This is a genomic window from Enterococcus canintestini, assembly GCF_001885735.1.
Taxonomy (GTDB): Bacteria; Bacillota; Bacilli; order Lactobacillales; family Enterococcaceae; genus Enterococcus_C; species Enterococcus_C canintestini.
Map to the genome: position 1 here is coordinate 1 of NZ_JXKG01000002.1, position 115343 is coordinate 115343.

The 115343-nt window shown below is 36.4% G+C and carries 103 protein-coding genes, 2 tRNA genes, 3 pseudogenes and 2 riboswitches (1 of these 110 running past the window's edge); of the genes and pseudogenes, 89 read left to right on the forward strand and 19 right to left on the reverse strand.

Going from position 1 to position 115343, the window contains the following annotated elements; translation table 11 throughout:
* From pflA to RU96_RS01510, 4 genes and pseudogenes are all read left to right on the forward strand, one after another.
* Positions 1–243 (forward strand): annotated as a pseudogene (gene pflA, locus RU96_RS01495) (pyruvate formate lyase 1-activating protein); the annotation flags it as partial.
* Between the two features lie 97 nt (positions 244–340).
* On the forward strand, positions 341–1270 hold the full coding sequence (locus RU96_RS01500) for a manganese-dependent inorganic pyrophosphatase (RefSeq protein WP_071863783.1): 930 nt from the start codon (positions 341–343) through the stop codon (positions 1268–1270).
* Between the two features lie 144 nt (positions 1271–1414).
* A complete protein-coding gene (locus RU96_RS01505) occupies positions 1415–2233 on the forward strand; it encodes a DUF1803 domain-containing protein (protein WP_071863784.1) in 819 nt (272 codons plus the stop codon).
* Between the two features lie 209 nt (positions 2234–2442).
* Positions 2443–2886 (forward strand): hypothetical protein, encoded by a 444-nt coding sequence (locus RU96_RS01510; RefSeq protein WP_071863785.1) that lies wholly within the window; start codon positions 2443–2445, stop codon positions 2884–2886.
* A 232-nt stretch (positions 2887–3118) separates the two neighbouring features.
* Here RU96_RS01510 and RU96_RS01515 read toward each other — a convergent pair whose 3' ends face one another.
* Entirely contained in the window at positions 3119–3718 is a 600-nt protein-coding gene (locus RU96_RS01515; RefSeq protein WP_071863786.1) for a hypothetical protein, read from the reverse strand.
* A gap of 230 nt (positions 3719–3948) precedes the next feature.
* Positions 3949–4491, reverse strand: coding sequence for a DUF2179 domain-containing protein (locus tag RU96_RS01520; protein WP_071863787.1), 543 nt, complete (start codon positions 4489–4491; stop codon positions 3949–3951).
* A 149-nt stretch (positions 4492–4640) separates the two neighbouring features.
* Here RU96_RS01520 and RU96_RS01525 point away from each other — a divergent pair, with 149 nt between their 5' ends.
* From RU96_RS01525 to RU96_RS01565, 9 genes are all read left to right on the forward strand, one after another.
* Positions 4641–5015 (forward strand): hypothetical protein, encoded by a 375-nt coding sequence (locus RU96_RS01525; RefSeq protein WP_071863788.1) that lies wholly within the window; start codon positions 4641–4643, stop codon positions 5013–5015.
* A gap of 476 nt (positions 5016–5491) precedes the next feature.
* Positions 5492–7414, forward strand: coding sequence for a 1,4-alpha-glucan branching protein GlgB (gene glgB, locus RU96_RS01530; RefSeq protein ID WP_071863789.1), 1923 nt, complete (start codon positions 5492–5494; stop codon positions 7412–7414).
* A gap of 37 nt (positions 7415–7451) precedes the next feature.
* Entirely contained in the window at positions 7452–8594 is a 1143-nt protein-coding gene (locus tag RU96_RS01535) for a glucose-1-phosphate adenylyltransferase (protein ID WP_071863790.1), read from the forward strand.
* On the forward strand, positions 8584–9729 hold the full coding sequence (glgD, locus tag RU96_RS01540) for a glucose-1-phosphate adenylyltransferase subunit GlgD (RefSeq protein ID WP_071863791.1): 1146 nt from the start codon (positions 8584–8586) through the stop codon (positions 9727–9729). Before RU96_RS01535 ends, glgD begins: the two co-directional genes overlap by 11 nt.
* Position 9730: 1 nt before the next feature.
* Positions 9731–11167 (forward strand): glycogen synthase GlgA, encoded by a 1437-nt coding sequence (gene glgA / locus RU96_RS01545; protein ID WP_071863792.1) that lies wholly within the window; start codon positions 9731–9733, stop codon positions 11165–11167.
* 144 nt (positions 11168–11311) lie between these two features.
* Positions 11312–13723: a glycogen/starch/alpha-glucan phosphorylase gene (locus tag RU96_RS01550; RefSeq protein WP_379923999.1), complete on the forward strand. Its 2412-nt coding sequence runs from the start codon at positions 11312–11314 to the stop codon at positions 13721–13723.
* A 5-nt stretch (positions 13724–13728) separates the two neighbouring features.
* On the forward strand, positions 13729–15558 hold the full coding sequence (locus RU96_RS01555; protein WP_071863794.1) for a glycoside hydrolase family 13 protein: 1830 nt from the start codon (positions 13729–13731) through the stop codon (positions 15556–15558).
* A 98-nt stretch (positions 15559–15656) separates the two neighbouring features.
* The gene (locus RU96_RS01560; protein ID WP_071863795.1) at positions 15657–16436 is read left to right on the forward strand and encodes a hypothetical protein; all 780 of its coding nucleotides are present in this window, start codon (positions 15657–15659) and stop codon (positions 16434–16436) included.
* 14 nt (positions 16437–16450) lie between these two features.
* Complete coding sequence (locus RU96_RS01565) at positions 16451–16636, forward strand: hypothetical protein (RefSeq protein ID WP_071863796.1); 186 nt, start codon at positions 16451–16453, stop codon at positions 16634–16636.
* Between the two features lie 357 nt (positions 16637–16993).
* Here the strand turns inward: RU96_RS01565 and RU96_RS01570 are convergent.
* A tRNA-Leu gene (locus RU96_RS01570) sits at positions 16994–17077 on the reverse strand.
* Between the two features lie 70 nt (positions 17078–17147).
* Between RU96_RS01570 and RU96_RS13000 the strand changes: the two genes are divergently transcribed.
* Together RU96_RS13000 and RU96_RS01575 are read left to right on the forward strand one after the other, a co-directional pair.
* The gene (locus RU96_RS13000) at positions 17148–17303 is read left to right on the forward strand and encodes a hypothetical protein (protein WP_169818337.1); all 156 of its coding nucleotides are present in this window, start codon (positions 17148–17150) and stop codon (positions 17301–17303) included.
* A 91-nt stretch (positions 17304–17394) separates the two neighbouring features.
* Positions 17395–18612, forward strand: coding sequence for a pyridoxal phosphate-dependent aminotransferase (locus tag RU96_RS01575; RefSeq protein ID WP_071863797.1), 1218 nt, complete (start codon positions 17395–17397; stop codon positions 18610–18612).
* Between the two features lie 240 nt (positions 18613–18852).
* Here RU96_RS01575 and RU96_RS01580 read toward each other — a convergent pair whose 3' ends face one another.
* The gene (locus RU96_RS01580; RefSeq protein ID WP_071863798.1) at positions 18853–19026 is read right to left on the reverse strand and encodes a DUF2187 domain-containing protein; all 174 of its coding nucleotides are present in this window, start codon (positions 19024–19026) and stop codon (positions 18853–18855) included.
* A gap of 129 nt (positions 19027–19155) precedes the next feature.
* Here RU96_RS01580 and RU96_RS01585 point away from each other — a divergent pair, with 129 nt between their 5' ends.
* The 6 genes from RU96_RS01585 (at position 19156) to RU96_RS01610 (ending at position 27277) form a co-directional block, all read left to right on the forward strand.
* Entirely contained in the window at positions 19156–19989 is an 834-nt protein-coding gene (locus tag RU96_RS01585) for a helix-turn-helix domain-containing protein (protein WP_071863799.1), read from the forward strand.
* A gap of 75 nt (positions 19990–20064) precedes the next feature.
* Positions 20065–21213, forward strand: coding sequence for an N-acetylglucosamine-6-phosphate deacetylase (gene nagA, locus RU96_RS01590; protein ID WP_071863800.1), 1149 nt, complete (start codon positions 20065–20067; stop codon positions 21211–21213).
* A gap of 600 nt (positions 21214–21813) precedes the next feature.
* Positions 21814–22515, forward strand: coding sequence for an ABC transporter ATP-binding protein (locus tag RU96_RS01595; RefSeq protein ID WP_071863801.1), 702 nt, complete (start codon positions 21814–21816; stop codon positions 22513–22515).
* On the forward strand, positions 22478–25885 hold the full coding sequence (locus RU96_RS01600; protein WP_071863802.1) for an ABC transporter permease: 3408 nt from the start codon (positions 22478–22480) through the stop codon (positions 25883–25885). Before RU96_RS01595 ends, RU96_RS01600 begins: the two co-directional genes overlap by 38 nt.
* Positions 25886–26028: 143 nt before the next feature.
* Positions 26029–26154, forward strand: coding sequence for an OadG family transporter subunit (locus RU96_RS01605; RefSeq protein ID WP_071863803.1), 126 nt, complete (start codon positions 26029–26031; stop codon positions 26152–26154).
* A complete protein-coding gene (locus tag RU96_RS01610; protein WP_071863804.1) occupies positions 26147–27277 on the forward strand; it encodes a sodium ion-translocating decarboxylase subunit beta in 1131 nt (376 codons plus the stop codon). The genes RU96_RS01605 and RU96_RS01610 overlap by 8 nt, the downstream gene beginning before the upstream one ends.
* 18 nt (positions 27278–27295) lie before the next feature.
* Here the strand turns inward: RU96_RS01610 and RU96_RS01615 are convergent, their stop codons facing one another.
* Positions 27296–27901, reverse strand: coding sequence for an FUSC family protein (locus tag RU96_RS01615; protein WP_071863805.1), 606 nt, complete (start codon positions 27899–27901; stop codon positions 27296–27298).
* Between the two features lie 129 nt (positions 27902–28030).
* On the opposite strand from RU96_RS01615, the gene RU96_RS01620 reads away from it, so the two are divergent.
* Positions 28031–28987, forward strand: coding sequence for an aromatic acid exporter family protein (locus RU96_RS01620; protein ID WP_071863806.1), 957 nt, complete (start codon positions 28031–28033; stop codon positions 28985–28987).
* 75 nt (positions 28988–29062) lie between these two features.
* On the opposite strand, the gene RU96_RS01625 is transcribed toward RU96_RS01620, so the two are convergent.
* Positions 29063–30007, reverse strand: coding sequence for a Gfo/Idh/MocA family protein (locus RU96_RS01625; protein WP_071863807.1), 945 nt, complete (start codon positions 30005–30007; stop codon positions 29063–29065).
* Between the two features lie 115 nt (positions 30008–30122).
* On the opposite strand from RU96_RS01625, the gene RU96_RS01630 reads away from it, so the two are divergent.
* Genes RU96_RS01630 through RU96_RS01645 form a run of 4 tightly spaced genes read left to right on the forward strand, consistent with a single transcriptional unit; the run spans position 30123 to position 32796 of the window.
* Positions 30123–30635, forward strand: coding sequence for a hypothetical protein (locus RU96_RS01630; RefSeq protein WP_071863808.1), 513 nt, complete (start codon positions 30123–30125; stop codon positions 30633–30635).
* 35 nt (positions 30636–30670) lie between these two features.
* Positions 30671–31483 (forward strand): M15 family metallopeptidase, encoded by an 813-nt coding sequence (locus tag RU96_RS01635; protein WP_071863809.1) that lies wholly within the window; start codon positions 30671–30673, stop codon positions 31481–31483.
* Positions 31473–32093, forward strand: a complete 621-nt coding sequence (locus RU96_RS01640; protein ID WP_071863810.1) for a glycoside hydrolase family 73 protein — start codon at positions 31473–31475, stop codon at positions 32091–32093. The genes RU96_RS01635 and RU96_RS01640 overlap by 11 nt, the downstream gene beginning before the upstream one ends.
* 25 nt (positions 32094–32118) lie before the next feature.
* Positions 32119–32796, forward strand: coding sequence for a beta/alpha barrel domain-containing protein (locus RU96_RS01645; protein ID WP_071863811.1), 678 nt, complete (start codon positions 32119–32121; stop codon positions 32794–32796).
* An 85-nt stretch (positions 32797–32881) separates the two neighbouring features.
* Here the strand turns inward: RU96_RS01645 and RU96_RS01650 are convergent, their stop codons facing one another.
* On the reverse strand, positions 32882–33160 hold the full coding sequence (locus RU96_RS01650; RefSeq protein ID WP_249024135.1) for a hypothetical protein: 279 nt from the start codon (positions 33158–33160) through the stop codon (positions 32882–32884).
* Positions 33161–33395: 235 nt separating this feature from the next.
* A riboswitch (purine riboswitch) is annotated at positions 33396–33493 on the forward strand.
* A gap of 88 nt (positions 33494–33581) precedes the next feature.
* On the opposite strand from RU96_RS01650, the gene RU96_RS01655 reads away from it, so the two are divergent.
* The 5 genes from RU96_RS01655 (at position 33582) to purB (ending at position 38714) form a co-directional block, all read left to right on the forward strand.
* Entirely contained in the window at positions 33582–34163 is a 582-nt protein-coding gene (locus RU96_RS01655; RefSeq protein WP_071863813.1) for a xanthine phosphoribosyltransferase, read from the forward strand.
* A complete protein-coding gene (locus RU96_RS01660) occupies positions 34164–35480 on the forward strand; it encodes a nucleobase:cation symporter-2 family protein (RefSeq protein ID WP_071863814.1) in 1317 nt (438 codons plus the stop codon). It begins immediately after the preceding gene.
* A gap of 273 nt (positions 35481–35753) precedes the next feature.
* Positions 35754–36242 (forward strand): 5-(carboxyamino)imidazole ribonucleotide mutase, encoded by a 489-nt coding sequence (gene purE / locus RU96_RS01665; RefSeq protein ID WP_071863815.1) that lies wholly within the window; start codon positions 35754–35756, stop codon positions 36240–36242.
* Positions 36226–37356, forward strand: coding sequence for a 5-(carboxyamino)imidazole ribonucleotide synthase (purK, locus tag RU96_RS01670; RefSeq protein WP_071863816.1), 1131 nt, complete (start codon positions 36226–36228; stop codon positions 37354–37356). The genes purE and purK overlap by 17 nt, the downstream gene beginning before the upstream one ends.
* A 62-nt stretch (positions 37357–37418) precedes the next feature.
* Entirely contained in the window at positions 37419–38714 is a 1296-nt protein-coding gene (gene purB / locus RU96_RS01675) for an adenylosuccinate lyase (protein WP_071863817.1), read from the forward strand.
* A gap of 149 nt (positions 38715–38863) precedes the next feature.
* Here the strand turns inward: purB and RU96_RS01680 are convergent, their stop codons facing one another.
* Positions 38864–39247, reverse strand: coding sequence for a hypothetical protein (locus RU96_RS01680; protein ID WP_071863818.1), 384 nt, complete (start codon positions 39245–39247; stop codon positions 38864–38866).
* A 312-nt stretch (positions 39248–39559) separates the two neighbouring features.
* On the opposite strand from RU96_RS01680, the gene purC reads away from it, so the two are divergent.
* The 12 genes from purC (at position 39560) to wecB (ending at position 52968) form a co-directional block, all read left to right on the forward strand.
* Positions 39560–40288: a phosphoribosylaminoimidazolesuccinocarboxamide synthase gene (gene purC, locus RU96_RS01685; RefSeq protein ID WP_071863819.1), complete on the forward strand. Its 729-nt coding sequence runs from the start codon at positions 39560–39562 to the stop codon at positions 40286–40288.
* A 1-nt stretch (position 40289) separates the two neighbouring features.
* The gene (gene purS / locus RU96_RS01690) at positions 40290–40544 is read left to right on the forward strand and encodes a phosphoribosylformylglycinamidine synthase subunit PurS (RefSeq protein WP_071863820.1); all 255 of its coding nucleotides are present in this window, start codon (positions 40290–40292) and stop codon (positions 40542–40544) included.
* Between the two features lies 1 nt (position 40545).
* Positions 40546–41220 carry a phosphoribosylformylglycinamidine synthase subunit PurQ gene (gene purQ / locus RU96_RS01695; RefSeq protein WP_071863821.1) on the forward strand — a complete coding sequence of 225 codons (675 nt, stop codon included), beginning with the start codon at positions 40546–40548 and terminating at the stop codon, positions 41218–41220.
* Positions 41220–43442, forward strand: a complete 2223-nt coding sequence (purL, locus tag RU96_RS01700; RefSeq protein ID WP_071863822.1) for a phosphoribosylformylglycinamidine synthase subunit PurL — start codon at positions 41220–41222, stop codon at positions 43440–43442. Before purQ ends, purL begins: the two co-directional genes overlap by 1 nt.
* The gene (gene purF, locus RU96_RS01705; protein ID WP_071864037.1) at positions 43427–44866 is read left to right on the forward strand and encodes an amidophosphoribosyltransferase; all 1440 of its coding nucleotides are present in this window, start codon (positions 43427–43429) and stop codon (positions 44864–44866) included. Before purL ends, purF begins: the two co-directional genes overlap by 16 nt.
* Positions 44867–44884: 18 nt before the next feature.
* Positions 44885–45937, forward strand: a complete 1053-nt coding sequence (gene purM / locus RU96_RS01710) for a phosphoribosylformylglycinamidine cyclo-ligase (protein ID WP_071863823.1) — start codon at positions 44885–44887, stop codon at positions 45935–45937.
* Positions 45934–46506, forward strand: coding sequence for a phosphoribosylglycinamide formyltransferase (gene purN / locus RU96_RS01715; protein WP_071863824.1), 573 nt, complete (start codon positions 45934–45936; stop codon positions 46504–46506). Before purM ends, purN begins: the two co-directional genes overlap by 4 nt.
* 58 nt (positions 46507–46564) lie before the next feature.
* Entirely contained in the window at positions 46565–48106 is a 1542-nt protein-coding gene (purH, locus tag RU96_RS01720; protein ID WP_071863825.1) for a bifunctional phosphoribosylaminoimidazolecarboxamide formyltransferase/IMP cyclohydrolase, read from the forward strand.
* 14 nt (positions 48107–48120) lie between these two features.
* Positions 48121–49380: a phosphoribosylamine--glycine ligase gene (gene purD, locus RU96_RS01725; RefSeq protein ID WP_071863826.1), complete on the forward strand. Its 1260-nt coding sequence runs from the start codon at positions 48121–48123 to the stop codon at positions 49378–49380.
* A gap of 282 nt (positions 49381–49662) precedes the next feature.
* Positions 49663–50577 carry an aldo/keto reductase gene (locus RU96_RS01730; protein WP_071863827.1) on the forward strand — a complete coding sequence of 305 codons (915 nt, stop codon included), beginning with the start codon at positions 49663–49665 and terminating at the stop codon, positions 50575–50577.
* 181 nt (positions 50578–50758) lie between these two features.
* Positions 50759–51736, forward strand: a complete 978-nt coding sequence (gene guaC / locus RU96_RS01735; RefSeq protein ID WP_084035442.1) for a GMP reductase — start codon at positions 50759–50761, stop codon at positions 51734–51736.
* Between the two features lie 131 nt (positions 51737–51867).
* Positions 51868–52968, forward strand: coding sequence for a non-hydrolyzing UDP-N-acetylglucosamine 2-epimerase (wecB, locus tag RU96_RS01740; RefSeq protein ID WP_071863829.1), 1101 nt, complete (start codon positions 51868–51870; stop codon positions 52966–52968).
* Between the two features lie 107 nt (positions 52969–53075).
* Here wecB and RU96_RS01745 read toward each other — a convergent pair whose 3' ends face one another.
* Positions 53076–54581 carry an AcpB/EbpR/MafR family transcriptional regulator gene (locus tag RU96_RS01745; RefSeq protein ID WP_071863830.1) on the reverse strand — a complete coding sequence of 502 codons (1506 nt, stop codon included), beginning with the start codon at positions 54579–54581 and terminating at the stop codon, positions 53076–53078.
* A gap of 242 nt (positions 54582–54823) precedes the next feature.
* A riboswitch (M-box (ykoK) riboswitch) is annotated at positions 54824–54994 on the forward strand.
* A 277-nt stretch (positions 54995–55271) separates the two neighbouring features.
* Between RU96_RS01745 and mgtA the strand changes: the two genes are divergently transcribed.
* From mgtA to RU96_RS01840, 20 genes and pseudogenes are all read left to right on the forward strand, one after another.
* The gene (gene mgtA / locus RU96_RS01750; protein ID WP_071863831.1) at positions 55272–57863 is read left to right on the forward strand and encodes a magnesium-translocating P-type ATPase; all 2592 of its coding nucleotides are present in this window, start codon (positions 55272–55274) and stop codon (positions 57861–57863) included.
* Positions 57864–58154: 291 nt separating this feature from the next.
* On the forward strand, positions 58155–59270 hold the full coding sequence (gene pdhA / locus RU96_RS01755; RefSeq protein WP_180708194.1) for a pyruvate dehydrogenase (acetyl-transferring) E1 component subunit alpha: 1116 nt from the start codon (positions 58155–58157) through the stop codon (positions 59268–59270).
* A gap of 2 nt (positions 59271–59272) precedes the next feature.
* A complete protein-coding gene (locus RU96_RS01760) occupies positions 59273–60250 on the forward strand; it encodes an alpha-ketoacid dehydrogenase subunit beta (protein ID WP_071863832.1) in 978 nt (325 codons plus the stop codon).
* Positions 60251–60297: 47 nt separating this feature from the next.
* Positions 60298–61129, forward strand: a pseudogene (locus tag RU96_RS13515) (biotin/lipoyl-containing protein); the annotation flags it as partial.
* Between the two features lie 77 nt (positions 61130–61206).
* A pseudogene (locus RU96_RS13520) lies at positions 61207–61947 on the forward strand (2-oxo acid dehydrogenase subunit E2); the annotation flags it as partial.
* Between the two features lie 7 nt (positions 61948–61954).
* Positions 61955–63361, forward strand: a complete 1407-nt coding sequence (lpdA, locus tag RU96_RS01770) for a dihydrolipoyl dehydrogenase (RefSeq protein WP_071863834.1) — start codon at positions 61955–61957, stop codon at positions 63359–63361.
* A gap of 96 nt (positions 63362–63457) precedes the next feature.
* Positions 63458–63751, forward strand: a complete 294-nt coding sequence (locus RU96_RS01775) for a UPF0223 family protein (RefSeq protein ID WP_071863835.1) — start codon at positions 63458–63460, stop codon at positions 63749–63751.
* Positions 63735–64499 (forward strand): inositol monophosphatase family protein, encoded by a 765-nt coding sequence (locus RU96_RS01780; protein WP_071863836.1) that lies wholly within the window; start codon positions 63735–63737, stop codon positions 64497–64499. Before RU96_RS01775 ends, RU96_RS01780 begins: the two co-directional genes overlap by 17 nt.
* A gap of 146 nt (positions 64500–64645) precedes the next feature.
* Entirely contained in the window at positions 64646–66472 is a 1827-nt protein-coding gene (typA, locus tag RU96_RS01785) for a translational GTPase TypA (RefSeq protein WP_071863837.1), read from the forward strand.
* Between the two features lie 681 nt (positions 66473–67153).
* The gene (locus tag RU96_RS01790; protein WP_071863838.1) at positions 67154–67444 is read left to right on the forward strand and encodes an Fpa/YlaN family protein; all 291 of its coding nucleotides are present in this window, start codon (positions 67154–67156) and stop codon (positions 67442–67444) included.
* Positions 67445–67447: 3 nt separating this feature from the next.
* Positions 67448–68653, forward strand: coding sequence for an FtsW/RodA/SpoVE family cell cycle protein (locus tag RU96_RS01795; RefSeq protein WP_071863839.1), 1206 nt, complete (start codon positions 67448–67450; stop codon positions 68651–68653).
* 50 nt (positions 68654–68703) lie between these two features.
* Positions 68704–72135, forward strand: a complete 3432-nt coding sequence (locus tag RU96_RS01800; protein WP_071863840.1) for a pyruvate carboxylase — start codon at positions 68704–68706, stop codon at positions 72133–72135.
* Between the two features lie 15 nt (positions 72136–72150).
* Positions 72151–73260, forward strand: coding sequence for a CAP-associated domain-containing protein (locus RU96_RS01805; RefSeq protein ID WP_071863841.1), 1110 nt, complete (start codon positions 72151–72153; stop codon positions 73258–73260).
* Complete coding sequence (locus tag RU96_RS01810) at positions 73253–73690, forward strand: YlbF/YmcA family competence regulator (RefSeq protein ID WP_249024136.1); 438 nt, start codon at positions 73253–73255, stop codon at positions 73688–73690. The genes RU96_RS01805 and RU96_RS01810 overlap by 8 nt, the downstream gene beginning before the upstream one ends.
* The gene (locus RU96_RS01815) at positions 73680–74030 is read left to right on the forward strand and encodes a YlbG family protein (protein ID WP_071863843.1); all 351 of its coding nucleotides are present in this window, start codon (positions 73680–73682) and stop codon (positions 74028–74030) included. Before RU96_RS01810 ends, RU96_RS01815 begins: the two co-directional genes overlap by 11 nt.
* 269 nt (positions 74031–74299) lie before the next feature.
* Positions 74300–74863 carry a 16S rRNA (guanine(966)-N(2))-methyltransferase RsmD gene (gene rsmD / locus RU96_RS01820; RefSeq protein ID WP_071863844.1) on the forward strand — a complete coding sequence of 188 codons (564 nt, stop codon included), beginning with the start codon at positions 74300–74302 and terminating at the stop codon, positions 74861–74863.
* Positions 74856–75350, forward strand: a complete 495-nt coding sequence (gene coaD / locus RU96_RS01825; RefSeq protein WP_071863845.1) for a pantetheine-phosphate adenylyltransferase — start codon at positions 74856–74858, stop codon at positions 75348–75350. The genes rsmD and coaD overlap by 8 nt, the downstream gene beginning before the upstream one ends.
* Positions 75340–76362 carry a SepM family pheromone-processing serine protease gene (locus tag RU96_RS01830; protein ID WP_071863846.1) on the forward strand — a complete coding sequence of 341 codons (1023 nt, stop codon included), beginning with the start codon at positions 75340–75342 and terminating at the stop codon, positions 76360–76362. The genes coaD and RU96_RS01830 overlap by 11 nt, the downstream gene beginning before the upstream one ends.
* A gap of 129 nt (positions 76363–76491) precedes the next feature.
* A complete protein-coding gene (locus RU96_RS01835) occupies positions 76492–76872 on the forward strand; it encodes a DUF1149 family protein (RefSeq protein WP_071863847.1) in 381 nt (126 codons plus the stop codon).
* 9 nt (positions 76873–76881) lie between these two features.
* Positions 76882–77253 carry a VOC family protein gene (locus RU96_RS01840; protein WP_071863848.1) on the forward strand — a complete coding sequence of 124 codons (372 nt, stop codon included), beginning with the start codon at positions 76882–76884 and terminating at the stop codon, positions 77251–77253.
* A 290-nt stretch (positions 77254–77543) separates the two neighbouring features.
* On the opposite strand, the gene RU96_RS01850 is transcribed toward RU96_RS01840, so the two are convergent.
* From RU96_RS01850 to RU96_RS01860, 3 genes are read right to left on the reverse strand one after another with little or no spacing between them, the layout of a single operon-like run.
* The gene (locus RU96_RS01850; protein WP_071863849.1) at positions 77544–78767 is read right to left on the reverse strand and encodes an ABC transporter permease; all 1224 of its coding nucleotides are present in this window, start codon (positions 78765–78767) and stop codon (positions 77544–77546) included.
* A gap of 12 nt (positions 78768–78779) precedes the next feature.
* Positions 78780–79472, reverse strand: coding sequence for an ABC transporter ATP-binding protein (locus tag RU96_RS01855; protein WP_071863850.1), 693 nt, complete (start codon positions 79470–79472; stop codon positions 78780–78782).
* 8 nt (positions 79473–79480) lie between these two features.
* Positions 79481–80341, reverse strand: coding sequence for an efflux RND transporter periplasmic adaptor subunit (locus RU96_RS01860; RefSeq protein WP_071863851.1), 861 nt, complete (start codon positions 80339–80341; stop codon positions 79481–79483).
* 133 nt (positions 80342–80474) lie between these two features.
* On the opposite strand from RU96_RS01860, the gene RU96_RS01865 reads away from it, so the two are divergent.
* The 20 genes from RU96_RS01865 to RU96_RS01965 all read left to right on the forward strand — a co-directional run bounded on the left by RU96_RS01865 (position 80475) and on the right by RU96_RS01965 (position 103286).
* Complete coding sequence (locus tag RU96_RS01865) at positions 80475–81209, forward strand: metallophosphoesterase (protein WP_071863852.1); 735 nt, start codon at positions 80475–80477, stop codon at positions 81207–81209.
* Between the two features lie 117 nt (positions 81210–81326).
* Entirely contained in the window at positions 81327–83495 is a 2169-nt protein-coding gene (locus RU96_RS01870; protein ID WP_071863853.1) for a Tex family protein, read from the forward strand.
* 1 nt (position 83496) lies between these two features.
* Positions 83497–83961: a SprT family protein gene (locus RU96_RS01875; protein WP_071863854.1), complete on the forward strand. Its 465-nt coding sequence runs from the start codon at positions 83497–83499 to the stop codon at positions 83959–83961.
* 230 nt (positions 83962–84191) lie between these two features.
* Positions 84192–85526 (forward strand): UDP-N-acetylmuramate--L-alanine ligase, encoded by a 1335-nt coding sequence (gene murC / locus RU96_RS01880; RefSeq protein ID WP_071863855.1) that lies wholly within the window; start codon positions 84192–84194, stop codon positions 85524–85526.
* Between the two features lie 147 nt (positions 85527–85673).
* Positions 85674–86159, forward strand: a complete 486-nt coding sequence (locus tag RU96_RS01885) for a MaoC family dehydratase (protein WP_379923998.1) — start codon at positions 85674–85676, stop codon at positions 86157–86159.
* Positions 86152–86841 carry a Bax inhibitor-1/YccA family protein gene (locus RU96_RS01890; RefSeq protein WP_071863857.1) on the forward strand — a complete coding sequence of 230 codons (690 nt, stop codon included), beginning with the start codon at positions 86152–86154 and terminating at the stop codon, positions 86839–86841. The genes RU96_RS01885 and RU96_RS01890 overlap by 8 nt, the downstream gene beginning before the upstream one ends.
* A gap of 305 nt (positions 86842–87146) precedes the next feature.
* Positions 87147–89789: a DNA polymerase I gene (gene polA / locus RU96_RS01895; protein ID WP_071863858.1), complete on the forward strand. Its 2643-nt coding sequence runs from the start codon at positions 87147–87149 to the stop codon at positions 89787–89789.
* Positions 89790–89801: 12 nt separating this feature from the next.
* Positions 89802–90641 (forward strand): DNA-formamidopyrimidine glycosylase, encoded by an 840-nt coding sequence (mutM, locus tag RU96_RS01900; RefSeq protein ID WP_071863859.1) that lies wholly within the window; start codon positions 89802–89804, stop codon positions 90639–90641.
* Positions 90642–90646: 5 nt separating this feature from the next.
* On the forward strand, positions 90647–91243 hold the full coding sequence (gene coaE, locus RU96_RS01905; RefSeq protein ID WP_071863860.1) for a dephospho-CoA kinase: 597 nt from the start codon (positions 90647–90649) through the stop codon (positions 91241–91243).
* Between the two features lie 402 nt (positions 91244–91645).
* Positions 91646–92122 (forward strand): transcriptional regulator NrdR, encoded by a 477-nt coding sequence (nrdR, locus tag RU96_RS01915; protein WP_071863862.1) that lies wholly within the window; start codon positions 91646–91648, stop codon positions 92120–92122.
* 18 nt (positions 92123–92140) lie between these two features.
* A complete protein-coding gene (locus RU96_RS01920; protein WP_071863863.1) occupies positions 92141–93514 on the forward strand; it encodes a replication initiation and membrane attachment family protein in 1374 nt (457 codons plus the stop codon).
* Entirely contained in the window at positions 93514–94437 is a 924-nt protein-coding gene (dnaI, locus tag RU96_RS01925) for a primosomal protein DnaI (protein ID WP_071863864.1), read from the forward strand. Before RU96_RS01920 ends, dnaI begins: the two co-directional genes overlap by 1 nt.
* A 107-nt stretch (positions 94438–94544) precedes the next feature.
* Complete coding sequence (locus tag RU96_RS01930) at positions 94545–95249, forward strand: tRNA (adenine(22)-N(1))-methyltransferase (RefSeq protein ID WP_071863865.1); 705 nt, start codon at positions 94545–94547, stop codon at positions 95247–95249.
* A complete protein-coding gene (locus RU96_RS01935) occupies positions 95240–96361 on the forward strand; it encodes a Nif3-like dinuclear metal center hexameric protein (protein WP_211269890.1) in 1122 nt (373 codons plus the stop codon). The genes RU96_RS01930 and RU96_RS01935 overlap by 10 nt, the downstream gene beginning before the upstream one ends.
* Before the next feature lie 35 nt (positions 96362–96396).
* A complete protein-coding gene (pepT, locus tag RU96_RS01940; RefSeq protein WP_071863867.1) occupies positions 96397–97632 on the forward strand; it encodes a peptidase T in 1236 nt (411 codons plus the stop codon).
* A 120-nt stretch (positions 97633–97752) separates the two neighbouring features.
* Complete coding sequence (locus tag RU96_RS01945; protein WP_071863868.1) at positions 97753–98019, forward strand: DUF1294 domain-containing protein; 267 nt, start codon at positions 97753–97755, stop codon at positions 98017–98019.
* An 18-nt stretch (positions 98020–98037) separates the two neighbouring features.
* On the forward strand, positions 98038–99060 hold the full coding sequence (locus tag RU96_RS01950) for a lysylphosphatidylglycerol synthase transmembrane domain-containing protein (protein ID WP_071863869.1): 1023 nt from the start codon (positions 98038–98040) through the stop codon (positions 99058–99060).
* A 327-nt stretch (positions 99061–99387) separates the two neighbouring features.
* Positions 99388–99816 (forward strand): hypothetical protein, encoded by a 429-nt coding sequence (locus RU96_RS01955; protein WP_071863870.1) that lies wholly within the window; start codon positions 99388–99390, stop codon positions 99814–99816.
* Between the two features lie 200 nt (positions 99817–100016).
* Entirely contained in the window at positions 100017–102623 is a 2607-nt protein-coding gene (gene clpB, locus RU96_RS01960) for an ATP-dependent chaperone ClpB (RefSeq protein WP_071863871.1), read from the forward strand.
* Between the two features lie 207 nt (positions 102624–102830).
* Positions 102831–103286 (forward strand): GyrI-like domain-containing protein, encoded by a 456-nt coding sequence (locus RU96_RS01965; protein ID WP_071863872.1) that lies wholly within the window; start codon positions 102831–102833, stop codon positions 103284–103286.
* Positions 103287–103377: 91 nt separating this feature from the next.
* On the opposite strand, the gene RU96_RS01970 is transcribed toward RU96_RS01965, so the two are convergent.
* On the reverse strand, positions 103378–104598 hold the full coding sequence (locus RU96_RS01970; protein ID WP_071863873.1) for a GNAT family N-acetyltransferase: 1221 nt from the start codon (positions 104596–104598) through the stop codon (positions 103378–103380).
* A 172-nt stretch (positions 104599–104770) separates the two neighbouring features.
* Here RU96_RS01970 and lepA point away from each other — a divergent pair, with 172 nt between their 5' ends.
* The 4 genes from lepA (at position 104771) to RU96_RS01990 (ending at position 109670) form a co-directional block, all read left to right on the forward strand.
* Positions 104771–106606 carry a translation elongation factor 4 gene (gene lepA / locus RU96_RS01975; RefSeq protein ID WP_071863874.1) on the forward strand — a complete coding sequence of 612 codons (1836 nt, stop codon included), beginning with the start codon at positions 104771–104773 and terminating at the stop codon, positions 106604–106606.
* 523 nt (positions 106607–107129) lie between these two features.
* Positions 107130–108509, forward strand: coding sequence for an FAD-dependent oxidoreductase (locus RU96_RS01980; protein WP_071863875.1), 1380 nt, complete (start codon positions 107130–107132; stop codon positions 108507–108509).
* Between the two features lie 480 nt (positions 108510–108989).
* Positions 108990–109358, forward strand: a complete 369-nt coding sequence (locus RU96_RS01985) for a hypothetical protein (RefSeq protein ID WP_071863876.1) — start codon at positions 108990–108992, stop codon at positions 109356–109358.
* Positions 109359–109670 carry a hypothetical protein gene (locus tag RU96_RS01990; RefSeq protein WP_071863877.1) on the forward strand — a complete coding sequence of 104 codons (312 nt, stop codon included), beginning with the start codon at positions 109359–109361 and terminating at the stop codon, positions 109668–109670. It abuts the gene before it with no gap.
* 171 nt (positions 109671–109841) lie between these two features.
* Here the strand turns inward: RU96_RS01990 and RU96_RS01995 are convergent, their stop codons facing one another.
* A complete protein-coding gene (locus RU96_RS01995; RefSeq protein ID WP_071863878.1) occupies positions 109842–110288 on the reverse strand; it encodes a DUF305 domain-containing protein in 447 nt (148 codons plus the stop codon).
* 327 nt (positions 110289–110615) lie between these two features.
* On the opposite strand from RU96_RS01995, the gene RU96_RS02000 reads away from it, so the two are divergent.
* On the forward strand, positions 110616–112421 hold the full coding sequence (locus tag RU96_RS02000; protein WP_071863879.1) for an FAD/NAD(P)-binding protein: 1806 nt from the start codon (positions 110616–110618) through the stop codon (positions 112419–112421).
* Between the two features lie 206 nt (positions 112422–112627).
* Here RU96_RS02000 and RU96_RS02005 read toward each other — a convergent pair whose 3' ends face one another.
* The 4 genes from RU96_RS02005 to RU96_RS02020 form a co-directional block, all read right to left on the reverse strand.
* On the reverse strand, positions 112628–112906 hold the full coding sequence (locus RU96_RS02005) for a hypothetical protein (protein WP_071863880.1): 279 nt from the start codon (positions 112904–112906) through the stop codon (positions 112628–112630).
* 2 nt (positions 112907–112908) lie between these two features.
* On the reverse strand, positions 112909–113271 hold the full coding sequence (locus RU96_RS02010; protein ID WP_071863881.1) for a hypothetical protein: 363 nt from the start codon (positions 113269–113271) through the stop codon (positions 112909–112911).
* A gap of 370 nt (positions 113272–113641) precedes the next feature.
* Positions 113642–113947, reverse strand: a complete 306-nt coding sequence (locus RU96_RS02015; protein WP_071863882.1) for a hypothetical protein — start codon at positions 113945–113947, stop codon at positions 113642–113644.
* Between the two features lie 89 nt (positions 113948–114036).
* Positions 114037–114120: transfer RNA gene (locus RU96_RS02020), tRNA-Leu, on the reverse strand.
* Positions 114121–114460: 340 nt separating this feature from the next.
* Here RU96_RS02020 and RU96_RS02025 point away from each other — a divergent pair.
* Positions 114461–115177: a DNA/RNA non-specific endonuclease gene (locus tag RU96_RS02025; RefSeq protein ID WP_417323498.1), complete on the forward strand. Its 717-nt coding sequence runs from the start codon at positions 114461–114463 to the stop codon at positions 115175–115177.
* Between the two features lie 84 nt (positions 115178–115261).
* Here RU96_RS02025 and RU96_RS02030 read toward each other — a convergent pair whose 3' ends face one another.
* Positions 115262–115343: the final stretch of a hypothetical protein gene (locus tag RU96_RS02030; RefSeq protein WP_071863884.1), read on the reverse strand. It continues 365 nt past the right edge of the window; the window shows 82 of its 447 coding nt (coding positions 366–447); its start codon lies beyond the right edge, outside the window; the stop codon is at positions 115262–115264.

The following is a 115343-nucleotide window of genomic DNA, read 5'->3' on the forward strand; positions in this document are numbered from 1 at the left end:
GTGTTAGTCCCGCATCGAAGCGACTATGACGAGTATTTGATTCGTTTAGATGCCTTTATTCAAACTTTACAAAATGTTGATAAGGTAGAAATCTTACCGTATCATACGATGGGCAAATACAAATGGCAGGAAATGGGATTAAAATATCCTTTAGAAGGAATTGAACCACCGGCTGAAGATCGGGTTAAAAATGCCAAAGAGCTTTTGCATACTGATAATTATACAAAATATTTAACCCGTTAAATTTAACAGGAAAGATGCATTTTTGATTGAATCTTTCCTGTTTTTTGCTATCATAAAGAAGAATGTAAAACCTATGATTATTAAAGGAGTGTCTTATATGTCAAAAATTTTAGTTTTTGGTCATCAAAATCCAGATACTGATGCAATCGGAGCTGCAATTGCCTTTGCTCATTTGCAAGATACATTACGTGAAGAAACAGTTGAAGCTGTTGCATTAGGTACACCAAGTGAAGAAACACAATATGCGTTAGATTACTTTGGCTTAAAAGCTCCGCGTGTTATTACAAATGCTAAAGAAGATACAGAAAATGTCATGTTAGTTGACCACAATGAATTTCAACAAAGTGTAAACGATATTGCAGACGTTAATATTTTGGCCGTTGTAGACCATCACCGGATTGCCAACTTTGAAACTGCTAATCCGCTATACTACCGCGCTGAACCTGTTGGGTGTACTAGTACCATTGTTTTGAAATTATACAAAGAAGCAGGAGTAGAAATTCCTAAAGCAATTGCGGGAATGATGTTATCTGCGATTATTTCTGATACATTATTATTTAAATCTCCAACTTGTACACCAGAAGATATCGCTGCAGCAAAAGAACTAGCTGAACTAGCTGAAACAGATTATGAAAAATATGGTTTAGATATGTTGAAAGCTGGTACAAATTTAAGCGATAAATCTGCTAGCTTTTTATTAGATCTTGATGCTAAAAGCTTTCCAATGGGAGATAAAAACATTCGCATTGGCCAAGTTAATACAGTTGATTTAGATGAAGTTTTCAATCGTCAAGCTGAATTGGAAGCGGCGATGACAGAAGAAAATGAGAAAAATGGCTATGATTTATTCGTTTTAATTGTAACCAACATCTTAGATAGTGATTCTGAGTTATTAGTTGTAGGCGAGCCAAAAGAAAAAGTTGAAGTTGCTTTTGATACGAAGTTAGAAAATAATCGCGCTTTATTAAAAGGTGTGGTTTCTCGTAAAAAACAAGTTGTACCACAATTAACTGAAGCTTTTAGTTAAGCTAGTCGAGTTAAATACTAAATGATAAAGTACGCCCGAATGAGAGTGGGATTTTTCTTTATTACTATTGTGGTAATAAAGAAAACGGCTCTCTCGGGTTTTTTATATGGAATGTTAGCTTAAAACAAGGAGTAATGTTAAAAGATGAAATTTTATTACGGTGGTAGTAAAAGTGAGCACTATCAAAATTTAGCGCATAGTGCTACTTTTCAGCAACTTTGTAGCTATTTATATCTGCATGAAGGAACTATTTTACGGGATTTGAAGAAAAATATCCCGATGGAAAATTTAGAAAAAACAATTGAGCTGGCGATTGAACTAAACTTAATTTTACGAGAAGAACGGCGGTATCGGTTATTGTTTCCAATCGTTACAAAAGAGTTAGTGACAGCCATAGAAAAGAAAGCAGATTTTCAAATTACACTAAGCCAATTACAACAAAGCTCTGCTGCTATAGTGGCAGCATTTGAGGATTATGAACATCTCATGAAGCAAGATTATTTTTACGGTGTAATAGATACGATTGCGTTAGCAGAAGTCGCTTTGTTTAAAAGTGATACTTTACAATTTGTTAGTTGTCAATTAGATGCTAAATATGACACTATCCCATCTTACTTTGAAGCGTTAAAACATGAACAATTAACTGAAACCAATCCTTTATATGCCATTTTAGGCGATGTAGATCCAATCTATGCAGGTTTGCAGTTTGCTTATATTATTGAAAGAGTAGTAAAGGGTAAAAAGGTTCGTCCGTCTATTTTCAGTCGGGCATTATCGCTGACTGGAATTTTAATGGTTAATGAAGATAGTAGTTTAAAATTAAAGGTACCTCTTTTAGCTCATACTGATGAAAAAATGAAGTTTGAAAAGACAGATCTGCTAAAATGGCGACTATTATTGACGAGTTACTTAGCAGCACAAAACGCCCAAACGCTACAGTTCGTTTTTTTTAATGAAAATTAAATGAGATAGTAAACGCTTTTTGTTTAGCAAAGAGCGTTCTTTTTTAGCTAATAAAGCCAATTTCTGCGAGATCGATACAAATAATATGATTTTTTTAAGCAAAGTACTCATTTTTATTCACGAAAGATTAAAAAATGATAATAAAATAATTGAAATTATAACAATTAAATGATATTATTATTATAGAATAAATCTGGGGGGACTTTTGGATGGAGAAAATCAAAAGGGAATATGTAAATGGGAAAGTAAAGGCAACAGGCTCAATGGTTCAATTTATTTCAATGGCAGAAGTAGAAGCTGCTCGATTAGAACTTAAAGCCAATCAAATTGATGAGAGTCAATTTTCTGATGGCGAAGTTATTTTGGCAATTCAACAAAAACAAAAAATTGGCGCCCAAACTATTGTTCCTATTGTGGTGGATTGGTTAATTGAAAATAATTTTATCGTCACCGCCCCACAAGCAATTAAATATTTAATAGACAATGCAAACTACGATAATCGACCACTTTCATACAAAGTCGTAGGAGATCTGGATTATGATACTAACGGAAAGTTTTATTTAATTGTAGCCTCAAGTCCAAAACGTAAAGTTGAATCACTATATAAAGTTTATACTAATGGTGTCATTAAAGAATTGTGGGTTGAAAACTAGTTTGTTCTAGAAGTGAGTGATCACTTCTTTTTTATAACCTAACTTTTTAATGCTAAATGGTTGTGATAGAGGTGATTAATTTCTAGCATAATGAGAAATTTTAAGAAAATAATGGCTCAAATTTATAAATTTTTCCGCTGGTTTAAGTAGAAGTTCTTTCTTTGGCAGTCTTTATTTGAAAAAAATAGGTATGACGTATGACAAAAGATTTGTCATACGTCATACCTATTTTTTAGATGATTTTTTCTTTTTTTATTGGTGTTGTTAAAAAGAAAAGACTGAAAAAAGTAATATTAATGCTAGCTGCAATAATACTGCCTAGGTTAGGAAGAGAAAAATCCGTTAATAAGACACTATATAGTACACTTCCCATATATATTAAAATATCCACCATCATCAAAGCCGCAAATAAAAAAGGATATCTTCGGTTTAAAAAGACGATTAAAAAGAAGAAGAGTGCCATTAGAGTGGCTAATATTTGAATACCTGCAGCCAGAAGATAGGTAAAGGAGTGAACGTCGCCACTAGGAAGGAAGGTACGTAAAAATAAGATTAAAAAGGCAATGAAATAAAAAAAAGTGGCTTCTTTAAATTCCGATTTATCGGTTTTTTTGCAATAGTAATAGAGCAGGCCGCTAAAAACGACAGTAAAAAAAATAAAAAGATGATTAAAAAAATTTGCTACAATACTACTTTCTCCTAGTACATTTAATGATAATTTACTTGCGAGTGTGCTAGCAAAATAATCAGTAAATACCGCAGAAATAAAAAGAATCGTAGCAATAAATCCACACGCTACGGTAAGATACTTTAGTAATTTTAAATTAGACATAACTTCGCTCCAAACATTTATTCTCATTAATAATAACAAAATAATAAGTAAATGTCGAATTATTCTCATAAAAAAAGCTGTTTATTAATTTAATCTGATAAAGAAAAAACTAACTTTTAAGTAATACGCTTAAAAGTTAGTTTATTTAAAAGAATTAGATGATTTTACAAGTGATAAGAGCAATCTTCCAAAATATTGTTATCTAGCAAAAAGAGGCGATACCGCTGTATTTATTGTCGCTGTTGGCGTTTACGTACTTTTTTGGTCCAAAAGCCACCAGAAATATATTTGGGCTCATAAGAAATGATAAAGGCGCGTTCTTCTACGCTTTTAATGAGTTGGTATAATTGCCGCTCATTTTTTCGTGGTGATAATATTTCTAATACGACTCGTTCACCTTCAAGACCTTGTGCACTGCTTTGCGTAACACCGTAGCCGTTGTCTCTTAATACTTTAGGTAAATGATTATCTTCATTTGTATTGGAAGGTAAAATTGCCGTAACCATAATATAGCCTAGAGCGAGTTTATCTTCTATTTTAATCCCCACACTAATCCCTACCGCATATCCTAAAGCATAAACAAATAAATTAATCGGGTCATCTAAGCGATCTAAGACCATTGAAAGACCTAAGATATAAATTGTAATCTCTACCATACTTACTAATGGCGCGATGATGCGATAACCTTTCATCGTCAACATAAAACGCAATGTATTTAGCGTAATATAAGCAAAATTAATAGCAAAAATCATAAATAAAAGTTTAAAGTCCAATTAAAACCCTCCTTATTGCTCCAAAATACACCACAAAGACAAAAATTACAATTGAAACACTAATCAAAATGGAACTTTATTGCGAAAATATTAAAAAAAGATTACAATTGTTATATAGAACGGTTGTTATAAATGGAGGAGGAGAGGAAATGAGCCGACGCCTTTTGTTAGTCAGTCATGGTATGGTGGCATTTTTCGGTTTATACTATTCGATTTATTTATTATTGATTAATCCAGAAACTTTGTTTTCCGTCCAACATGCACTCGATTATCATCCTGCTTTTGACCATTTTTTAGTTGTCTTTTTTAAGTTTCTGTTGATTTCGATGGGTAGTTTTTTTGCTTATTTGGCGTTGCGTTTTGCCTTTCCTTTTGGCTACTATTATTCTTTTGTACAAGGTTTGATATTATTATTTATTGCATTACTTATTGTATATTTACCCATTAGTATCCGTATTTTTTTGATGATAATGGGGACACTCCAATGTAGCATTATCATCTACCATCGTTTTTCCTTGTTGTAAAGGATTTTTTTTAATTGGTAAGTCTCTAAATTATGAATTATTTTAAAGTATCTGATTTTTAAATCATCAGATGCTTTTTTTCTTGAGCAAAAAAGGGACAATTCTACGATAATATTGCTCATCGTAGTCTCATATAATGTTGTGTCATCTTTTCAAGCGTACTTTTCGTTATATAACTTTTATTTTTTGTGCTGTCAAATCATTGTATTTTGCTTGGTCTTTATTTTAACAATAATGTTATCGTATTCAAAATAATATTTGAAAACGCTTTACATATCAGCTTTTTTTATTAACGAAGATGTAATGGAATATTTTTAGGAAAAAGGAGTTATTTTTTTGCTAAAACTCTTTTCTTAGATTAGAAATGTGTTATTATTATATTAGAAAAACTTAGCGAGTTATTTAAGTTTTTTTCTAGTTTTTGGATTTGGAAAAATGAGTTGATGCGCAATATTCAGGATAGAAAGGAAACTGGTATGGTTGAAGAAAAGCAAGCAAATGACGTTCTAGTTGCAGAAGAACGTTTTTTAACAGGGGAAAATTTTTACAGCCAGCATTTATTAGGTGCACATAAAAAAACAGATGGCAGTTTTGTGTTCCGGGTTTGGGCTCCTAATGCCCAACAAGTGTGGTTAGTGGGTGATTTTAACAATTGGGACGATTCACTTCCTTTATCCAAAAGAGAATCTGGTATCTGGGAACTAACGACATCCCAACCTAATGAAGGTGATCTTTATAAATTTAAAGTGCGGCAAGCCAATGGTCGCGAGATTTTTAAAATAGATCCCTTTGCAATTCGTTTTGAAAAACGGCCCGGAAGTGCAGCTGTCTTACATACAATGACAGAAAAGAAGTGGAAAGATGGCTTATGGCAAGGACGAAAAAAGCGTACTAATCACTTTAAGCGTCCAATGAATATTTATGAAGTCCATGCCAGTTCTTGGAAGCATCACAAAGACAACACCCCTTACACTTTTGCAGACTTGAAAGAAGAATTGGTTCCTTATGTGAAACAAATGGGCTATACCCATATTGAATTTATGCCTTTAATGGAACATCCGTTAGGGAAATCATGGGGTTATCAATTGGTTGGCTATTTTGCCCTAAGTTCTTATTATGGGACACCAGAAGAATTTCAGGATTTTGTTGAAGCTTGTCATAAAGAAAACATCGGTGTTTTAGTTGATTGGGTGCCGGGGCATTTTTGCATTAATGAAGATACATTACCTTACTATGATGGGACGCCAACTTTTGAATACGAAGATTATGATCGAGCTCAAAATGTGCGTTGGGGTGCGGTTAATTTTGACCTAGGTAAGCCTCAAGTGCAAAGCTTTCTAATTTCAAGTGCACTTTTTTGGTTGGAATTTTATCACGTGGATGGTATTCGGGTGGATGCTGTTTCTAATATGATTTACCGCGATTATGATGAAGGCCCTTGGACGCCAAATCATGAAGGGGGAAATCGTAATTTTGAAGGGTATTACTTTTTGCAAAAATTGAATGCGGTTGTGAAATTAGCTCACCCTGATGCGTTAATGATTGCTGAGGAAAGTTCATCTGAGACCAAAGTTACGGGCATGATTGAAAGTGGTGCTTTAGGGTTTGATTACAAATGGAATATGGGTTGGATGAACGATGTCTTGCGTTTTTATGAAATGGATCCTATCTATCGACGTGACAATTTCAATCTCTTAACATTTTCTTTCATGTACATGATGCGTGAAAATTATATTTTGCCACTTTCCCATGATGAAGTTGTTCATGGCAAAAAAAGCTTAATGCATAAGATGTGGGGAGATCGCTATAAGCAGTTTTCCCAACTCCGAAATCTATACACCTATATGATGACACACCCAGGGAAAAAACTACTCTTTATGGGTAGTGAGTGGGGACAGTTTTTAGAATGGAAGTACGACCATGGGTTAGAGTGGGTTGATTTAAATGATGACATGAATCATAACATGCAACATTTTACGCAAACTTTAAACGCTCTTTATAAGGATGAAAAAGCGCTTTTTGAATTAGAAGGCGATTACGATACCATTGAAATTATTGATGCGGACAATAAAGATGATACTGTTTTAAGTTTTATTCGACGCAGCAAAACAAAAAAAGATTTTGTCATCGTCGTTTTAAACTTAACACCAGTTGAGCGTAAAGATTTTGTCATTGGGGTGCCATATCCTGGTACCTATAAAGAAATTTTAAATACTGAGATGAAAGAATTTGGTGGGACTTGGACTAAGTCAAATCCCGTGAGAGAAACTTCTGCGTTACCTTTTAAAGATTATCATTATCAGTTTAAAACGATTGTACCAGCTTTGGGTGCATTGTTAATTAAACCTGAAAACATTAATACACGAGCAAAACCAAAAACTAAAAAAGCAAAAGCATAAAAATAAAAGGGGGGAATGGTGAATTTTCACCGTAAAAATGAAAACAGAAATGTTAGCGATGATCTTAGCCGGTGGTCAAGGAACGCGGCTAGGAAAATTAACCAAAAATATTGCCAAACCAGCAGTTCCGTTTGGAGGCCGCTATCGAATTATTGATTTTACTTTAAGTAATTGTGCCAACTCTGGTATTCGTAATGTAGGTGTTGTTACACAGTATCAACCATTAGCATTAAATAACCATATTGGAAATGGAGCAAGTTGGGGCTTAGACGGTATTAATTCTGGGGTGACAATTTTACAGCCGTTTTCAAGTTCTGAAGGAAGTAAATGGTTTGAAGGAACTGCCCATGCGATTTACCAAAATATCGCCTACATTGATCAAATGGATCCACAATATGTGCTTGTTTTATCTGGCGATCATATTTACAAAATGGACTATGAAGAAATGTTAGAAACGCATAAGGCAAATAACGCTTCATTATCTGTAGCAGTTATCGAAGTGCCAATTAAAGAAGCCTCCCGTTTTGGAATTATGAATACGGATGAAAATGATCGTATTATTGAATTTGAAGAAAAACCTGCTGAACCAAAAAACAATCTCGCTTCAATGGGGATTTATATTTTTAACTGGGGACGTTTACGCAATGTCTTAATGAATAGCTATTCAAAAGATGGCCAAATGATTGACTTTGGTAAACATGTAATTCCAAATTACCTTGAATCAGGTGAGAATGTTTTTGCTTATCGTTTTTCCGGTTATTGGAAAGATGTAGGGACTATTGATTCATTATGGGAAGCCAATATGGAATTTATTGAACCGGAAATGGAACTTGCAATTCGCGATAAATCATGGCGTGTCTTTTCAAAAAATACTATTTCACCGCCACATTTCCTAACAGAAACAGCTGCTGTTAAAAATTCGCTAATTGTCGATGGTTGTTATGTTTCTGGTGAAATTAATCATTCTATTTTATCTGATGATGTCCAAGTAAAAGAAGGAACCACCATTACTGATAGTGTGATAATGCCTGGGGCAACAATTGGAAAAAATGTAAAAATTCATCGTGCGATTATTGGTGAAAATGCCATCGTAGGTGATAATGCAGTGATTGATGGCAGTGAAGAAATTGCTGTTGTCGGCTATTCTGAAGTGATTGGAGTGACTCTTGATGAGAACTAATAAAATGTGTGCGATTTTGGGTAATTTACATCGTTATAATGAGTTATTACCATTAACAGAAAACCGTCCCCTTGCAACACTACCTTTTGATTGTAAATATCGCTTGATCGATTTTAATTTATCTAGCATTGTCAATGCGAATATTAGTACTGTTTTTATGGTCTTTAACGAAGGAGAAACACAGTCAGTTTTTGACCATATCGGTGGCGGTAAAGAGTGGAACTTAGATAGTGTCCGCAATCGCTTCTTCATTCATGTTTACCAAGATTTTCTAAAACAAAAAGCAGAAAATAAACACTACTATGATACGTTAATTGACTATTTACAGAAATCAAAATCGGAATATACCGTTTTTATGGGTAGCAAAATGTTATGCAACATTGATTTGCGAGCAGTCTTGAAAATTCATCAAATGCAAGCAAACGACATGACAGTTGTATATAAACGTATGCCCAAATCACAAGTTTATCCAACGGATATGGTATTAGAAATGGAAGAAAATGGCAAAATTCTTCATGCCACACAAGCAAAAGATAGTAATTTAACTGATGCCGTTAATCTTTGTGCTGATATTTACATTGTGCAAACTGAAAGATTAATTGAAGCGTTGTCCCAAGGGCAAAATGAAGGCGTATCTGTTAATTTGGAAAGCTTCTTACGCTCAAAAATTACAAGTGTCAAAAGTTCAGCTTATGAATACACTGGCTATTTGAATAATATTTTTGATATTCACTCTTATTATCAAGCCAATATGGATATGTTGGACCCGCAAAAATTTAGTTCACTACTTTATTCAAGTAAAAAAATCTATACGAAGTTGAAAAATGAAGTTCCAACTTATTATGCGCCAACTTCACAAGTGGAAAATTCGCAATTTGCCACGGGTTCAATTATTGAAGGGACAGTGAGAAATTCTTTAGTTTCACGTCATACTGTAATTAGTGAAGACGCGGTAGTAGAAGATGCGATTGTGATGGCTAATAATAAGATTGGTGCAGGTGCCACAGTGAAATATGCGATTTTAGATAAAGCCGTTCAAGTTGCTCCAGGGGTTAAAATTATTGGTACAAAAGAAGAACCAATTGTGATAAAGAAACAAAGTCATATTATTTCCGATGTTTACGGAGGCGAATAAGATGAAAGTATTGTTTGCTGCCGCTGAGTGTGCTCCTTTTTTTAAAACAGGTGGTCTAGGCGATGTCGCTGGTGCTTTGCCAAAAGAACTAGTCAAAAAAGGTATCGATTGTCGCGTCGTATTGCCTTATTTTGCCAAAAAAATACCAGCTGAATATGCTAATCAATGTGAAGACTTATTCTCTTTTTACGTAAATGTCGGTTGGCGAAAACAGTATTGTGGCGTAAAGCAACTAGTATTAAATGGCGTTACGTATTACTTTTTAGATAATTTATACTATTTTGGCGCTCGGGATGGTTTATATGGGTATTACGATGACGGTGAACGTTTTGCCTTTTTCCAATTGGCGCTAATTGAAATGATGGAGCGCATTGATTTTATCCCAGACCTTTTACATGCCAATGATTATCATACAGCGATGCTCCCGTTTTTATTAAAAGAAAAATATCGTTGGATTCATGCATATAATAACATTAAGACCGTTTTGACTATCCATAATATTGAGTTTCAAGGGCAATATGCCGGTAGTGTTTTACCAGATTTATTTGGCGTTGGGATGGAACGCTATGAAGATGGTACGCTGCGCATGAACGATTGCTTAAACTTTATGAAAGCTGGGATTTTGTATGCTGATCGGGTCAATACGGTAAGCCCTTCTTATGCTGAAGAAATCAAAACGCCTCAATTTGGCTCTGGGTTAGATGTTATTTTGCGAATGGAAGCTGGTAAGTTAAGTGGTATTTTAAATGGTATCGATTACGATTTAAATGATCCTGATACTGATCTTTCATTACCTTATCACTACAATGCACAAGATCTAAGTGGAAAAGCAAAAAACAAGGCAGATTTACAAGCAAAAATGGGACTACCAGTCAAAGCAGATGTGCCACTTTTTGCAGTAGTTAGTCGTTTAACTTATCAAAAAGGCTTTAATCTTTTACTTGATGAGTTACACAGTCTTTTACAAAATGATGTCCAGCTGGTGCTATTAGGGACAGGAGAGAAAGATTTTGAAAATGGCTTTCGTTACTTTGCCGCAACTTATCCTGATAAATGTGCGGTCAGCATTTCATTTGATGTCAAACTGGCACAACAGATGTACGCAGCAGCAGATGCCTTTTTGATGCCGTCTGCTTTTGAACCATGTGGCCTATCGCAAATGATTTCTATGCGTTATGGAACTTTACCAATCGTTCATGAAATCGGTGGCTTAAAAGATACTGTCATCCCATATAATATTGTCACTGGTGAGGGGACTGGTTTTGGTTTTGCTGAGTTTAGTTCTTATCAATTATTAAAAGCGATTGAAAAAGCAATTACTTTATATGTAGGTGACCCAAAAACTTGGCAAAATCTTATGCAACAAGCAATGGCAAAAGATTTTAGTTGGAAAACTTCTTCAAAACAATATGTTGCCTTATATGAAACGTTAGTTTAAAAAATACGTCGGTAAGAAACTGGGAAGCAGCCCGCTGTTTTTCAGCTTCTTACCGACTAAATTTTAAAATTGAAATAGCAAAAAATTAAGCTGAAGAAGCCTGCTTCTTCAACTTTTTATTATCTAGGAGGAAAAGAGATGAAAATTACTAAAAAGGTTTTTAAAGAAGAAATGATCCAACGGTTAAAAGAAAAATATGCGATGGACATTAATGATGCTACACCGCAGGAACTTTTTCACGTATTAGGTAGCGTGGTTAAAGCTTATTACGCTGATGACTGGGTGCAAACGTGGAAAGACTATCTCACAGAAGAAACAAAGCAAGTTTATTATTTTTCAATTGAGTTTTTACCAGGAAAAATGCTTAAAAGTAACTTGTTAAACTTAGGCATTTTAGATACCGTTCGGGATGGTTTAACCGAGTTGGGCTTTTCTTTAGATGCAATTGTTGAACAAGAAAAAGATATGGCATTAGGAAATGGTGGGCTAGGTCGATTAGCTTCTTGCTTTATGGACTCGATTGCTTCTTGTGGCTTACCGGGAAATGGGAATGGTATCCGTTATGATTATGGTTTATTTAAACAACGTTTTGTTGATGGTTATCAAGTAGAATTGCCTGATGAATGGTTAAACAATGGTAACGTTTGGGAAGTCCGTAAAGAAAGTAAGGCAGTGGATGTGCGTTTTGGCGGTAACGTATATATGTTACCTCTAGCAGACGGGCGCTTAAAGCCAGTTTATGAAAATAGTCGCTTAATTAAAGCTGTCCCTTATGATACCGCAATGGTAGGCTATCAAAATGACGTAGTAAATACGTTAAGACTATGGTCAGTAGAAATTCCCGTTTCAGAAGAAAACCGCTACCGCAGTTTAGAAGAGCGGCGGGAATTAGAAGATTTAACAGCGGTGTTATATCCAGATGATTCCAATGAAAGAGGAAGAAGAACGCGATTATTGCAAGAATACTTCTTTGTTTCGGCTGGAGTCCAAAGTATTGTCCGCTACTTTAAAAAATTAAATAAGCCATTAACGACCATGAGTCAATATATTGCCATTCACATTAACGATACACATCCAGCATTATGCATACCTGAAATGATGCGTATTTTGTTGGATGAATGTGATTTAACTTGGGAGCAAGCTTGGGAAGTAACAGTGAAGGTAATGAGTTATACTAATCACACGATTATGGCAGAAGCTTTAGAAAAATGGCCGATCGAATTGATGCAAGAAATGTTACCGCGCATGTATCAGATTATTGAAGAAATCAATCGCCGCTTTGTAAATCAATATAGTCAGTATTATGATATCGAATTAATTGAACGGGCTAGCATTATTCAAAATGGGCAAGTCCATATGGCTAACCTATCGATTATTGGTAGCCACAGTACCAATGGTGTTGCCAAATTGCATACAGATTTATTAAAAAGTGTTGTATTGCATGATTTTTATACAATCTTCCCAGATCGCTTTAATAATAAAACTAATGGGATTGCCCAAAGACGCTGGCTGCAACTGTCAAATGAACCATTGGCCAATCTTTTAGATCAAACGATTAAAACTTCTTGGCGGAAAAAAAGTAATGACTTGCATTTGCTACAAAATTATGTGGAAGATGATACTATTTTAACTGCTTTAGCTAAAGCAAAAAAAGAAAATAAAGTAGCATTAGCACAATATATTGAAGAAACAACCGGAATTGCAGTTTCAGCTGATGCAATTTTTGATGTACAAATCAAACGTCTACACGCATATAAACGTCAATTATTAAATCTCTTACACATCTTAAAATTATATTTTGCGATTAAAGATAACCCTGATTTTCAAATGGTGCCACGAGTTTTCATTTTTGGAGCTAAAGCAGCGCCAAGTTATACGTATGCAAAGGCAATTATTAAAGCAATTAACGAAACTGCCCAATTAATTAATCACGATCCAGACGTAAAAGATCGGATCAAAATTGTCTTTTTAGAAAATTACAATGTAACTTTAGCAGAACGAATTATTCCAGCAGCAGATGTCAGTGAACAGATTTCACTAGCTTCAAAAGAAGCTTCTGGTACTAGCAATATGAAACTGATGTTAAATGGTGCGATTACACTTGCTACTTTAGATGGTGCCAACATTGAAATTCGCGATGCTGTGGGTAAAGAGAATATTGTTATTTTTGGTTTAACAGAAGAAGAAGTATACGGCTATTATCAAGCACAAAATTACAATGCCATGAGCATTTATGAAAATTCACCTACACTACAACGAGTTTTAAATGCCTTTATTGATGGCACCATTCCTAATATTCACTTTGAAGGCCAAGAAATATTTGATTCTTTAATCAAATATAATGATGAATTTTTCGTCTTAAAAGACTTTGATTCTTATTGTGCTGCTCAAAAACAAATTGAAGAACTATATGGTGATAAAAGACGTTGGCAACAGATGAGTTTAATTAACATTGCAAATGCGGGCCAATTTTCTGCAGATCATACTGTTGCGCGTTATGCAGAAGATATCTGGCAAATAGAACCAGTCTTTGCCCATAAAGAGTTAATGAGGTAAGGTTTATGACAGCGGTATATTTTAATTCATGGTTAGAAGAGTATAAGAAACCATTTGGTGCGGTTTTGGAAAATGAGTTTGTCTCCTTTAAAATTAGTGTCGAAGATGATTTTGTTACAGGTGTTACGTTAGTCATCGCAAAAGATGAGAATAAACCTCACACCATTGCCATGGAAAGCTATGGCACGCAGCAGTATCACTTTGATTATTTTTTCAATGAAGGCAAAGGCGTTTATTTTTATTATTTTGAAGTTCATTATTTGGACGCTAATCGCGCTGAGCACACTCGCTATTATGGCGCAATTGAAGGTGGGGGAGCTGGGCATTTAGTCGATCATTTTGATGAAATTAAAAGGTATCAAGTTACCTGCTACAAAAAAGCTGAAGTGACACCTAAATGGTATCGTGAAGGCGTTTTTTATCAAATTTTTCCTGATCGTTTTTATAATGGCAATCAACACGGGTTAGTGAATCATCCCAAACCAAATACTTTTATTTATGGGAATCATCATGATGAACCAATGTATATTAAAGATGAGAATGGCGATATTAGTCGCTGGGACTTTTTTGGTGGTAATTTTAAAGGCATTAAAGAAAAAATTCCGTATTTAAAAGAGTTAGGAATCACTGGAATTTATTTGAATCCCATTTTTGAAGCGCGAAGTAATCATCGGTATGATACCAGTGACTATTTAGCAATCGACCCAATTTTAGGCACTGAGGCAGAATTTTTGGAGTTATTGTCTGAACTACATGAAAATAATATTCATGTGATTTTAGATGGTGTTTTTAGTCATGTTGGTCGCAATAGTATCTACTTTAATTATGATGGCGCTTATGGACAAACAAAAGGTGCTTATCGGAATATCCATAGTCGCTATTATCCTTGGTTTAATTTTAATCGTTATCCTGATGATTACCGCTCTTGGTGGGGAGTAAAGGATTTACCAGAGATTAATAAAGACAACCCAGAATTTCAGCAGTTCATTTATGGCGATAACGGTGTGTTGGCAAAGTGGAACAAGTTTGGCGTTGACGGTTGGCGTTTAGATGTAGCTGATGAACTGCCGGATGAATTTATTGCGGGAATCCGGCATAATCTCGATCAATTTGAAGAAAAAGTATTACTAGGCGAAGTGTGGGAAGACGCTTCGAATAAAATTTCTTATGGTAAAAGGCGCCAATATATTTTAGGTAATCATCTACACGGTGTGATGAATTATCCGTTGCGCGAACAAGCTTTAGCATTTTTAACAGCAGGCTGTGCACCAGAGACGATTGCGAAACACTTTACTACCTTACAAGAAAACTATCCTCGTGATGTTTTTTATAATAGTTTTAATAACATTGGAACCCATGACACCGAACGAATTTTAACCCAATTAGATGGTGATACTCGTAAATTATCTTTAGCTTTTGGCTTATTACATCTTTTTCCAGGAGTTCCTTGTGTTTATTATGGAGATGAAGCGGGCTTAACGGGCGGAAAAGATCCTGAAAATCGGAAGTTTTTCCCTTGGGATAACATCGATTTGAAATGTTATGAAGCCTGTCAAAGTTGGATTGCTTTACGTAAAGATAATCCTGTTATTCATCAAGGGGAATTTTTACTTTTATACACAAAGCGATTGTTGGGCGTTTTGCGTTATGATAGTGAAGATTTTGTTTTGGTCTTTTTTAATCCTAGCAATGGGATGCAAGCTATTGATGTAGCAGAAATTCAAACTTTACGTCCCTTGCCTATTACAAAAGAACGATTAAAAGCAATCATCGGAGAAAATCAGACGATTCAAGAGGCGGACGCTTGTGTCTTTAGCGGGAAATTATTTGCTTAAGTTGGAATTTTAAAATTCCACTTAGCTGGGGTAAATTTTCAATAGATTTATTTGCTTTATGGTATGATAAAACAAAGTAGATAAAGGATGAAGTTATAATGGGAAAATATACCGATATAAAGCGGAAACATTACCGCTTTCCAGTTTACGATGACAATGAAGATGTTAAAATTCAAAAAGAAAAACGCAATCTTTTTGCCAAAGATCGTAGTTGGCTTTTAACTGATGAAACAGAACATAATGGAACTTCTTTTTACACGCCACCGAAAAAAAGTGTACTAAAAAGTGATCAATTAAAGGAAGAACGGGCTTTGCGCCGCTCCCGGAAAGCAACTGCCGCCAAACAAGGCCATACCTTAGCCCAAGAAGAAGAACTAAAGAAGCATCGGGCCAATTTACCAGATTACAGTAAAAAAATTAAGCCCGAAACAGATTTAGCTGGCCGAACTTCTCTTTTTGGTAAAGAGTACAAAAGGTCAACATATAAAGTGAAAAATGACACTTCAACACCAGAAAAGAGTACGGTGAAACGCTATAGTGGTGGGCGCTCTTATTTTGTACCTAAATATATCCCTGCTTCTTTAATTTCAGATGAAAAAAAAGAAACAGTTAATGAAACAGAATTGTTGGCCTCTTTATCCAAAAATAAAGATCAATATTTATTGTTTGATCATGAACCAGCCGCGTTTCAAGAAAAAAGAGCCGATGACCCTACGGTAGAAAAGTTTTATCATGATGAAGACTTAAAAGCAGAGGAAGCCACCTCAAATTCAGAAGCAAAACATGGAAAAAAAGGTAAAGTGTTGGAACGTGATTTAAAAGGTCTCATTGAAGACGGTCAATCTGAAGGGCGTCGTTCTAGTTATTTTGAAGAATAAGAGGGTAGCAGTAAATGGAAACATATGATGTACAATTAGAAAAGTTGAAAAATGGTGAAATCAAAAAAATTGAAGTCAGCCGCGAAAATTTCTTTTTATTTCGCAATGCGTGGGTTAATCGAGCTGATAAAAAATATTTTGTTGGTGAAGCCCATCATAATGGTGATATCACCTATCATTATGATCCAACTGTTTTATAAGTAAGCAAAATTAGACTATATAACAATCAGTCCCAATAAAAACCTCTCTGAGATGATAAAATAATCATTTCAGAGAGGTTTTTGGGTAAATTTAATGTTATCGTAAACTGAGTAAGAGAACAAAAAAATAGCCCTTGGTGATAATTACACTAAAGGCTAAAACTGTTATTATATAATTAGTAACTTACAAAGAACTTCATCACTCATGTTAATCGAAATAAAATCATTTGAGCGTAAATGACCTTGAAATTGACCTTGAAGAAATAGCATTCCGTAAAAACTGTCAAAACAAACATTATCATAAGCGCTAATCTGACGACGTTTTAACAATCTGTAAAAAACTAAAAAAACGCGTAATGCAGAAGACGGGACTCGAACCCGCACGAGCTTACGCTCACAAGACCCTCAATCTTGCTTGTCTGCCAATTCCAACACTTCTGCAAGACAACAACTTATGATACCTTAGAAAAAAATCCTTTGTCAAGATGAAGACAAGAAATGTGAGGAGACAATGAAAAAATCAGATGGTACTTATCTTTTCCCAACTATTTTATTAGGACTTCTTATTGGTTTAATTTGTGACAACGTGTTAGCTGGTATTTTCTTAGGGATAGTAGCGAGTATTTTCATTGATATCGTCATTAATTTTTATCGGCAAAAAAATTAAAAGTTTTACGAAAAAATCATAGGAAAGATTGCTTTTTAAAGGATAAAAAAGTAAAGTAATTACAACAATCCATTAAAAAAGGGGCGATGTTATGAAACACTTTGAGAAATCAAATAAATTAGAAGGTGTTAGCTATGATGTGCGTGGGCCGGTGTTAGAAGAAGCCGAACGTATGCAAGAAGAAGGAGTTAGCATTTTAAAATTAAACACTGGCAATCCCGCACCCTTTGGCTTTGAAGCCCCCGATGAAATCGTCAGAGACTTAATTATGAACGTTCGTTCTTCAGAGGGCTATTCTGATTCCAAAGGTATCTTTTCGGCTCGAAAAGCAATCGAGCAGTACTGTCAGTTAAAAGGCTTTCCCAATGTAACGATTAATGATATTTATACTGGTAATGGTGTTAGTGAATTGATTACTATGTGTATGCAAGGTTTATGTAACGACGGGGATGAAGTCTTGGTTCCTTCACCAGACTATCCATTGTGGACTGCCTCTGTTTCTTTAGCTGGTGGCAAACCGGTTCATTATATTTGTGATGAAGAAAGTGAATGGTATCCTGATTTAACTGATATGCGAGCTAAAATTACGAGCAAAACAAAAGCCATTGTCGTAATTAATCCGAATAATCCGACCGGCGCACTTTATCCTAAGGAAATATTAGAAGGAATCGTTGAATTAGCGCGGGAGTTTGATTTAATTATTTTTTCTGATGAAATTTATGACCGTTTGGTGATGGATGGCTTAACCCATATTCCGATTGCGACATTAGCACCTGATCGCTTTGTTGTCACATTAAATGGGCTGTCAAAATCGCATCGTGTAGCGGGGTTTCGGGTCGGCTGGATGGTATTGAGCGGTGATAAAAAAGGCGTTAAAGACTACATCGAAGGGTTAAATATGTTATCTTCGATGCGTTTGTGTTCAAATGTATTATCCCAACAAATTATTCAAACAGCTTTAGGTGGTTACCAAAGCAGTGATGAACTTTTATTACCTGGTGGTCGAATTTATGAACAACGAGAATATATTTACAATGCGTTAAATGATATTCCTGGACTTTCCGCTGTAAAACCGAAAGCTGCTTTTTATATTTTCCCTAAAATTGATAGCAAGCGGTTTAATATCACCAATGATGAACAATTCGTTTTAGACTTTTTACATGAGCATAAAATATTACTCGTTCATGGTGGTGGATTTAACTGGCAAAAACCAGATCATTTCCGTATTGTTTATTTACCGAAAATGGATGATTTAAAATTTACGGCTGAAAAATTACGAGAATTTTTGGCCACTTATCAACAAAAATAAAATCTGTGGTAATTTAATAGAGAAGGAGGTGTGACAAGAATTTTATCGCACTTTCTTCTCTATTTTTTAGCTATCTTTTAATAATTGGATTTTAGTAAAGCAATTTCAGCCTAACTTTTCGAACTAAAAGTTAGGCTGAAATTGCGGATTATGTAGGGAAAAAAGAAAGAATTCTTTTATAGAAGCTAGTGAAGTGAAAGTGTTAAGTATGTAGTAATAGGGGTACTTTTTAAAACCATTTTAAAGCCATTCACAGACTTTTTTACTGATGATAATTCGTTTTGCGTATTTTGTAATTAACTCTTTATTAGGATTTGTCACATTGATCAGAAATGAATTTCGATATTCTTTTTCAACCCAGCCGTAAAACTGTTCATTTTGCCATTTAAAAATTATATTTGAAGCTTGTTCCATCTCAATTTCCTCCTGATTTTTTTCAATTATTGAGAAAAAGTTGTTCTTTTTCGGTAATACCTTTTGAGGTATTATGTGATAAAATTAACAAAAAGGGTAATGCTAATTCACATAATTGGAGGCATTAAAATGAAAAAGGAAACTGTTTCGTTTGGTCATGTGTTAAAACAAATTCGTAAAGAGCGCAAATTAACACAAAAAATGTTATCACAAAATATTTGCTCTCAAAGCGTTTTAAGTCGAATTGAAAATGATGAGGAGTTACCAAATGTCTTGGTAATGCAGAATCTGTGTGAACGTCTAGGCGTGACAATTGATCAGGTCATGACGTTACATTCTGAAGAAATTCAAAAGGTAAACCAATTACTCAATCAAATGGCATATCATTTTTTTCATAAAGAATACACGGAGCTCGCTGACTTATTAAAGCAGCCCGCTATCTTGGATCAGTTGTATTTAGACACAGATTTACAATTGTATTATTACTATTTAGGTAGCTGTGAATACTTTTTAGGGCGTGATCTAGAATTAGCACTTCAGCATTTAAAACAAGGGCTTTCCTATACCTTTCAAGCAGATAAACACTATATTTCTTCTAATGAAATCCAATTGATTTCTTGTATTGGTCGGGTTCAGACTGACTTAGGTCAAAAAAAAGAAGGCGAGGATAACCTTGCTTATAGTATGGAACTGTTTGAGACATTGCCAAAAGAGCGGATTGATTGTCGCCTAGCAAAAGTTTTTTATAATTTCAGCTTATTTTTATATCAAGAGAAGCGTTACGAAGAAGCTCTTGCGGTGGTGAAAAGCGGTGCTGAAATGGTCCGAAAACAAAAAAGTTATTATTATTTAGAAGAACTCTTTCAGCTTAAAGGTTTGATTTACAAAGCACTAGGAAAAAAAGAGCATGGTGAGAAATATTTTAAAATATCAAACTCTGTCCAACGTATTACAAATCTCTAAAATGGTTTAGACCTTTCTTGACTTCTACGAAAAGAAGGAGTAATTTTAAGTTAGTAAATCAAAGGAGCGATTTAAATGCGAACATTTATTTATGCTGACAAATTTTTCTTAAACTCTGATACTAAACCTGCTGGCTATTTAGAAATTATTAACGGCAAATTTGGTAATTATTATACTGAATTACCAGAAAAAGATGCTAATGTAGTGGATCATAGTGGGCAATGGATTGCTCCAGGTCTTGTAGATACACATATTCATGGATATAAAAATCAAGACGTTATGGACAATAACGCTGAAGGTCTAAAAATTATGTCTGAAGGATTGTTGGAATGTGGGGTAACTTCTTATCTACCAACCACATTAACTTCAACTAAAGAATTATTAAAAGATGTTGCCAAAACAATTGGTGACACCTATCAAGAAATTAAAGGAGCTAAAATCCAAGGCATTTATTTTGAAGGACCTTTCTTTACCGAAGAACATAAAGGTGCTCAAAATCCTTCTTATTTTGGTGATCCAGATATTGACACTTTCCACGAATGGCAAGAAGCTTCTGGTGGCTTGATTAAAAAGATTGCTTTAGCACCAGAAAGAAAAGGGGTTAAAGAATTTGTTAATCAAGTAACCCAAGAAGGTGTTGTGGTAGCTTTAGGTCACAGTAATGCAACTTTAGAAGAAGCAACAGAAGCTGTAGAAGCTGGTGCTAGTGTGTTTGTACATGCTTATAACGGTATGCGCGGCTTAAACCATCGTGAACCAGGGATGGTCGGAGCACTACTTAGCTTACAACATGTATTTTCAGAATTAATTTGTGATGGACACCATGTTCATCCGCAAGCGGCAGAAATTTTAATGGAAAAAGCAGGTCATGATCATGTTGCTTTAATTACTGACTGTATGATGGCCGGTGGGATGCCTGATGGTGATTATGTATTAGGTGAATTTCCAGTGGTTGTAAAAGATGGTACTGCTCGCATGAAAGAAGGCAATTTAGCTGGTAGTATTTTAAAACTAAAAGAAGCAATTAAAAACGTTGTGGACTGGGAAATTGCCACCCCTGAAGAAGCAATCATGATGGCGACTTGGGTTCCAGCTGTCAGCTGTAAAATTGATGATAAATGTGGCTTAATTCGAAATGGTCGCGATGCTGACTTTATCGTCTTAAATCCTGATATGACCTTAGCGGCTACTTATTTAGATGGTGAAAAACGCTACGAAGCATAAAATTTTATTTATAAATTTTGACGACAGACAAATTAGTCTGTCGTTTTTTTTGATAGAAAATAATCTGATTTTCATAGATTATACCTTTATATAGCGGTATGTTTGTTTAGCTTTTCTTATTGTCTAGCACACAAACGAACTCTTGTCGGCATTAAGTCGAAATGCCAAGAAATTTGAGGAACAATTTCATACCATTTTTCCTTAATGCTAAAGAGTTAAACGCGTTTGTTTAGCTTTTCTTGTTGTCTAGCACACAAACGAACTCTCTACGGTAATAAGCTGAAATTTAAAGAAATTTGGAAGGCAATTTATTAAAATTCATCTTATTGCTTGAGAGCTGGGCGAGTTCATTTTGCTTTTCTTTTGATCTAGCACAGGCAACAACTCTTCGGGAAAAATTCAAAAATTAGTTTCTGGTAAAGAGCACCAGAAGACGAATTTCTGAGATTTTTCCAAAGAGCTACCCGCTGCCTTTAGCTTTTCTTATTGCTCGTGCGTTATTTTTCGAAAAAAGAGTTTTTTGGCGGTAGAATTTTTGTTAAAAAAATATCTTATGTTAAACTTAATTTAACGAGAATTTATTTAAGGGAGCTAATTTTTATGAGTTATATTGAAGTATTTAATGAGGTGAAAAAGTATCAAATGGGAGATACTGAAATCATTGCCAATGACAAGATTACCTTCAGTGTTGAAAAAGGAGAGGTTGCTGTTATTTTAGGACCCAGTGGCGCGGGAAAATCGACAGTTTTAAACATTTTAGGTGGTATGGATACGTGCGATAGTGGCCAAGTGACAGTGGATGGGGTAGATATCGCTCGTTTTAATAACAAACAATTAACCGGTTACCGGCGCAATGATGTCGGCTTTGTCTTTCAATTTTATAACTTAGTTCCTAATTTAACGGCAAAAGAAAATGTTGAGTTGGCTGCTCAAATTGTACCAGATGCCATGGATGCTGAAGAAGTGTTGTTACAGGTTGGTCTAGGAAAACGAATGAACAATTTTCCCTCCCAATTATCAGGTGGTGAACAACAACGGGTAACAATTGCCCGTGCATTGGCAAAAAAACCTAAAATTTTACTTTGTGATGAGCCAACGGGAGCATTGGATTATGAAACGGGAAAACAGATTTTAGAAATTTTAAAAGAGACTGCGACAAAATTTGGTACAACTGTCATTATTATTACCCATAATTCCGCGATTGCGCCAATGGCTGACCGAGTAATTAAAATAAACGATGCCAAGGTTAGAAGCATCACTTTAAATGAAAATCCACTTGCTGTTGAAGAGATTGCGTGGTGATGAAGCAGTGAAAAAGGCATTATTAAAAACCAGTATTCGTGAAATTCGTAATTCTCCGGCCCGCTTTTTATCGATTTTAGGCATTATCTTTTTGGGAACCGCTTTTTTTGTCGGTATTGGGGCAACTGGACCGGATATGGTTACTTCTGGTGATGACTACTATGATCGCCAACACCTAGCTGACGCGACAATTGTTTCAACATTAGGTTTATCAAACACTGATTTAGCATTAATAAATGAAGATAATCAAGTTGCACAAGCACAAGCAGAGTACTTACTTGACTTAAATTTGAGTGATAAAAATCAAGTATTGCGCTTTTTTGGTTATAATAGTGACCAAAAATTAAATCATTATCATATAGTAAAAGGTCGTCTACCCAAAAAAAGTGGGGAAATTGCCCTCGATAGTTTAGCTGACTACAACAAAGATTATCGCATTGGTGATAAATTCACAATAGCAGTTGATGATGATAAAAAGCAACAGCTAAAAAAACGCGAGTTTAAAGTAGTCGGCTTTGTGAACAGCCCAGAATATATTGAAAATATTAAAAGGGGCAATACAAATGTTGGCAGCGGGACCATTGATTATTTTGCTGTTATTAATGAAGCTGATTTAAATTTGTCTGCCTATAGCCGTATTTTAGTGCAATTTAAAGATACTAAAGGGCAGACTGCTTATTCTGATGCGTATGAAAAGTCAACAGACAAAGGAATGAAAAGTTTACGGGCAAAACTAGCAAATCGTCCGCAGTTGCGATTACAAGAAGTAAAAGAAAAAGCACAAACACAGCTAAAAAAAGTTCAAAATGAAATCGCAAGTGGTGAAAAAAGTTTAGACGACGGTGAAGCAAAGTTAGAAAAAGCGCAAGCTGAAATTAAAGCAGCCAAGGCTAAATTAGCAGCTCAAAAAGAAGCGAGCCAAACAGAAGCAAAAACAAAACAAACAGCTTTAACACAACAAGAAGAAGAGTTAAAACAAGCGGAAATCACCTACAATGAACAAGTAGAAAAATTAACAAACGAACAAGCAGAAGTGGCAGATCAACGAAAAGCTGCTATGGCACCTACTAATAGCCAAACGAAAGAAAAAATTCAGCAAACAGAAGAAAAAATTGCCAGTGGAAATAATTTACAAAAGCAATTTGAAGCATTAATGGTTGATGAAGAAGAGCTTGGGGGACTTATCGACGAACAAAAAAATACGTTGATACAGTTAGCCGAAAAAGTCGGCGATGACGCGCTTATTAATACTGTGAAAAACTGGGATGAAGAAAATACTACCAGTGAAGAAGTGGCTGTAGCTGTAAAAGATTTGACTCATGAATTGAGTGATTTAAAGACGCAATTAGAGCAATTAAAACAAAGTGAGGCCGCGACAAATCTTGATCTAAGTGAAATTGAAGCAAAAGAGCGCACTTTACAAACAACAGCGACACAACTAGCCCAAACAAAAGAAACTCTTGATCAAAAGGCTACTGAATTACAAACAGCTAAAGAGGAATTAACCAAAGCGAGTGAAAAAGCGGCAACGGCATTAAAAGAAGCAGAAGCAAAGATTAATGCTAGTGAAGAAGAATATAAAACACAGTTGGCTGCATTCCAAGAGCAGACTAGTGCAAATATGCCGAAACTTTTAGATGCGGAATTACAATTGAAAAATGAACAAAAGCGTTTAGCAGCGTTAAAACCAGCAGAATATATTTTTAGTAATCGTGATGATAATCCAGGTTATACCGAATATAAGCAAAATGCTGATCGTATTACGTCACTAGCCACTGTTTTTCCACTGATTTTTTATTTAATTGCAGCTTTAGTTAGTCTAACGACTATGACGCGAATGGTTGAGGAAAAAAGAGGAGAAATTGGTACTTTTAAAGCACTAGGATATCGTAACCATGAAATTGCGCTAAAATTCTTTATTTATGCTTTATTGGCGGGAATTATTGGTTCGCTATTAGGATTAGTGGTTGGTTTTAAACTATTTCCTAGTATTATCATTAAAGCCTATGGACAACTTTACAATTTACCTTCATTTGTGACGCCGTGGTATTTAAATTACACAATCATTGGAATTGTGGTCGGCTTAATTTGTACGGTAGGTGTGGCGATGTTGACGGTGCGCTTTGATTTAATTGCACCACCAGCGACATTACTGCGCCCTAAAGCACCTAAGGCTGGGAAGCGGGTATGGTTAGAAAATATTAAACCGCTTTGGCGGCGGCTTAATTTTAATCAAAAGGTAACTTTGCGTAATTTATTCCGTTATAAATTGCGAATGTTAATGACAGTAGTGGGAATTGCAGGTTGTACAGCGATGATTGTAACCGGTTTTGGTTTGCGGGATTCGATTACAGATATTATCCCTTTACAATTTGAAAAGTTATGGCACTATCAAGCGGTCGTTTCTTTTAGTGACGAAGATCAAAATGCGCAAGCACGTTATGAAAAAGAAGTAAAACAGTTAAATCGATACAAAGCTAATATGCCAATTGCAACGGAAACATTAACACTTTCCGGTCACGGCAAAACACCACAAGATGTTAGCGTCTATGTGCCAAAAGATCCTAAAGATTTGGCTGAATTTGTTTTATTAAATAATCGCCAAAGTAAACGAGAATATTCTTTGCAAAATAATGGTGCGGTTATTAATGAAAAATTAGCCCAGCTTTTTGATGTGAAAATTGGCGATACAATTAATTTAAAAGATAATGACAAACAAACTTATCCAGTCAAAGTTACCGGCATCGCAGAAAATTATACTGGTCATTTTGCTTACTTGACACCTGATTATTATGAACAAGTTTTCCAAAAAGCACCAAGTTATAATGCAGCTTTTTTACTCTTTAAAAAAGATTTGAGTAGTAGTCAGGAAAAAGATGTCGCAGAAAAATTGATGGAAAATACTGGGATTGTCAATGTCAGCTTTTTATCTGATTCTTTAAATGCCTTAGATGATACCACGCAAGCTTTGACAATTGTCGTGTGGGTCTTGATTATCTCTGCTGGTTTATTAGCCTTTATTGTGTTGTATAATTTAAACAACATCAATATCTCAGAACGTATTCGTGAATTATCTACCATTAAAGTTTTAGGTTTTTATGATAATGAATTAACAATGTATATTTATCGCGAAAATATTATTTTAACGATCCTAGGAATTTTAGCTGGTCTTTTATTAGGTAAAATTGAACACGATTTTGTATTAAAAACAGTCGAATTGGATATGGTGATGTTTTCGCCTACGATTCAACCGTTGAGTTATTTGTATGCAAGTCTCATTACAATTTTCTTTTCGATTATTGTGGGCATTTTTGTTTATTTTAAACTAAAAAATGTCGATATGATTGAAGCGTTAAAGTCAAATGAATAATGGGTAAGGTCAAACCACTAGTGTAATTGAAAAATAAAAGACTAGTGGTTTGATTTTTTTGTTCTATTTGTATCCGTTTTCGTTTTGTCTTCAGAAGGGGTTTTGTTACAATTAAAGTAACGATAAAACAAAGGAGGTTTAAGATGTCACTAGTAGAAGCGGGGATGATTACACTTGTGTCCATGGTGTTTGTCTTTTTTATCTTGGCAGCGCTATGGGGAGCGTTACTGCTATTTAAAAAAATTTTTAAGGAGATGAAAGATGACTGAGATTATTCAAAACATGTTAGAAACATCTGGTTTTGCCGGTATGACAGGTAAACATTTCATTATGATTATAATTGCGATTATCTTTTTGTATTTAGCCATTTTTAAAGAATATGAACCGTATTTATTGTTGCCGATTTCTTTTGGTATTTTGTTAGTAAATTTACCTTTAACTGGTATTTTTGCCAGTCCGACTGCGACAGAACCAGGTGGTCTTTTATACTACCTCTATCAAGGAACTAATTTGGGAATTTATCCACCGTTAATCTTTTTATGTTTAGGTGCCTCAACGGATTTTGGCCCTTTAATTGCAAATCCTAAAACGTTACTTTTAGGCGCAGCCGCTCAATTTGGCATTTTCGCCGCTTTTTTCGGTGCAATTCTTTTAGGCATGACCGGTCCAGAAGCAGCGGCAACTGGAATTATCGGCGGGGCAGATGGTCCGACTGCCATTTATCTAACTACTAGATTGGCACCACATTTGTTATCAGTAATTGCGATTGCTGCGTATTCCTATATGGCGCTAGTGCCTCTTATTCAACCGCCGATTATTAATGCATTAACTACGGAAAAAGAGCGTAAAATTAAAATGCAGATGCAGCGAACAGTCACCAAAAAAGAACGTATTGTTTTTCCTATTTTTACGACGATTTTTGTTGCATTAGTAGTACCAGCGGCGACCACTTTAATTGGTTGTTTAATGTTAGGTAATTTGATTCGTGAATCACAAGTGGTACCAAAATTAACAGAAACGTTGCAAAATGCAATGATGTATATTATTACCATTTTACTGGGACTGACAGTTGGAGCAAAAGCAGAAGCTGATATTTTTTTATCGGTGGAAACAATAAAAATTATTGTTTTAGGTTTATTTGCTTTTGCGATCGGCACAGCAGCTGGGGTTTTATTTGGGAAGTTAATGTGTAAATTAACTAAAGGACAAGTAAATCCGATGATTGGTGCGGCTGGGGTATCAGCTGTACCGATGGCAGCCCGAGTTGTTCACAAAGAAGGGTTAAAAAATGATCCAACAAACTATTTGCTCATGCATGCGATGGGACCAAATGTAGCTGGAATCATTGGTTCTGCTGTTGCAGCGGGGACGTTACTAGCCTATTTTGGTTAATAAAAAAGGAGGTGACCATTAATGGCCATCTCCTTTTTTATCTTTCCGTTTAATTTCAGCTTGGACTTCTGCTAGCATAAAATGCAGTTTTTCTTCTTTTTGTTTTAGTTCAACGAGGTCTTCAGCGATTTCTTTTTCTTTTTCATTCGTGGGAGGTCGTAGGATAAAGTTAATGGCAAGGGCAATAAAAGTCCCAATAAAAGTATCCAAGACCCGATCGATGGCAAAATAAACAGATTGACTTTCCGTCACACTTAACGTGATTAAGAGCATCGTGGCAATAGCTGAAATAATTCCTGAATTATTGTTGATGCCATCAGAAATAATGATTACTAATGCTACAAAAATCGGTAAAGCAATCAGTTCTACGAGGAAATCGTGGTGGAAATATTGCTTGATAAAAAAGTATAAAATCGCAGCGATACCACCAATCGAATTGCCTAAAACCCGCGATTTACCAAAAGATACAGTGGTCGTTAAGTCTTGGCGCAGTGCAAAAACTGCTGCTAATGCTGCAATCAACGGCTGTCCACGATTAATAAAATGAAAAAGGAAAATACAAATCATAACAGCTAATGCTGTCTTCATCGTTCGCATTCCGATCCGAAAACGTCCTAAGTGCATCTTTTTGCTCCTATTCTAATTTTTTCACCGTAGCAGGTATTTTTTACTCTCTATTAATATGATAACTAAAATCTTTTAATATTGCCAGTTCGCTGTCAAATCAGTAAACTAAAACTAAAGGAGGTACTTATGAAAATTGGATTACGTACGATTAAAACGGTATTAGCTGCTAGTCTGGCAATGTTTTTTGCGCAATCATTAAATTTACTATATGCACCAGCAGCAGGGATTATTGCGGTTTTAAGTGTCGGTAACACTAAAAAGGCTACTTTACTAACAGCTTTTTATCGCGTGGTATCTTTAATTATCGCCACAATCATTTCATTTTTTTGTTTCAATTTGTTAGGGTTTAATCCGTTTGCTTTTGGTGTTTTTTTATTACTTTTTATTCCGGTATCAGTTTATTTTAGGTTAGAAGATGGCATTGTTGTCAACTCTGTTTTAGTTACGCATTATTTATCCGAAAATTCTTTTGCGTGGCAACTAATTACTAATGAATTTTTACTCATGAGTTTAGGTGTTGGGTTAGCACTCCTTGCTAATTTGTATATGCCAGATATTGGCAAGACATTAAAAGAAGAACAGGCAATTGTTGAGGTGATGTTTAAAAAGTTGTTGGGACAACTAGCCAATGGGCTAAACACTCCAAGTGCTGCGAGTAAGGCTCGTCAAACCTGTGCTGTCTTAGGTGATTATTTAGCACAAGCTCAAGTTAAAGCAAAACGTCATCAGCAAAATCGGTGGTTTCAAGAAGATTCTTCCTTTGCGACTTACTTTACCATGCGCCGTGGTCAAGTGTTGATTTTAAGAGATATGATTCAATTACTTGATCAAATTGAAGTAGAAGAAGAGTATTTAGCGGATATGCGCTATTTGTTACAAACGACAGCAAAAACATTTGGCTATGATAATGACGGACAAGAGCTATTGGCATTAATCAAAGCCATTAGTCAAAATTATGAAGCAAGCCCACTGCCTAAAAATCGCTCAGAGTTTGAAAATCGGGCCCGATTATTTCAATTTTTACAGTTATTTACTAGCTTTATTGAAACAAAAGCTGAATTTAGTCGCAAATTAGAAAACTAAAAAGCAGTGAAACATTCGCAATTTGTTTCACTGCTTATGGTGACTTATTTTTAAATCAAGTTGGTAATTAAGCGTTTAAGCCCAATCCTTTTGCATTTGGTCCAAAATACGAATGACATCGTGGGTTAAAAAGAGCGACTTATTGGGTTGGCCTTCAATTGTAGCTGTGAAATTATCAATTTCATATTGAAAAGCAGCTTCACTTGCTCCGCTAATGATGGTCTCTTTGCTGCCATCAGTATAAGTTAAGGTTGCTTTTGCTGCTCGTGGATAATCGGGAATTTCTAGATAGCCATTTTCAAAAGCGACAATGCCGACTTTGGGCATTTTAGCTTGAAAAGCTAGACTGACAGTTGCTAATTCATTTTCTTGTGTGCGCAAAATAGTAACAGATTGCTCATCAACACCAGTTTCAAAAGGAACCATGGTCGAAGCGATTACTTTTGGTGCACTGGATAAAAAATAACGGGCAAAAGAAACTGCATAGGTCCCAATATCCAATAAAGCACCGCCGGCTAAATCAGGATTAAAGAAACGATTCTTAGGATCAGGCTCTTTATAGCTACCAAAAGGCGCTTGAATCATTTTTAATTTACCTAGTTTATTTTGATCAATTAAGCGGGTCAGCTCATCGTATAATGGCATATTAAAAATCGTCATAGCTTCTTGCAAGATTAAATTTTTTTCTGTCGCGATTTTCATGACATCTTCTAGCTCGGCTAAATTCATGGTGATGGCCTTTTCACATAAAACGTGTTTGTCAGCTAATAACGCTTTTTTAATATAGTTGTAATGGGCAGCATTAGGTACAGCGACATAAACAATATCTATATCACTTGTTAGCATCTCTTCATAAGTGCCATAACTAGCAGGAATTTCATAACGTTGGGCGAATTCAGCTGCTTTTTTTGAGGTACGTGAAGCAACAGCTGCTAAGCTACTTTGTTTTCCGTTAAAATTTGATGCAAATTCGTGGGCAATACCACCGGTTCCGGCAATACCCCATTTATAATTTTTCAATACTATCAGCTCCTTTAAATTTAGTTTAGCAATCTTTTAAAAAATAAGAAAGTTATGGGGATAAAACTATTATATCCAAAAAAATAAAGTAAAATAGACAAGAGGAGGATCTATTATGCACGAAGTTTATATTGCAATTTTACTACAAACAATTAAGGAACAATATACGTCTGAGACAACATTTTATCAAAATGTTTTAAATAGTGATGAAATCACTTGGGAAAAATGGAAAAGTGGTAATGGCACTTTGTTACCCGAACAAAATCAAAAAATTAAGAACTTATTTAGTGATTATGAGTGGATGCTGATGCAAAAAGTGTTGCGGCAAACGATTATCTTCCCAGAAAAAAGGACACAAGCTGTGAGTGAATATAGACGCTTAAAAACCAAAATTGCCCAAACATGGTTGCAAAAACACTTAGCCGATGTCGAAGTCATTCAACATACTGAAGACAATCGTAATCAGCAGTTACTTGATTTGCGTGTCTTTATTACGTATGATGAGTGGGGTTTTGATGATATTTTAAGTTTTCGTCTCCCGGCAAAAATTCAGCAACAACTACAGCAAGAAAAAGTTGGTCTGTTAGCGTGGGTAAGTGAAAACTTAGAAGAAACCTACAACCAATAGTTATTCAATAGTTATTAAAGGAGCGTTTTAGATTTTTGAATAAAATAATCGGAGCAGCTACGATTTTGATGGTAGCTGTGGCTGCTTTCTTTATATTTTTTGATGATTATCCAAAAAATAATTCCGGTTCAACTGCATCATCCACAGCGACTACGCTGACGTCAAGCACAGCAAGTACACAAGCAGTTTCCGACTCTTCAAGTGATATGCGACCAAAGGATTTACCCCAAATAAAAAGTAATGATTGGCGCTTAGTACTGGTTAGTCCCGATCATAAAATAAAACAAGAAATATCAGAAGATCAACTTACCATCTTAGCTGATGGTCATATGGTAGATAAAAGAATCGCAACAAGTTATGAAGCGTTAAAAGCCGCTGCAAAAAAAGCAAATATTAATCTCCATTTGGTTTCCTCATATCGCTCGGTTGCTTATCAAAAACAAGTTTTTAATGAACGGGTTAGCCAATTAGAAAGTCAAGATCATTTAGGACAAGAAGCTGCAATTAAAAAAGCAAAATTAACTATGACAGAACCGGGTTATAGTGAGCATCATACTGGGTTAGCAGTTGATGTAGTCGATGAAAAGTGGCTCTCATCTAATCCGGATATGATTTTAGACGAAAGCTACAGTAAACAACCTGGTGCTCAGTGGTTACAAAAAAACGCCAGCCGCTTTGGCTTTATTGTGCGCTATCCTGCTGGAAAAGAAAACATTACAAAAATCACTTATGAACCTTGGCATTTGCGTTATGTAGGGGTAGAAAGCGCCCAGTATATTACTACGCATGATTTAACATTGGAAGAGTATTTGACCCAGTTAGAAAAGTGGGAGGGGTATGAGCATTAAAAGAAAATATCGTAAACGTAAAAAAGCCGGCTTCCCAGCAATTTTAGCTGGATTTTTACTTATTTTAGCGGCTTTTGTTTTTTCAATTCGGCAACTCAGTCAACCCGTTACTTCAACCCAAGTGGCACAAGTAACCGATGAAGATAAACTTCGTAAAAATTTTATTGAGCAATTGGCTCCTCATGCCAAAGAACTACAAAAAGGATATGGTGTTTTACCAAGTATTATATTGGGGCAGGCTGCACTAGAATCGAATTTTGGTCAAAGTCAATTGGCTAGTGAATATAAAAATTTATTTGGAATTAAAGCTTATGGTGATGTACCTAAAGTGAAATTAGATACCCAAGAATTTGTAGATGAGCAATATATTACAATAAAAGGGGAATTTAAAGTTTATGATTCTTGGCAGGCTTCAATGGATGATCATACTATGCTTTTTGTTAATGGTGTGAATTGGGATCCAAAAAAATATGAAAAAGTATTGTTAGCCAATAATTATAAAGAAGCAGCTAAAGCGCTACAAGAGGCGGGATATGCGACAGATCCGCAATATGCTGATAAAATTATAACTATGATAGAGGAATATAATTTAATGCAATATGACGTATAATCTCTAGCATGAAAGGAGTGTTTTTATGGAGCAAAAAATGCCAAAAATTTCGACCGAATTACGGAAAGATATCGTTCGCGTTCCTAAAATTATTCGTGAAGCAACAGGGATTCAAATTTTTGGTCGGCGGGTGCGTTCCATCATCTTTACCACCGATATTGCGATTATTCGCAATACTGATGCGGATGCTGTAATTGCAGTTTATCCTTTTACACCACATCCGGCAATCACCAAATCAATCATTGAAGCTGCAGATATTCCAGTTTTTTCTGGCGTTGGAGGCGGGCTAACCCAAGGGGAGCGTTCAACTTATATGTCGATGTTTGCCGAAGCCCAAGGATCGATTGGGGTTGTTTTAAATGCACCGACTTCGGTAGATACTGTTAAAATGGTTTGTCGGGTCGTCGATATTCCGGTAGTAAGTACGGTTACTTCTAAATTGACACCAATTGATGAAAAACTCGCAGTTGGCGTTAAGGTCATAAACATTAGCGCTGGCAAAGAAACGGCCGCTACTGTTCGGCATTTCCGTGAAAACTACCCCGATTTACCGATTATTGCTACAGGTGGACCTACTGAAGAGAGTATCTTAGAGACAATTGAAGCTGGCGCAAATGCTATCACGTATACGCCGCCTTCTAATGGCGAGTTATTTAGCCGTAAGATGGAACATTATCGTCAAATGGAAATAGAGAAAGAATAAAAGATAGTCTGGTGTTATCATGCAATAACGCCAGACTATTTTTTGTGTAATTTTATGTGAAACGGCAAAAAAATAGTCGAATTATTTATAAAATAATTTTTTTGTCTTTTTCTTTCATACCATAAACTTTCCGTTTTTGATTGTCTTTCAAATAATAAAGTTCACGACTTTTATTGGTCATCAGTAAAACTAAAATAGTTTGTAACGTAAGGGCAGGTTGCCTATTTTCAGCGCTAAAAACAAAATCGTCTGCTGCGTCTATTTTTAAATTGGTGACTGGTTGCTCACCAAGATAAAGCTGGTAGTGCTCTTTTTTTTGTGGCATAGTCGCTAAAATAGTAACCAATTCTTTTGCTTGCATCATGACACCTTCTACTTTTTACTTTAACGTTATAGTAGCATAATTTTTTAAAAAGTAGCGCCAGTAAAAAAGTAAGGGGCATAAAAATGAAATGACTGTCTCGTGTTGCCGCGTGTTATTAAAGGGGAAATGCTAGTTTTTGAAAAAAGCTTACAAAAATTGTCATACTTTCACGAAAATTGGTTGCTAGTTTTCAAATGAGGTGTTATACTCCAATACATAATTTATTGCGCAAGACGCAGTAAGATACATACCTGCTTATATATCGTCGTAATCTGGTCGACAGTCTCTACCCAGTACCGTAAATACTGGACTATAAGCAAAAAACGTGCGTAAGGCGCTTTTTTTGCTTAGACTGGCAAAAAGCGTCTTTTTTTGCTAGTTTGGCAGTAAAGATGAAAATTTAAAAAGGAGCAGTGTAATTATGAAAGAATTAGTTGCAAGAATCAAAGAAGACGGACGTGTGTTAGGTGACGGTGTTTTAAAAGTGGATAGTTTTGTGACCCACCAAGTTGACCCGGTCTTAATGGAGGAGATTGGCAAACGCTTTGCCCAAGTATTCCAAGCGGCTAATATCACAAAAGTTGTCACGATTGAAGCTTCTGGCATTGCTCCTGCGCTTTATACTGCGCAAGAATTAGGGGTTCCCTTAGTTTTTGCTAGAAAGTCTAAAAGTTTAACAATGAACGAAGAACTTTTGACTGCGCAAGTTTATTCTTTTACTAAACAGGTGACGAGTACTGTTTCGATTTCTAAGAAATTTTTGACTGAAAACGACAATGTATTATTAATTGATGACTTTTTGGCTAATGGCCAAGCGGCTAAGGGCTTGATTGAACTTTGTCAACAAGCTGGTGCTCATGTAGAAGGAATCGGGATTGTGATTGAAAAATCATTCCAAGATGGCCGAGAACTTTTAGAAGACATGGGGATTAAAGTTGTTTCTTTAGCCCGAATTGCATCATTAAAAGCAGGTGAAGTAGAATTTATCGAGGAGGATGCTTAATTGGATAAGCAGACACAAAACGGAAAAGCAGCTGTTTTAGGGTTGCAACACTTACTTGCAATGTACGCCGGTGCAGTAGCAGTACCACTTTTAATTGGGACTGGTTTAGGTTTTAACGAAACACAAATGACATATTTAATTTCTATTGACATTTTTATGTGTGGGATTGCCACATTGTTACAATTAACGGTCACGAAATTTTTTGGGATTGGTTTACCAGTCGTACTAGGTTGTGCGATTCAAGCCGTTGCCCCTTTAATTTTAATTGGAAGTAAATCAGGTGTTGGTGCCATTTATGGTTCAATTATTGCTTCTGGTATTTTTGTTGTTTTAATCGCGGGCTTTTTTTCAAAGATCAAAAAGTTATTTCCTTCACTTGTGACAGGAACGGTTATTACGGTTATTGGTTTAACTTTAATTCCAGTCGCTATTACGAAAATGGGTGGTGGTGACGCTACAGCGCAAAACTTTGGCGAACCTAATCAATTGATTTTAGCTTTTGTCACGATTTTATTAATTATCGGGATTCAAGTTTTTGCTAAAGGATTTTTACGTTCAATTTCTGTATTAGTAGGACTTGTTGGGGGGACTCTTTTAGCTTACTTGATGGGGATGGTTGATTTTGCTGCCATTGGTCACGCACCTGTTTTCCATATTCCACAACCTTTTTATTTTGGGAAACCTACGTTTGATGTGTGGTCTATTTTACTTATGATTATCATCTCGATTGTAAGTATGGTGGAATCTACTGGCGTTTACTTTGCCCTTGGTGATATTACTGGTCAAGCAATCAATGAAGATGATTTAAAGCGCGGGTATCGTGCAGAAGGATTAGCTGTTATTCTAGGCGGAATTTTCAATACATTTCCTTACACAGGCTTTTCTCAAAATGTGGGCTTGGTGCAATTATCAGGAATTAAAACCAAAAAACCGATTTATTTTTCCGCTATCTTTTTAATTATTTTAGGTCTATTTCCTAAGATTGGTGCGATTGCACAAATTATTCCTGAGCCAGTATTAGGCGGTGGGATGTTAGTGATGTTTGGTATGGTAGCTGTCCAAGGAATGAAAATGTTAGCCAAAGTTGATTTTAATAATGATAAGAATTTATTAGTAATCGCTGTTTCACTTAGTTTTGGCTTAGGTTTTAATTTGATGCCTCAATTGTTCAGTCAATTACCAGAAACATTGCAAATGTTTACCGGTAACGGGATTGTGATGAGTAGTTTAACTGCCATTCTTTTAAATTTGATTTTTAATGGTTTAAAAGATGATAAAGAAACAACTTTAACTAATGCAGTTAGTGAAACGAAATAAAAATGTGCAAATGACGTCAAATGATGTCATTTGCTTTTTTTGTCTTTAAAGAAATTATTGAATTTTTGTAAGAAATAAGATTAAGGTATTAATATTTTAGCATTGCGTTTTATGAACAAATCTATCTAAGACAACGAGAAAAATAAGTTGTTCGGCATGTTTGTTTAAAACACGAACGAATTTATAATTTGTATGTTTAATATTCGAGTAAATATTTACAGCTAAATTTTAACTTGCTACAATAATAACAAGTTAATTGTAAAGGAGCAAAACATGAAACCACAAGTTGCAGTTATTATGGGAAGCGTGTCAGATTGGGAAACGATGAAGTACGCATGCGAACAATTAGATGAGCTAGGAATTAGCTATATAAAGCAAGTTGTCTCTGCACATAGAACACCAGATTTAATGTTTGAATTTGCAGAAAACGCAAGAGATAACGGGTTAAAAGTAATTATCGCTGGTGCAGGTGGTGCTGCTCATTTGCCGGGGATGGTGGCAGCAAAAACTACATTACCGGTGATTGGTGTTCCAGTTAAATCCCGAACATTAAATGGTTTAGATTCGCTGCTTTCAATTGTACAAATGCCTGGTGGAATTCCAGTAGCTACGACTGCAATTGGACAAGCTGGTGCAACCAATGCCGGACTACTTGCGGCACAGATGCTTTCCATGTATGATTTAGACATAGCGCAAAAATTAGCTAATAAGCGAGAAAAAATGCGTGATATTGTGATGGAAAGTAGTGATCAACTTGGTTAAGCCTTTATTACCAGGCGCTGTAATTGGCATTGTGGGTGGTGGACAATTAGGTCGGATGATGACCATTAGCGCAAAAGAAATGGGTTTTCGCGTCGGCGTTTTAGATCCTGCTGCTGATTGTCCAACTGCACAAGTAGCAGATTGGCATATTGTGGCAGCGTATGACGATGTATTTGCTTTAGAAGAAATGGCTCGACGCTGTGATGTAATTACGTATGAGTTTGAAAATGTGAGTGTTGATGCCTTAAATGCCATTATTTATAGTGCTAATGTCCCTCAAGGAACTGATCTTTTAGCAATCACACAAGATCGGTTAATGGAGAAAGCTTTCTTGGAAGAAAATAATATTGTGATTGCACCGTATGAAACAATTATTAGTCCAACAGATATTCAAGATGCCATTGATAGTATTGGTTATCCTTGTGTCTTAAAAACAACTCGTGGTGGTTATGATGGTAAAGGACAATACGTTTTGTATAGTACTGCAGACTTAGCACCTTCAATGAATTTGCTACGTTCTGGCACTTGTGAGCTGGAAGCTTGGATTCCTTTTGAAAAAGAAATATCTGTCATGGTAGCAGGAAATGGCAGCGGGGAGTTTATGGTGTTTCCAGTAGTAGAAAATATTCATCGCCATAATATCTTACATGAAACTATTGCACCGGCTAGAGTCGCACCAGAAGTAGTAGAAGAAGCTCAACGAATTGCTAAGGTGATTGCTAAAGCTCTGGATTTACGTGGAGTGTTAGCGATTGAGATGTTTTTGACCAAGACTGGCAGTATCTATGTCAATGAACTTGCACCGCGTCCGCATAATTCAGGACATTATTCCATTGAAGCATGTAACCAAAGTCAATTTGATGCTCATATTCGTGGGATTTGCGGTTGGCCTTTAGGAGAAGTGAAATTACTAAGCGATGCAGTTATGGTCAATATTTTAGGCGATGAGTTGCAAGAAACATATGATTTAATTGCTAGAAAGCCAAACTGGCAATTTCACTATTACGGCAAAGCGCAGGCCAAGCCCGGGCGTAAGATGGGACACATTACCATTACAACAGAAGACATCTATGCCACATTAGAAGAAATCTATCAAACAAATATTTGGGATTAGTCGTATTTTTTAGTATGATGAAACTATTTTTTTCAAATTTAAAATAAGCGAGGAGCTATTGCATGTTAGAACGTTACACACGCCCGGAAATGGGTGCAATTTGGACTGATCAAAATCGTTATCAAGCCTGGTTAGAAGTTGAAATTTTAGCCGATGAAGCTTGGGCAGAACTAGGAGAAATTCCCAAAGAAGACGTTAAAAAAATTCGCGAGAACGCAAAATTTGATATTGATCGTATTTTAGAAATTGAAGAACAAACGCGCCACGACGTCGTAGCTTTTACCCGTGCGGTTTCTGAAAGTTTAGGATCAGAGCGCAAATGGGTCCATTACGGATTAACCAGTACCGATGTTGTTGATACTGCTTATGGCTATTTATTAAAACAAGCCAACGATATTCTACGTCAAGACTTACAAAATTTCTTAGAAATCATTGGCAATAAAGCCAGAGAACATAAAAATACAGTTTGTATGGGACGTACTCATGGTGTTCATGCCGAACCAACAACTTTTGGCTTGAAATTAGCTACTTGGTATTCAGAAATGAAACGTAACATCGAACGTTTTGAACATGCGGCAAAAGGGGTAGAAGCAGGTAAAATTTCCGGTGCAGTTGGAACTTTTGCGAATATTCCACCTTTTATTGAAGAATTCGTTTGTGAAAATTTAGGAATTCGTCCCCAAGAAATTTCTACGCAAGTGCTGCCACGAGATTTACATGCGGAGTACTTTGCAGCACTGGGATTAATTGCCACTAGTATCGAACGTTTTGCTACAGAAATTCGTAGCTTACAAAAATCCGAAACAAGAGAAGTAGAGGAATATTTTGCTAAAGGGCAGAAAGGCTCTTCGGCAATGCCTCACAAACGTAATCCAATTGGTTCAGAAAATATGTGTGGTTTAGCGCGGGTTGTTAGAGGACATATGCTAACTGCTTATGAAAATGTTCCATTATGGCATGAACGTGATATTTCACATTCCTCTGCTGAGCGTATTATCGTACCAGATACGACAATTTTATTAGATTATATGTTGAATCGTTTTGGTAATATTGTTAAAAATTTGACTGTTTTTCCGGAAAACATGAAACGCAACATGGACGCAACTTTTGGCTTAATTTATAGTCAACGGGTGATGTTAAAATTAATTGATAAAGGTATGACAAGAGAAGAAGCTTATGATTTGGTACAACCAAAAACAGCTTTTGCTTGGGATCACCAAACAAGTTTTAGACCTTTATTAGAAGAAGACGATAAAATCACGTCAATTTTGACTAAAGCGGATTTAGATGATGCTTTTGATTACCACTATCACCTTAAAAATGTTGATGCAATCTTTAAGCGAGTAGGTTTAGAATAAAGATTAAAAGAAGTCGTGGCGATAATGCTAAGGCTTCTTTTTTTGTAGATAAAAAGTTTGTGGCAGTAAAAAAGGCGGTATGACAAAAAATGTCATACCGCCTTTTTCGATTAAACGTTGTGTTAGAAGGAACTTTTATCACAACTACTTTAAATAAAGGCAACTTTTGGTTGTGTATAGTGGCGCAATCTTTCATCACGAAGGATCGCAAGTAAAGTCTCCACTAAAGAAAAATTATACTCTTCTAAATTGAAAAACACTTTAAAAGTGTAATGGTTTTTAAAAAAGCGTTGCTCGTGAATTTGTTCAATAATTAATTCTTCGTTGTGACTGTTTTGATAACGAAATATTCGTTTACGGCAGTCCACTTGGCGTTTTGAAGCTTGTTTTACTTTGCGAAAAGTGTAAAAAGAAGTGTTCTTATTCAGTTGGTAAACTTCTTCTACTGCTAACAAGTCATTAAATAAACGACGTCTATCATCAAAAGTAAGCGAATCTAAAAAATTGGCAATTACCTGATTGTCACTTTCCATCCATAAGCCCCCTAAAAATCCTATCAATGAATCTAAAAGTACTATATCACTTTTTTGTTTTGTTGTAAACGCTTCATCAAATACTAGTCTAAATTATAAAATTTAAATAAAATTTATTAAAAAAAAGACAATGGGAAAACTAAAAAAGAAATCATGTGTTTTAAGGTTAAACACGAACAATATATTCGTTTTAATCATTAAATATCCTGAAAAATATTGACCTTGATTTTATCAGTTGTTAAAATAAGTACAAGTTAAACACGAACGATTTCATTGTTTGTTCAATTTAATGTCAATAAAACGAGGTGCGAAATGCAAAAGAAGGAATTACGCTATGCCGGTAAAGCAAAAAAACTTTACGCTACTGATAATCCAGATGTTTTTTGGGTAGAGTATTTGGATCAAGCGACAGCTTTAAATGGTGTGAAAAAGGATAGAGTAGCTGGGAAAGGTGCTTTAAACAATCAAATTACTAGCTTAATTTTTGAACAACTAAAAAGCGAAGGGATTCCATCACATTTTGTTAAAAATGTATCTAAAACCGAACAACTAGTCAAAGGTGTGGAAATTATTCCACTAGAGGTTGTCGTTCGCAATGTTGCTGCTGGGAGTTTTTCAAAAAGATTACAAATTGAAGAAGGAACGCCTTTAGATTTTCCAATTGTAGAATTTTATTACAAAGAAGATGCATTAGATGATCCATTTATTAATGATGACCATGTAAAACTGTTGAAACTTGCTACAGGTAAAGAAATTAACGACCTCAAGCATTTGGCACGAGAAGTAAATGTGGCGTTGCAACGAATTTTTGAACAAATTGGAATTAAATTAATTGATTTTAAAATTGAAATTGGCCGTACCAAAACCGGTCAATTACTTTTAGCTGATGAAATCTCACCAGATACCTGCCGTTTGTGGGATTTATCAACCAATGAGCATTTAGATAAAGATATCTATCGTCGTGATTTAGGCGATTTGGTTCCAGTATATGAGGAAGTATTATCGCGTTTAGAAAATCAATTTTTAGTAGAGGAGCAGTAGCATGTATTTCGTAAAAGTTTATGTAACATATAAAGAATCAGTTTTAGATCCCCAAGGAGAAGCGGTTAAAGGGGCAGTTCACCGGATGGGTTATGAAGAAATCGATGAAATTCGGATTGGAAAATATTTTGAAATTAAGGTAGCAAAAAGTGATTATCCCGTTGAAGAGATGATTGAAAATATTTGTGACAAATTATTAGCCAATGTCAACATGGAAACTTATCGTTACGAAATTACTGCAATGGAGGAAGTCTAATATGAAATTCGCCGTAGTCGTATTTCCCGGCTCTAATTGTGACATGGATATGCTTTGGGCGATTAAAGATGTAATGGGAGCAGAAGCGGAATATGTACGCCACGATGTGAGCTCATTAGCAGGTTTTGATGGCGTGTTGTTGCCCGGGGGCTTTTCATATGGTGATTATTTGCGTTGTGGAGCGATTGCTCGTTTTTCACCAATTATGGCAGAAGTAAAACGTTTTGCCCAAGAAGGAAAACCTGTCTTTGGTACTTGTAATGGTTTTCAAGTTTTAACAGAAGCTGGCTTGTTACCAGGTGCTTTAATTCGTAATAAATCATTACATTTTATTTGTAAAACAACACCCATAAAAGTCAACAATCAAACAAAATTTACTTCTGAATATGAAACAGATGAAGTGATTGATCTTCCTGTTGCTCATGGGGAAGGTAATTATATTTGTGATGAACAAACTTTAGCGCAATTAAAAGCAAACAATCAAATCGTTTTTACTTATGAAGAGGATGTAAATGGTAGTGTAGAAAATATTGCTGGTATTTGTAATGAAGCTGGTAATGTCTTAGGGATGATGCCTCATCCAGAACGTGCAATGGAATCATTACTAGGCTCAACTGCCGGCAAACGTTTTTTTGCCTCAATTTTGAAAAATTTCGGAAAGGTGTCCGTTAAATAATGATGAAAATAAGTGAACCAACACCACAAGAAATCAAAGAACATAAAATTTATGCCGAGTGGGGCTTAACCGATGAAGAGTATCGCTTGATTGCAGAAGATATTTTAGGACGTATGCCTAATTACACAGAGACTGGTCTTTTTTCTGTTATGTGGAGTGAGCACTGTTCGTATAAAAATTCTAAACCCGTTTTGCGTAAATTCCCTACTAGTGGTCCACAAGTTTTACAAGGACCTGGTGAAGGTGCGGGAATTGTAGATATCGGTGATGGGAAAGCGGTAGTTTTTAAGGCGGAAAGTCATAATCATCCTTCTGCGGTTGAACCTTATGAAGGTGCAGCAACAGGTGTCGGTGGGATTATTCGCGATATTTTCAGCATGGGTGCCCGTCCAATTGCAATCTTAGATTCATTGCGTTTTGGCGAGTTAGACAATTCGCGAACGAAATACTTATTAGAAGAAGTAGTAGCTGGTATTTCCGGCTACGGCAACTGCATTGGAATTCCAACTGTTGGTGGAGAGGTATCCTTTGATCCTTGTTATGAAGGAAATCCACTAGTAAATGCTATGTGTGTTGGCTTAATCGAACATAAAGATATTCAAAAAGGACAGGCTAAAGGTGTCGGCAACGCCATTATGTACGTTGGAGCAAAAACAGGGCGCGATGGTATTCATGGCGCAACATTTGCTTCAGAAGAATTTGTTGAAGGCCAAGAGCAACAACGTTCTGCTGTTCAAGTTGGCGATCCTTTCATGGAAAAATTATTACTAGAGGCATGTTTGGAATTAATTTTAGAACACCAAGATATTTTAGTTGGCATTCAGGATATGGGAGCAGCAGGACTAGTATCTTCTAGTGCAGAAATGGCATCAAAAGCCGGATCTGGGTTGAAATTATATCTCGATGACGTTCCACAAAGAGAAACTGGGATGACGCCTTATGAAATGATGTTATCTGAGTCACAAGAGCGGATGTTAATTTGTGTCAAAAAAGGCGCAGAAAAAGAAGTTGAAGAACTTTTTTCTAAATATGAATTAGATGCCGTTACAATCGGTGAAGTGACAGATGACGGGCTTTATCGTCTCTATCATCATGGTGTTGAAGTGGCGAATTTACCTGTCGACGCTCTAGCAGAAGATGCTCCGACTTATTATAAGGAGTATGTAGAGCCAGCCCGCATTAAAGAATTCGCTGAAATGGAAGATTTCACTCCTGTAGTCGAAGATGCTACAGCGACGTTATTGCAATTGTTACAACAGCCGACGATTGCATCAAAAAAAATGATTTATGAAACGTATGATTCTCAAGTGCGCACAAATACTGTTGTAACACCAGGAAGTGATGCAGCAGTTTTACGGGTAAGAGGAACAAACAAAGCGCTGGCCATGACAACGGATTGTAATGCTCGCTATCTGTATTTAAATCCAGAAATTGGTGGACAAATTGCCGTCGCCGAAGCAGCCCGTAATATTGTTGCTAGTGGAGGGCAGCCTTTAGCAATCACAGATTGCTTAAACTATGGTTCTCCTGATAAACCAGAAGGATTCTGGGAATTATGGACTTCAGCAGATGGTATTAGTGCTGCTTGCCGTACTCTTAATACGCCAGTGATTTCAGGAAATGTTTCGTTATATAACGAAACAAACGGTAAAGCAATTTATCCAACCCCTGTAATTGGAATGGTAGGGCTAATCGCGGATACAAAAGATATTACCACTCAAGATTTTAAAGCTTCTGATGATCTTATTTATATCGTCGGTGAAACTTTTGCTGATTTCAACGGTACAGAAATTCAAAAAATGCAAAAGGGTTTAATTGAAGGTAAACTAATGGATTTTAATTTGGCAACAGAAAAAGTTAATCAAGATTTGGTGTTAAAAGCAATTCAAACTGGACTTGTCACAAGCGCCCACGATTGCGCAGAAGGAGGTCTAGCGGTAGCTTTAGCGGAATGTACTTTTAAAAATGGTTTTGGGCTTAATGTAGCTGTAAAAATGCCAAAAGAAAACTTATTTGCAGAAACGCAATCTCGTTTTGTTTTATCTGTGAAAAAAGAAAAACAAGCAGCTTTTGAAAAATTAGCGAAAGACAAAGCGACACTAATTGGTAAAGTTACAGACGATGGAGAAATTAAGATTCAAGCCTTGGACGGCAATATCGCAGTTGCAACATACACTGCCAAAGAACTTTGGGAGGAAGCCATTGCATGTCTTATGAAGTAAAAAGTTTAAATGAAGAATGTGGCATTTTTGGCGTCTGGGGTCACCCAGACGCAGCACGTGTCACTTATTTTGGTCTTCACAGTTTGCAACATCGAGGACAAGAAGGCGCCGGAATTGTTTCAAATGATAACGGCAAACTATATGGCTATCGTGAATTAGGTTTATTATCAGAAGTCTTTAAAGACGATCGTCAATTGGCACAATTAAAGGGAAGTGCTGCAATCGGGCATGTTCGTTACGCGACAGCCGGAAATGGTAGTGTGGATAACATCCAGCCTTTTTTGTTTAAGTTTTATGATTGTTCAGTTGGGCTGGCTCATAATGGCAATTTAACAAATGCGCGTAGTTTGCGGACTAGCTTGGAACAAGATGGCGCGATTTTCCACTCCAACTCCGATACAGAAATTTTAATGCACTTAATCCGACGCAGTAAAAAAGAAAATTGGTTGGAACAATTAAAAGAAGCGCTAAACGAGGTAAAAGGTGGTTTTGCCTATATCTTGATGCGAGAAGATTGTATGGTGGCAGCTTTAGATGCTAACGGTTTTCGCCCGCTAGCGATTGGTAAAATGAAAAATGGCGCCTATGTGGTCGCTTCTGAAACTTGTGCGTTGGAAGTAAGTGGCGCTGAATTTGTTCGTGACGTACAACCCGGTGAAATTATTATCATTAATGACGAAGGCGTGACAATTGAGCACTTCACAGAAGATACACAACATGCGATTTGTTCAATGGAATATGTTTATTTTGCTCGACCAGATTCTAATATTGCTGGGGTGAATGTCCATACAGCTAGAAAAAACATGGGACGCAATTTAGCTAAAGAAGCCCCGGTTGACGCAGATATGGTAATTGGGGTTCCCAATTCCTCGCTATCAGCAGCCAGTGGTTATGCCGAAGCCTCAGGTATTCCTTATGAATTAGGTTTAGTAAAAAATCAATATGTCGCCAGAACTTTTATTCAACCGACACAAGAGTTAAGAGAACAAGGTGTACGGATGAAATTATCTGCTGTTCGCGGAGTTGTTGCAGGCAAAAAAGTGATTATGGTCGATGATTCTATCGTTAGAGGTACCACCAGTCGTCGCATTGTCGATTTATTAAAAGAAGCAGGCGCAAAAGAAGTACATGTCAGAATCGCTTCGCCGCCTTTAAAATATCCTTGTTTTTATGGCATTGATATTCAAACTCGTAAAGAATTAATCGCAGCCAATCATTCAGTAGAAGAAATTCGTCAAGTTATTGGTGCAGACTCTTTAAGTTATTTGAGTGAAGATGGTTTAATCGATGCGATTGGATTAGACTTTGATGCACCATATGGGGGCTTATGTATGGCCTATTTTAACGGTGACTATCCGACCCCTTTATACGATTACGAAGAAAAGTATCAAGCTTCACTAAAAGAACAAACTTCATTTTTCTAAATAAAAGGAGCGAAAAAAGTGGCGAATGCATATGCAAAAGCTGGCGTTGATGTGAATGCTGGTTATGAGGTAGTAGAGCGAATTAAAAAACATGTCAAAAAAACGGAACGCTTAGGAGTTATGGGCGCTTTAGGTGGTTTTGGCGGTTGTTTTGATTTAAGTAGTTTGAAGATCAAAGAACCAGTTTTAATTTCTGGAACCGATGGTGTGGGGACCAAATTGATGGTGGCTTTTAAAGAAGATAAACACGATACAATCGGGATTGACTGTGTGGCAATGTGTGTTAATGACATCGTCGCCCAAGGAGCAGAACCGTTATATTTCTTAGATTATTTGGCAACTGGTAAAAATGAACCTGCCCGTTTAGAACAAGTCGTAGCAGGAGTTGCTGAAGGCTGTTTACAAGCAGGAGCCGCTTTAATTGGTGGCGAAACTGCTGAAATGCCTGGAATGTACGAAGAACAAGAGTATGACTTAGCTGGTTTTGCAGTTGGTGTAGCCGAAAAAAGTCAACTAATAACAGGTGAAAATATTCAAGCCGGAGATGTGTTATTAGGCTTGCCTTCTACAGGGATTCATTCTAATGGTTTTTCTTTAGTACGTAAAATTTTCTTTACAGAACATAACTTATCTGGCGACACGAAGATTGCAGCGTTAGAAGGTAAAACGTTAGGTGAGGTTCTTTTAACCCCAACGAAAATATATGTTAAAGCATTAATGCCTTTAATAAAAGAAAATTTAGTTAATGGAATCGCTCATATCACAGGCGGTGGCTTTGTGGAAAATATTCCGCGGATGCTACCAGAAAATGTGGCAGTTGAAATTACCGAAGGAGCTTGGCCAGTGTTACCGATCTTTACTGTTTTGGAAGAATACGGCCAGCTTAACCATAAAGAAATGTTTGAAATCTTTAACATGGGAATTGGGATGGTTTTAGCTGTAAGTAAAGAAAATGTAGCGCAAGTAAAAGCAGTTTTGGCAGAGTTAGACGAGCCATGTTATGAGCTTGGTCAAGTGGTAGCTGCTACAAAAGATGCCCCTGCGATTACAATAAATGAGGAAAAGAAATGAGAATTGCCGTTTTAGCTTCTGGTAATGGGAGCAATTTTGAAGCGCTGGCGGATTTTTTTCAAAAAGAAAAGCTCCCCGCAGAAATTGCTCTTGTTTTTAGTGATAAAAAAGATGCTTTTGTTTTAAAACGAGCTGAGAAATTTAATGTGCCAACTTTTCACTTGGCACCAAAAGACTTTCCGGATAAAAAGGCCTATGAAACAGCACTGTTGGCACTATTACAACTCGAAAAAATTGATTTAATTGTATTGGCAGGCTATATGCGCATTATTGGTGAAGGATTATTAACAGCTTTTCCTAAAAAAATTATTAATATCCACCCATCATTATTACCGGCTTTTCCGGGTCTTCATGGGATAAAGGATGCTTATGATTATGGTGTGAAAGTAACTGGTGTGACCGTTCATTATATTGATGCTGGAGTGGATACTGGACCAATTATTGCCCAAGCACCAGTAAGCATTGACTCAGAAGATGACTTAACTACTTTAGAGGCAAAAATTCATCAAGTGGAGCATCAACTGTATCCCGAAGTTCTAAAAAAAATTGTAATGTCTAAAGGGAAATAGCGCTAGAATAAGTACCTTTAGTTTATTCTTTTAAACTTAAATCAGAGGAGTTAATGAAATGAAGCGAGCTTTAATTAGTGTTTCAGATAAAACCGGTATTGTAGAATTTGCAACAGGATTACTTGCTGCAGGATGGGAAATCATTTCTACAGGTGGGACTCAAACGGCCCTTAAAAATGCTGGTGTAAAAACTATTGGAATTGAAGAGGTAACCCATTTTCCCGAAATGATGGACGGACGAGTTAAAACGTTACATCCTCTTATTCATGGTGGCCTTTTAAGCCGAAGAGATAACAGTGAGCACGTTAAAGCAATGAAAGAACACGATATTCAACCAATTGATTTAGTAGTGGTGAACCTTTATCCTTTTAAAGAAACGATTTTAAAAGCTGATGTACAAACAAAAGATGCCATTGAAAATATCGATATCGGTGGGCCAAGTATGTTACGTTCGGCGGCTAAAAATCATGAATTTGTTACAGTAGTGGTAGATCCGTCAGATTATGCAGCCGTGTTAGCTGAAATTAAGGAAAACAATCAGACAACATTTGCGACTAGACAAAAGTTAGCCGCTAAAGTTTTTCGTCACACTGCAGCTTATGATGCGTTAATTGCTGGCTTTATGACCGATTTAGTCAAAGAAAAAGAACCAGAAAAATTAACCTTAACTTATGAACTAAAACAAGATTTACGCTATGGTGAAAATTCTCATCAAGAAGCTTCTTTTTATAGTGATGCTTTACCTGTTTCTTACTCCATTGCCAAAGCGCAACAATTGCATGGCAAAGCACTTTCTTACAACAATATTAAAGATGCAGACGCAGCTATTCGAATTGCCAGAGAATTTACTAAACCGACTGTGGTTGCCTTAAAACATATGAACCCTTGTGGCATTGGAACAGCAGAGACAATTTTAAAAGCATATGATTTTGCCTATGAAGCAGATCCAGTCTCAATTTTTGGTGGTATTATCGTTTTAAATCGCGAAGTCGACTTACCTACAGCTGAAAAAATGCATCAATTATTCTTAGAAATCATTATTGCGCCAAGTTTTTCTGCTGAGGCTTTAGCGTTATTAAGCGGTAAAAAAAATATTCGTTTAATGACATTGGATTTTCGCGATGCCAAAGATGCAGCTTTACCTGAAAAAGTTTCCGTTTTAGGCGGACTTTTAGTCCAAGAGCAAGATGTGATTGAAGAAAATCCGAGGGAATGGAAAGTTGTAACGAAACGACAACCAAGTGAAGCGGAATTAGAGGCGTTATCTTTTGCTTGGAAAGCGGTAAAACATGTCAAATCAAATGCGATTGTTTTGGCGAATCAACATCAAACTGTCGGTATTGGTGCGGGGCAAATGAATCGAGTGGGCTCGGTGAAAATTGCAATCGAGCAAGCTGAAACTGCAGGTAAAATGGATGGAGCAGTCTTAGCAAGTGACGCTTATTTCCCGATGGGGGATTCTGTAGAATTTGCAGCGCAACATGGGATTAAAGCCATTGTGCAACCTGGCGGCAGCATTCGCGATCAAGAATCCATTGATATGGCAGATAAATATGAAATAGCGATGGTCTTTACTGATATTCGTCATTTCCGTCATTAAGAAAAGGAGCTTCTATGAAATTATTAGTTATTGGTGGCGGCGGACGGGAACACGCCATCGCAAAAAAATTATTATGCGATCCAAAAGTGGTAACTGTTTTTTGTGCACCAGGAAATCCTGGTATGCAACAAGATGGTATTAAGACTGTCCCTATTGCAGAAGAGGATCACGAAAAACTAATCGATTTTGCAAAAGCGGAAAATATTGCATGGACTTTTGTAGGTCCAGAAGCACCATTACAACGTGGGATTGTCGACGACTTTCAAAAAGCTGGCCTATTGATTTTTGGTCCAACTAAAAAAGCAGCTCAAATTGAAAGTTCAAAAGATTTTGCCAAACAGATTATGCAAAAAAATCAAATTCCTACCGCCGACTATCAGACTTTTTCCGATTACCAAAAAGCGGCGGCTTATGTAAAAGAAAAAGGAGCGCCGATTGTCATTAAAGCAGATGGACTTGCTGCTGGTAAAGGGGTTGTTGTGGCACAGACGGTTCCAGAAGCTTTAGCTGCATTATCTGATATGTTAGAAGCTAACCGTTTTGGTGAAAGTGGTGCAAAAGTTGTAGTGGAAGACTTTTTAGCAGGAGAAGAATTTTCATTATTGGCTTTTGTAAAAGATGAAGCTGTCTACCCAATGGTCATCGCTCAAGATCATAAGCGGGCTTTTGATGGCGATAAAGGACCAAATACTGGTGGTATGGGTGCTTATTCGCCGGTACCCCAAATTAGCGATGAAATGGTTGCAAAAGCGGTCAAAGAAATTTTACAACCTGCAGCTAGAGGAATGGTTAAAAATGACACACCTTTTACGGGGATTTTATACGCTGGCCTAATTGCCACCACAGAAGGTGCGAAAGTCATTGAATTTAACGCTCGTTTTGGTGATCCAGAAACACAAGTCGTCTTGCCCCGTTTAAAATCAAGTTTGGTAGATATTATTACCGCATTACTTACAGATGAAAAACCTGAATTATCCTGGCACGATAATGCTGCTTTTGGCGTCGTGGTAGCGGCTAAAGGTTATCCTGGTGAGTATCAAAAAGGGATGATTTTACCGCAAAAGACAACGGCAAATACAGAACTTTATTATGCTGGTGCGACACTCGCAGAAGATCAACTCGTGGCAAACGGGGGGAGAATTTTCTTGGTTGCCGCCCAAGCTACTAGTTTAGATGAGGCTCGTGATGAAGTTTATACAGCGCTAAGTCAAATGGCATTACCAGAGATGTTTTACCGGCAAGATATTGGAGCTAAAGCGTTAAATAAGAGATGATAAAAAGCCGATTTAGCTAGAAATGAGGTGTGACAAAAGTCTTGTCACACCTTTTTTAATAAATCGTATTAATGAGCACCTTTTTAATAAAGTAGAAGTTTCGTAATAATTTGGAATAGCAATTTTCTTAAAATGACTTCTCATTGCTTGTAGCTGACACTTTTATCACAACTACTTTTTCGGATTTAAAACGGTAAAATTTGTTAGCGTTTTCTAACAGGTGTGGTAAAATTTAGCAGTAGTTAAATTTTATCAATTGTGATTTCTAATGGAGGGAAGAAGATGAAGCAAGTTAATTTTGGCCCAAATGAACTGGGAGTTTCCAGTATAGTTTTAGGGTGTATGCGTATTACAGAGGCAAAAGATCCGGTAGCTGTAATTCAAACAGCGGTAGAAAATGGTATTAACTTTTTTGATCATGCCGATATTTATGGTCAAGGCAAATGTGAAGAAATATTTGCAGATGCTTTTGCTAAAACCGGTTATAAAAGAGAAGATATGTTTATTCAAAGCAAATGTGGTATTGTTCCAGGAGAAATGTATGATTTTTCTAAAGAACATATTATTACTTCGGTGGAAAAAAGCTTACAACGCTTACAAGTAGATTATTTAGATGCCTTATTATTACATCGACCAGATACTTTGATGGAACCAGAAGAAGTAGCAGCTGCCTTTGACCAGTTGGAATCAGAAGGAAAAGTAAAATACTTTGGTGTTAGTAATCAATATTCTCGTCAAATTGAGTTGTTGCAAAAATATGTCCGTCAGCCTTTAGTTGCAAATCAATTGCAATTTGGAATTATGCACACTGGTATGATTGATTTTGGCCTGCATGTTAATATGACAGATCCGCGTGGTGTCGATCATGATGATGGCATCTTGGAATTTTCTCGTTTAAATAATATGACCATCCAAGCTTGGTCGCCTTATCAATATGGTTTTTTTGAAGGGGTCTTTATTGGTAATGATAAATTTCCAAAATTAAATGAAAAATTGACTGAAATGGCAGAAAAATATCATACGACACCAACAGGGATTGCTTCTGCTTGGATTTTACGTCATCCGGCCAATATGCAAGTAATCATTGGCACCATGAATTTACAGCGCATTGAAGAAATTGCCAAGGCAAGTGATATCGTCTTATCAAAAGAAGACTGGTATAGCATTTATCTTGCGGCTGGTAATGATCTGCCATAAAGCAATTTCTAATAATATTTTAGGTTAAAGTGAAAATCGTTCGGAATTTCCGAACGATTTTTGCGTTTTATCACTTTTTTTTACTTTCTTTTGTTGCATTTCTAATTTAGATGCGCTAAATTACATAGGGCGCAAAAAATGTGACCCAATAAACAAATGGAGGCTATTCATTATGTTTGATATGAAAGTTTTTGATTATGAAGATGTCCAATTGATTCCAAATAAATGTATCGTAAGTTCTCGTTCAGAATGTGATACGACTGTAACTTTAGGGAAGCATTCCTTTAAAATGCCAGTGGTTCCTGCGAATATGCAGACCATTATTGATGAAAATATTGCGGAATTTTTAGCTGAAAATGGCTATTTTTACATTATGCATCGTTTTAACGAAGATGCGCGCATTCCTTTTATAAAAAAAATGCAAAGTAAAAACTTAATTACTTCTATCAGTGTGGGAGTAAAACCCCATGAATATACTTTTGTAGAAGAATTGGCAGCAGAAAATTTAGTGCCGGATTATATTACTATTGATATTGCCCATGGTCATGCCAATGCAGTGATTGAAATGATTCAACACATTAAACGACTTTTACCAGAAAGTTTTGTCATCGCCGGTAACGTTGGGACTCCAGAGGCTGTTCGCGAGTTAGAAAATGCTGGTGCAGATGCAACTAAGGTCGGAATTGGACCTGGTAAAGTTTGTATCACCAAAATTAAAACTGGTTTTGGGACAGGCGGATGGCAACTAGCGGCAGTTCGTTGGTGTGCAAAAGCTGCTCGTAAACCGATTATCGCCGATGGTGGGATTCGTACTCATGGTGATATTGCAAAATCTGTCCGTTTTGGGGCAACCATGGTGATGATTGGTTCTTTATTTGCCGGCCACGAAGAATCTCCTGGTGAAACGAAAGTGCAAGATGGTGTCGTTTTAAAAGAGTACTTTGGGAGTGCTTCTGAATTCCAAAAAGGCGAAAAGAAAAACGTCGAAGGAAAGAAAATTTGGATTCCTTATAAAGGTAAACTTTCTGATACACTGATTGAAATGCAACAAGATTTACAATCTTCTATTTCTTATGCCGGTGGCAAAGACTTAGAAGCAATTCGCAAAGTCGATTATGTAATTGTAAAAAATTCAATTTTCAATGGCGATACAATTTAATGATCTTTTTACCACGACTATTTTTAGTCGTGGTTTTTTTATCTAGTGGTTGGTTATGCTAAAATAAGTTCAAGAGGAAATAACTGTTTTTTTATCAATGGTTATTTCATTTTGAAAAGAGGAGATTAGTGATGACAATTAAAGTAATGTCAATTTTTGGCACAAGACCAGAAGCAATAAAAATGGCGCCACTAGTTAAAGCGTTAGAAAAAGATGAACGTTTTGAATCAATTGTAGCAGTGACAGCGCAACATCGTGAGATGCTAGATCAAGTTATGAAAATTTTTGCGTTAAAGGCTGATTTTGATTTGGATATTATGAGCCAAGGTCAGACATTAACGGATATTACAACCAAGGTGTTGTTAGAATTACAACCTGTCTTAAAACAAGCTAAACCAGATATTGTTTTAGTTCATGGGGACACCACCACGACTTTTGCAGCGGCGACGGCTGCTTTTTACCAACAGATCCCTATTGGACACGTTGAAGCAGGATTACGAACATACAATAAATATTCCCCTTACCCAGAAGAAGCCAATCGTCAACTAACAGATGTCTTAAGTGATCTTTATTTTGCACCAACAAAAACCAGTGAGGCTAATCTGCAACAAGAACACCATCTGCCAGCACGGATTTATGTAACCGGCAATACTGCTATTGATGCCATGAAGTATACAGTTCAAAAAGATTATCATCATCCGGCTTTGACTACTGATAAAAAACAAATCTTAGTAACGATGCACCGGCGAGAAAATTTAGGTGAGCCTATGACCGCTGTTTTTCACGCTTTACGGCGTTTAGCTGAAGAATTTGCGGATGTTTCTATTGTGTTTCCAATGCACAAAAATCCTTTGGTCCGAGAAAATGCCCAAAAAAATCTTGGTGATCTTAAAAACGTGGCTTTAATTGAGCCACTAGACGTCGTGGATTTTCATAATTTGGCTGCTAGAAGCTATTTAATTATGACCGATTCAGGTGGAGTACAAGAAGAAGCGCCTTCTCTTGGGGTGCCTGTTTTAGTTTTACGAGATACAACTGAACGCCCAGAAGGCATTGAAGCAGGGACTTTGCGTTTAGTGGGAACAGATGAAGAGCAAGTTTATGAGGCTGCAAAACAATTATTGACTGATAAAAATGCTTATGAAAAAATGGCGCAAGCAAAAAATCCGTATGGCGATGGTCAAGCAAGTGAAAGAATTTTAGATGCTATTGCCGATTACTTTTCCGCGTAATAAAAAGACTTTCTCGCAAATTTTATAGCGTTGCGGGAAAGTTTTTTTATTGTGTAAAGGAATTCTATCTAATTACTTGAGAGTTAAACGAGTTCATTTTGCTTTTCTTATTCTGGAGGGGGTGTTTTCATTTTTTTATTAGTGACGTTTCGCAAGGCAGTTTCGATTTTTAAAAAATCGTGAAAATCAGGCGTTGCTTTAATCGTTACCACTGGCAAATGTGCAAACATTTCTTGTGGTGAGAAAGTCGAGACGATTAAATCATAGGCTTCTAATTGTTCATGAACAGCATCTTGCTCGCTTGTAATATTTTGGATAATTTCAAATTGTGTTTCAGTCGGAAAGTGCTGTCGTAATATTTGATGTAAATATTTCGGGTGAGTTAAAGAGACATCAGATAAAACTAAAGTTTTCGTTTTTACCTGCCAATACGCCAAAACTTGTGGTAATAAGGTAATAATGAGAAATAATTGCTGATAAGTTTGATCTGTTGTTATAAAAAATTGATGCTTTTGATTATATTCTTGGATAAATTTTTTTAAACCTGCCAATACACTAGGATATTTCTTTTCATAACTCAAAACAAATTCCCGTCTTGAATTAGATAAAATGGCAATGAAGTCACCGTTTTTTAGATAGATGTAATTTTCATTACAGAAGTACCAACTTAATTTGTCTTTTTGTTCTTGTGTAATGCTTTGTTTCGTTGTATTTAGTAATTCATTCAAAAAATGTTCCGTTTTTTTAGCCAGTTGATTGATACGAGGATTTTTTAACTTTGCTTGTTTAAAATGTTCAAAAGATAACAATAAATAATCGTAGGCAACTGACCAAAAGGTTTCGGTAAAATCAAAGCGCCAGTTCATTTGTAGTAGCGTTTCTTTCAATTGTAATAAAGCATCTTGGGTCAATTTCCTTTCAGCTTTTAAAAAATCGCTTTTTTCTGTTTGCATTGGTAATTTATGCCCTGTATTTTGACGCCAGATAGCGACTGCCCCTGAAAAATAAAGTTCCTCATGTACTCGATAGTTTTCTGGCAGCTGATTTTCTTTTAAAATCGCTGTAACTAATGCACTTAAAGCGTTATCACTTTTACTATCAGGTAACAAATAAGCTGCCCCATGTCGTTTTTCGCAAAAATATAACGTATATAAACTACGGATGAAAATTTCATTGCCTTCGATGCGAAAAGGACGATTGCAAATTTTAACGCCATAAGGAGCTAAAAGATTTTGAAATTTTTTGCGTAGTCGATGAAAACCGGCATTACTTAAAAAAAGCGTGTTGGCACAATCAGAATATGTAAAACAATCTTCAAATAAAAGATGTTCTAAAAGTTTCATCTCACTTGTTTCTTGCATTAGATAGTCATAAAAGCGATCCAATCCTAAATTACTAGGCGCTTGCCAATAATAATGTTGACGGTGGGAAACAATTTCAAAAGCGGGAAAGCGCAATTGAAGTTCACTGATAATAGTGCGGATAGTTTTTTCGGCTGCACAGCTTAACTTCAATAGTTCTGTTGAAGTAATCCCACTAGGATGTTGATAGAGTGCTTCGACTACTTCTAATTGACGTTGTTCGCGCCAAGATAAAAAATCACGTAAATTCATCCAGTTCTCCTATATATTGTTATTAAAAAATTAGTATTAGATTTTATTTAAATATAATAAAGGCAAAATATGCAACGTGCAATCAGAATTGGGGCTTTTTGTTAGCGACTTAAAATTTTTAATTAATAACGAAAGTTCTTGTGTAGTTGGTTATTTTTTTGTTTGAAAAAATTTTTTTAATGGTTGACAAAATATGCTAATTTCATTAGGATATAAATGAAAAGAGATTGAAATTTTCATAATCAAATATTTGTTAGGTGAGGCTCCTATATGGACATAAGCTGCTGCCGCGAAAGAATCGAGAGACTCTTAGTTGGTAGAACAGGGATAATCGTGAAGGTTATCCATAATGCAGCTGATAGTAATTGCTATCTACGCCCTATAGTGCTAAAGCTCAACATGAACATACGCTTATTAGACGCGTGCTCATTGTTGAGTACGTGTCTTTTTTGTTTTGGTAAGTGTCTTACAAGTTAAAAAGCCAATTCTTTCGTGAAGTTAAGGCTTTATTTAGCCAGTTTATTGACACTCTGGCCAAAAAAGATACCCATGTGACTTTCAAATGGTCAAAAAATTTGAAATAAAATTTAGAAAGGTTGATGGATATGGAACACCCCAGTCCCTCGCGACAGAAATTAAATAAAATAGCTAAGAGGGAGTTTGTTCTCTCTTAGTAAAAGGAGAGAGAATATGTTATTTACAAAAAATACTAAAGAACAAGAATTGAAAAAACTAGCATTTTTATCAGAACGTGAATTATTTATGGAGTTACGAACATCGATTAATGGGTTATCCTCTGAAGATGCAAAAGAGCGTTTAGAAGAGTATGGTGAAAATCGTGTAGATGCCCAAAAACCAACTCCAGCTTGGCTATTATTTATAGAAGGGTTTAAAGATCCCTTTGTATTAGTATTGGCTGCTTTAGCAGTAGTATCTTTTGCTACGAGTGATTATGAAGCAGCAATTGTGATGTTGGTGATGATTTTAGCCAGTGTTACGATTACGTTTGTGCAAGAATATCGTTCTCAAAAAGCTAGTCTGGCGCTAAAAGAATTAATTGAAAATACCTGTGCAGTTACCCGGGATGGTCGCACCAAAGAAATTCCAATGGATGAAATCGTACCAGGGGATATTGTGACTTTAGCTACAGGGGATATGATTCCAGCGGACGCTGTTTTAATTTGGACAAAGGACTTATTTGTTAATCAATCATCTTTAACAGGTGAATCGATGCCGGTAGAAAAATTTGTCGATGCCGGTGTAAAAAAAGATGAAGATATCTCAGCTTTAGATTTAGATGATTTGGTTTTTATGGGAACTGATGTATTAAGTGGACAAGGTAAAGCAATTATTTTAAAAACAGGTCAAGAAACGTTTTTTGGTGACATTGCCCGCAATGCCACTAGTAAACGAGGTAAAACGGCATTTGATGTAGGCTTAACGCGTGTTAGTAAATTACTATTGCGGATGGTAATGGTATTATTTCCAGTAGTTTTTTTGATTAATGGCTTAACAAAAGGTGACTGGACATCGGCATTCTTTTTTGCGATTGCGGTGGCAGTTGGTTTAACCCCTGAAATGTTACCGATGATTGTAACGAGTAATTTAGCCAAAGGAGCTTTGGCATTATCCAAACAAAAAGTTATTGTAAAAGAACTTCCTTCTATTCAAAATCTTGGTAGTATGGACGTTTTGTGTACTGATAAAACTGGAACAATTACAGAAGACCGTGTAGTTTTAGTGCAACATTTAAATCCTTTAGGAAAAGAAAATCAAAATGTGTTGGCGATGACCTATTTAAATTCTCATTATCAAACCGGTTGGAAAAACTTGATGGATATTGCTGTTTTAAATTATTTTGAAGAAAATAACTGTACGCTACCTTTTAATGATGTGGTTAAAATTGATGAGATTCCATTTGATTTTTCGAGACGTCGCCTAACAGTTGTAGTTAAAGCGGACCAACATCAAATTATGGTCACAAAAGGTGCCGTTGAAGAGATGGAACAAGTATGTAAATATGCTGAAATTGATGGTGAAACGGTTCTTTTAGATGATAAGTTAAAAGAGAAAATGCGCAATGTTAATACTAAAATGAACGAACAAGGGATGCGTGTTTTAACTGTGGCGGTAAAAAAAGACGCGCATAGTGATGCAACTTATTCGGTAGCTGATGAAAAAGATATGACGTTAATTGGTTTTATGGGCTTTTTGGATCCAGCAAAAGAATCTGCTATTTCAGCGATTAAATCTTTACATGAACATGGGGTTGCTGTAAAGGTTTTGACTGGTGATAACGCCATTGTCGCAAAAAAAGTTTGTCAAGATGTCGGCATTGGTGTAACGAATATTTTGTTAGGAACAGATATTGAAGTATTATCCGATGAAGAATTAATGGATCAAGTCGATGAAACCAATCTATTTGCCAAATTAAATCCCATGCAAAAATCGCGTTTAATTGAAGTGATTCAAAGAAAAGGTCACACGGTTGGTTTTATGGGGGATGGTATTAATGATGCGCCTGCTTTAAGAAAAGCGGATGTGGGGATATCTGTTGATACCGCAGCGGATATCACAAAAGATGCCAGTTCAATTATTTTACTAGAGAAAAGTTTAAATGTGTTAGAAACAGGTGTGATTGAAGGACGCCGTGTCTTTTCCAATATGATGAAATATATCAAATTTACGATTAGTTCAAACTTTGGTAATGTTTTTTCTATTTTAGTAGCGAGTGCTTTTTTACCATTTTTACCAATGCTTTCAATTCAACTACTCGTTCAAAATTTAGTCTATGACATGGCCCAATTAACAATTCCTTGGGATAATGTTGATGAAGAGGAATTAGTAAAACCTGTGCGTTGGGAAATTGGTGATTTATTCAAATTTACCGTTGCAATTGGACCGGTCTCTAGTATCTTTGATATCTTGACCTTTTTAGTTATGTGGTTTGTCTTAGGGGCTAATACAGTAGCTGAACAAAGCCTATTCCAAACTGGCTGGTTTTTGGTGGGCTTAACAACACAAACGTTAGTGGTACACATGGTGCGTACTCGAAAATTACCATTTATTCAAAGTCGTGCCTCTTGGCCAGTTATTTTGACCAGTATCTTAGCGATTGTTACCGGCTTTGTACTCGTATTATCGCCATTACGAACTGTTTTTGAATTTACTACTTTACCACTGCATTATTGGTTGTGGTTTGTCCTAATTATTTTAGGCTATCTAATTACCATTGAAATTGCTAAAAGAATTTATATTAAGTTTACTTCTGATTGGGTATAACATAATGCGACAGTCCACCGCCGACTGTCGTATTTTTTTGTATTGCTGTACTAAAATTTTTGAAGTTTGTAAAAAAATAATGTCAGATTCTTTAAAGCGCTTTATACGTGTGATTGATTTCACAAAAATAAACTGCTGTTAAGCTGTTTTTATTGATTTTTTTTCGTGATTTGTTGAGCTTCGGGGTTGTATTTATTTCCAATAAATGATAGTTTAATGATGTAAGATTTACGAAATACCTAATACAGAATATTAAGCTGTTATACTTAGGGTCATTTATTTAAGAGAGGAATGGGTAATAAAATGGCGAAGAATGTAATCGATTTCCAAAAGATTTTGGATGAGATCAATGCTGATTTTCCAACATATCAGGCATTAGACAAGGATGGTAAGGTGGTTAACAAAGATTTAATCCCTGATTTAAGTGACGATGAGTTAGTTGAATTAATGACACAGATGGTATGGTCTCGGGTTTTAGATCAACGTTCAACTGCATTAAACCGTCAAGGTCGTCTTGGCTTTTACGCACCAACTGCAGGACAAGAAGCAAGTCAATTAGCAAGTCATTTTGCATTTGAAAAAGAAGATCGTCTATTTCCAGGTTACCGTGATGTGCCACAACTTGTCCAACACGGCTTACCATTAAAAGAAGCATTTTTGTGGTCTCGTGGACACGTTGCAGGGAATTTATATCCGGAAGATTTACACGCAATGCCACCTCAAATCATTATTGGGGCACAATATGTTCAAGCAGCTGGTGTGGCTTTAGGTCTTAAAAAACGCAATAGTAAAAACGTTACATTTGTCTATACTGGTGATGGCGGTTCATCCCAAGGGGACTTTTATGAAGCAATCAACTTTGCTGGTGCTTATCATGCCAATGCAGTTTTTTATATTCAAAATAATGGTTTTGCTATTTCAACACCAAGAGAAAAACAAACAGCGGCTAAAACATTAGCACAAAAAGCAGCAGCAGCAGGTATTCCAGGAATTCAAGTCGATGGTATGGATCCACTTGCAGTTTACAGTGTATCAAAAGCAGCTAGAGAATGGGCTTCAGCAGGTAATGGTCCAGTTTTAATTGAAACATTAACTTATCGTTATGGTCCACATACACTTTCTGGTGACGATCCAACTCGTTACCGTTCAAAAGATTTAGATAATGAATGGCAACAAAAAGATCCATTGATTCGTATGCGTAACTACTTAACTGAAAAAGGCCTTTGGTCAGAAGAAAAAGAAGAAGAAGTTATTGAAAAAACAAAAGAAGAAATCAAAGCAGCAATTGCAGAAGCTGACCGCGTACCAAAACAAAAAGTATCTGATTTCTTAAAGAGCATGTATGAAGTACAACCACAAAGTATTAAAGAGCAAATTGCATTTTATGAAGCGAAGGAGTCGAAATAGTCATGGCGCAAAAAACAATGATCCAAGCGATCACCGACGCATTGAGTTTGGAATTAGGTTCTGACGAAAATGTCTTAGTATTTGGTGAAGACGTAGGTAAAAACGGCGGGGTTTTCCGAGCAACTGAAGGTTTACAAGATAAATATGGTGAAGAACGTGTATTTGATACACCTTTAGCTGAATCTGGTATTGGTGGTTTAGCTTTTGGTTTAGCACTTGAAGGTTTCCGCCCTGTTCCTGAAATTCAATTCTTCGGTTTTGTCTTTGAAGTAATGGATGAAATTGTCGGTCAAATGGCCCGGACTCGTTACCGTATGGGAGGAACACGTAATTTGCCGATTACAATTCGTTCACCATTTGGTGGTGGCGTGCACACACCAGAACTTCACTCAGATAATTTAGAAGGTTTAATGGCACAATCTCCTGGTTTACGGGTGGTTATCCCATCAAATCCTTATGATGCTAAAGGATTACTAATTGCTTCAATTCGTAGCAATGATCCAGTTGTCTTTTTGGAACACATGAAATTGTATCGCTCTTTCCGTGAGGAAGTGCCAGATGAAGCTTATGAAGTTCCATTGGATAAAGCTGCTGTTACTCGTGAAGGTAAAGATGTTTCAATTATTACTTACGGAGCAATGGTACGTGAAGCTATTAAAGCAGCGGATAATTTAGCTAAAGAAAATATTGACGCTGAAATTATTGATCTTCGTACGATTGCGCCATTAGATATTGAAACAATTATTGCTTCTGTTGAAAAAACAGGTCGTGTTGTTGTCGTCCAAGAAGCGCAAAAACAAGCGGGTGTAGGCGCCCAAGTTGTTTCTGAAATTTCTGAACGCGCTATTTTATCACTTGAAGCACCTGTTGGCCGTGTTTCTGCGCCTGATACAGTTTTCCCATTTGGTCAAGCAGAAAACATCTGGTTACCAAATGCCGCGGATATTGAAGCTAAAGTAAAAGAAATCGTCAACTTTTAAATAGACGTAAGGCAGTGAATTTTATTTTCAGGAAGGAAAGATTATAAATGGCTTTTCAATTTAAATTACCGGATATCGGCGAAGGAATTGCTGAAGGCGAAATCGTAAAATGGTTTGTTAAACCCGGCGATACAATTAACGAAGATGATACTTTATTAGAAGTACAAAATGATAAATCAGTAGAAGAAATTCCATCACCAGTGACAGGTACAGTTAAAAATATTATTGTTCCAGAAGGTACAGTGGCAAACGTTGGCGATGTTTTAGTCGAAATCGATGCTCCTGGACACGAAGGCAACGATGGAGATAGTGGTGTAGCAGCAAGTGAGCAAACACCGGCACAACCAGCTGCACTTCCTACCACTGAAGCACCTGCTGCAAGTGGCGGTGGTGTTTATCAGTTTAAATTACCAGATATCGGTGAAGGAATCGCTGAAGGCGAAATCGTAAAATGGTTCGTTAAAGCTGGCGATACAATTAATGAAGATGATACTTTATTAGAAGTGCAAAATGATAAATCAGTAGAAGAAATCCCATCACCTGTGACAGGTACAGTTAAAAATATTATTGTTCCAGAAGGTACAGTGGCAAACGTTGGGGATGTCTTAGTTGAAATCGATGCTCCTGGGCACAACGATGCACCGGCAGCTGCTGAAACACCAGCCACAAGTAGTGAAACGACAACATCAACATCAACATCATCAGCTGCTACAAGTAGCGTAGTAGAAGTGTCTGATCCAAATAAACGCGTTTTGGCAATGCCTTCAGTCCGTCAATATGCTCGTGAAAAAGATGTTGATATTACACAAGTAACGGCTACTGGTAAAGGTGGTCGGGTTACAAAAGAAGACATTGAAAGCTTCTTAAGTGGTAGTGGTGTGGCGACTAAACCTGCTGAAACACCAGCCCAAGAGTCTACAGCTCCAAGTTCTGAAAGCCAAGCGCCTGCTAAGGCTGCAGCAGCACCAAAAGCCTTTACTTCAAACATGGGCGATATGGAAGAACGCGTTGCTTTAACACCAACACGTAAAGCTATTGCTAAAGCTATGGTGACAAGTAAACAAACTGCTCCTCATGTAACATTACATGATGAAGTAGAAGTTTCAGCTCTTTGGGATCACCGTAAGAAATTTAAAGAAGTTGCTGCTGAAAACGGCACAAAATTAACTTTCTTACCATATGTTGTTAAAGCGTTAACCGCTACTGTGAAGAAATTCCCAGTTTTAAATGCTTCAATTGATGATGCAAAACAAGAAATTGTTTATAAACATTACTATAATGTTGGGATTGCAACAGATACTGATCATGGTTTGTACGTACCCAATGTTAAAAACGCTGATCAAAAAGGTATGTTTGCAATTGCCGATGAAATTAATAATAAAGCCCAATTAGCACATGATGGCAAACTTTCAGCTGATGATATGCGCAATGGTACAATCACAATTAGTAATATTGGTTCAGTTGGCGGTGGCTTCTTCACACCAGTTATCAATTATCCTGAAGTTGCTATTTTAGGCGTCGGTACAATTTCACAACAACCTGTCGTAAGTGCAGAAGGTGAAATCGTAGTTGGCCGCGTAATGAAACTTTCTTTAAGTTTTGATCATCGCATCGTCGATGGCGCGACTGCTCAAAAAGCAATGAATAATATTAAACGCTTGTTAGCTAATCCAGAGCTAATGTTAATGGAAGGATGATAGACTCATGGTAGTTGGAGATTTCGCTATCGAATTAGATACAGTTGTAATCGGAGCCGGACCTGGTGGCTATGTTGCTGCCATCCGCGCTGCGGAAATGGGACAAAAAGTTGCCATTGTTGAAAAAGAATACATTGGTGGTGTCTGCTTAAACGTTGGATGTATTCCTTCAAAAGCGTTAATTTCTGCTGGGCACCACTATCAAGAATCACTAGACTCTAAAATGTTTGGTGTTTCTAGTGAAAATGTAAAATTAGACTTTGCTGCAACACAAGAATGGAAACAAAATGGCGTCGTTAACAAATTAACGAGTGGTGTTGGTTTCTTATTGAAAAAACACAAAGTCGAAGTTTTAGAAGGGGAAGCTTATTTTGTTGATGATCATACATTACGTGTGATTCACCCTGATTCTGCTCAAACTTACTCTTTCAACAATGCTATTGTTGCGACTGGTTCAAGACCAATTGAAATCCCAGGCTTCAAATTTGGTGGACGCGTGTTAGACTCTACTGGCGGCTTAGCTTTAAAAGAAGTACCGAAAAACTTCGTCATTATTGGTGGCGGTGTAATCGGTGCAGAACTTGGTGGAGCTTACGCTAACCTAGGAGCCAATGTGACAATTTTAGAAGGTTCACCACAAATTTTGCCAACTTATGAAAAAGATATGGTTAAAATTGTTGAAGATGAATTTAAGAAAAAAGGGATGACTGTTATTACCAATGCAATGGCTAAAGAAGCTGTTGATAATGGTGATAGCGTGACTATCAAATACGCAGTTGATGGCAAAGAAGAAAGCATTACAGCGGATTATGTAATGGTGACAGTTGGTCGTCGTCCGAACACAGACGAGCTAGGTCTAGAACAAGCTGGTGTTGAAATCGGCGAACGTGGTTTAATTACTGTCGATAAACAAGGTCGTACAAATGTTTCTAATATTTTTGCAATTGGCGATATTGTTCCAGGTGCAGCCCTAGCTCACAAAGCAAGCTATGAAGCAAAAATTGCTGCTGAAGCAATTAGTGGCAAAAAAGTTGCAGTTGACTATAAAGCTATGCCAGCAGTTGCCTTTACAGATCCAGAACTTGCCTCTGTAGGGATGACAATTGCAGAAGCTAAAGAAGCTGGTTTGGAAGCAAAAGCTTTTAAATTCCCATTTTCTGGTAATGGTCGCGCCTTGTCATTAGGTAAAACAGAAGGCTTTATTCGACTAGTAACAACTGTAGAAGACAATGTTTTAATTGGAGCACAACTTGCGGGTGTTGGTGCAAGTGATATGGTTTCAGAATTAGCCTTAGCCATTGAATCAGGTATGAATGCTGAAGATATTGCGCTAACGATTCATCCACACCCATCATTAGGGGAAATCGTGATGGATGCTTCTGAACTTGCTTTAGGTATGCCAATTCATATTTAAAAACTTGAAATGGTTATTTTGAGCTGCGCCAAATGGTGCAGCTCTTTCTTTTGTATCCGTTAGACCTATGCTAAACTAACATTTGAGGTGAAATATATGCGAGAATATCAATATCCCTTGGATTTATCTTGGTCCACTGAAGAAATGGTGACCGTTATGAAAATGTGGGAAGCACTAGAAGCAGCCAATGAAAAAGGGATAGAAGCAACAACGTTTTTAAAATCCTATGAAAATTTCAAAAAAGTTGTCCCAAGTATTGGTGAAGAACGACGCTTAGGAAGAGAATTTGAAAATTTATCTGGTTATTCTTTATACCACACACTCAAGTTAGCAAAACAAAATCCAACTGGAAGGTTAAAGGTGAAAAACGAATATGGAAGAAATGATTAATGAAATTAAAAGCTGGATTTATGAAGCCGGTGAAGTGATTAAAAAAAGTTTTCAAGCAGATGATTTAGTAGTTGATACCAAAAGTGGTCGCACCGACTTAGTGACAAACTTAGATAAAGCTACTCAAGATTTTTTGACAGAACGCATTATGAATTTTGATCCTAATGCTAAAATTTTAGGTGAAGAAAACGGCAAAGACCAACTTGAAGACTTTAGTGGGCGCGTTTTTATAATCGATCCAATTGACGGGACGATGAATTTTGTTTTAGAACATGAAAATTTTTGTATTATGGTTGCAGTTTATGAACAAGGTGTCGGAAAATTAGGCTTTGTTTATGACGTGATGAAAGATGAGTTTTTATGGGGCGGACGCAACATCGGCGTGTATTGTAATGATCAAAAAATCAATCCACCAAAAGATATTTCCTTATCAGAAGGATTAGTAGGATTAAATCATGTGATGTATCAAAAAGATAGTTGGCATGTGCAAAAAATGGGAGAAGTTGCCTTAGGTGTGCGCATGACAGGTTGTGCCGGTTATGAATTGATTAGTTTAGCGATGGGAAGAAGAGCTGCTTATATTTCGCGACTTGCACCGTGGGATTATGCTGCCGGTGGCGTTTTGATTGAAGAATTAGGCTTGCGCATGTCAAATATCAATGGCGATCCGCTAAAATTAGCTGGACGTGAATTGTTTGTAGCAGCCACACCTAAAGCTTATGAAAATATTATGGAAATAAAAAATTAATAATCCCTTAGTAGTGGGATTTATAACAGATTTGCAAAAGTTATGACATGGAATGAATCTTTTTGAAAGTTTTCACTATATTTCAGAAAGATAATCTGTTATAATGAGCCGTCAGATTATACACAAGATTAAAGGAGCCAGATAAATTGAAATTAAGAAATGATATTCGCAATGTGGCAATTATCGCCCACGTTGACCATGGTAAAACGACACTCGTAGATGAATTATTGAAACAATCAGATACATTAGACAGCCACACTCGCTTAGAAGAGCGGGCCATGGACTCCAATGCATTGGAAAAAGAACGTGGTATCACGATTTTGGCAAAAAATACAGCTGTCGAATATCAAGGTACTAAAATTAACATCATGGATACACCAGGACACGCGGACTTCGGTGGTGAAGTAGAGCGGATTATGAAAATGGTTGATGGTGTTGTTTTAGTTGTCGATGCTTATGAAGGCACAATGCCACAAACACGCTTTGTCTTGAAAAAAGCCTTAGAACAACATTTAACTCCAATTGTAGTTGTAAATAAAATCGATAAAGATTCAGCTCGTCCTGCTGAAGTTGTGGATGAAGTTTTGGAATTATTTATTGAATTAGGTGCAGATGAAGATCAATTAGAATTCCCTGTTATTTATGCGTCTGCAGTTAATGGGACTTCTAGTTTATCAGATGATCCAAGTAAACAAGAACACACAATGGCGCCAGTCTTTGATACAATTTTAGAACACATTCCAGCACCAGTTGATAATAGCGACGAACCTTTACAATTCCAAGTTTCACTACTTGATTATAACGACTATGTCGGTCGTATTGGGATTGGCCGTGTTTTCCGTGGTAAAATTGCCGTTGGCGATCAAGTTTCTTTAATTAAATTAGATGGCACGATTAAAAACTTCCGTGTGACAAAATTATTTGGTTTCTTTGGTTTGAAACGTTTAGAGATTACAGAAGCAAAAGCTGGGGATTTAATTGCAGTTTCTGGGATGGAAGATATCTTCGTTGGGGAAACTGTTACACCTGTTGATCATCAAGATGCACTACCAATCTTACACATTGATGAACCAACTTTACAGATGACTTTCTTAGTTAATAATTCGCCATTTGCTGGTCGTGAAGGTAAATGGGTTACAGCACGTAAAATTGAAGAACGTCTAATGTCACAATTACAAACTGACGTTTCATTACGCGTTGAGTCAATTGCACCGGATGCTTGGACAGTTTCTGGCCGTGGTGAATTGCATTTGTCAATTTTAATTGAAAATATGCGTCGTGAAGGCTATGAATTACAAGTTTCACGTCCTGAAGTTATCGAACGTATCGTTGACGGCGTAAAATGTGAGCCGTTTGAACGAGTTCAAATTGATACACCAGAAGAATACATGGGTTCAGTCATTGAAGCCCTAGGACAACGGAAAGCTGAAATGCAAGATATGATCCACGTCGGCAACGGCCAAATCCGTTTAGTCTTTTTAGCACCTGCCCGTGGTTTAATTGGTTTTACTACTGAGTTTTTATCCATGACACGCGGCTATGGTATTATGAACCATACTTTTGATCAATACTTGCCAATGATTCAAGGAGTTATTGGTGGGCGTCACCATGGCGCTTTAGTTTCAATGGAAAATGGTAAAGCGACAACTTACTCTATTATGTCGGTTGAAGAACGTGGTACTGTCTTTGTTGAACCAGGTACAGAAGTTTACGAAGGAATGATCGTCGGCGAAAGCTCTCGTGATAAAGACCTTGCGGTAAACATTGTCAAAGCAAAACAAATGACTAACGTGCGTTCTGCTAACAAAGACCAAACTTCAGTTATTAAACGTCCACGTATTTTAACGTTAGAAGAATCACTAGAATTCTTAAATGATGATGAATACTGTGAAGTAACACCGGAAAGCATCCGTTTACGTAAACAAATTTTAAATAAGAGTGAACGTGAAAAAGCTGCTAAAAAGAAAAAATAATTACTTAAACCAATCTTCAATGGAAGATTGGTTTTTTTGTATGAAAAGGATCATCTGTTTTACACTAAAAACAGGTTGGCGATGGTGATGAACTGAAATTTGAAAAGCAATTTATTAAAATGCCAACGTATTGCTTGCGAGTTGTCCAAGTTCATTCAGCTTTTCTTGTGATCTAGCTGATGAACTAGCTCTCTACGGCAATAAGCCAAAATCGTGAGAAATTTGAGGAACAATTTATCAAGATTTCGTCTTATTGCTTGATAGCTGGACGAGTTCATTTAGCTTTTTTTGTGATCTAGCTGATGAACTAGCTCTCTACGGCAATAAGCCAAAATCGTGAGAAATTTGGGAAAACAATTTATCAAGATTTCGTCTTATCGCTTGATAGCTGGACGAGTTCATTCAGCTTTTCTTGTGGAAAAGTTTTACTGTTAAAAAGTTGTTTTGTCACTGTTTTTGCGTAAATAATTAGAATTAGGTATTTTTACAGTAATTATTTGTTTCACATTATTCTATGTTTCACGCAAAGAGAGATGAGAAACAAATTTACTGTTTTCTTTAAAAATGTTCGGATTAATGCGGTGGTTCGTGAAAATTTTAAGAAGGTTTTCCGGATTTTATCCCAATCAATTCGGGATTATGCTATAATAATGAAACTAAGAAAGAAAGGTTGGATTAGAGATGGATTCAGTTTCTCATGAATTTGCTTTGGAATTATTGATGCAAGATGCCGACCGCATTAAAAAATTAATTCGCAATCAAAAAAATAGTTTATGTATTTCTCAATGTAAAGCTTTTGAGGAAGTTGTTGATACACAAATGTATGGCTTGTCTCGTCAAGTAACTTTCGCGGTTCGCCTAGGTATCATTCGAAACGACGAAGGTCACCAACTGTTAAGTGATTTAGAAAGAGAATTAAATCATTTATACGCAGAGGTCTACGAAGATCAAAAGACGAACAAGGAGGCGTAAGCCTTGCCACAAAAGATAAAAAAACGTCACCTTTTAGATTATAGTATTTTAATCCCTTACTTAATTTTATGTGTATTAGGTTTGGTAATGGTATTTAGTTCAACTTCTTATCTCTTAGTTGAACAAAACCAGAATTTTATGAGTTCGGTTATTAATCAAGCGGTTTTTTGGCTGATTAGTTTAGTGGCCATTAGTTTTATTTATAAGATGAAAACAGATGTCATTCGCAATAAAGCCTTTGCTTCGATGGCGATGATTATTGTTATCGCGTTGTTATTAGTTGTGTTAGTAATTGGTAAAGAGGTTAATGGGGCAAAAGGCTGGTTATCTTTTGGTCCGGTTAATATTCAGCCAGCTGAGTTTTTCAAAATTACCACTATCTGGTTTTTAGCGTTAAAATTGTCCACCCGTCAAAAAACAATTCAAGGCAGAACTTTTTTTAGCACAGTCTTTAGACCACTAGTTTATGTACTGGTAGGTTTAGGTTTAATTGCGTTACTTCCTGACTTTGGGAATGCGGCAGTTATCACTTTGATTGCTTTTTCTGTCATTATGGCTAGCGGAATTAATTATCTGTATACCTTAGTTTTAGGGGCAGCAGGTGTCATTGGATCATTTGGTGTGATTCAATTGATTAATTTGACAAAGGGAAAATTTATTCCAGCCCATGTTTATAGTCGTTTTGCAATTTATCAAAATCCATTTAAAGATGAGTTTAATTTGGGTCATCAAATGGTTAATGGCTATTATGCTATTTATAATGGTGGACTTTTTGGTCGTGGGCTAGGTAATAGTATTCAGAAAAAAGGTTTTTTGAAATTTGCCCATACCGACTATATTTTTGCAATTGTGATTGAAGAATTAGGCTTGATTATTGCGTTGTTGGTTTTAGCCTTATTATTTTACATGATTGCGCGTATTTTTCTAGTAGGAATTCGTTCAACCGATCCGTTTAATTCTATGATGTGTATTGGGATTGGTTCTCTTTTTTTAATTCAAGTTTTCGTTAACTTAGGTGGGATTACTGGAGTTATTCCTTTAACGGGGATTACATTTCCTTTCTTAAGCCAGGGCGGTTCGTCACTTTTGATGTTATCTATATGTGTTGGTTTTGCCTTGAATATTAGTGCGGATGAAAAGAAAAAACAATATGGTATTTTACCTGCTAAACAAGTTAAACAAAGAAAAAATGTACCAGCTAAAAAATGAGTTAAGCTAGCTTTTAGCTAACAATAGATTAATTCTCAAGGAGTGGTTTGATGAAAAAAATTCTCGTTGCTAACCGTGGTGAAATCGCCATCCGTGTTTTCCGTGCCTGTTCAGAATTACAGATAGGAACGGTGGGTATTTATGCTGCTGAAGATGAGTACTCAGTTCATCGATTTAAAGCTGATGAAGCTTATTTAGTTGGCAAGGGGAAAAAACCAATCGATGCCTACTTGGATATTGAAGATATTATCCGCATTGCAAAAGAATCTGGTGCAGAGGGAATTCACCCTGGTTATGGTTTTCTTTCTGAAAATTTGGCATTTGCAAAACGTTGTGCAGAAGAAGGATTGGTATTCATTGGGCCAAGCGTTCATCACCTTGATATTTTTGGTGATAAAATTAAAGCCAAAGAAGCTGCAATTGCAGCTGGTATTCAGTCAATTCCTGGTACAGATGGTCCAGTAGCTTCAATTGATGAAGTTTTAGCATTTGCTAACACCCATAGTTATCCGATTATGATTAAAGCCGCTTTGGGTGGTGGCGGTCGTGGTATGCGGGTAGCTCATGATGAAAAAGAAGCACGGGATGGCTACGAACGAGCGAAAAGTGAAGCAAAAGCGGCTTTTGGTAGTGATGAAGTTTATGTTGAAAAATATATCGGTAACCCTAAGCATATTGAAGTGCAAATTCTGGGAGACAGTCACGGAAATATTGTCCATCTATTTGAACGGGATTGTTCAGTGCAACGTCGTCATCAAAAGGTAGTTGAAGTCGCGCCTTGTGTTTCCTTAAGTGCAACCCAACGAATGGAAATTTGTCAAGCAGCTGTAAAACTTATGAAGCATGTTGGATATGTAAATGCTGGAACAGTCGAATTTTTAGTAGAAGAAGATAAATTCTACTTCATCGAAGTTAATCCTCGTGTTCAAGTGGAGCATACGATTACTGAAATGATTACAGATATTGATATTGTGACTTCGCAGATTTTAATTGCACAAGGAAAAGACTTGCATACAGATATTGGTATCCCGCAACAAGCAGATATTAAATACAAAGGGGCAGCAATCCAATGCCGCATTACGACAGAAGATCCGGTTAATAATTTTATGCCAGATACCGGTAAAATCGATACTTATCGTTCTCCAGGTGGCTTTGGCGTGCGTCTGGATGTTGGGAATGCTTATGCTGGTGCAGTGGTCACACCTTACTTTGATTCGTTATTAGTAAAAGTTTGTACCCACGGTAGTACTTTTGAACAAGCCATTCAAAAAATGCAACGTTGCTTACGAGAATTTCGTATCCGTGGTGTGAAAACAAACATTCCTTTTATGACAAATGTCATCAATCATCCACAATTTCAAAGTGGTGAAGCAAAAACGACATTTATCGACAATACTGCTAGTTTATTTGTCTTCCCGTCTACTCGAGATCGCGGGAATAAAACAATGAAATATATTAGTGAAATTACAATTAATGGTTTTCCGGGAATCGAAAAAAATAAGAAAAAATATTATGGTGAAGCGAGACTTCCGCATAAGTTGATTAAACCCGACCAAGAAATTGTAACGGCTAAAAATATTCTCGATCAAAATGGGGCAGAGGCAGTAGTTGCTTGGGTTAAGCAACAAAAAGAATTGCTTTTAACCGATACTACTTTCCGTGATGCTCACCAAAGTTTGTTAGCTACGCGAGTAAGAACCCACGATTTTGAAAAAATTGCCGCTAAAACGGAGCTCGCTTTACCACAATTGTTCTCGACTGAAATGTGGGGTGGGGCTACTTTTGATGTGGCTTATCGTTTCTTAAACGAAGATCCATGGGTTCGTTTGCGTACTTTGCGAAAATTAATGCCCAATACATTATTCCAAATGTTGTTCCGTGGCTCCAATGCGGTAGGATACTCTAATTATCCAGACAATGTGATTGCTGAATTTATCAAGGAATCAGCACAACAAGGAATTGATGTTTTTCGTATTTTTGATAGCTTGAACTGGTTACCACAAATGGAAAAAAGCATTCAAGCAGTGCGAGATACAGGCAAAATCGCTGAAGCTGCTATTTGTTATACGGGTGATTTAAATGATCCAAGCCGGGCTAAATATAATGTTGATTACTATAAGAATATGGCCAAAGAATTAGAACATGCCGGTGCCCACATTATTGCGATTAAAGATATGGCAGGGTTATTAAAACCCCGAGCTGCTTATCGTTTAATCAGTGAATTAAAAGATACAGTCTCATTGCCAATTCATCTGCACACCCATGATACAAGTGGCAATGGGATTATCACATATTCTGCTGCTACCCAAGCTGGTGTGGATATTGTCGATGTTGCCACTAGCGCGATGAGTTCATCTACAAGTCAGCCAAGTATGAATAGTTTGTATTTTGCTTTAGATCAAGATGAAAGACAGCCCCAGATTAATATTGATAACGCGCAACAATTAAATCATTATTGGGAAGATGTCCGCATGTTTTATAAGCCATTTGAAAATGGCCTAAATGCACCTCAAACAGAAGTATATAAACATGAAATGCCAGGTGGACAATATTCTAATTTACAACAACAAGCAAAAGCCGTTGGTTTAGAAGCGCGTTGGGATGAAATCAAAGAAATGTATCAAACAGTTAACTTGATGTTTGGTGATATTGTCAAAGTAACGCCATCTTCAAAAGTTGTTGGAGATATGGCACTATTCATGGTGCAAAATAATTTAACTGAAGCAGATGTTTATAGTCGCGGAGATGAGTATAACTTCCCTGAGTCTGTAATCACATTTTTCCAAGGAGAATTAGGACAACCGGTAGGAGGATTTCCTGCAGACTTGCAAAAGATCATTTTAAAAGGTCGTCCTGCCTTTACAGTTCGCCCTGGCTCCTTAGCAGAACCGGTTAATTTTGAAAAAATCAAAGCAGAATTAATGGAAAAAATCGGACGTGAACCAAAACACGAAGAAGTATTGAGCTATTTGATGTATCCACAAGTTTTCTTAGATTACCAAAAAGCTTATGAAAAATTTGCTGATATTACTGTTTTAGATACGCCAACTTTCTTCCAAGGCATGCGACTAGGTGAAACCATTAATGTCGAAATTGAAAAAGGTAAGATTTTAATTATTCGTCTGGATGAAATTGGTGAGCCAGACATTGAAGGAAATCGTGTCTTATTCTTTAACTTAAACGGCCAACGTCGTGAAGTGGTAGTAAAAGATACATCGATTATTAGCGCGGTTCAAACCAAACAAAAAGCAGAACCAACTAATAAAGAACAAATTGGGGCAACCATGCCCGGATCGGTGTTAGAAGTTTTGGTGAAAAAAGGGGATTCCGTTAAACGAGGGGATACATTATTAATCACCGAAGCGATGAAAATGGAAACAGCAATTGAAGCTCGTTTTGATGGTGTGGTCAAACATATTTATGTAGCAAGTGGTGAACCAATTGCCCAAGATGATCTTTTAATTGAAATTACTGAAAGCTAGAAAGTAGGGCTTGCTGTGAAACGTAGAATTATTTTTTTGTTGCTACTAGTAACTGCAATACTTGTGGTCTATTTACAACCGGTCTTCTTTGCGCGGCAAGCACCTGCCTATGATAGTCAAACAAATAAAGATATTAGTCAAACGAGCTTGAAATATAAACCAATTAAAGTTTCCGGCTATGCTGATTTAATTGGTAAAAGTTCAAGTGAATTAAGAAATCTTTTAGGCAAGCCACTGGTTAGTTATGACAGTGGCTTTGGCTATCGGGTGAATACGTATCAGACCGATAATGAAAACAGCTATATTGCGGCAAATATTCGTAATGGGAAAGTTGCAGCAGTAAAAATTGCCGGCAATGATGATAAACATACCGCTCCTTTTAAATCGGGAATGACGATGAATGATTTAACCAAAGTAACCATGTTGTATCCCAATTTTTCATTGGATTACAACGGAGAGAAAATTCAGTTTGAACTGATGGAAGAAGACATGAATTATCGACCTCTTGTGGCTTTTACTAATGATACCTTTGCGATTCTCTTTTTTAATCAAAAAAAATCTCAATTAATGGGAATTACTTATTTAGATAAACAAATGTTATTAGAATTAGCGCCTTATACTTCAATTGAAGGTCAACTACCTAAAGTGACAAAAGCACAATTAACCAATTGGGATGAAGTCAATCGTTTAAAAGAAGCTTCGGCTTTTGAATTGTTAAATGTTTTAAGAAAATTAGAAGAGCGAGATGTCTATACAACGAACTTTACTTTACAAGGACGTGCCGATGATATTAATGCCGACTTTTTGAAAGAACCAAAGCGATTTTTAAATGAAGAACGTTTTAAACAATTAGAACGAATGAATGATGTAAGCAATCCTCAACCTTTCTTAATTGTTAGTGATGAATTTGATCAAATGTTAAAAAAAATGAAAATGCCAGCGATGTCAGGTTTTTATTATCGCCCCATGATTGATACAATGTTTCAAATTTTGTCTTTTTATAGTGATCCTTATTTGCATACTCGTTTTTTAAATGAAGGACAACAAAAAGTTGGTGTTGGCATTGATGAAGACAATATGGTAATCTTGTTAGAGGATACTGAAGAAACTAAGGATAGTGAATAACGTGATTTACAACGAAGAAACATTACATCTAGTGCAGCTATGTGAAAATTTAAGTGAGACAATTTGTGAGAGTTTGACTTTCCAACAATATGAAAACGCCCGTAATGAGATGACTTTGGATGACTCTGCTTTAACAGCGAAAGCAACTTTTCAAAAGGCAAAGGAAAGTTATGAGGAGTTAAGTCGCTTTGGTGAATATGCTCCAGGAATCAAAGAACAGCGCAAAGCACTTTATCAAAAAAAGCGTCAGCTAGACTTATGCGAATCGGTCGCTAATTTTCGCCAGGCAGAAACCCAGTTACAAGAGCTACTAGATAGTATTTGCCAGCAAGTGGCCTATAGTTTTTCTGAAGATGTAAAAGTTGATTATGGAAATCCGTTTTTTGAAACAACCAAGTCTAATTGTGGAGGAAATTGTCATGCAAGTTGATACAACAATAGAATTTAAACCAAAACAAAGACGCGGATTAATCGTCTGGGTTTATAGCTTACGTCAATTAAAAAATTTGAAACGCTATGGTTTAGTGCATTACGTTTCCCGCAAACTAAAATATGTCATATTGTATCTAGATGAAACTGGATTTGAAGAAACGATGGAAAAAATTGAACATTTGCACTTTGTTCGGAATGTTGAACCTTCTTATCGACCTGATGTAGAAATGAATTTTGCAGATAAAATCGGTACAAAGGCTGCTTATCAAGTGGCAGATGATGACGGTTTTGATGTGGAAGAAATGAATACGACCATTCGTTTAGCTGAAAACGTCTAAAAGATTGCTGGCTTCTCATAAGAAGTCAGTGATCTTTTTTATATAGCAACAAATTATCTGATTTTTATAAAAAATAAAGCGGATCATGGAATGTGTTATTTCAAAACCAAAACAATCCGGTTATTTTTTTATTGAGCGAGTAGGGATACTTTTTATTTGAAAAGTTTGAAGTCAGTATAAAATTTTTTAGATTTGTCGCAGGCTTTAGACCCTCATTACTTCGCAGATATGGTAAAATATTGTGGATACAACAGATGAGGTGAAATAAAATGAGAGTCGTAGCTGGAGAATACGGTGGACGAAAGTTAAAGAGTTTACCAGGAGACAATACACGACCAACCACTGATAAAGTAAAAGGAGCTATTTTTAATATGATTGGGCCTTTTTTTGATGGTGGGGATTGTTTAGATTTATATAGCGGCAGTGGTGGGTTAGCGATTGAAGCCGTTTCAAGAGGAATGGACCATGCTTATTGTGTTGAGCGTAACTTTAAAGCAATGCAAATTATTAAAGAAAATGTTGCTATTACAAAAGAACCCGAAAAATTTACGTTGTTAAAAAAAGATGCGCAACGAGCGTTAGCCGACTTTATAACGGATAAAAAGCAATTTGATTTGGTGCTCTTAGATCCTCCTTATGCAAAACAGCAATTAATTACTGAATTAGAAGAACTAGTTAACCAGCAACTATTAGCCAATCAAGCAATAATTGTATGTGAAACAGCAAAAGAGGTTGTTTTACCTTCCGTCATTGCTACTTTAAAACAAACCAGACAACAAAACTATGGTATAACGAGTATAACAATTTATAGAAATGAGGCGTCTCATGCGTAAAATAGCATTATTTCCTGGCAGTTTTGATCCCTTTACAAATGGACATTTAGATACCATTGAACGCGGAGCGAAACTATTTGATGAAATTATCGTTGGTGTCTTTGTGAATACCAATAAAAAAAGTTTATTTAGTCCAAAAGAGCGTAAAGCATTGGTAGAGGCCTCTGTGGCTCACTTGCCAAACATTCGTGTTATCGAACAAGATAGTGAATTAACAGTGACTAGTGCTAAAAAATTAGGGGCAAACTTTTTATTACGAGGAATTCGTAGCGTCAAAGATTATGAATATGAAAAAGAAATTATGACGATGAATCATCATCTTGATAGCGATATTGAAACAGTCTTTTTATTGGCACGACCACAGTACACTCATATCAGTTCCAGCATCTTAAAAGAAGTTATCGCTTTTGGTGGCGATGTAAAAGAATATCTACCCCAGCCTGTATTTGAGGCTTTGGTGAAAAAGAGTGACCACTATGAAGCGTAAAGTACCAATTAAACGTCTTTTACTTTTATTATTCGCTTTAATTTTAATGGCTTGTGTAGCGCTACCGATTCCTTATTATATTGAAGCACCAGGATCTACCATTAAATTAGATACTTTGGTTAAAGTAAATGACCAAAAAGATAAATTTAGCGGGTCTTTTTCATTAACTTCTGTAGGAATTCGCCAGGCGACAGTTGCAACCGCGCTCTTTGCCAAAACGCAATCTTTTTCTGACTTAGTAACAAAAGAAGAATTGATGGGTTCTGCTAGTAATGATGATTATAATCGGATTCAAAATTTTTATATGGAAAGTTCGCAAAATAATGCAATCACCTCAGCACTAAATTTAGCTGAGAAACCTTTTAAAATGGATTATCTTGGTGTTTATGTTTTAGGAATTGAGCCAAATTCTGCTTTTTACGGTCAAATTAAAATTGGGGATACCGTAGTGCAGGTTGATTCAAAGGCTTTTAAAAGTAGTGACGATTTTATGAAATACGTCCAAAGTAAAAAAGTTGGTGATCAGGTAACGATTACTTATCTGCAAGATGGTAAAGAAAAAAAAGCTAGTGGTGCTCTCATTAAACTGCCAACTAATGGTAAAGCAGGTATTGGAATTACCTTAACAGACCACACTAAAGTCAACAGTCAAGAAAAAGTACAATTTGATGTCGATAATATTGGCGGACCATCAGCTGGATTAATGTTTACATTAGAGATTTATCAACAGTTAATCAAACAAGATTTACGCAATGGTCATGAAATTGCCGGTACTGGTACAATTGATAGTGAAGGTAATGTGGGCCAAATTGGTGGAATTGATAAAAAAGTAGTGAGTGCTTCTGAAAGTGGGGCGGAGGTTTTCTTTGCTCCAGCTGATTTAGAAAAAGGGGATACCAATTATCGTGATGCGAAAAAAGCCGCGAAGAAAATCAATACGAAAATGAAAATTGTTCCAGTAAAAACCGCCGAAGAAGCGGTTAAATATTTAAAAGAACATGTAGCAAAATAATTTTTAAATGGTAGCTAAAAATATATCTTCAAATTTACCAGCATTCACAAACTAAACTGAGGTAATGTTAGCTACCATACTTTAAAAAAGCAACTCTAGCAAAAAGACAAAAACTTAGGAGGAAAACAAGTGGAAATAAAACGCCAAAAACCAGTAGTGGCTGCGTATCACTATGATCAACCAAACCCAGAACAAACTATTGAAACTAAACTACAAGTAGGCTTCACCCCTTTAAACACAGAGGATCCAAACTATCCTAAAGAAAATTCAATTATTCGTTGTATTTTAGATTTTCGTTTAGTTTTTGAAGAATACATTATCTCAGGGCGGGTTAGTCAAATTAATCATGTAATTAATCGTAAAATAACTAATCAAACAGATGTTACAGAAGAAGAAGTTAGTGAGATTGTTGCACCATTGTTTGATATTGTAAAACGCTTGACTTATGAAGTTACAGAAATCGCAACTGATGAACCAGGGTTAACACTTAACTTTCAAACCGAAGCATAGGAGAAAAAGATGTTTACAGAAGATATTCAAATTATGTTATATGTGGATGATGTTAAAAAAGCGGTGGCTTTTTGGCAGGCGTTGGGTTTTGTTATTATTGAAGAACAAGAAGTTGACGGCACCAGCGTAGTAGAAATTGCGGCAAGTAAAAATGCGCAGGCTCATTTTGTTTTGTATGATCGGGAATTTATTGAAAGCAACTCACCAGAAGTTGCCACCAATTCTCCTTCTTTAATGTTTTTTAGCCAAGATATTGTGGCACTTTATCAAAAAATTGAGGAAATGGCTGTACCTTTAGGTGAGATGATTTCATTAGGTGAGCGCATGGTCTTTAATTTTGCTGATCCAGATGGTAATTATTTTGCCGTTTCAAGTATGTAAAGAAAGAGGTTGTGACAAAAGCGACCAGCTTCAAGAAATAAGACGAAATTTTCGAAAATTGTTTTTCAAATTTTGGGGAATTCGTCTTATTTCCGAAGTAGCTGCTTCTGTCACACTGTTTATTCGGAAATAGAGGTTGTGACAAGACTTTTGTCACAACCTCTATTTTTTTGTGCATTTTAAAAATGACGAGTACTGCTTTTTAGTGTTAACCATTATCTCTGGCAATAGCACCAGTGTCTTTTGCTTCTTTTAAATCTTTTTTGAATTGCTGCATAAGTTTTGTCAGCTTATTCATAACGCAATGCCTCAATTGGATCCAATCGAGCGGCTTTACGGGCAGGATAGACACCAAAGAAAATCCCAATGGCACTAGAAAATAATAGGACAAAAGCAATCGCACCTAATGAAAATTGAGCGGTAATATTTAAGGCGTTGGCGATGATTAAAGCCAATGATGCCCCTAGTAATAACCCAATCAATCCGCCGATTAAACACAAGATAACTGATTCTGTTAAAAATTGGAATAAAATATTATTGTTTGTTGCCCCCAGCGCTTTTCTGGTACCAATTTCTCTAGTTCTTTCCGTTACAGAGACTAACATAATATTCATTACCCCAATACCACCTACTAATAATGCAATTGCAGCAACAGCAGCAATAAAGTTAATGAATAAACCTAAAACATTATTGACTTCATCTAAAGCTTGTAAAAAATTGGTGGCCGTATAAATTTTATCGCCTACAGTGTCATGACGTACCGATAAGATATTAACAATTTGTTTTGAGATGGTATCAATATCATCTTTTGATTTTGCGATAACGGTCAAGTCGCTCATTTTTGTCGCATCTGGTTGCAAAGTAACCGCCGTAGTGAGGGGCATTGCTAAGTAGCCTGGCATTTTCTCACTATCAAATGAACCCATCATGTTTTCCATTGTGCCTTTTGTCACGCCAATAATGCGCAGAGTAATTTGGCCAGTTTGGTTTTTAACCGAAATTTTTTCACCGACCACATTTTCTCGTCCATTGAAAAAATAGCGGGCAGTATCGGCACTGATGATCGTTACCTTAGCATTTTCTTCGTATTCCGTTTGATTAAAGTAGCGACCATAAAGTAGTGTTTTATCCATCATTTGATTGGTATATTGTAAATCTGGCATCCCGGCAATTGCCATCCCAAATTTACTTTTATCATTTGCAGTCAAGCTTCCTTGAATGTTTGTAACCGGTGAGATGTGGTCAATATTTGGAATGCTACGTTTTAATGCTAACACATCTTGAGAGGTAATCTTTTGACTTTCAGTAGCGTCTTGGCTAGTGGAAACTGAGATAGTAGAAGCACCAAGGTCACTGAAAGTGCCGTTGATTTCTTTGGTGGCACCATTTCCGACTGCCAAAATTGCAATAACAGCACTAATTCCAATGATGATTCCTAGCATAGTCAAAAATGACCGCATTTTGTTGGCTAAGATACTATCTAATGCCATTTTAAAGCTTTCGCTTATCCCCATTTTTGACCCTCCCTATAATTTTTTTCGTTCTGAAACTGGATTGTCGGCGATAATTTCACCGTCTTTAAAGGACACAATCCGTTTGGTATATTGCGCAACATCCGGTTCATGGGTAACCATGACAACCGTCGTGCCGTTATCATTTAAGTCTTGAAAAATCTTCATGATTTCAAGTGTCGTTTTGGAATCAAGGTTACCAGTCGGCTCATCGGCCATTAAAACAACAGGATCATTCACAATCGCCCGCGCAATTGCTACCCGTTGTTTTTGTCCACCTGAAATAGCATTGGGACGATGGTGAACGCGATCGGCTAACCCAACTTGTTCCAGCGCTTTTAATGCTCTATCTTTGCGTTCTGATTTTGAGATACCGGCATAGACTAAAGGGAGCGCAACGTTTTCTAATAACGTCATACGGGGCATTAAATTAAATGACTGAAAGACAAAGCCAATTTCTTGGTTGCGGACTTTCGCACTTTGTACATCTGTTAAATGGGTAACGTTTTGGCCATTTAACAGATAAGTACCATCATCAAAGCGATCCAATAAGCCTAAAATATTCATCATGGTCGACTTACCAGAACCACTTGGCCCCATAATAGAAGTGAATTCTCCTTCTGCGATATGAAGGTTGACATGTTTTAAAGCCATTAATTCTTCACCGCCAGTACGGTAAATTTTCACGACATTTTTCAAATCAATCATTTTATCACCTACTCTTTAGTGACGGCGCTACCGTCTTTAAGGTTAGAAGCAGGGGATAAGACAACACTAGCACCATTTGTAAGCCCGTCTTTAATCACAATAAATTGATCAGATTGAATACCTGTTTGAACTTTTATCAGGTGAACTTTGTTATCTTTTACTTCGTAGACGATTGGTTCGTTTTTGTCATTATATGTTAGTGCTTCGATTGGAATCGCTAGGGCATCTTTTTCTGTTGCAATGGTGATAGTTACATCGGCTGAAAAACCTGCGTATAATTCTTTTGGTTTATCATCAAAAGTTACGACTGCGCCTAATGTAGCACCGCCAGTCGCTGTTTGAGAGGCTGTAGCAGTAGGATCTTTTTCTGTCACTTTGCCATTATAGTCGTGGCCTCCAGATGAAATGACAGCTTTTTGATCTACATTTACTTGTCGTGCTTCTGAATTAGATAAGGCTAATTGCACTTTTAAATTGGCTAAATCAGCAATAACAATTGCAGCTTTTCCTTGTTGTGCGCTAGTATCTGATTGGCCACTTTTAATATTTACTTCTGTGACAGTACCGGCCATGCTAGCAGATAAAGTTAAACCACTATCGTAAGTAGCTAAAACTTGATCTTTTTTGACTTCATCGCCAACTTTAACATTAAGTTCTGTGACATTCCCTGTGCCAATCAGGTTTTCAGTTTGATTGGGAATTAAAGTCCCCGTTGTGCTTAATGTCTCTGTGACATCCATTTTTTTGGCAGTAGCACTTCGAATGGCAATCGTTTCGTTTTTACTACTTCCGCCATTAAATAAAGCAAAGCCAACTGCTCCAATAATGACGATACCTGCTAATAGCATACCAATTGTTTTTTTCTGCATGTATTTCACTCTTTTCCCCATAGTTTATGACAAGGTGTCGTTTCCATTCTAAAGGTTTTTCTAACTGGTGTCCAAATATAGTTATTGAAAGTTTTGTGAAGTTTTTTGGTATAATTTAGGTGAGGTGAGGAAGATGAAAAAACATGTATATGCTATTGGCGATATTCACGGTGAGTACCAGTTGTTTAAAAAACTTTTAGCATATTTTGATTCAACCCAACATCAGCTTGTCTTGCTGGGGGATTTAAATGATCGCGGAAAACGCAGTAAAGAATGTTTATTATTAGGGCAAAATTTGGTGGATCAATTTGGCGCGATTTATTTACGAGGCAATCACGAAGAATACCTTTTGCAATTTTTAACCAAACCAGAAGATTGGTTTCCTTCTTATTTACACAATGGCGGCAAAGAAACGATTGAAAGTCTTTTGCATCCAGGGGCGTGTGAGGAGTATTCTCCCACTGAAATTGCGTTAATGATTCGTAGTCGTTATCGCGATTTGCTTGATTTTTTAACAAAGCGCCCCTTATATTACGAATGGAATGATTACATCTTTGTCCATGCTGGTGTAGATTTAACTAAAAAAGATTGGCATGATACTGCTTTAGCTGATTTTATTTGGATCAGAGAACCCTTTCATCAAGGTAAAAATAAGACTGGAAAAAAGATTGTTTTTGGTCACACGATTACGCCGTTACTCCATGGCGATATGAAGACGACAGACTTATGGTTATCAGATAATAAAATTGGGATTGATGGCGGTGGTGTCTTTGGTGGTTCAATTCACGGTGTGGTTTTTAATCAAAAGGGAATTGTCCAAGATATTGAATACCAAAATTTAACGGGGCCATGGCAACCAGATTTTTAAGTGTTTAATAAAAAGAAGTGTTAAAAGGAGGTGACGTTTTATCGTCACCTCTTTTTTTGCATAATCAAGGAGCTATTCTGTGTTAAAATAGATGGGTCAAAAGAAAGGTGAGATGACATGACAGCAGTTAATCAAGAATTAGTAACGCTATTAAAAGTAGAACTGACTAATTATACGCAAAAACAATTGCAACAAGTTTTAAACTTGTTATTAGATGGAAATACAGTACCTTTTATTGCTCGCTACCGAAAAGAAGCGACTGGCAATTTAGATGAGGTACAGATTCGTGAAATTGAAGAACGCTACCAATACTTAGAAAATTTAGAAAAACGCAAAAGCGAAGTATTGCGTTTAATTGAAGAACAAGAAAAATTAACGCCTGAGCTGGCTGCAAGTATTAAAGCTGCTAGTAAAATGCAGCAAGTAGAGGATTTATATCGTCCTTATAAGCAAAAACGTCGCACCAAAGCCACTATTGCTAAAGAACAAGGTTTAGAACCGTTAGCGAAATGGTTGTTGACTTTTTCTACGGAATCAGTCCTTCAAAAAGCGGAAACTTTTGTCACGTCAGAAGTTTCCGATGCAACTGTCGCTTTATCCGGTGCCCATGAAATTTTAGCAGAAACATTTGCGGATTCGGCTAAATTTAGAACTTGGATTCGCCAAAAAACTTTCGATCAAGGACTTTACACAAGTACCGGTAAAAAAGTCGAACAAGATGAAAAAGGAGTATACGAAATGTATTACGCCTTTGAAGAACCTGTAAAAAAAATGGTGTCGCATCGTATTTTGGCAACCAATCGGGGTGAAAAAGAAGACATCTTAAAAGTTTCGATTTTAGCGCCAGAAGCTGAAATCTTCAGTTATTTGAACCGTCAAATTATTAAAGGCCAAGGAGAAGCAGTAGATTATGTCACTGCAGCCTATGAAGACGCTTATAAACGCTTTATCGCACCAGCAATTGAACGTGAAATTCGCAATGAATTAACCGAAAAAGCTGACGAACAGGCAATTGCAGTTTTTGGCGAAAACTTACGGAATTTATTATTACAACCACCATTGAAAGGAAAAGTGGTCTTAGGATTTGACCCTGCTTATCGAACGGGTTGTAAATTGGCAGTCTTAGATGAAACTGGTAAAGTTTTAGACATTGCTGTGATTTATCCGCATAAACCTGCGCCCCAAAACAAACGCCAATCTGCCGGGCCACTTTTTAAAGACTTAATTACAAAATATGGCGTTCAAATGATTGCAATTGGGAATGGGACAGCAAGTCGAGAATCAGAACAATTCGTAGCCGAACAAATTCGTGATTTAAAACAAGAAGTCTATTATGTGATAGTAAATGAAGCGGGGGCTTCCGTGTATTCTGCCAGTGCGATTGCCAGAAGTGAGTTTCCGGATTTACAAGTAGAGGAACGAAGCGCGATTAGTATTGGCCGTCGTCTGCAAGACCCATTAGCAGAATTAGTCAAAATTGATCCAAAAGCGGTAGGAGTAGGTCAATATCAACATGACGTTTCGCAAAAACGTCTAGCTGAGCAATTGGACTTTGTCGTTGAAACCGTGACAAACCAAGTCGGAGTGGACGTTAATACTGCTAGTCCGCAGCTTTTACAACATATTGCCGGTTTAAATAAAACCACTGCACAAAATATTTTTAACTACCGGGAAGAAAACGGCGCTTTTATTAAACGAAATCAATTAAAAAAAGTTCCTCGTCTCGGGCCTAAAGCTTATGAACAGGCAATTGGCTTTTTACGTATTCCTGGTGGCAGTGACATTTTAGACAATACTAGCATTCACCCAGAAAGCTATAGCTTAGCTAAAGAAATTTTAAACCGGGCACAGGTTCAATTAACCAACTTAGGTACCAAAGAGGCAAAAGAGCGTCTTATAAGTTTAAACGCTGAAAAAATCGCAGACGATTTAGCTGCTGGAACGGAGACTGTTAAAGATATTTTACAAGCTTTAGTTCAACCTGGCCGTGATATGCGGGATGAAATGCCAGCTCCGCTATTACGAAAAGACGTTTTAACTATGAGTGATTTAAAACCAGGGATGGAGTTAAAAGGAACGGTACGTAATGTGATTGATTTTGGTGCCTTTGTTGATATTGGGGTCAAACAAGATGGATTAGTTCATATTTCAAAATTAAGTCACCGTTTTGTAAAACAAACAAAAGATGTGGTAGCAGTTGGCGATGTGGTCACGGTTTGGGTTGAACAAGTGGACGAACAAAAAGGACGTATCAGCTTAACTATGTTAAATCCTACCGGTGAGTGAAATGACAGAGGCACAGTTGCAAACATTAGTAGAAGAAATATCATTACAATTTTTTAAGCGTCCTTTTAGGCATCGTGCTGTTTTTAATAAACGCTTAAAAACGACTGGTGGCAGGTATCATCTGTCTGATCATCACCTTGACTTTAATCCAACACTGTTTGCCGCAATTTCTCCAAGTGAACAAGTCGGGATCATTAAGCATGAATTATGTCATTACCACTTACATCTATTAAAAAAAGGTTATCGTCACCAAGATCGTGATTTTAAAACGTTACTTGCTGCAGTGGGAGGAAGTCGCTATGCACCGCGTTTACCGCAAGAAAAAAGTAGTAAAGTTAAAAGGCAAGTAACCTATCGCTGTTGTGGTTGCGGTCAACTATTTATCCGCCAACGAAAAATTAATACAGAACGTTTTGTTTGTGGCAAGTGCGGTGACAAGCTGCAATTTTTAAAAATTGTTAGCTAATTTTTGGAAAAAAGTTGTCAAAAAGAGTCGTCAAGCGCTTTTTGAATAAAACTCATTGAATTTTTAGCGTTTTTGTTAGATAATGAAGCTCGTGCAAATTATTAGCTCGTTTTTTAGAAGATAAAGTTGCATTTTATCTGAAAAAAATGATGAATTAGTTTAAAAAAGCAAGCAAAAACAAAAGAGTTTTTACACGACTGATAGAATGGAAGAAAAGAGGCTAAAGTAGGATGAATGACAAAGATAAGCTTTATCATTTTGTTGGAATCAAAGGTTCTGGCATGAGTTCACTAGCATTAGTATTACATGAAAAAGGCTATAACGTACAAGGTTCTGACGTAGAAAAATATTTCTTCACTCAACGCGATTTGGAAAAAGCGGGAATTACAATTTTACCATTTAGCGCCGATAATATTAAACCGGACATGATTGTGATTGCAGGTAATGCATTTCCTGATACCCACGAAGAAATTGTTCGTGCCAAAGAATTGGGCTGTGAAGTAATTCGTTATCACGATTTTATTGGTCGTTTTATTAACGATTATACAAGTATCGCTGTGACTGGTTCTCACGGTAAAACGAGTACCACTGGTTTATTAGCTCACGTCTTTAGTGGTGTTTCACCAACGAGTTATTTGATTGGTGATGGTACTGGCCATGGTGTACCTGAGGCAGATTTTTTCGCTTTTGAAGCCTGTGAATATCGCCGCCACTTTTTAGCGTATGCACCAGATTATGCAATTATGACCAATATTGATTTTGATCATCCTGATTACTATAAGAGTATTGAAGATGTTTTCACTGCGTTTCAATCAATGGCGCATCAAGTGAAAAAAGGTATTTTTGCTTATGGGGATGACGTTTATTTACGTAAGTTAGAATCAGAAGCGCCAATTTACTACTATGGCTTAAATGATGACGATGACATTCAAGCTAAAAACATTAAACGGACAACAAAAGGTTCTGAGTTTGATGTTTTAGTCAAAGGTAAAGAAATTGGTCACTTTAGTTTACCGGCTTTTGGTAAACATAATATTTTAAATGCTTTAGGTGTCATTGGTATTGCCTACCTAGAAAAGATGGACATGCATGAAGTTGCTGAAGAAATGCAAACATTTGCCGGTGTGAAACGCCGTTTTAGCGAGAAAAAAGTAGCAGATATGACAATTGTCGATGACTATGCCCATCATCCAGCTGAAATTAAAGCAACCATTGATGCAGCCCGGCAAAAATATCCCGATAAAGAAATCATTGCTGTTTTCCAACCACATACATTTACCCGCACAATCGCCTTAATGGATGATTTTGCCCAAGCTCTTGATTTAGCGGATAAAGTATTTTTATGTGATATTTTTGGCTCTGCCCGCGAAGCAAAAGGTGACGTTAAGATTGAAGACTTAGGCGCTAAAATTAAAAAAGGTGGTCAAGTTATTAAAGAAGACAACGTTTCTCCTTTGCTTGATTTTGAAAATGCCGTGATGATTTTCATGGGCGCAGGGGATGTTCAAAAATTCGAAGCAGCTTATGAAAAACTTTTGAGCAATACTACGCGTAACCGTTCTTAATAAAAAAACTGGTGCACATTGTTGCGCCAGTTTTTTTATTATGATTTTTCTTTTATTAATAAAGTGTTAGCTCTAGATTGAAAACTTGCACTTTTAAAGGGTTCTGATACAATAATAATGATAAAATCGACAAAATGAGATTAAAACATGGAGGAATCAAGTTTGCAGATCAATCGTGTTAAAAAAATAGGTAAAACCATCGAAGAAATTGAGGAAGGCGATTCGTTATCTTTAACAGAATCAATTGAAGATAATCAGCTACTATTATATCTCGGGTTAACCAATGATGCCAATCCGCTTTATATTCAGCATGACTATGCCCAACAAACAGCTTACCTGCGTCCAATTGTCCCTTCTGTGATGTTAATGGGGATTATTACTAGTGCAATTTCAAAACACTTGCCTGGTCCTGGCTCACATGTGGTGAATTTTTCGGTGAATTTTATCGAACCTGTCTATCATTATGAAACACTGACATTTGCTTTTGAAGTGATTAAAGTGGATAAAATGAAAGATGTGGTGACGATTTCTGTGGAAGCTACTAACGCAGAAGAAGACCGTGTGTTAGATGCGGTCGTGATGGTACAACCTCCAATAATTGAAACAGAAAGTGTAGGGGATATCCATGAATAATTATCAAACACCTGTGGTTGAAAAAGATACATTAAATCGCTTTTACGCAAAAGTTTATGCTTTCTTTGCAGTTGGCTTAGGTATTAGTGGTCTAGTTTCTTATCTTTGTGCTACTGCATTTTTACCCCAAACAATTAGTTTTATTAATGGCTTTCCATTAGGTTTTTTAGGCTTATGGATTGTGCAACTAATTTTGGTTTTTGTTTTAGCCGCTAAAGCAAGAAAAAATCCGGCGATGACGATTGCAGGCTTTCTAGTATACTCGTTATTAAACGGCCTGACTTTAACTGCTACACTTTTGTATTATGATATTAGTACGATTTACGTGGCTTTTGGTGCAGCTACTGCGACATTTGCAGCGACAGCACTTTTTGGAGTCTTTACTAAAAAAGACCTATCAATAGTTGGGCGGATCGGTTTTATTGCTTTAATTGGGATTATTATTACCATGCTTTTGAATGGCTTAATCCTACACAGTGGCCCAATGGAATATTTGTTATCAATCGTAACTGTTTTTGTCTTTGCGGGTTTAACAGCCTATGATCACCAAATGATTAAAAAGTACTATGAACAAAGTCGTGGCACTGAAAATACAGGAATTGCGGTATTTGTTGCATTACAACTTTACTTAGACTTTATCAACTTGTTGTTAGCTTTCCTACGAATTTTTGGTCGGGATTAATTTTTTTACAAAATAAATTGTAGAATCTATAGCTGTGGCTATGGATTCTCTTTTTTTGTTAGCGCTCATAAAAAAATGCTGTGTAATAAGGGGTTAAAAATCAAATTGCCCATCAAAACAACGCTATTTTATTTTTTGCTTAATTAAGCTCTATAATCACACTACTTTGGTTTTTTATTAATTGATTTAAAAACAAGTAGTCAATAATCATCGCTAGTTTCTTTGAACTTTGTTAGAATAAAGAGGAACTTTTGTGGGGATGCAATAAAATATTGCAAGAAAACAACGAGATAAGGAGAATTTCCATGACGAAGAAAAAACTTTTATTAGTGGACGGCAATAGTGTGGCGTACCGCGCTTTTTTTGCTTTACACAATTCGCTGGAGCGCTTTAAAAACAAGAGTGGTTTGCATACCAACGCAATTTATGCTTTTAATACAATGTTTGAAAATGTAATGATAAAGGAAAAACCTACCCATGTCTTAGTTGCTTTTGATGCAGGGAAGACGACATTTCGGACTGAAATGTATCAAGATTATAAAGCAGGACGGGCTAAAACGCCGGGGGAATTTCGCGAGCAACTACCCTATATTCGTGAATTAATTACGGCTTTAGGTGTAAAACATTATGAGTTAGAAAATTATGAAGCTGACGATATTATTGGAACGTTAGCAACTCAAGTGGACAAAAATGAATTTGAAGTTGTCGTTTTATCAGGAGATCGCGATTTAACCCAGTTAGCTAGTGATGATATTACTGTCGATATTACAGTCAAAGGTGTTAGTGAAATTGAAGCATATACGCCTGCGCACATCGCCGAAAAATACGATGGCCTAACACCAAATCAAATTATTGATATGAAAGGTCTAGCAGGTGATGCATCTGACAACATCCCAGGCGTTACAAAAGTTGGCGAAAAAACTGCTATCAAGTTATTAAAAGAATATGGTTCAGTTGAAGGCATATATGAAAATATCGATCAGTTGAAAAAAAGCAAAATGAAAGAAAATTTGATTAATGATCGCCAACAAGCTTTCCTATCAAAAAAATTGGCTACAATCAACACCCAAGCTCCTGTCACAATTCAAATAGATGATTTAGTCTATGAGGGCAAAGATTTAGACAAACTCGTACCATTTTATAAAGAAATGGACTTCAAACAATTTTTAAGTAAATTAAATATCGCTGAAGAGCCAGCCGACCTTGCCGAAATTATGTTTGAAGTAGTCGATGAATTTACCCCTGAAATGTTCCAAGCTGATATGGCTTTATATCCTGAAATGTTATCTGATAATTATCATATTGCTGATATTGTTGGCGTTGCGTGGGGGAATGAGCAGAAAATTTATGTAACTAATAATTTAGCTTTATTTGAAAACCAAGCTTTTTGTGATTGGTTAACGAGCCAAAACAATAAAAAAGTTTACGATGCCAAACGGACGTATGTCGCTTTAAAACGTTATGCTAAAAGACCTGAAGGCATTAGCTTTGATGTTTTATTAGCAGCTTATTTACTTGATACTAATGACAGTAACAACGACATCGCTGGCGTGGCAGAGCACTATGGCTTTACCGATATTCAAACAGATGAAGCTGTTTATGGCAAAGGCGTGAAAAAAGGTCTGCCAGAAGATATGGAAGAGTTTTATGCCCACTTGGCCCGTAAAGTTAAAGCGATTTTATTCTTAAGTAATAAATTAGACGAGGATTTAAAAGAAAAAGATCAAAGTGATTTGTTTTACCAAATGGAACTTCCCTTATCACAAATTTTGGCAGAAATGGAAATCGCCGGTATCACAGTCGATAGTAAACGATTGTTAGATATGAAAGGGGAGTTTGCGGCTCGTCTGCATGAAATTGAAGAAAAAATTTACGCTGAAGCAGGGGAAGAGTTCAACTTAAATTCACCAAAACAATTAGGTGTGATTCTTTTTGAAAAAATGGGACTACCTGTGATTAAAAAGACCAAAACTGGTTATTCCACTGCAGTCGATGTGTTAGAACAGTTACAAGATCAAGCACCAATTGTGGCAGACATATTAACTTATCGTCAAATTGCGAAAATTCAATCGACTTATGTGGAAGGCCTATTAAAAGTAATTCAACCCGATCACAAAATTCATACACGTTACGTGCAAACATTAACACAAACTGGACGCTTAAGTTCAGTGGATCCTAATTTACAAAATATTCCAATTCGTTTAGAAGAAGGAAGAAAAATTCGGCAAGCTTTTATTCCACGAGCAAAAGACTGGGTTATTTATTCTTCTGACTATTCACAAATTGAATTGCGGGTATTGGCTCATATTTCAGATGACGAACATTTAAAGGCAGCTTTCCTAGAAGGGCAAGATATTCATGCCAGTACAGCGATGCGGGTTTTTGGTATCCAAAAACCAGAAGATGTCACCCCAAATATGCGCCGGCAAGCAAAAGCCGTGAACTTTGGGATTGTTTACGGTATCTCCGATTACGGTCTATCCCAAAACTTAGGAATCTCTAGAAAAGAAGCCCAACAATATATAGATACTTACTTTGAAAAGTATCCAGGTGTTAAACAATATATGGAAAAAATTGTTAGAGATGCTAAAGATAAAGGGTATGTTGAAACCTTATATCACCGCCGTCGTTATTTACCTGACATTAATGCGCGTAACTTTAACGTGCGTTCTTTTGCTGAAAGAACGGCGATTAATACACCAATTCAAGGAAGTGCCGCTGATATTTTGAAGATTGCCATGATTGAGCTGGCAAAACGCTTAAAAGAAGAACAACTAGAAGCAGTTATGCTATTACAAGTGCATGATGAGTTGGTCTTTGAAGTACCAGAAACTGAGCTTGAGAAATTAGACAAATTAGTTAAAGAAGTCATGGAACATGCCGTGAGTTTAAATGTACCACTTGTCACTGATAGTAGTTGGGGCAAGACGTGGTATGATGCCAAATAAGAAGGTGGAAAAATGCCAGAATTACCAGAGGTGGAAACTGTCCGTCAGGGGCTGTTACAGCTTGTTTTAAAAAAAGAAATTGCAAGTGTTGATGTCTTTTGGCCTAAGATTATTGCACTACCTGAAGTCGAAACTTTCAAACGCGAATTAGTTGGCCAAAAAATTGAAACAATTAATAGACGGGGAAAATATTTAATTTTTGAACTTTCTAATTATGAACTTATCTCCCATTTACGTATGGAAGGAAAATACGAATTTTTTTCAGCTGAAAAAAATGCTGAGGTAACAAAGCACACGCATGTCATTTTTCATTTTAATGATGGCAGTCAATTGCAATATCGTGATGTACGTAAATTTGGCCGCATGGAGCTGGTTTTAAAAGGTGAAGCACAAAACTTTAAAAGTATTGCCCAATTAGGACCAGAACCAACGCCGGAAACTTTTAAATTAGCCGCCTTTAAAGAAAACCTCGCTAAAACGAAGCGAGAAATTAAACCAGCCTTACTCGATCAAAAAATGGTGACAGGTTTAGGAAATATTTATGTAGATGAAGCTTTGTGGCAGGCTAAAATTCATCCTATGCAGCCTTGTGATACATTAACAGATTTAGAAATCAAACAGTTACGCTTAGCTATCATAGATGTTTTACAAAGAGCTGTAGCTGCTGGCGGAACGACTGTGCGCACTTACTTAAATGCCTTAGGAGAAGCGGGTAAATTTCAATTGTCGCTAAATGTTTATGGCAAAACCGGTCAACCATGTCCCCGTTGTCAAACACCAATTGAAAAAATTAAAGTGGCACAACGCGGTACGCACTTATGTCCCCACTGCCAAAAATTAATCATGAGGTGAATAGCATGGGATTTATCTTAGGAATTACCGGTGGTATTGCTAGTGGTAAAAGTACCGTTGTCAATGTTTTTAAAGAAAAGGGCTTTCCAATTGTGGACGGTGATATTGTCGCGCGACAAATTGTAGAGCCTGGAAAACCAGCCCTAGCAGCGATTAAAGCAGCTTTTGGTTTAGAAGTGATATTACCAACAGGTGAACTAAATCGCAAAAAATTAGGGGAAATTGTCTTTCAAGACAGCGATAAACGCCAGCAACTAGACCGTATACTAAATCCGTATTTGCGTCAACAGATAAAAGCGGAGATGGCTTTTTGGAAAAATAAAAGTCCGTTAGTTATTGCTGATATTCCGTTAATGTATGAAGGTCATTATGATCATTATATGGATGAGGTGGCAGTAGTTTATGTTGACTTTTTGCAACAAAAAAAACGACTGATGGCGCGGGATAATATTGATGAAAAAACCGCAGAAGCAAAAATTAATAGCCAAATGCCCTTAGCTAAAAAAAGAGCGTTAGCCGATACTGTTTTTGATAATAACGGCAGTAAAGAAGAAACGGTGCAACAAGTATTAAATTGGTTGGAAAATCATTTTGAAAAGTAACCATAATTTGCTCTATTCTTTTTAATAATAAGTAAGGTGTGAGGTGTGACAAAAGTCTTGTCGCACCTCATTTTTATTAGTGTGAATAGTCTTTTGAAGGTAACTTTTACTTCAATAAGTAGAAATTTCCCATCAGTTTTTTTGCGAACTACTTTTGCTAGATGCAAATGATAGCCTCGGCTTTATTTCCTTTTTTAGTTGAACCCTTTAAAACTACAAAGGGACTGTGTTATTGACAATAAAATAAATAGCCAAAACTATTTTCTAAAAAGTTTATCAGTTTTTAAAATAATCTATTAAAAGCAGATAAATCCAGTCTTTTCTTAGGTACAAGACAATACAACACAAATTTTTTCTGTTATAATATAAGCAAAATTCCTAGAAATTAAATGAGGTGAGAAGATGCGTTGTCCAAAATGTCACCATAATAGTTCACGGGTGGTCGATAGCCGTCAAACCGATGATGGCCGTACAATCAGAAGAAGAAGAGAATGTGAGAATTGCGGTTTTCGTTTTACTACTTTTGAAAAAATTGAAGCAGCTCCTTTATTAGTGATCAAAAAAAACGGTGAACGAGAAGAATTTAACCGCGAGAAAATTTTACGTGGGCTGATTCGTTCAGCTGAAAAGCGACCGGTTGCAATGGAGCAGATGGAACAAATTGTTGATCATGTAGAAAATCGGGTGCGCTCATTAGGTGAAAATGAAGTATCGACGACTTTAATCGGCGAATATGTCATGGAAGATTTGGTGGATGTTGATGAAATCGCCTATATTCGTTTTGCCAGCGTCTACCGCCAATTTAAAGATATGTCAGTTTTCTTGAAAGAATTACAAGATATCGTGGCAAAAGCTAACGGAAAAGATGAAACACAATAAAATTGGAGGCTGCATTTTTTGGAATATGCTTATGAAGCCAACTTACAACCAAAAACTGTTTATGAAGTAAAAAAAAGTGTCCCCCTCACTAGTGAAGGACAAAAGGCTTTAGTCAATTTGTACCAACCAATTATTGGCGCAGATGCTTTGGCTTTGTATTTTTGTTTATTACAAGACTTTGAAGATACACAAGAAAAATATACTCACCTGGAATTGCTTAATGCATTAGACATGGGAATTGGCACCATGAAAATTGCTAAAAAGCGTTTAGAAGGAATTGGTTTGTTAAAAACGTATTATAAAGAACAACCAGAAGTGAGATTTTTATATGTTTTAACAGAACCACTGGCTCCAAAAGAATTTTTAAAAGATGAACTGATGTCTTTTTTATTAGTCGTAAAAGTTGGTCAAAGTAAGTTTCGCCAGTTAAATAGACGTTTTAACTCTCTTGTGATTAATACGGATGGCTACCAGGAGGTCACGGCAAAGTTTGGTTCTGTTTATAATTTTTCTCAAAGCGAATATCAAGCCAATCAAAGCCTAGTAGAAAAAGCAACAAGTGCTTTAGCAAACGAGCAGACCAGTCAATTACCTTTAGACGATAAACAGCTAAACTGGCCACTATTACGAGATTTAGCCACCAAAAAATTTATTAATCCTGCCCAATTGACCGATACTTTGAAAAAGAGTTTACTTTTATACCATGAGTTGTTTGGCTATGATGAATTGCAATTAACTAATTTGATGGCTGAAGCGGTTGCTCTGACAGATGGTGTAATCGATCAGCGAAAATTAAAAAATATCGTTTATAAACAAAGCCAGCATCTGTTACCTGATAAAAAACAAACCAACCAAAATTATCAAAGTGATGAGCAGATAAGAAGAAAAAATACCTTGCTGGCCCAAGGTTTTACGCAAGCTGATTGGCAGACCATTCTTGATAGCGAACGCTTGGCACCGATGGAGTATTTAACAGCGCTAAAAGCGGCTAAAGGTGGTTATGTAACCAAAAATGAAGAATGGTTATTAACTGACTTAGTAAGTAAATCACCGTTACCGCCTGCTGTAATTAATATCTTGTTAAATTACTTATTGGTAGTGCAAAATAAAGCGCAATTACCCCAAGCGTTAACCAATCAGATCGCTAACGACTGGTCGCAAAATAAATTCAAGACACCAGAAGAAGCGATTTTGTATGTCAGAACAACTGTCAAAGAAAAACAAGTTGCTAAAGAACAACGGAAAAAAGCAAGTGGACGGCCTCAAAATATTGTGAAAAAAGAAGATTTACCCGACTGGTCAAAAAATCAGGCTAGCAGTGATCCTAACCGTAAAGCTGAAATTGATAAAATGATGCAAGAGTACTTTAATGATGAAGAAGGTGAGAAATAGTGGAAGATGTTGGTAAAGGTGTTAATGAACTGTTTGAACGCCGTAATTTTCAACAAAAATATGATGCCATGATGCAAGCCGTCTTAGCTGATTTAGATGTCAAACAATTTTTGGCTGAAAATAAAGAAAAACTAACTACAGAAGAAGTGAAAAAGAGCTATCCGAAGCTGTATGAATTTGTCCAAGAAAAACGTAAATTCGAATTAAACGATCCCACCATGATGGCCCCAGGCTATGAGCCTCGCTTAGTTTTGAATTTTCATTACGTGGATGTCGCTTATGTACCGACAGAAGACTTATTAGCACGACGCAAACAAGAAGAAATTAAAAATCGCGTGAGTACTATTGATATTCCTAAAGATATTCGCAATGCGAACATGAAAAATTTCGACAAAACAGATGAACGGGAAGAAGCTTTATTTGAGGCGATGAAGTTTATTAAAAATTACGCTCAAAATCCAAAAGTGTTTCATAAAGGCTTGTATTTAGCTGGTGATTTTGGGGTTGGTAAGACTTATTTATTAGGGGCGATGGCCAACGAATTAGCCAAACGAGGCTATACTTCTATGATGGTGCATATGCCTACTTTTACTTCAATGATGAAAAGTTCAGTGGCAGATAACACAGTCGCAGAGAAATTGGAACAAGTAAAAAAACCGAAAATCTTAATCTTAGATGATGTCGGCGCAGATGCACTGACAGCTTGGACCCGCGATGAAATTTTTGGAGTTATTTTGCAGTATCGCATGCAAGAACAGTTGCCCACATTTTTCACCTCTAATTTTACAATGGATGGGTTAGAAAATCATTTGCGGCTGACAAAGACTGCGGATGAACCCTTAAAAGCCAAACGGATTATGGAGCGTATTCGCTATTTAGCAAAAGAGATTATTATGTCTGGTCCTAATCGTCGCAATGACTAACTCCAATTGACACAAATTTTCTTTTTTTGAATTTTTGTGTCAATTTTTGCGAAATAATAGTCTGAGAGAGAATAAATAAGTGTTAATTTTTTAAAGGAGTGCAAAAAATGAATGAACAAGAACTCTCACAACGCCTGACAGTGGTGGGAAAAGCAGTACCAAAGGGAGCACGTTTAGCCGATATTGGCTCAGATCACGCTTATTTACCAGTTGCCTTAATGCTAGCCGATAAAATTACTTACGCAGTTTGTGGCGAAGTGGTAGCAGGGCCTTTTCATTCCGCGCAAACACAAGTTGCAAAAAGTGGGCTGACAGAAAAAATTGTCGTACGCTTAGCAGACGGGTTAGCAGCGATTGAACCAGCAGATAATATTAATGCCATTACAATTGCTGGAATGGGTGGTACATTAATTGCTAATATTTTAGAAAATGGCAAGATACAAGGACAATTGACCGGAAAAGAACGCTTAATTTTGCAACCCAACGTTGGGGAAGCAAATGTGCGTTTTTGGTTGCAAAAAGAAGGCTACCAAATTATTGAAGAAGATATTTTAGCAGAAAATGACAAAATTTATGAAGTTATTGTTGCAGAAAAAACTGGTGTAAAACAACAGTTATCTGAAAAAGAAGTTTTCTTTGGTCCCCATTTGTTAGCAGAAAAAAATAGCGTCTTTTTAAAAAAATGGCAACAAGAGCAACAGGCATTAAAAAAAGTATTAACTCAATTACAAAAAGCCAAAGTCATACCAGAAGAAAAAGTAGCAGCTATCCAAAAAGAACTAAGCTGGATTGAGGAGGTTTTATCTTGTTAGGAACAGATTTTATCAAACGCTTTGAAGCTTATTGTCCTTTGTGGCTCGCTGAAGAAGGGGATCCGGTGGGGCTACATATTGGGACATTAAATAAGCCGATTAAACGGGTTATGATGACCTTAGATGTACGTCCAGAAGTAGTCAAAGAAGCCATTGATAAGAAAATCGATTTAATTGTGGCAAAACATCCACCTATTTTTCGGCCGATTAAACGCTTAACTGAAACAGATCCGCAAACCAAAATGTATTTGGATTTGGTGAAACACGATATTGCAGTTTATGCAGCTCATACGAATATGGATATTATTCCTGATGGGTTAAATGACTGGTTTTGCGAAATGTTAGACGTTAAAGTTGAAGATTTTATGACGCAAACCCATGAAGTAAATTTTAAAAAATTAATTGTTTATGTGCCAGTTGAAGCTGCAGCCAGCATGCGGGAAGCGTTAGGAAAAGCTGGAGCTGGCCAGCAAGGTAACTATCAATTTACCAGTTTTCAAACTGTGGGGATGGGACGCTTTACGCCAGTTGAAAATGCAAATCCTACCATTGGAAGTGTAGGGCAGCCACAAAGCGTGCAAGAAGCCAAAGTGGAAGTTATTTTACCTGCAACAATTGAAGCAGAAGTCTTAAAAGCGATGTATGCTACTCATCCTTATGAAGAACCCGCTTTTGATTTATTTACTTTAGACAATGAACCAATGCGCTATGGCATTGGTCGTGTCGGTTATCTTTCTCAGCCAATGACGATTGAAAACTTTACCGCTAAAGTCAAAGAAGTCTTTGAATTAGATGGCTTACGTTTAGTTGAACCGCTGGAAAATGCCAAAAAAATGGTACAAAAAATTGCTATTTGCGGTGGTTCTGGCGGGAATTTTTATCCAGATGCCATTAAAAAAAATGCCGACGTCTATCTAACCGGCGATGTCTATTATCATACGGCTCATGACATTCAGGCAAATGGATTGACGGTAATTGATCCAGGGCATAACATAGAACGTGTCTGCATTCCCCGTTTTATTGAAAAAATGAACGAGTGGAAAAAAGAAGAAAATTGGGAGGTAGAATTCATTCCTTCTACAACCAATACAAATCCTTTTCAATATCGTTAAATAAATAGTGTGACAAACACTTGGGAGGAATTATTATGTACGAAAACTTATTACCGCGTTTTTTACGCTATGTTAAAACGGAAACGCGCTCAGATGCAACCAGTAAAACAACACCTTCAACAAAAACACAAGTGGCTTTTGCCCATGAATTAAAAAAGGAACTAGAAGATTTAGGTTTAACAGATGTTATTTACAACGAAACAAATGGTTATGTCATTGCGACCTTACCAAGCAATACTGACAAACCTGTTAAGACAATTGGCTTTATCGCCCATATGGATACGGCTGATTTTAACGCTGAAAATGTTAATCCCCAAATTATTGAAAATTACGATGGTGAATCGACGATTAATTTAGATAAAGAGGGCAAGTACACACTTAACACAAGTGACTTTCCCAATTTAAAAAATTACGCCGGTCAAACATTAATTACAACTGATGGCACGACTCTTTTAGGCGCTGACGATAAAGCCGGAATTGCTGAAATCATGACGGCTTTAGAAATCTTAATTAAAAATCCTGAAATTAAACACGGCACAATTAAAGTTGGTTTTGGTCCAGACGAAGAAATTGGTGTCGGGGCAGATAAATTTGATGTTGCGCAATTTGGTGCAGACTTTGCATATACTATGGATGGTGGCCCAGTTGGCGAATTGCAATACGAAACCTTTAATGCGGCAGCCGCTGAAATTACAATTCACGGTAAAAATGTGCATCCAGGGACTGCCAAAGACACAATGATTAATGCGTTACGCTTAGCAATTGATTTTAACAATCAGTTGCCACAAAATGAAATCCCAGAAAAAACTACTGGTTACGAAGGATTCTTTCATTTAATGGCATTAAATGGTAACGAAGAAGAAGCTAAAATGAGCTATATTATTCGTGATCATGATCGAAATAAATTTGAAGAAAGAAAAGCACTAATTGAAAAAATTGCTGACAAAATGAATAGTCAATTTGATGAAAAACGGATTGATGTTAATATGTACGATCAATATTACAATATGAAAGAAATTATCGAAAAAGACTTGAGCATTGTCGAAATTGCTAAAAATGCGATGTTAGCGTTAGATATTGAGCCAATTATTGAACCAGTTCGTGGCGGTACTGACGGCTCTAAGATTTCACAATTAGGAACACCAACACCGAATATTTTTGCCGGTGGCGAAAACATGCACGGTCGTTTTGAGTATGTTTCTTTACAAGCGATGGAAAAAGCGACAGATGTGATTGTGAAAATTGCCGAATTAAATGCGACAAACGCATAATTTAGTCAAAATTTTTAAATATACTTGTTATAATGAAGCGAGAGGCCTACGCTTGGCGTAAGTGTTCTCGCTTTTGTTTATTTTAGAAGCGTTAAATTTACAAAAAAAGGAGTCTTGTGAGTGTTTAATGAAAATCCATTGTGGTTTTATCTCGTTTTAGTAAATCTCTATGTCTTTTTCTTGATGTATTATGATAAACGACAAGCTGTAAAAAAAGGCCAACGAATTTCAGAGAAGAATCTCTTATTTATGGGAATCGTCGGTGGTGGTTTAGGTGGCTTATTAGCGCAAAAAATATTTCGCCATAAAACCCGTAAGAAAAAGTTTTACCTATGTTTTCTAATTGGGGTTGCGGTTGATTTGTTGCTGATTATTTACTATCACTAGTAGTCTAAAGGAGTTTTTATGAAAATTAGTTCAAAAACAAAGTTACTCTTAAATATTTTACTATTAGTTATAATTTTTGGGGTGATGTTTTATTTATTACAAAATTCATTTGGCGAAATTTTAGCGGAATTAAAAAGTACTTCCATTTACGCTTTAATCACTGTTTTTGGATGTGGTACGCTTTATCTAGTAGTAGAAGGGCTGAATATCAAAACCTTAGCCGAACCTTTTACCCATGATTTTAAAACACAAGATGGCTTTTTTGCAGTTTGTTATTATACTTTTTATCGGGTTGTCACTTTTGGTGCGGGAACGTTGATTTCTGAGGTGAATTATTACCGGCGCAAAGGCCTGCGCCTTTCAGATGGCGTCGGGGTGACAGCATTGCATATGGTAATGTATAAATTGGCGCTGTTTATCTATGCTTTATTGGGACTAATCATTCAGTTTTCTTTATTTTATGATAAAGCACCGAATATGATTCCTCTTATTTTGGCGGGGATGGTGGTAACTTTTCTAATTATTGCGGTCTTGTTATTACTTTCTTTAAGTTTAAATTTGCAAGTTTTTTTCGTCAAGGTAACCAATAAACTTTTTAAGTCACAACGATTGCGAAACATAGTAGATAAAGTAAATTTACAAGTTTATTCGCTACGAATTGCAGTAAATGGGATTTTAAAAGAACGTCCCCGTATCTTTAAAATCTTCTTGTTGAATTTAGCGAAAATGGCTATTTGGTATGTGTTGCCATATTTTGTATTAGTGGAAAATCACCCTTCATTAGATTTTCTTTTAGTCTTTTCGTTAATAAGTTTTACTGTTATTTTAGCTGGTGTTATTCCCACGCCGGCAGGAATAGGTTCCTTTGAATTTGTCTATTTATTACTGTTTAAACCATTAGTTGGTACCGTTGACGCTGTATCATCAATGTTATTGTATCGTTTTGCTACGTATCTGTGGCCTTTTATGTTGGGATTTTTATATGTTTTATGGGATAAACGTAAAACGATCAAAGGTGAGCTGAAAGAATTGAAAGATTGAATTTTAGTCATGAAGATACAGGCTACAAAATGATTGTTTGAAAGAACTATAAATCGTGATTTTTGATTATTAGTAGTAAGTGTTAAAGGGTAAGAAGATTGAATTATCAATCCTCTTACTCTTTTTTATTTATTAATTTGTTGGAAAGACTAAGTTTACCGTAGAATACGAAATTTAAGTTTAGATTTAATACTTTGATGGTAAAGAAAATGAAAAGGATGTAAAAATATATGTAAGCGATTCTTCGTTAAAAATTTCTCTTTTTTTGCCAAATATTTTGACAGTATCAGACTTTTTTTCGTTGTTAAGAAAAAAGGAGAAAAATAGATGTATCTTGTCGTGAGTCCAAATCAATTAGGCTATTTTAAACCGGAAACAACAGCGGTACGGTTAAAAAATTTTTTAAAAAAGAGCGAAGATGAAAAACGTTTTTTAACTTATTTACACTTCATTGAAATTTGCAGTAAATTATTTATAAAAGTCCAGCCATTACAGCCTGAGTTATATCAAAGTGAGGTTAATTCGATCTTTCAAAAAGAAAGATGGGAACCGTTTTTAGCAGAATACTTATTATTTTTTCAACCATTTTTTAAAGATGAACGATGGGTTTATATGGTGCGCAAGTTGCGGCAATTTCAACGCCTTTCTTTAGTCAGACTATTAAAGATGGTGTTTTTTTGCTACTGGAAAAAAATAAATGCAGTTGATGAATTGTGCCGAAAGTTTAACTATTCAGCTCTTGAAAATTCCAGTTAATAAAGGCAACAGATTTTTCTAAAAAGAATAAAAAAATTGGTTACAATGCAGACTTAGTTTTTGACCTTTACTGACCAAAGGAGTATAATATTGTTGTGAGTAAAAAATCTTCTTGCGGTATTTATGCCAAAATAGGCGGATAGTAGTATGATAGAAGTAGTAAAACTCACTTTAATGATGAACTTTAGGAGGAATGGCAAATGAATATTGAAAAAATGACGACAACGCTACAAGAAGCGATTGCACAAGCGCAACAGATTGCAGTGACCCGTCATCATCAAGAAATCGACATTGCTCATTTATGGAAAATTTTCTTACAACCCAATCATTTTGGGCGTAATTTTTATACAGATGCTGGTGTCGATGTGGCAGGTTTTGAACGAGAAGTCGACAAAGCACTTGATGAGTATCCTAGTGTTGCAGGCGGTAACGTCGCTTATGGTCAAAGTATGAGTCAAAATCTCTTCAATTTATTGAATGAAGCAGATCAATTACGGGAAAGTTTCGGTGATGAATTTTTAGCAACTGAAATTGTAATTTTAGCCCTTATGAAATTGAAAAATTATCGTTTGACGAAATACTTGACGAGTCAAGGTGTGACAGAAAAAGAATTGCGTCAAAATATTGAGTCAATGCGAGGAGGGGAAAAAGTGACCTCAAAAAATCAAGAAGAGCAATATAAAGCACTAGAAAAATACGGTGTCGATTTAGTTCAACAAGTTAAAGCTGGCAAAATGGATCCCATTATTGGCCGGGATGAAGAAATTCGCGATGTTATTCGGATTTTATCCCGCAAAACAAAAAATAACCCTGTTCTAATAGGTGAACCTGGGGTGGGGAAAACAGCCATTGTTGAAGGGTTAGCTCAACGTATTGTCCGCAAAGATGTCCCTGAAAATCTAAAAGACAAAACAATCTTCTCACTAGATATGGGATCATTAATTGCAGGAGCAAAATTTCGCGGTGAATTCGAGGAACGATTAAAAGCTGTTTTAAAAGAAGTAAAAAAAGCAGATGGTCGTATTATTTTATTCATTGATGAAATTCATAATATTGTTGGAGCTGGTAAAACAGAAGGTAGTATGGATGCTGGTAATTTATTAAAACCCATGTTAGCTCGAGGAGAGTTACACATGATTGGTGCTACTACCTTAGATGAATACCGGCAATATATGGAAAAAGATAAAGCATTAGAACGCCGTTTCCAAAAAGTATTGGTTGCAGAGCCAACCGTTGAAGATACTATCTCTATTTTGCGGGGCTTAAAAGAACGTTTTGAAATTCATCACAGCGTTAATATTCATGACAATGCGCTAGTTGCAGCAGCGACTCTTTCTGATCGTTATATTACTGATCGTTTTTTACCTGATAAAGCAATTGATTTGGTAGATGAAGCGAGTGCTACGATTCGCGTTGAAATGAATTCAATGCCAACAGAATTAGACCAAGTAACGAGACGTTTGATGCAATTAGAAATTGAAGAAGCTGCTTTGAAAAAAGAAAGTGATGACGCTTCTAAGAAACGTCTCGAAATACTACAAGCAGAATTGGCTGAATTACGTGAAGAAGCCAATGCAATGAAGATGCAATGGGAAACAGAAAAAGAAGAAGTAAATAAAATCACGACAAAACGTTCTGAAATTGATAAAGCAAAGCATGAATTAGAAGATGCTGAAAATAATTATGATTTAGAACGGGCAGCTGTTTTACGTCACGGTACTATTCCCCAATTAGAAAAAGAGTTGGCGGATCTTGAGGAAAAAGGTATCGATGATCACGTACGTCTAGTACAAGAATCTGTGACAGAAGAAGAAATCGCAACTGTTGTTGGTCGCATGACGGGTATCCCGGTTACTAAGCTAGTAGAAGGGGAACGAGAAAAATTAATGAAGTTAAATGAAACACTTCATCATCGTGTCATCGGTCAAGACGAAGCGGTAAATGCGGTTAGTGATGCGGTAATTCGCTCCCGAGCAGGCTTACAAGATCCAAACCGACCATTAGGTTCTTTCTTATTCTTAGGTCCAACCGGTGTCGGGAAAACAGAATTAGCCAAAGCCCTAGCAGAAAACTTATTTGATTCTGAAGATCACATGGTACGAATTGATATGAGTGAATATATGGAAAAACATTCAGTCTCTCGTCTTGTTGGAGCACCTCCAGGTTATGTAGGCTATGAAGAAGGTGGCCAATTAACCGAAGCAGTGCGCCGCAACCCATACACCATTGTTTTATTAGATGAAATCGAAAAAGCCCATCCTGATGTCTTTAATATTTTACTGCAAGTATTAGATGATGGTCGTTTAACCGATTCCAAAGGACGGGTAGTAGACTTTAAAAATACGGTCTTGATTATGACGAGTAACATTGGTTCACAGCTTCTTTTAGAAGGTGTGACAGGAGAAGGGACAATTCCAGAAGCTGTAAAAGAACAGGTTATGAATTTATTGCGTGGGCACTTTAAACCAGAGTTTTTAAACCGAATTGATGATACTATTTTATTTACGCCATTAAGTTTAGCGGATGTAACTGGTATCGTAGATAAAATCATTGGACAACTATCAAAACGATTGGAAGATCAAGAAATTGTCTTAGCTATTACCGAAGAGGCGAAAACCTGGATTGCTGAAAATGCCTATGAACCTGCTTATGGGGCACGACCTCTCCGTCGCTTCATTACCCGTGAGGTAGAAACCCCACTAGCAAAAGAAATTGTTTCTGGACGCGTGCTACCAAAAACAAAAGTTACAATTAGTCTTTTAAATGACCAATTGGTTTTTCAAAATGAAGCCATAACAGAAGCTTAATATAAAAAGTCACAACAAGTCTGAACCGACTCCAAAAGTTAGCGTAAAAAATCTAACTTTTGGGGTCGGTATTTTGATAGCTAAAGAAAAGACGATATGATTTTTTAAGCTTAATTTGCTACTATTTGCTTTCCTATGACAAATAATTAGGTGAAAAAATTAAACTCGTCTATAATTAAAAGAAAGAGACTAAAGGAGCGGGTGAAAATGGAAATCAAGACACAAATAATACCCGAGATATTATTATTAGAAAAAGAAGAAGAAATCGCAAGTGAAGACTTTGGTGCCGCTTTGGCCCAAGCGTATGAAGAAATGGCTACAGCCTTAATTTCAGCGGGTGTTTCAATTAAAGGAGAACCTTTCGTACATTACTTGGAAGTCAGTAGAGAAGGTGAAATTCATACGAATCCTTTGAAAGTTGGCTTTTGCTTGCCAATTGAAAAAGACTTTTTAGTGACTGCACCTTTAAAAATTACGAAACGGCCTGCTTTTAAAGCTGCAGTGGCGACTTTTATTGAAGACGATAATGATAGTGGTCTTATTTATCGCCTGCTATTAGAAGAAATTCAAAAAGAAAAAGGCACATTTCGCCAAGAAAGTTATGAGTATTATGAAGAGATAAATGGAAAAGCAGAAACCATTATTGAACTACCTTTTCAATAATTTCTAAACGTAAAATAGTGCTCTCTTTTTTATGTGAACTAAAAAAGCGCTAAGTAACTCTATTTATAAAGAGTTAACTCAGCGTTTTTTTTTAGAAATAATCACTAAAATATGCTTCCATGTCCGGAATAATTTGTTCTAAGATATGGATGGCCTTTTTATCTGTTACTTGTAGACGTTCAATCCGATATAAATAGGAGGCGCGTCGGTAGTTCATTAAAAGACAGCTTAGTGTTTGAATGTCAATCTCAATTGCAGGCCCGACTTTTGTCCCTGTTTGAATAGTAATAGAATCATTCTCACCAATAATTGAAAAAGTATTGTTATTCCACTCTGCCAAGGGATCATGGACGACAAAATGAAAAGCACCATTAAAAGACTCAAAAGGAAATCTTTTTAAAAATTGTTCGACATCCACGATTCTCGCCATATAATACGGTTCAATGGTCTCTCTAATTTGACTATCTTCTAATAGAAATGCTAATGGCTCGTTTTTATAAATATTGCCTTTCACCCAATAAACCATCGAAAAATGTGCTGAAATGAAATTCCATAATCCATTCCGAGCTTCTTGATTTAAGTAAAACATTTCTTTGACGTGAAAAACTTCTTCAGCTACCCAATAAAATAAAACGCCCGTTGGATTGCCTTTACTGTCGTAATAAATAGCAGCAGTTCGTTCTTCTTCGTTTTCGTAACGCCAATATTCTTCCCAATGAAAATGGCTGCGTTTTAAGGCACCATGATTTTGGGTTGCAAAAATATCGTAAACTTTAAAAACATCTGGATGATCGACATTTCGCCTCTCCACCATACCCGGCACATCAACTTGTTTTGGCAGCTGGGTATCACGGATTTTGAAAGTCAGTTTATCCGACATAATTTCCCAACCTTTGCGTCGATAGTAGGGGATATTGTAAGGGTACAAATAGGAAATCCACTGTTGGTCTGCCCGCATAGTTTCTAACGCTTTTTTCACTAAGTCTTGCATTAGTCCGTGACCTGCATACTCTGGATAAGTACCCACACCTGTAATTCCGCCCATTTTATATTCGGCACCATGAATATTTACTTCACAGGGGTAGATGGCAATTTGCGAAATTAACTGATCTTTATGAAACCAACCAAAGACTTTTGATAATTCTAAGATTGGTTTTTTTGATTTAATCATTTCCTTTTTACTATCAAAGCCACTTTCTTCAATATCAGACTCTGTGATTTGAAAAACATAACTTAATAGCTCGTTAAATTGATCGACATCTTTTTCTTCCACTGGTAGAATTTGTAATTCGTCGCGAAAGTGTTCTTCCATAATTTCAACTCCAATTTTTGTTCTTAATTTTAGTATAACAAAGATTGCCAAATTTGTTGTTTACAAGCTAGGGAAAACTCTTTAAATATCTAAGTTTCGTTGGTATAATAAAAAGGCTGAAGTTAGCAGACCGCAAGGATTTTTTCGCGGTAATAAAGAAATGAGGGTATATATGAATCTAGCAGATATGAAAAAAAGACAGGAAATGATTCGGAACTTCTCCATCATTGCCCATATTGACCACGGAAAATCCACCTTGGCAGACCGTATCTTAGAGCAAACCCACACGGTGACGAGTCGAGAAATGCAAGATCAATTGCTAGACTCAATGGATTTAGAACGTGAACGTGGGATCACAATTAAATTAAATGCAGTTGAATTAAATTACACGGCAAAAGACGGAAAAACATATATTTTCCATTTGATCGACACTCCAGGGCACGTCGATTTTACGTATGAGGTTTCCCGTAGTTTAGCTGCTTGTGAAGGGGCTGTATTAGTAGTTGATGCAGCGCAAGGTATTGAGGCCCAAACTTTAGCTAACGTCTATTTGGCGTTGGATAATGATTTAGAGATTTTACCGGTTATTAATAAAATTGATTTACCTGCAGCAGATCCTGAACGAGTTCGCCAAGAAATTGAAGACGTCATTGGTATTGATGCCAGTGAAGCAGTGTTGGCTTCTGCTAAAGCAGGAATTGGGATTCAAGAGATTTTAGAACAAGTTGTTGAATATGTTCCCGCTCCAAGTGGCGACTTAAATGCACCGTTAAAAGCATTGATTTTTGACTCTGTCTACGATTCTTATCGGGGCGTAGTATTAAACGTGCGCGTAATGGATGGAGTAGTGAAACCTGGGGATAAAATCCAATTAATGAGTAACGGTAAAACTTTTGATGTAACAGAAGTTGGTGTCTTTTCACCTAAGGCAATCGCCCGTGATTATTTAATGGTAGGTGATGTAGGGTATATTACAGCAGCGATTAAGACAGTTCAAGATACACGTGTCGGGGACACAGTCACACTAGCCAATAACCCAGCTGAAAAAGCATTGGATGGCTATCGAAAAATGAACCCGATGGTATTTTGTGGGTTATATCCAATTGATACTTCCCGCTATAACGATTTGCGAGAAGCGTTGGAAAAACTACAATTAAATGATGCTGCACTACAGTTTGAACCTGAAACTTCCCAAGCATTAGGCTTTGGTTTCCGTTGTGGTTTTTTAGGCTTACTGCATATGGATGTTATTCAAGAGCGTTTGGAAAGAGAGTTCAATTTAGAGCTGATTACGACAGCTCCTTCTGTTATTTATCATGTAAATAAAACGGATGGCACTCAAGTTGTTGTGGATAATCCGGCTGATTTTCCTGATCCGGTCTCAATTCAAAATGTCGAAGAACCTTACGTGAAAGCCCAAATTATGGTGCCAAATGATTATGTTGGTGCGGTCATGGAATTATCTCAACGTAAACGTGGTGATTTTGTTACTATGGATTATTTAGACGATTATCGGGTGAATGTTGTTTATGAAATTCCATTATCTGAAATCGTGTTTGATTTCTTCGATAAATTAAAATCCAGCACCAAAGGCTACGCTTCTTTAGACTATGAAATGTCTGGTTACCGTACCAGCAAGCTCGTTAAAATGGATATTTTATTAAATGGTGAAAAAGTCGATGCGCTAAGCTTTATCGTGCACCGCGATTTTGCTTTTGAACGTGGGAAAGCAATTGTTGAAAAGCTGAAAAAATTAATTCCTCGACAACAATTTGAAGTACCAGTCCAAGCTGCAATTGGTCAAAAAATTGTGGCCCGTTCTGATATTAAAGCACTGCGTAAAAATGTTTTGGCCAAGTGTTACGGTGGGGACGTTTCCCGTAAGCGTAAACTGTTGGAAAAACAAAAAGAAGGTAAAAAACGGATGAAACAAATTGGCTCAGTTGAAGTCCCACAGGAAGCCTTCATGGCCGTTCTGAAAATGGATGACGACGAACCTAAGAAATAGCAAGGGGTCTAGAGATTACTCTAGACCTTTCTTTTTATGTTTTCCCACATTTTTCCCACCAAAAAAGACTCTACGGGCTAGTGAAATAGCAAGGAATTTTTGAAAACGAGTGAAAGAAATAGGCTGTTTTCATCAAGACTTCCGCCCAATTTCCGCCCTGAAAAAAATAGGGCGGACATTTTTATGCCAACATCATTTCTAAATGACCTTTATTTTCATGATTTGCCGACGATTTGCCGACGTAAAAATTCAGGTTTTAGCAAATAAATTTTCGTAATAGTTGTGCAAAAAAGTGAAAAATTCCATTATCAAACATGTAAGCCCCCTAAAACTTGCCAATTGTGGTTAGTTTTAGGGGGCTTTTTCATTTTGAGACATATTATTTGAAAGCAAAAGATTCAAATAGTAGATTTTTATTAAATATTTTTGAGCAGAACATATGAAATAAAAAAACATAAGTATTATGCTATTAATGTATGGTAAAGGAATCTAGTTTTACCATTAAAAGGAAGGGGAGAATAGTATGAGTAAAAGCAAGGTTATTATCGTAGGTGCTTCACACGGCGGACACCAATCCATCCTTGAATTATTATCAAGATATGAAGACGATGTCGAAATTACATTATTTGAAGCAGGTGATTATATCTCATTTATGTCATGTGGGATGGAATTGTATCTGGAAGATCAAGTCACTGACGTCAATGATGTGCGTAACTTTAGACCTGAAAATTTCCCGGAATCTAATGTGCATATTTTAAATAATCAACTTGTTCAATCCATTAATGCCGATCATAAAACAGTAACAGTTAAAAATAAATTAGACGATACCACAGCAGACTATGAATATGATAAATTGATTTTAAGTTCTGGGGTGAAACCAAATTCACTTCCTGTCCCTGGTACAGAATTAGAAAACGTCTATTTAATGCGGGGTTATGACTGGGCGACAAAAATTAAAGACAAACTATCTAATCCTGAAATCAAGAAAGTAGCTGTAATCGGTGCGGGTTATATTGGGATTGAAGCTGCCGAAGCTTTTCAAAAAGCCGGCAAAGAAGTCATTTTGTTAGATATGATTGATCGGCCTTTAGGAACTTACCTTGATAAAGAAATGACCGATATATTAGCCGCCCATTTGACCGAAAACGGAATTAAAGTAATGACTGGGGCAAAGATTGAAGCATTTTTAGGAGATCAAAAAGTTTCAGCTATTCAAGTAAACAACGAAGAAATTCCAGTGGATTTAATTATCCAAGCAGCAGGGGTGAAACCGAATACAGAATGGCTAAAAGGCACTGTCGATTTGGATGACCGTGGCTTTATTATGACCAATGAATATTTACAAACTAATTTACCAGATGTTTATGCAGTCGGAGATGCAACTTTGGCTTATTCTGTTCCTGCTAATGCCAAGATGCCGATTGCGCTAGCGACTGTGGCAAGAAGAGAAGCAAGATATGTTGTGAAACATCTATTTGAAAAAGTGCCAAGTAAACCATTTGGCGGCGTAGTAGGTTCTTCTGCATTGAGTGTTTTTGATTATCATTTTGCGGCTAGTGGCTTAAATAGTTTTACAGCGCAAAAAGTAGGTAAAAACCTTTACAGTTCTTATTATGAAGATACGTTACGACCTAAATATGTACCAGAAAAATTTGGCAATAAAAAAGTTTCTGTCCAACTCTTCTTTGATCCAATCACGCATCAAATTTTAGGGGGAGCAGTTTTATCTACCTATGATATTACTGCCCAAGGAAATGTTTTAGCATTGGCGATTCAAAATAAAGTGACCATTGAAGACTTAGCAGAAGCTGATTTCTTCTTCCAACCAGGTTTTGACCGTCAATGGAGCTTATTAAACTTAGCGGCCCAACATGCATTAGGTGAAAAAGAATTTATTGAATAGACATTAAAAATGATTTTTAGTGTAATTTACTTTTTAAAGGTAATTTTTGTAATGCAATTTAGACGCGTATAATGTTAGCAGAATTTTAAGAATGATGTGTAGTGATAAGAGTCCATTTTTGAAGACTGTAACGAATAATTGAAAAGAGAATCTGGTTTACAGGTAGACAAATTATATGTCTGTCTGTAAGCCTTTTTTGTTTACCTAAAATTTATCCCCAATCAAAAGGTCTTAAAAGGCTAGTTATTTTAACGATAAGTGAATGCTGAAGATGACGTTAGTTTCTTTAGTAAGAATCCCGTAAGAAAACAACTTACCATATTCTTACGTTACTTGCTTTAAAGATTATCTTTGCTATGGTGGAGAAGTAGTTGTTACTTTATTTTCGATTAGAGGAGGTGATAGTTTTGCAAGATGAAGGTACGACGGTGAGCTATTGCCGTCTTAGTAAAATAATCAAAAATTAAGGAGCAAAATAAAATGTATCTGATTCACGGAGAACAACGGAAAATTAATCATGTTTGGGCGCATATTAAGCGGCAACACACTGGAGAAAAAATTGCAGTAGTGGGATTCCCTAAAAAGTTACCAGAAAATTATTTGCGTAATAAACAAATCACTTTTTATGAGAGTTTGACAATTAAAGATAAATGGCTCGTACAAGCAGATCAGTTTTTAGCAAAATTTGAAGACGAATACGATGGCATCATCTTTTATGTTGATTGCACTTTAAAAGAAGCAAATGAAATGAAAAAAATTGCGGCAAAATATCGTAGTCTTGTTACACTAACGGTAGCCAGTGATTTGCCAATTTCTATTGAACATCATCCTTTAGAGCAGGTGGCATAAGTGTGGCGTCCGGTTATTTCTGAAAAGGTAATTAAAAGTGGTGTCTTAATTAGCGGATTACGGTTAATGCAAAATCAAACTTGGCGCTCTAACAAGAAAAAAAGAGAATTAATGATTTTAGGAAATCAAATTTCTGAGATTATGGCTTTGCATATGACTTCAGATGAATTAATTGTGGGAATTCCTTTAAATCGGGTGGAAGTGAAGCTTTTAGAAGTGCCACGCTATGAAAATGAACAAGGATTTCATGTTTTAAGCCAAATTAGCGAATCAATTGAGGGTTATTTTATTCGGATTGAAAAAATTGTCTAAACGGGCTTATTAAGTGGGAGACTATTCATTTTGGTAAAAACTTGATTTAAATTTTATAAATGAATTTAAAACGTCCAAAAAGAGAGTTGGTAACTTATCATCTCCATCAGAGTATAGCTGGGGTGATAAGACAACTCTCTTTTTAATTTAGTTTTTATAGGAGTTAGAAAATTATTTTTCCAATTTTTTAATTAAAGTTTTCATTTCCTCAATTTCTTTTTCCTGGGCTTCAATAATACTTTCAGCTAGCTTTTTAATTTCAGGGTCAGCCAATTCTGCTCTTTTACTCGTTAAAATTGCAATAGAATGATGAGGGATCATCGCCTTCATCCACGCAACATCATCAACAGCGGTTTGACTGCGAACCATAAAAAGAGAGCCTAAAAATAGACAAATACTTGTAATCAAGATTGCTAGATTCATTTTTTTATTGGTGTACATTTTCCACATAAACAGCAACATTACAATAGCCATCGCCGCTCCCATCATAATAGCCATGAAAACGCGGGTTTGGCTAAAGAAAATATGGTCGATTTTATATACATTCAAATACATCATCAAAAACATCAGAATTGTGGAAACCCCAATCATCACTAAAAATTTTACATACTTTTTCATTTTTTTACCCCTTTCTTTTATCCGTTATAATCAAATAACGTAAAAATTTTCTTATACAATTAGTATAACGAAAAAGATAATTTTAGGATAATTTCTTACATTTAGAGCTAGCTTTGGACCTCAGTTAGAATATTATGAAATTATTTTAGCAACGTATTTTAAATTGAACATAGTGTTAGGTAGAAGAGATATTTTGCTAGGAAGCTATCTTGTATTAACTAGTAGGACGCCAAATTGATACAAAGAGTTAGTTTTTACGCTATAATTAAAGATAATTGATATAAGTAAAAAATAGATAATTTGTTAGTGGATGTAAGGAGGGTGGCTATGAAAAAAATTGCAATTATCGGTGCCGGGCCATTTGGTTTGAGTGCATTAGCCAGTTTAGTTAAAACAGCTAGAACTTTAAATGAAGAAACTGAAATTTTAGTCTTTGATCCTTATGGGCCAGGAGGAAGTGTTTGGCGAAGTGATCAAAGTGGCGAAGTAATTATGAATACGGTAATGCAACACGTCACGTTATTTTCTGAAGATGAAGGACCAAATCTTGGACAATGGAGTCAAAACCTGGCATTGTCTTTTTTAGCTTCATTGTCTGTAGCGGAGCAAAAAAAATTTATCCCAGAAACAAAATTAGCCAAAAATGATTATTGTTCGCGCCGATATTATGGACTTTACCAGCGCTGGTTTTTCAATGAAATTATAAAAAAGTTGCCTGAAAATGTTCGCATTACATTCATTAGTGAAAAAATTACCGATTTAACCATTAGAGATGAAAACATCCAATTAATAGCAACAAAAGTATATTTGGTATCTGATGTTATTCTAGCCACCGGTCATTCAAAAAATGAAGCGCGTAGGGGTGAAAAGAAACAGCAATTATTTGCCAAAGAAAATGGACTCTTTTACCAAAATCCAGGTAATCCTGCTGACGCTCCATTAGAATATTTGGTGGCAGGGCCTGTTATTATTAGAGGCTTGGGTTTAAGTTTTTATGATTATCTACCCTTACTCATCAACAAGTGGGGTGGAAAGTTTCAAGAAGAAAAAGGAGAATTCATCTATCTTCCTTCAGGTAAAGAAGAACAAATTATTGTTGGTTCCGGGCGGGGATTACCTTATCATGCGCGTCCTACTAATCAAAAAGAACCAGGAGAAGATGCACAACCACAAATTTTGACGCCAAAATTCATGACAACGTTTGATGGTTCGGTCAAAGAATTGGTGTCATTATTAAAAAAAGAAGCAGAATTAGTTTATTATGAAATTGCTTTAAAAGAAGCTAACTTAGATCTGCCGGCCTTTTTAAGCGAGTATCGCCAGTCTGATGCCAGCAGTGTGTTAGAGAAATATCAGGTTCCCAAACAGATTCAACTCGATTGGGATAAGTTGTTAAAACCTGCGCAAAATGTTTCAGCAACTGATTTTCCTGATTTTGTAGGAAAGTATCTACAAGAAGATATCTTTAATGCGCAATTCGGTAATAAAACTGGAGCACTTGCCGCTGCAATTGATACTTTTAAAGAATTACAGGCACCTTTTGAGTACATGCTTGACCATGAGAAATTCCTGCCAAAAGAATATTATGAAGATTTTTTTGGTACCTTTAATCGAGATTATAGTTTCTTGACGATTGGTGCACCTGTAATCAGACAAAAACAATTATTGGCTTTTTTTAAGGCTGGTTTTATTACTTTTTTAGCGCCAGATATGACAGTAGAGCAAGGCGATAGTGAATTTATTGCATTTAGCAAACAAGATAAAAAGCGGATGTTTAAAGGTAAAAATCTGATTGAAGCGCGTTTACCAGGCACAAGTTTAGTTAGAACGAAAAACCCCTTACTTCGCAATATGCACCAAAAAGGTTACTTAACGCCCCATACTGTCACCTTTGATGGAAAAAAACATGAAACGGGAGCGCTTAGAGTGAGTCGCAAAACGCACCAAGTGATAAATTGCAAAGGTGAGATTCAAGAACATATCTACTGTTATGGTATCCCACTAGAAGGCTTAGATTGGCTCAATGCAGCCTCACCTCGACCTAAAAGTTGTGATCGCGTCTTTTATTTAGCCAATCAAATCAGTGAAACTATTTTTAAAGGAAATGACAGTCCAATTTCTTTTAAGCAATAAGACAGCAACAGCGACTATAATTTTGCAACTAGTTGTGGCTGATGTTCAGTTAAGCCACTACTTTTCTAAAAAGCTTATAGGTAGTTAAAGGAGGTGTGACAGAAGTCTTGTCACACCTCCTATTTCCGAATAAACAGTGTTACAAAAGTAGCTTCTGTCTCAACCTCCTTAAGATTTAGACTAGTTTTTCTTATCCCATTAATTTATCAGTAATGTTTGGCATCTTTAGTAGGATAGCGACTACTTTCAAATTCGATTACAATTTGGGGTTTCCCCAATACGCTGTATTTTCTTACTACCAATTGTTTGCGGGAATTATATGCGCCCAAAACGCTAATGGTACTGCCAACGGTGACATCAGCCAAAAAATTTAATGCATGACGGCTGATTAAACAATGAATATCGTCTAATTGAAAATAGACAAGGGGATGTTCAGCTATTTTTAAAATTTTTATTTGACGAATTGTGCCTTTTAAATTAATCATCATCATCCCTCCAATGAAGACCATTTTTTGACAGTGATAAATTCTACGTTACGGATTTCATCATAATCAATTTTTTGATTGGCAATGTAAATACCTAATGTATCATAACCTTGTATCTTGCCGGTAATGTCTGGCAGATAGTGGCCTTCTTCATTTACTTCTTCTTTTTGGATAGCAATACTTTTGTCTTTTAAACGGGCTTCATATAAAATACGATCAATTTCAGTGGGCGACAGTGTCGGTTTTGGCGGCCAAGAGTAAGCTTTCGCAGCTTTTTTAGCGTCCATTTGAGCAGTGTGTTCGGATAAATAAAAACCATTCCACTTTAATAATTTGCGGTCTTCGTAAGGTGGCGGTGTGCGCATAAGATCACTTCCAACGATTTGATAATTTCATTATACGAACGTATGTTTGTTTTGTAAAGGGAGAAATAAAATTTTAGTATAAAATGGACAATAGCCCTCTCTATTACTAGAGAAGGCTATCTGACTAATCAATATTATTATTTAAGGTTGGATCAAGACTATTACTAAAATTCATGTTATTTCTCGTTTAAACGATGTATTCCCTAACCTCTAATACATCTTTGTAACTCTGAAGTTACGCCAGTTTGATTAAATTCAACGAAATAAATCAATCTATCGCATAACAATATTTTTCGCGTAGCATTAAGTATAACAGATAATAAGTCTACTTTTTATTTGCAACTATAACTTATTAAAAACTTAATTTTCCCTAAAAACTAGAAAAAATTAAATCATTGGCACCAATAAAATTTAAGATATAAAGAAATAAGACAATGCCGTTAATCAAAAAAGAAAGTAAAATAACGGCAAAACGAAACGTAACATAAGAATAACCTTCAGGACGATAGTTGGTATAGCGCTTGCCGCGATAACGTATCATGAGTAGCAGCAGACATAATGTCATTACGGCTTGAAAAATTAAGCCTAAAAAGCGTAACGCGGAACTATCAATGTTTAACTGTAAAAAATAAGCCGCTAACGTCAGAAAATCAATCAAAATAGCAAGAAATGGCATAATTTTCTCCTTGAAATTGAGTCGTTTTTTAAAATTTATATTAGTAATAAGAAAAACAAGCAGAATTTTCTTGTTTTATAAAAATAAAATGCGGAGTAAGGGATTTGAACCCTCACGTCCGTAATGGACATATGCGCCTGAAGCATACGTGTCTGCCGTTCCACCAACTCCGCTAAAAATAAGCTATGATTTATTTTAGGACAAGGTGATTTTTATTTCAAGGAAAAGCACTGGTTATAAGATGCGGTCAAAAAGGGGCGAAAAACTATTTCTACTTGTTTTCAAGACCGCTGTTTGCTAGGGTATAAAGGAATACTAAATTTATAGAAAAGAAGGAAATAGATGGATACTGTTTTAATATTAGGTGGATTATTGGGAATAATAATTGGCGTTGTAACTTTAATCAATGCGACCACCAAACATCGTAAAAAAAAGTCTAGTTTAACACTCATTGCATTTTCGGCTGTGGCATTGTTAACAGGAAGTGGTCTGTTACCAGAAAATGGGCAACTGATGCCTACAACCAGCCAGACGTCAACTCTTAATCGGCAAGACACTTCTGCTGAGCCAACAAATCAGACAGGAACGACTGCGCGTGAAGATGAAGAAAGCTCACAACAAAGTTTAAAAAAGCGCGAAGCTTTAAAAAAAGAGTTGGCGAAACTAAATTATGCAGGCAAACAAACTATCACAATCAACAAAGAACAGCCGACATTTACAAAAGCTGAATTAACAACAAAAAATGGCGCCTGGGAAAAATATTACCCATTGGATACATTGAATCGGGCGACAGGGGCAGAAGCATTACTAAATCAAAGTTTGATGCCAACTGAAAAGCGGGGCGATATTTCTAAAGTGAAACCAACAGGATGGCGCAATAAAAAAATTGGCGGCAGCTATTTGTATAATCGTTCCCATTTGATTGGCTTTGCCTTAGCTGGTGAAAATGCCAACTGGCAAAATTTAATCACAGGTACGCGTCAATTAAATAATCCAGAAATGCTGCGTTTTGAAATGGATATTAAATATTATTTAGAACAAGATAAAAAACATTTTGTGCGTTATGAAGTGACACCAGTATTTCGTAACGACGAACTTTTAGCGCGTGGCGTGCATTTAATGGCACAATCGGTGAATAGTGATGCGATAAAAATAAATGTCTATATTTTTAATGTTCAAGCAGGAGTAAAATTGAATTATCAAGATGGATCAAGCCAAATTCTTGATTAGACACCGGTAAGATAAAATAAACAAAATACCCAAACTATCAAATGACGACAAATTTTTACAGTCGCAAGGATAGCTTGGGTATTTTTAATTTAAAGCTAAGAGATTATTTGCTTTTTGATAATGATTGAGTTGTTCATCTACTTTGTCTAAGCGACGGGTGATGCGC

Coding starts and splice junctions, on each gene's coding strand:
- RU96_RS01955 (WP_071863870.1), top strand. CDS start 99,388: ATGTATCTTGTCGTGAGTCCAAATCAATTAGGCTATTTTAAACCGGAA.
- purQ (WP_071863821.1), top strand. CDS start 40,546: ATGAAATTCGCCGTAGTCGTATTTCCCGGCTCTAATTGTGACATGGAT.
- RU96_RS01730 (WP_071863827.1), top strand. CDS start 49,663: ATGAAGCAAGTTAATTTTGGCCCAAATGAACTGGGAGTTTCCAGTATA.
- purB (WP_071863817.1), top strand. CDS start 37,419: ATGTTAGAACGTTACACACGCCCGGAAATGGGTGCAATTTGGACTGAT.
- pdhA (WP_180708194.1), top strand. CDS start 58,155: ATGGGTAATAAAATGGCGAAGAATGTAATCGATTTCCAAAAGATTTTG.
- nagA (WP_071863800.1), top strand. CDS start 20,065: ATGCGAACATTTATTTATGCTGACAAATTTTTCTTAAACTCTGATACT.
- RU96_RS01565 (WP_071863796.1), top strand. CDS start 16,451: ATGGAAACATATGATGTACAATTAGAAAAGTTGAAAAATGGTGAAATC.
- glgA (WP_071863792.1), top strand. CDS start 9,731: ATGAAAGTATTGTTTGCTGCCGCTGAGTGTGCTCCTTTTTTTAAAACA.
- RU96_RS01995 (WP_071863878.1), bottom strand. CDS start 110,288: ATGAAAAAGTATGTAAAATTTTTAGTGATGATTGGGGTTTCCACAATT.
- RU96_RS01500 (WP_071863783.1), top strand. CDS start 341: ATGTCAAAAATTTTAGTTTTTGGTCATCAAAATCCAGATACTGATGCA.
- RU96_RS01890 (WP_071863857.1), top strand. CDS start 86,152: ATGAATAATTATCAAACACCTGTGGTTGAAAAAGATACATTAAATCGC.
- coaD (WP_071863845.1), top strand. CDS start 74,856: ATGCGTAAAATAGCATTATTTCCTGGCAGTTTTGATCCCTTTACAAAT.
- RU96_RS01745 (WP_071863830.1), bottom strand. CDS start 54,581: ATGAATTTACGTGATTTTTTATCTTGGCGCGAACAACGTCAATTAGAA.
- coaE (WP_071863860.1), top strand. CDS start 90,647: ATGGGATTTATCTTAGGAATTACCGGTGGTATTGCTAGTGGTAAAAGT.
- RU96_RS01680 (WP_071863818.1), bottom strand. CDS start 39,247: ATGGAAAGTGACAATCAGGTAATTGCCAATTTTTTAGATTCGCTTACT.
- RU96_RS02010 (WP_071863881.1), bottom strand. CDS start 113,271: ATGCGCACACCGCCACCTTACGAAGACCGCAAATTATTAAAGTGGAAT.
- RU96_RS01790 (WP_071863838.1), top strand. CDS start 67,154: ATGGATTCAGTTTCTCATGAATTTGCTTTGGAATTATTGATGCAAGAT.
- RU96_RS01760 (WP_071863832.1), top strand. CDS start 59,273: ATGGCGCAAAAAACAATGATCCAAGCGATCACCGACGCATTGAGTTTG.
- RU96_RS01840 (WP_071863848.1), top strand. CDS start 76,882: ATGTTTACAGAAGATATTCAAATTATGTTATATGTGGATGATGTTAAA.
- purF (WP_071864037.1), top strand. CDS start 43,427: ATGTCTTATGAAGTAAAAAGTTTAAATGAAGAATGTGGCATTTTTGGC.
- RU96_RS02025 (WP_417323498.1), top strand. CDS start 114,461: ATGCCTACAACCAGCCAGACGTCAACTCTTAATCGGCAAGACACTTCT.
- RU96_RS01580 (WP_071863798.1), bottom strand. CDS start 19,026: ATGGAACAAGCTTCAAATATAATTTTTAAATGGCAAAATGAACAGTTT.
- purE (WP_071863815.1), top strand. CDS start 35,754: ATGAAACCACAAGTTGCAGTTATTATGGGAAGCGTGTCAGATTGGGAA.
- RU96_RS01865 (WP_071863852.1), top strand. CDS start 80,475: ATGAAAAAACATGTATATGCTATTGGCGATATTCACGGTGAGTACCAG.
- glgD (WP_071863791.1), top strand. CDS start 8,584: ATGAGAACTAATAAAATGTGTGCGATTTTGGGTAATTTACATCGTTAT.
- RU96_RS01650 (WP_249024135.1), bottom strand. CDS start 33,160: ATGATGCAAGCAAAAGAATTGGTTACTATTTTAGCGACTATGCCACAA.
- RU96_RS01515 (WP_071863786.1), bottom strand. CDS start 3,718: ATGTCTAATTTAAAATTACTAAAGTATCTTACCGTAGCGTGTGGATTT.
- purH (WP_071863825.1), top strand. CDS start 46,565: ATGAAGCGAGCTTTAATTAGTGTTTCAGATAAAACCGGTATTGTAGAA.
- RU96_RS01980 (WP_071863875.1), top strand. CDS start 107,130: ATGAGTAAAAGCAAGGTTATTATCGTAGGTGCTTCACACGGCGGACAC.
- RU96_RS13000 (WP_169818337.1), top strand. CDS start 17,148: ATGAAAAAATCAGATGGTACTTATCTTTTCCCAACTATTTTATTAGGA.
- RU96_RS01885 (WP_379923998.1), top strand. CDS start 85,674: ATGGAGGAATCAAGTTTGCAGATCAATCGTGTTAAAAAAATAGGTAAA.
- RU96_RS01645 (WP_071863811.1), top strand. CDS start 32,119: ATGGAGCAAAAAATGCCAAAAATTTCGACCGAATTACGGAAAGATATC.
- RU96_RS02000 (WP_071863879.1), top strand. CDS start 110,616: ATGAAAAAAATTGCAATTATCGGTGCCGGGCCATTTGGTTTGAGTGCA.
- glgB (WP_071863789.1), top strand. CDS start 5,492: ATGGTTGAAGAAAAGCAAGCAAATGACGTTCTAGTTGCAGAAGAACGT.
- RU96_RS01535 (WP_071863790.1), top strand. CDS start 7,452: ATGAAAACAGAAATGTTAGCGATGATCTTAGCCGGTGGTCAAGGAACG.
- RU96_RS01830 (WP_071863846.1), top strand. CDS start 75,340: ATGAAGCGTAAAGTACCAATTAAACGTCTTTTACTTTTATTATTCGCT.
- wecB (WP_071863829.1), top strand. CDS start 51,868: ATGACAATTAAAGTAATGTCAATTTTTGGCACAAGACCAGAAGCAATA.
- RU96_RS02015 (WP_071863882.1), bottom strand. CDS start 113,947: ATGCCATTTCTTGCTATTTTGATTGATTTTCTGACGTTAGCGGCTTAT.
- RU96_RS01775 (WP_071863835.1), top strand. CDS start 63,458: ATGCGAGAATATCAATATCCCTTGGATTTATCTTGGTCCACTGAAGAA.
- RU96_RS01640 (WP_071863810.1), top strand. CDS start 31,473: ATGAGCATTAAAAGAAAATATCGTAAACGTAAAAAAGCCGGCTTCCCA.
- RU96_RS01630 (WP_071863808.1), top strand. CDS start 30,123: ATGCACGAAGTTTATATTGCAATTTTACTACAAACAATTAAGGAACAA.
- mutM (WP_071863859.1), top strand. CDS start 89,802: ATGCCAGAATTACCAGAGGTGGAAACTGTCCGTCAGGGGCTGTTACAG.
- RU96_RS01800 (WP_071863840.1), top strand. CDS start 68,704: ATGAAAAAAATTCTCGTTGCTAACCGTGGTGAAATCGCCATCCGTGTT.
- RU96_RS01780 (WP_071863836.1), top strand. CDS start 63,735: ATGGAAGAAATGATTAATGAAATTAAAAGCTGGATTTATGAAGCCGGT.
- RU96_RS01575 (WP_071863797.1), top strand. CDS start 17,395: ATGAAACACTTTGAGAAATCAAATAAATTAGAAGGTGTTAGCTATGAT.
- RU96_RS01855 (WP_071863850.1), bottom strand. CDS start 79,472: ATGATTGATTTGAAAAATGTCGTGAAAATTTACCGTACTGGCGGTGAA.
- RU96_RS01560 (WP_071863795.1), top strand. CDS start 15,657: ATGGGAAAATATACCGATATAAAGCGGAAACATTACCGCTTTCCAGTT.
- RU96_RS01555 (WP_071863794.1), top strand. CDS start 13,729: ATGACAGCGGTATATTTTAATTCATGGTTAGAAGAGTATAAGAAACCA.
- lepA (WP_071863874.1), top strand. CDS start 104,771: ATGAATCTAGCAGATATGAAAAAAAGACAGGAAATGATTCGGAACTTC.
- lpdA (WP_071863834.1), top strand. CDS start 61,955: ATGGTAGTTGGAGATTTCGCTATCGAATTAGATACAGTTGTAATCGGA.
- RU96_RS01505 (WP_071863784.1), top strand. CDS start 1,415: ATGAAATTTTATTACGGTGGTAGTAAAAGTGAGCACTATCAAAATTTA.
- RU96_RS01930 (WP_071863865.1), top strand. CDS start 94,545: ATGAATGAACAAGAACTCTCACAACGCCTGACAGTGGTGGGAAAAGCA.
- rsmD (WP_071863844.1), top strand. CDS start 74,300: ATGAGAGTCGTAGCTGGAGAATACGGTGGACGAAAGTTAAAGAGTTTA.
- RU96_RS02005 (WP_071863880.1), bottom strand. CDS start 112,906: ATGATTAATTTAAAAGGCACAATTCGTCAAATAAAAATTTTAAAAATA.
- RU96_RS01970 (WP_071863873.1), bottom strand. CDS start 104,598: ATGGAAGAACACTTTCGCGACGAATTACAAATTCTACCAGTGGAAGAA.
- RU96_RS01525 (WP_071863788.1), top strand. CDS start 4,641: ATGAGCCGACGCCTTTTGTTAGTCAGTCATGGTATGGTGGCATTTTTC.
- RU96_RS01510 (WP_071863785.1), top strand. CDS start 2,443: ATGGAGAAAATCAAAAGGGAATATGTAAATGGGAAAGTAAAGGCAACA.
- RU96_RS01610 (WP_071863804.1), top strand. CDS start 26,147: ATGACTGAGATTATTCAAAACATGTTAGAAACATCTGGTTTTGCCGGT.
- RU96_RS01860 (WP_071863851.1), bottom strand. CDS start 80,341: ATGCAGAAAAAAACAATTGGTATGCTATTAGCAGGTATCGTCATTATT.
- RU96_RS01595 (WP_071863801.1), top strand. CDS start 21,814: ATGAGTTATATTGAAGTATTTAATGAGGTGAAAAAGTATCAAATGGGA.
- RU96_RS01615 (WP_071863805.1), bottom strand. CDS start 27,901: ATGCACTTAGGACGTTTTCGGATCGGAATGCGAACGATGAAGACAGCA.
- RU96_RS01655 (WP_071863813.1), top strand. CDS start 33,582: ATGAAAGAATTAGTTGCAAGAATCAAAGAAGACGGACGTGTGTTAGGT.
- pepT (WP_071863867.1), top strand. CDS start 96,397: ATGTACGAAAACTTATTACCGCGTTTTTTACGCTATGTTAAAACGGAA.
- RU96_RS01870 (WP_071863853.1), top strand. CDS start 81,327: ATGACAGCAGTTAATCAAGAATTAGTAACGCTATTAAAAGTAGAACTG.
- RU96_RS01850 (WP_071863849.1), bottom strand. CDS start 78,767: ATGGGGATAAGCGAAAGCTTTAAAATGGCATTAGATAGTATCTTAGCC.
- mgtA (WP_071863831.1), top strand. CDS start 55,272: ATGTTATTTACAAAAAATACTAAAGAACAAGAATTGAAAAAACTAGCA.
- clpB (WP_071863871.1), top strand. CDS start 100,017: ATGAATATTGAAAAAATGACGACAACGCTACAAGAAGCGATTGCACAA.
- murC (WP_071863855.1), top strand. CDS start 84,192: ATGAATGACAAAGATAAGCTTTATCATTTTGTTGGAATCAAAGGTTCT.
- purN (WP_071863824.1), top strand. CDS start 45,934: ATGAGAATTGCCGTTTTAGCTTCTGGTAATGGGAGCAATTTTGAAGCG.
- nrdR (WP_071863862.1), top strand. CDS start 91,646: ATGCGTTGTCCAAAATGTCACCATAATAGTTCACGGGTGGTCGATAGC.
- RU96_RS01985 (WP_071863876.1), top strand. CDS start 108,990: ATGTATCTGATTCACGGAGAACAACGGAAAATTAATCATGTTTGGGCG.
- RU96_RS01600 (WP_071863802.1), top strand. CDS start 22,478: ATGAAAATCCACTTGCTGTTGAAGAGATTGCGTGGTGATGAAGCAGTG.
- purD (WP_071863826.1), top strand. CDS start 48,121: ATGAAATTATTAGTTATTGGTGGCGGCGGACGGGAACACGCCATCGCA.
- RU96_RS01585 (WP_071863799.1), top strand. CDS start 19,156: ATGAAAAAGGAAACTGTTTCGTTTGGTCATGTGTTAAAACAAATTCGT.
- RU96_RS01950 (WP_071863869.1), top strand. CDS start 98,038: ATGAAAATTAGTTCAAAAACAAAGTTACTCTTAAATATTTTACTATTA.
- purC (WP_071863819.1), top strand. CDS start 39,560: ATGCAAAAGAAGGAATTACGCTATGCCGGTAAAGCAAAAAAACTTTAC.
- RU96_RS01605 (WP_071863803.1), top strand. CDS start 26,029: ATGTCACTAGTAGAAGCGGGGATGATTACACTTGTGTCCATGGTGTTT.
- guaC (WP_084035442.1), top strand. CDS start 50,759: ATGAAAGTTTTTGATTATGAAGATGTCCAATTGATTCCAAATAAATGT.
- purL (WP_071863822.1), top strand. CDS start 41,220: ATGATGAAAATAAGTGAACCAACACCACAAGAAATCAAAGAACATAAA.
- purS (WP_071863820.1), top strand. CDS start 40,290: ATGTATTTCGTAAAAGTTTATGTAACATATAAAGAATCAGTTTTAGAT.
- RU96_RS01620 (WP_071863806.1), top strand. CDS start 28,031: ATGAAAATTGGATTACGTACGATTAAAACGGTATTAGCTGCTAGTCTG.
- RU96_RS01965 (WP_071863872.1), top strand. CDS start 102,831: ATGGAAATCAAGACACAAATAATACCCGAGATATTATTATTAGAAAAA.
- polA (WP_071863858.1), top strand. CDS start 87,147: ATGACGAAGAAAAAACTTTTATTAGTGGACGGCAATAGTGTGGCGTAC.
- RU96_RS01815 (WP_071863843.1), top strand. CDS start 73,680: ATGCAAGTTGATACAACAATAGAATTTAAACCAAAACAAAGACGCGGA.
- RU96_RS01875 (WP_071863854.1), top strand. CDS start 83,497: ATGACAGAGGCACAGTTGCAAACATTAGTAGAAGAAATATCATTACAA.